This is a genomic window from Agrobacterium sp. 10T429, from assembly GCF_056393925.1.
Genome location: NZ_JBFTGV010000006.1, coordinates 112,450 through 227,792 on the forward strand (window position 1 = coordinate 112,450; position 115,343 = coordinate 227,792).

Annotated in this window: 99 protein-coding genes, 2 tRNA genes and 1 other RNA gene (1 of these 102 running past the window's edge); 37 read left to right on the forward strand and 65 right to left on the reverse strand. The window is 58.5% G+C overall.

Annotated elements, in window-relative coordinates; all coding sequences use genetic code 11:
- Positions 1-139 precede the first annotated feature (139 nt).
- Together AC1DCP_RS15315 and AC1DCP_RS15320 are read left to right on the forward strand one after the other, a co-directional pair.
- Positions 140-1,303, forward strand: a complete 1,164-nt coding sequence (locus AC1DCP_RS15315; RefSeq protein ID WP_025595401.1) for a M20 aminoacylase family protein — start codon at positions 140-142, stop codon at positions 1,301-1,303.
- 682 nt (positions 1,304-1,985) lie between these two features.
- The gene (locus AC1DCP_RS15320) at positions 1,986-2,282 is read left to right on the forward strand and encodes a hypothetical protein (RefSeq protein ID WP_065687920.1); all 297 of its coding nucleotides are present in this window, start codon (positions 1,986-1,988) and stop codon (positions 2,280-2,282) included.
- A gap of 115 nt (positions 2,283-2,397) precedes the next feature.
- Here AC1DCP_RS15320 and pbpC read toward each other — a convergent pair whose 3' ends face one another.
- From pbpC to AC1DCP_RS15350, 6 genes are all read right to left on the reverse strand, one after another.
- Complete coding sequence (gene pbpC, locus AC1DCP_RS15325; RefSeq protein WP_162685918.1) at positions 2,398-4,476, reverse strand: penicillin-binding protein 1C; 2,079 nt, start codon at positions 4,474-4,476, stop codon at positions 2,398-2,400.
- Positions 4,473-9,917 carry an alpha-2-macroglobulin family protein gene (locus AC1DCP_RS15330; protein ID WP_111842192.1) on the reverse strand — a complete coding sequence of 1,815 codons (5,445 nt, stop codon included), beginning with the start codon at positions 9,915-9,917 and terminating at the stop codon, positions 4,473-4,475. The genes pbpC and AC1DCP_RS15330 overlap by 4 nt, the downstream gene beginning before the upstream one ends.
- Positions 9,918-10,039: 122 nt before the next feature.
- Positions 10,040-10,228 carry a Trm112 family protein gene (locus AC1DCP_RS15335; RefSeq protein ID WP_003511371.1) on the reverse strand — a complete coding sequence of 63 codons (189 nt, stop codon included), beginning with the start codon at positions 10,226-10,228 and terminating at the stop codon, positions 10,040-10,042.
- Positions 10,229-10,238: 10 nt separating this feature from the next.
- Positions 10,239-10,910, reverse strand: a complete 672-nt coding sequence (locus tag AC1DCP_RS15340) for an LON peptidase substrate-binding domain-containing protein (RefSeq protein ID WP_003511372.1) — start codon at positions 10,908-10,910, stop codon at positions 10,239-10,241.
- Positions 10,911-10,978: 68 nt separating this feature from the next.
- Positions 10,979-11,947 carry a thioredoxin gene (gene trxA / locus AC1DCP_RS15345; RefSeq protein ID WP_003511373.1) on the reverse strand — a complete coding sequence of 323 codons (969 nt, stop codon included), beginning with the start codon at positions 11,945-11,947 and terminating at the stop codon, positions 10,979-10,981.
- A 54-nt stretch (positions 11,948-12,001) separates the two neighbouring features.
- The gene (locus AC1DCP_RS15350; protein WP_476774411.1) at positions 12,002-12,511 is read right to left on the reverse strand and encodes a prolyl-tRNA synthetase associated domain-containing protein; all 510 of its coding nucleotides are present in this window, start codon (positions 12,509-12,511) and stop codon (positions 12,002-12,004) included.
- 256 nt (positions 12,512-12,767) lie between these two features.
- Here AC1DCP_RS15350 and AC1DCP_RS15355 point away from each other — a divergent pair.
- A tRNA-Gly gene (locus AC1DCP_RS15355) sits at positions 12,768-12,842 on the forward strand.
- A 793-nt stretch (positions 12,843-13,635) separates the two neighbouring features.
- Here the strand turns inward: AC1DCP_RS15355 and AC1DCP_RS15360 are convergent.
- The 24 genes from AC1DCP_RS15360 to ruvC all read right to left on the reverse strand — a co-directional run bounded on the left by AC1DCP_RS15360 (position 13,636) and on the right by ruvC (position 37,973).
- Positions 13,636-13,712, reverse strand: a tRNA-Met gene (locus AC1DCP_RS15360).
- Positions 13,713-13,847: 135 nt separating this feature from the next.
- Entirely contained in the window at positions 13,848-15,044 is a 1,197-nt protein-coding gene (mnmA, locus tag AC1DCP_RS15365; protein ID WP_003511375.1) for a tRNA 2-thiouridine(34) synthase MnmA, read from the reverse strand.
- A 205-nt stretch (positions 15,045-15,249) separates the two neighbouring features.
- Entirely contained in the window at positions 15,250-16,440 is a 1,191-nt protein-coding gene (locus tag AC1DCP_RS15370) for an OpgC family protein (RefSeq protein WP_003511376.1), read from the reverse strand.
- Between the two features lie 489 nt (positions 16,441-16,929).
- Positions 16,930-18,012, reverse strand: coding sequence for a Tim44 domain-containing protein (locus tag AC1DCP_RS15375; RefSeq protein ID WP_003511377.1), 1,083 nt, complete (start codon positions 18,010-18,012; stop codon positions 16,930-16,932).
- A 225-nt stretch (positions 18,013-18,237) separates the two neighbouring features.
- Positions 18,238-19,833: a phosphoglycerate dehydrogenase gene (gene serA, locus AC1DCP_RS15380; RefSeq protein WP_003511378.1), complete on the reverse strand. Its 1,596-nt coding sequence runs from the start codon at positions 19,831-19,833 to the stop codon at positions 18,238-18,240.
- A gap of 83 nt (positions 19,834-19,916) precedes the next feature.
- Positions 19,917-21,095: a phosphoserine transaminase gene (locus AC1DCP_RS15385; protein ID WP_476774412.1), complete on the reverse strand. Its 1,179-nt coding sequence runs from the start codon at positions 21,093-21,095 to the stop codon at positions 19,917-19,919.
- Positions 21,096-21,311: 216 nt separating this feature from the next.
- Positions 21,312-22,157: an outer membrane protein gene (locus AC1DCP_RS15390; protein ID WP_003511380.1), complete on the reverse strand. Its 846-nt coding sequence runs from the start codon at positions 22,155-22,157 to the stop codon at positions 21,312-21,314.
- Between the two features lie 188 nt (positions 22,158-22,345).
- The gene (gene glmM, locus AC1DCP_RS15395; RefSeq protein WP_003511381.1) at positions 22,346-23,698 is read right to left on the reverse strand and encodes a phosphoglucosamine mutase; all 1,353 of its coding nucleotides are present in this window, start codon (positions 23,696-23,698) and stop codon (positions 22,346-22,348) included.
- 188 nt (positions 23,699-23,886) lie between these two features.
- On the reverse strand, positions 23,887-25,851 hold the full coding sequence (gene ftsH, locus AC1DCP_RS15400) for an ATP-dependent zinc metalloprotease FtsH (protein ID WP_013761814.1): 1,965 nt from the start codon (positions 25,849-25,851) through the stop codon (positions 23,887-23,889).
- A gap of 154 nt (positions 25,852-26,005) precedes the next feature.
- Positions 26,006-27,343, reverse strand: coding sequence for a tRNA lysidine(34) synthetase TilS (gene tilS, locus AC1DCP_RS15405; protein ID WP_149910268.1), 1,338 nt, complete (start codon positions 27,341-27,343; stop codon positions 26,006-26,008).
- 30 nt (positions 27,344-27,373) lie between these two features.
- The gene (gene ybgF / locus AC1DCP_RS15410; RefSeq protein ID WP_003511385.1) at positions 27,374-28,366 is read right to left on the reverse strand and encodes a tol-pal system protein YbgF; all 993 of its coding nucleotides are present in this window, start codon (positions 28,364-28,366) and stop codon (positions 27,374-27,376) included.
- Positions 28,367-28,524: 158 nt separating this feature from the next.
- The gene (pal, locus tag AC1DCP_RS15415; protein WP_003511386.1) at positions 28,525-29,058 is read right to left on the reverse strand and encodes a peptidoglycan-associated lipoprotein Pal; all 534 of its coding nucleotides are present in this window, start codon (positions 29,056-29,058) and stop codon (positions 28,525-28,527) included.
- A gap of 210 nt (positions 29,059-29,268) precedes the next feature.
- Positions 29,269-30,576 (reverse strand): Tol-Pal system beta propeller repeat protein TolB, encoded by a 1,308-nt coding sequence (gene tolB, locus AC1DCP_RS15420; RefSeq protein ID WP_003511387.1) that lies wholly within the window; start codon positions 30,574-30,576, stop codon positions 29,269-29,271.
- A 20-nt stretch (positions 30,577-30,596) separates the two neighbouring features.
- Entirely contained in the window at positions 30,597-31,766 is a 1,170-nt protein-coding gene (locus AC1DCP_RS15425) for a hypothetical protein (protein ID WP_476774413.1), read from the reverse strand.
- 8 nt (positions 31,767-31,774) lie between these two features.
- The gene (gene tolR, locus AC1DCP_RS15430; protein WP_003511389.1) at positions 31,775-32,233 is read right to left on the reverse strand and encodes a protein TolR; all 459 of its coding nucleotides are present in this window, start codon (positions 32,231-32,233) and stop codon (positions 31,775-31,777) included.
- A 46-nt stretch (positions 32,234-32,279) separates the two neighbouring features.
- On the reverse strand, positions 32,280-32,999 hold the full coding sequence (tolQ, locus tag AC1DCP_RS15435; RefSeq protein WP_003511390.1) for a protein TolQ: 720 nt from the start codon (positions 32,997-32,999) through the stop codon (positions 32,280-32,282).
- A gap of 261 nt (positions 33,000-33,260) precedes the next feature.
- On the reverse strand, positions 33,261-33,701 hold the full coding sequence (ybgC, locus tag AC1DCP_RS15440; RefSeq protein ID WP_003511391.1) for a tol-pal system-associated acyl-CoA thioesterase: 441 nt from the start codon (positions 33,699-33,701) through the stop codon (positions 33,261-33,263).
- Positions 33,698-34,234 carry an NUDIX hydrolase gene (locus AC1DCP_RS15445; RefSeq protein ID WP_476774414.1) on the reverse strand — a complete coding sequence of 179 codons (537 nt, stop codon included), beginning with the start codon at positions 34,232-34,234 and terminating at the stop codon, positions 33,698-33,700. Before AC1DCP_RS15445 ends, ybgC begins: the two co-directional genes overlap by 4 nt.
- Entirely contained in the window at positions 34,231-34,758 is a 528-nt protein-coding gene (locus tag AC1DCP_RS15450) for an NUDIX hydrolase (RefSeq protein WP_019564901.1), read from the reverse strand. The genes AC1DCP_RS15445 and AC1DCP_RS15450 overlap by 4 nt, the downstream gene beginning before the upstream one ends.
- Positions 34,758-35,336: a DinB family protein gene (locus tag AC1DCP_RS15455; protein WP_476774415.1), complete on the reverse strand. Its 579-nt coding sequence runs from the start codon at positions 35,334-35,336 to the stop codon at positions 34,758-34,760. Before AC1DCP_RS15455 ends, AC1DCP_RS15450 begins: the two co-directional genes overlap by 1 nt.
- A 37-nt stretch (positions 35,337-35,373) precedes the next feature.
- The gene (locus AC1DCP_RS15460) at positions 35,374-35,592 is read right to left on the reverse strand and encodes a hypervirulence associated TUDOR domain-containing protein (RefSeq protein ID WP_075807662.1); all 219 of its coding nucleotides are present in this window, start codon (positions 35,590-35,592) and stop codon (positions 35,374-35,376) included.
- 52 nt (positions 35,593-35,644) lie between these two features.
- The gene (ruvB, locus tag AC1DCP_RS15465) at positions 35,645-36,685 is read right to left on the reverse strand and encodes a Holliday junction branch migration DNA helicase RuvB (RefSeq protein ID WP_003511396.1); all 1,041 of its coding nucleotides are present in this window, start codon (positions 36,683-36,685) and stop codon (positions 35,645-35,647) included.
- Positions 36,686-36,811: 126 nt separating this feature from the next.
- On the reverse strand, positions 36,812-37,429 hold the full coding sequence (gene ruvA / locus AC1DCP_RS15470; RefSeq protein WP_065660471.1) for a Holliday junction branch migration protein RuvA: 618 nt from the start codon (positions 37,427-37,429) through the stop codon (positions 36,812-36,814).
- 31 nt (positions 37,430-37,460) lie between these two features.
- Positions 37,461-37,973 (reverse strand): crossover junction endodeoxyribonuclease RuvC, encoded by a 513-nt coding sequence (gene ruvC / locus AC1DCP_RS15475; protein ID WP_003511398.1) that lies wholly within the window; start codon positions 37,971-37,973, stop codon positions 37,461-37,463.
- 248 nt (positions 37,974-38,221) lie between these two features.
- On the opposite strand from ruvC, the gene AC1DCP_RS15480 reads away from it, so the two are divergent.
- Together AC1DCP_RS15480 and AC1DCP_RS15485 are read left to right on the forward strand one after the other, a co-directional pair.
- Positions 38,222-40,531, forward strand: coding sequence for a methyl-accepting chemotaxis protein (locus AC1DCP_RS15480; protein ID WP_112192249.1), 2,310 nt, complete (start codon positions 38,222-38,224; stop codon positions 40,529-40,531).
- A gap of 132 nt (positions 40,532-40,663) precedes the next feature.
- A complete protein-coding gene (locus tag AC1DCP_RS15485) occupies positions 40,664-41,665 on the forward strand; it encodes an LLM class flavin-dependent oxidoreductase (RefSeq protein WP_003511400.1) in 1,002 nt (333 codons plus the stop codon).
- A 54-nt stretch (positions 41,666-41,719) separates the two neighbouring features.
- On the opposite strand, the gene AC1DCP_RS15490 is transcribed toward AC1DCP_RS15485, so the two are convergent.
- Positions 41,720-42,466 carry a YebC/PmpR family DNA-binding transcriptional regulator gene (locus AC1DCP_RS15490; protein WP_112959544.1) on the reverse strand — a complete coding sequence of 249 codons (747 nt, stop codon included), beginning with the start codon at positions 42,464-42,466 and terminating at the stop codon, positions 41,720-41,722.
- A 200-nt stretch (positions 42,467-42,666) separates the two neighbouring features.
- Between AC1DCP_RS15490 and AC1DCP_RS15495 the strand changes: the two genes are divergently transcribed.
- Positions 42,667-43,170, forward strand: a complete 504-nt coding sequence (locus AC1DCP_RS15495; RefSeq protein WP_003511401.1) for a pyridoxamine 5'-phosphate oxidase family protein — start codon at positions 42,667-42,669, stop codon at positions 43,168-43,170.
- 38 nt (positions 43,171-43,208) lie between these two features.
- Here AC1DCP_RS15495 and AC1DCP_RS15500 read toward each other — a convergent pair whose 3' ends face one another.
- From AC1DCP_RS15500 to AC1DCP_RS15530, 7 genes are all read right to left on the reverse strand, one after another.
- Positions 43,209-44,051, reverse strand: a complete 843-nt coding sequence (locus tag AC1DCP_RS15500) for an MBL fold metallo-hydrolase (RefSeq protein ID WP_112959545.1) — start codon at positions 44,049-44,051, stop codon at positions 43,209-43,211.
- A 127-nt stretch (positions 44,052-44,178) separates the two neighbouring features.
- Positions 44,179-45,003, reverse strand: a complete 825-nt coding sequence (locus tag AC1DCP_RS15505) for a TIGR00282 family metallophosphoesterase (RefSeq protein WP_003511403.1) — start codon at positions 45,001-45,003, stop codon at positions 44,179-44,181.
- 105 nt (positions 45,004-45,108) lie between these two features.
- Positions 45,109-45,690, reverse strand: a complete 582-nt coding sequence (locus AC1DCP_RS15510) for a 5-formyltetrahydrofolate cyclo-ligase (RefSeq protein WP_035199653.1) — start codon at positions 45,688-45,690, stop codon at positions 45,109-45,111.
- Entirely contained in the window at positions 45,690-46,952 is a 1,263-nt protein-coding gene (locus AC1DCP_RS15515; protein WP_065662459.1) for a hemolysin family protein, read from the reverse strand. The genes AC1DCP_RS15510 and AC1DCP_RS15515 overlap by 1 nt, the downstream gene beginning before the upstream one ends.
- 234 nt (positions 46,953-47,186) lie before the next feature.
- Positions 47,187-47,345, reverse strand: a non-coding RNA gene (ssrS, locus tag AC1DCP_RS15520) — 6S RNA.
- Positions 47,346-47,423: 78 nt separating this feature from the next.
- Positions 47,424-47,801, reverse strand: a complete 378-nt coding sequence (locus AC1DCP_RS15525) for a cell division protein ZapA (protein WP_003511406.1) — start codon at positions 47,799-47,801, stop codon at positions 47,424-47,426.
- Positions 47,802-47,812: 11 nt separating this feature from the next.
- Positions 47,813-48,085 carry a DUF4164 domain-containing protein gene (locus tag AC1DCP_RS15530; RefSeq protein WP_003511407.1) on the reverse strand — a complete coding sequence of 91 codons (273 nt, stop codon included), beginning with the start codon at positions 48,083-48,085 and terminating at the stop codon, positions 47,813-47,815.
- 324 nt (positions 48,086-48,409) lie between these two features.
- On the opposite strand from AC1DCP_RS15530, the gene tkt reads away from it, so the two are divergent.
- Positions 48,410-50,392 (forward strand): transketolase, encoded by a 1,983-nt coding sequence (tkt, locus tag AC1DCP_RS15535; protein WP_019564906.1) that lies wholly within the window; start codon positions 48,410-48,412, stop codon positions 50,390-50,392.
- A 62-nt stretch (positions 50,393-50,454) separates the two neighbouring features.
- Positions 50,455-51,465, forward strand: coding sequence for a type I glyceraldehyde-3-phosphate dehydrogenase (gene gap / locus AC1DCP_RS15540; RefSeq protein WP_003511409.1), 1,011 nt, complete (start codon positions 50,455-50,457; stop codon positions 51,463-51,465).
- 199 nt (positions 51,466-51,664) lie between these two features.
- Here gap and AC1DCP_RS15545 read toward each other — a convergent pair whose 3' ends face one another.
- Positions 51,665-51,931, reverse strand: coding sequence for a hypothetical protein (locus AC1DCP_RS15545; RefSeq protein ID WP_003511410.1), 267 nt, complete (start codon positions 51,929-51,931; stop codon positions 51,665-51,667).
- 386 nt (positions 51,932-52,317) lie between these two features.
- Here AC1DCP_RS15545 and AC1DCP_RS15550 point away from each other — a divergent pair, with 386 nt between their 5' ends.
- The 3 genes from AC1DCP_RS15550 (at position 52,318) to AC1DCP_RS15560 (ending at position 56,670) form a co-directional block, all read left to right on the forward strand.
- Complete coding sequence (locus tag AC1DCP_RS15550; protein WP_476774416.1) at positions 52,318-54,183, forward strand: potassium/proton antiporter; 1,866 nt, start codon at positions 52,318-52,320, stop codon at positions 54,181-54,183.
- Positions 54,184-54,251: 68 nt separating this feature from the next.
- Complete coding sequence (locus AC1DCP_RS15555) at positions 54,252-55,454, forward strand: phosphoglycerate kinase (RefSeq protein WP_003511413.1); 1,203 nt, start codon at positions 54,252-54,254, stop codon at positions 55,452-55,454.
- A gap of 190 nt (positions 55,455-55,644) precedes the next feature.
- Entirely contained in the window at positions 55,645-56,670 is a 1,026-nt protein-coding gene (locus AC1DCP_RS15560; RefSeq protein ID WP_003511414.1) for a class I fructose-bisphosphate aldolase, read from the forward strand.
- 56 nt (positions 56,671-56,726) lie between these two features.
- Here AC1DCP_RS15560 and AC1DCP_RS15565 read toward each other — a convergent pair whose 3' ends face one another.
- Complete coding sequence (locus AC1DCP_RS15565; RefSeq protein ID WP_013761835.1) at positions 56,727-56,882, reverse strand: hypothetical protein; 156 nt, start codon at positions 56,880-56,882, stop codon at positions 56,727-56,729.
- Positions 56,883-57,018: 136 nt separating this feature from the next.
- Here AC1DCP_RS15565 and AC1DCP_RS15570 point away from each other — a divergent pair, with 136 nt between their 5' ends.
- The 3 genes from AC1DCP_RS15570 (at position 57,019) to rcdA (ending at position 59,417) form a co-directional block, all read left to right on the forward strand.
- Positions 57,019-58,308 (forward strand): MFS transporter, encoded by a 1,290-nt coding sequence (locus tag AC1DCP_RS15570; protein ID WP_003511417.1) that lies wholly within the window; start codon positions 57,019-57,021, stop codon positions 58,306-58,308.
- Positions 58,305-58,496 carry a DUF1192 domain-containing protein gene (locus AC1DCP_RS15575; protein WP_003511418.1) on the forward strand — a complete coding sequence of 64 codons (192 nt, stop codon included), beginning with the start codon at positions 58,305-58,307 and terminating at the stop codon, positions 58,494-58,496. The genes AC1DCP_RS15570 and AC1DCP_RS15575 overlap by 4 nt, the downstream gene beginning before the upstream one ends.
- A gap of 405 nt (positions 58,497-58,901) precedes the next feature.
- On the forward strand, positions 58,902-59,417 hold the full coding sequence (gene rcdA / locus AC1DCP_RS15580) for a protease adaptor protein RcdA (RefSeq protein WP_003511419.1): 516 nt from the start codon (positions 58,902-58,904) through the stop codon (positions 59,415-59,417).
- A 471-nt stretch (positions 59,418-59,888) separates the two neighbouring features.
- Here rcdA and rpmE read toward each other — a convergent pair whose 3' ends face one another.
- Positions 59,889-60,110, reverse strand: coding sequence for a 50S ribosomal protein L31 (gene rpmE, locus AC1DCP_RS15585; protein WP_003506183.1), 222 nt, complete (start codon positions 60,108-60,110; stop codon positions 59,889-59,891).
- A gap of 261 nt (positions 60,111-60,371) precedes the next feature.
- Here rpmE and AC1DCP_RS15590 point away from each other — a divergent pair, with 261 nt between their 5' ends.
- Positions 60,372-62,171 (forward strand): ABC transporter transmembrane domain-containing protein, encoded by a 1,800-nt coding sequence (locus AC1DCP_RS15590; protein ID WP_013761837.1) that lies wholly within the window; start codon positions 60,372-60,374, stop codon positions 62,169-62,171.
- Between the two features lie 11 nt (positions 62,172-62,182).
- Here the strand turns inward: AC1DCP_RS15590 and AC1DCP_RS15595 are convergent, their stop codons facing one another.
- The 6 genes from AC1DCP_RS15595 to AC1DCP_RS15620 all read right to left on the reverse strand — a co-directional run bounded on the left by AC1DCP_RS15595 (position 62,183) and on the right by AC1DCP_RS15620 (position 68,900).
- Positions 62,183-63,829, reverse strand: coding sequence for an FAD-binding dehydrogenase (locus tag AC1DCP_RS15595; RefSeq protein ID WP_112192250.1), 1,647 nt, complete (start codon positions 63,827-63,829; stop codon positions 62,183-62,185).
- An 89-nt stretch (positions 63,830-63,918) separates the two neighbouring features.
- Positions 63,919-64,950 carry a peptidoglycan -binding protein gene (locus tag AC1DCP_RS15600; protein ID WP_003511422.1) on the reverse strand — a complete coding sequence of 344 codons (1,032 nt, stop codon included), beginning with the start codon at positions 64,948-64,950 and terminating at the stop codon, positions 63,919-63,921.
- A 2-nt stretch (positions 64,951-64,952) separates the two neighbouring features.
- Complete coding sequence (locus tag AC1DCP_RS15605) at positions 64,953-65,972, reverse strand: hypothetical protein (protein ID WP_013761839.1); 1,020 nt, start codon at positions 65,970-65,972, stop codon at positions 64,953-64,955.
- A 200-nt stretch (positions 65,973-66,172) separates the two neighbouring features.
- The gene (locus AC1DCP_RS15610; RefSeq protein WP_112192251.1) at positions 66,173-66,973 is read right to left on the reverse strand and encodes an inositol monophosphatase family protein; all 801 of its coding nucleotides are present in this window, start codon (positions 66,971-66,973) and stop codon (positions 66,173-66,175) included.
- A gap of 164 nt (positions 66,974-67,137) precedes the next feature.
- Positions 67,138-68,238, reverse strand: a complete 1,101-nt coding sequence (locus AC1DCP_RS15615) for a tetratricopeptide repeat protein (protein ID WP_013761840.1) — start codon at positions 68,236-68,238, stop codon at positions 67,138-67,140.
- 8 nt (positions 68,239-68,246) lie between these two features.
- The gene (locus AC1DCP_RS15620; RefSeq protein ID WP_038494236.1) at positions 68,247-68,900 is read right to left on the reverse strand and encodes a thiamine phosphate synthase; all 654 of its coding nucleotides are present in this window, start codon (positions 68,898-68,900) and stop codon (positions 68,247-68,249) included.
- A 103-nt stretch (positions 68,901-69,003) separates the two neighbouring features.
- Here AC1DCP_RS15620 and AC1DCP_RS15625 point away from each other — a divergent pair, with 103 nt between their 5' ends.
- The gene (locus AC1DCP_RS15625) at positions 69,004-69,768 is read left to right on the forward strand and encodes a sulfite exporter TauE/SafE family protein (protein WP_038494239.1); all 765 of its coding nucleotides are present in this window, start codon (positions 69,004-69,006) and stop codon (positions 69,766-69,768) included.
- A 100-nt stretch (positions 69,769-69,868) separates the two neighbouring features.
- On the opposite strand, the gene AC1DCP_RS15630 is transcribed toward AC1DCP_RS15625, so the two are convergent.
- Positions 69,869-70,045: a YdcH family protein gene (locus tag AC1DCP_RS15630; protein WP_003511430.1), complete on the reverse strand. Its 177-nt coding sequence runs from the start codon at positions 70,043-70,045 to the stop codon at positions 69,869-69,871.
- A 236-nt stretch (positions 70,046-70,281) separates the two neighbouring features.
- Here AC1DCP_RS15630 and AC1DCP_RS15635 point away from each other — a divergent pair, with 236 nt between their 5' ends.
- From AC1DCP_RS15635 to AC1DCP_RS15655, 5 genes are all read left to right on the forward strand, one after another.
- Positions 70,282-70,485, forward strand: a complete 204-nt coding sequence (locus AC1DCP_RS15635; RefSeq protein WP_003511431.1) for a YdcH family protein — start codon at positions 70,282-70,284, stop codon at positions 70,483-70,485.
- A gap of 154 nt (positions 70,486-70,639) precedes the next feature.
- The gene (gene purE, locus AC1DCP_RS15640; RefSeq protein WP_034501985.1) at positions 70,640-71,107 is read left to right on the forward strand and encodes a 5-(carboxyamino)imidazole ribonucleotide mutase; all 468 of its coding nucleotides are present in this window, start codon (positions 70,640-70,642) and stop codon (positions 71,105-71,107) included.
- Between the two features lie 11 nt (positions 71,108-71,118).
- The gene (locus AC1DCP_RS15645; RefSeq protein WP_038494241.1) at positions 71,119-72,207 is read left to right on the forward strand and encodes a 5-(carboxyamino)imidazole ribonucleotide synthase; all 1,089 of its coding nucleotides are present in this window, start codon (positions 71,119-71,121) and stop codon (positions 72,205-72,207) included.
- A 139-nt stretch (positions 72,208-72,346) separates the two neighbouring features.
- Positions 72,347-72,472, forward strand: a complete 126-nt coding sequence (gene ykgO, locus AC1DCP_RS15650; protein WP_003497670.1) for a type B 50S ribosomal protein L36 — start codon at positions 72,347-72,349, stop codon at positions 72,470-72,472.
- A gap of 100 nt (positions 72,473-72,572) precedes the next feature.
- Entirely contained in the window at positions 72,573-73,193 is a 621-nt protein-coding gene (locus AC1DCP_RS15655; protein WP_476774417.1) for a hypothetical protein, read from the forward strand.
- Between the two features lie 69 nt (positions 73,194-73,262).
- On the opposite strand, the gene AC1DCP_RS15660 is transcribed toward AC1DCP_RS15655, so the two are convergent.
- From AC1DCP_RS15660 to AC1DCP_RS15670, 3 genes are all read right to left on the reverse strand, one after another.
- Positions 73,263-73,520: a DUF2312 domain-containing protein gene (locus AC1DCP_RS15660; RefSeq protein ID WP_006314683.1), complete on the reverse strand. Its 258-nt coding sequence runs from the start codon at positions 73,518-73,520 to the stop codon at positions 73,263-73,265.
- A 151-nt stretch (positions 73,521-73,671) separates the two neighbouring features.
- Positions 73,672-73,977, reverse strand: a complete 306-nt coding sequence (locus AC1DCP_RS15665; protein WP_038494246.1) for a DUF1244 domain-containing protein — start codon at positions 73,975-73,977, stop codon at positions 73,672-73,674.
- Between the two features lie 15 nt (positions 73,978-73,992).
- Complete coding sequence (locus AC1DCP_RS15670) at positions 73,993-74,781, reverse strand: N-formylglutamate amidohydrolase (protein WP_038494249.1); 789 nt, start codon at positions 74,779-74,781, stop codon at positions 73,993-73,995.
- A 273-nt stretch (positions 74,782-75,054) separates the two neighbouring features.
- Between AC1DCP_RS15670 and AC1DCP_RS15675 the strand changes: the two genes are divergently transcribed.
- Positions 75,055-75,459 (forward strand): DUF1036 domain-containing protein, encoded by a 405-nt coding sequence (locus tag AC1DCP_RS15675; protein WP_370647635.1) that lies wholly within the window; start codon positions 75,055-75,057, stop codon positions 75,457-75,459.
- On the forward strand, positions 75,459-76,898 hold the full coding sequence (gene pyk / locus AC1DCP_RS15680; RefSeq protein WP_003511440.1) for a pyruvate kinase: 1,440 nt from the start codon (positions 75,459-75,461) through the stop codon (positions 76,896-76,898). The genes AC1DCP_RS15675 and pyk overlap by 1 nt, the downstream gene beginning before the upstream one ends.
- 85 nt (positions 76,899-76,983) lie before the next feature.
- Here the strand turns inward: pyk and AC1DCP_RS15685 are convergent, their stop codons facing one another.
- Together AC1DCP_RS15685 and AC1DCP_RS15690 are read right to left on the reverse strand one after the other, a co-directional pair.
- Positions 76,984-78,891 (reverse strand): peptidoglycan L,D-endopeptidase MepK, encoded by a 1,908-nt coding sequence (locus AC1DCP_RS15685; RefSeq protein ID WP_019564917.1) that lies wholly within the window; start codon positions 78,889-78,891, stop codon positions 76,984-76,986.
- 176 nt (positions 78,892-79,067) lie between these two features.
- Positions 79,068-80,612, reverse strand: coding sequence for a sigma-54-dependent transcriptional regulator (locus AC1DCP_RS15690; RefSeq protein ID WP_003511442.1), 1,545 nt, complete (start codon positions 80,610-80,612; stop codon positions 79,068-79,070).
- 169 nt (positions 80,613-80,781) lie between these two features.
- Here AC1DCP_RS15690 and AC1DCP_RS15695 point away from each other — a divergent pair, with 169 nt between their 5' ends.
- Together AC1DCP_RS15695 and AC1DCP_RS15700 are read left to right on the forward strand one after the other, a co-directional pair.
- Complete coding sequence (locus AC1DCP_RS15695; RefSeq protein ID WP_476774418.1) at positions 80,782-82,632, forward strand: M3 family oligoendopeptidase; 1,851 nt, start codon at positions 80,782-80,784, stop codon at positions 82,630-82,632.
- A gap of 42 nt (positions 82,633-82,674) precedes the next feature.
- The gene (locus AC1DCP_RS15700) at positions 82,675-83,310 is read left to right on the forward strand and encodes an aminotransferase class IV family protein (protein ID WP_174043229.1); all 636 of its coding nucleotides are present in this window, start codon (positions 82,675-82,677) and stop codon (positions 83,308-83,310) included.
- Here AC1DCP_RS15700 and AC1DCP_RS15705 read toward each other — a convergent pair.
- Positions 83,307-84,215 (reverse strand): sensor domain-containing diguanylate cyclase, encoded by a 909-nt coding sequence (locus AC1DCP_RS15705; protein ID WP_003511446.1) that lies wholly within the window; start codon positions 84,213-84,215, stop codon positions 83,307-83,309. The genes AC1DCP_RS15700 and AC1DCP_RS15705 overlap by 4 nt on opposite strands.
- Before the next feature lie 323 nt (positions 84,216-84,538).
- Between AC1DCP_RS15705 and AC1DCP_RS15710 the strand changes: the two genes are divergently transcribed.
- The 6 genes from AC1DCP_RS15710 to AC1DCP_RS15735 all read left to right on the forward strand — a co-directional run bounded on the left by AC1DCP_RS15710 (position 84,539) and on the right by AC1DCP_RS15735 (position 91,626).
- Entirely contained in the window at positions 84,539-85,984 is a 1,446-nt protein-coding gene (locus AC1DCP_RS15710) for a homospermidine synthase (RefSeq protein ID WP_038494259.1), read from the forward strand.
- 148 nt (positions 85,985-86,132) lie between these two features.
- Positions 86,133-86,507, forward strand: a complete 375-nt coding sequence (gene omp10, locus AC1DCP_RS15715) for an outer membrane lipoprotein Omp10 (RefSeq protein ID WP_038494261.1) — start codon at positions 86,133-86,135, stop codon at positions 86,505-86,507.
- A 217-nt stretch (positions 86,508-86,724) separates the two neighbouring features.
- Complete coding sequence (locus tag AC1DCP_RS15720; protein WP_112682421.1) at positions 86,725-88,656, forward strand: 5'-nucleotidase C-terminal domain-containing protein; 1,932 nt, start codon at positions 86,725-86,727, stop codon at positions 88,654-88,656.
- A 355-nt stretch (positions 88,657-89,011) separates the two neighbouring features.
- On the forward strand, positions 89,012-90,046 hold the full coding sequence (hemH, locus tag AC1DCP_RS15725) for a ferrochelatase (RefSeq protein WP_013761853.1): 1,035 nt from the start codon (positions 89,012-89,014) through the stop codon (positions 90,044-90,046).
- 60 nt (positions 90,047-90,106) lie between these two features.
- Complete coding sequence (locus AC1DCP_RS15730; RefSeq protein WP_476774448.1) at positions 90,107-91,156, forward strand: SPFH domain-containing protein; 1,050 nt, start codon at positions 90,107-90,109, stop codon at positions 91,154-91,156.
- 2 nt (positions 91,157-91,158) lie between these two features.
- Positions 91,159-91,626 carry an NfeD family protein gene (locus AC1DCP_RS15735; protein ID WP_013761855.1) on the forward strand — a complete coding sequence of 156 codons (468 nt, stop codon included), beginning with the start codon at positions 91,159-91,161 and terminating at the stop codon, positions 91,624-91,626.
- A gap of 3 nt (positions 91,627-91,629) precedes the next feature.
- Here the strand turns inward: AC1DCP_RS15735 and AC1DCP_RS15740 are convergent, their stop codons facing one another.
- Positions 91,630-92,625: a KpsF/GutQ family sugar-phosphate isomerase gene (locus tag AC1DCP_RS15740; RefSeq protein ID WP_065660458.1), complete on the reverse strand. Its 996-nt coding sequence runs from the start codon at positions 92,623-92,625 to the stop codon at positions 91,630-91,632.
- Between the two features lie 60 nt (positions 92,626-92,685).
- Positions 92,686-93,051, reverse strand: a complete 366-nt coding sequence (locus AC1DCP_RS15745; RefSeq protein WP_476774449.1) for a PAS domain-containing protein — start codon at positions 93,049-93,051, stop codon at positions 92,686-92,688.
- Positions 93,052-93,455: 404 nt separating this feature from the next.
- On the opposite strand from AC1DCP_RS15745, the gene uppP reads away from it, so the two are divergent.
- Complete coding sequence (gene uppP / locus AC1DCP_RS15750; protein WP_149916107.1) at positions 93,456-94,934, forward strand: polysaccharide biosynthesis protein UppP; 1,479 nt, start codon at positions 93,456-93,458, stop codon at positions 94,932-94,934.
- Between the two features lie 59 nt (positions 94,935-94,993).
- Here the strand turns inward: uppP and galU are convergent, their stop codons facing one another.
- Positions 94,994-95,881, reverse strand: a complete 888-nt coding sequence (galU, locus tag AC1DCP_RS15755) for a UTP--glucose-1-phosphate uridylyltransferase GalU (RefSeq protein WP_003511458.1) — start codon at positions 95,879-95,881, stop codon at positions 94,994-94,996.
- Between the two features lie 195 nt (positions 95,882-96,076).
- Between galU and AC1DCP_RS15760 the strand changes: the two genes are divergently transcribed.
- From AC1DCP_RS15760 to AC1DCP_RS15775, 4 genes are all read left to right on the forward strand, one after another.
- A complete protein-coding gene (locus tag AC1DCP_RS15760) occupies positions 96,077-97,300 on the forward strand; it encodes a lytic murein transglycosylase (protein WP_003511460.1) in 1,224 nt (407 codons plus the stop codon).
- 64 nt (positions 97,301-97,364) lie between these two features.
- Positions 97,365-98,600 (forward strand): SGNH/GDSL hydrolase family protein, encoded by a 1,236-nt coding sequence (locus AC1DCP_RS15765; RefSeq protein ID WP_111803500.1) that lies wholly within the window; start codon positions 97,365-97,367, stop codon positions 98,598-98,600.
- A gap of 206 nt (positions 98,601-98,806) precedes the next feature.
- Positions 98,807-99,481, forward strand: a complete 675-nt coding sequence (locus AC1DCP_RS15770; RefSeq protein WP_476774419.1) for a response regulator transcription factor — start codon at positions 98,807-98,809, stop codon at positions 99,479-99,481.
- The gene (locus AC1DCP_RS15775; protein ID WP_476774420.1) at positions 99,478-100,833 is read left to right on the forward strand and encodes a sensor histidine kinase; all 1,356 of its coding nucleotides are present in this window, start codon (positions 99,478-99,480) and stop codon (positions 100,831-100,833) included. Before AC1DCP_RS15770 ends, AC1DCP_RS15775 begins: the two co-directional genes overlap by 4 nt.
- Positions 100,834-101,014: 181 nt before the next feature.
- Here the strand turns inward: AC1DCP_RS15775 and AC1DCP_RS15780 are convergent, their stop codons facing one another.
- The 3 genes from AC1DCP_RS15780 to gltB are packed head-to-tail and all read right to left on the reverse strand — an operon-like array spanning position 101,015 to position 107,397.
- Positions 101,015-102,469, reverse strand: a complete 1,455-nt coding sequence (locus AC1DCP_RS15780; protein ID WP_476774421.1) for a glutamate synthase subunit beta — start codon at positions 102,467-102,469, stop codon at positions 101,015-101,017.
- Between the two features lie 15 nt (positions 102,470-102,484).
- Complete coding sequence (locus AC1DCP_RS15785) at positions 102,485-102,643, reverse strand: hypothetical protein (protein ID WP_155846257.1); 159 nt, start codon at positions 102,641-102,643, stop codon at positions 102,485-102,487.
- Positions 102,644-102,651: 8 nt separating this feature from the next.
- Complete coding sequence (gene gltB / locus AC1DCP_RS15790) at positions 102,652-107,397, reverse strand: glutamate synthase large subunit (protein WP_038494278.1); 4,746 nt, start codon at positions 107,395-107,397, stop codon at positions 102,652-102,654.
- A gap of 371 nt (positions 107,398-107,768) precedes the next feature.
- Between gltB and AC1DCP_RS15795 the strand changes: the two genes are divergently transcribed.
- Positions 107,769-108,821, forward strand: coding sequence for a threonine aldolase family protein (locus tag AC1DCP_RS15795; RefSeq protein ID WP_038494281.1), 1,053 nt, complete (start codon positions 107,769-107,771; stop codon positions 108,819-108,821).
- Positions 108,822-108,857: 36 nt separating this feature from the next.
- Here AC1DCP_RS15795 and AC1DCP_RS15800 read toward each other — a convergent pair whose 3' ends face one another.
- The 5 genes from AC1DCP_RS15800 to kdpA form a co-directional block, all read right to left on the reverse strand.
- The gene (locus AC1DCP_RS15800) at positions 108,858-109,547 is read right to left on the reverse strand and encodes a response regulator transcription factor (RefSeq protein ID WP_003511468.1); all 690 of its coding nucleotides are present in this window, start codon (positions 109,545-109,547) and stop codon (positions 108,858-108,860) included.
- 18 nt (positions 109,548-109,565) lie between these two features.
- Positions 109,566-112,268 carry a sensor histidine kinase gene (locus AC1DCP_RS15805; protein WP_035251518.1) on the reverse strand — a complete coding sequence of 901 codons (2,703 nt, stop codon included), beginning with the start codon at positions 112,266-112,268 and terminating at the stop codon, positions 109,566-109,568.
- 54 nt (positions 112,269-112,322) lie between these two features.
- A complete protein-coding gene (gene kdpC / locus AC1DCP_RS15810; RefSeq protein ID WP_038495822.1) occupies positions 112,323-112,889 on the reverse strand; it encodes a potassium-transporting ATPase subunit KdpC in 567 nt (188 codons plus the stop codon).
- Between the two features lie 11 nt (positions 112,890-112,900).
- Positions 112,901-114,985 carry a potassium-transporting ATPase subunit KdpB gene (gene kdpB, locus AC1DCP_RS15815; protein WP_035199695.1) on the reverse strand — a complete coding sequence of 695 codons (2,085 nt, stop codon included), beginning with the start codon at positions 114,983-114,985 and terminating at the stop codon, positions 112,901-112,903.
- Between the two features lie 219 nt (positions 114,986-115,204).
- On the reverse strand, positions 115,205-115,343 hold the 3' end of the coding sequence (gene kdpA, locus AC1DCP_RS15820) for a potassium-transporting ATPase subunit KdpA (RefSeq protein WP_476774422.1). 1,565 nt of this gene lie beyond the right edge of the window; only the last 139 of its 1,704 coding nucleotides appear in the window; its start codon lies beyond the right edge, outside the window — the gene reads right to left on this strand; its stop codon occupies positions 115,205-115,207.

The window sequence follows — 115,343 nt, forward strand, 5'->3', positions numbered from 1 at the left end:
AGTCAGGGAATGGCAATATTCACCATATATGTCCTAGCAATGGCAAAGTACATTGATTACGTCAATTATGCGGCGCACTATCCACCGCGGAGGATAGGCTTTTACGCCATGCCGCACCGATGAACCCAGGAATGAACGAATGCCGATTTTGAACAGAGCCGCCGAACTTCAGCAGGAAGTCAGCGAATGGCGGCGTCACCTGCATGAAAATCCCGAGATTTTATATGATGTCGACAACACCGCAGCTTTCGTTGCGGACAAGCTGAAATCTTTCGGCGTTGACGAAATCGTGACCGGTCTTGGCCGCACGGGCGTGGTCGGCATCATCAGAGGCAATATTCCGGGCAATCGCACCATCGGCTTTAGGGCGGATATGGATGCTCTTCCCATCCTTGAGGAAACCGGCAAACCCTGGGCTTCCAAAACCGCAGGCGCCATGCATGCCTGCGGCCACGACGGCCACACCGCCATGCTACTTGGCGCCGCCAAATATCTCGCGGAAACCCGCAATTTCGCCGGGTCCATCGCGGTCATCTTCCAGCCCGCCGAAGAAGGCGGTGCGGGTGCTCTCGCCATGGTCGAGGACGGCCTGATGGAGCGGTTCGGCATCGATGAGGTCTACGGCATGCACAATATGCCGGGTATTCCGCTCGGCTCGTTCGCCATCCGCAAGGGCGGCATCATGGCGGCACCGGACAAGTTCTCGATCACGGTCAAAGGTCGTGGCGGCCATGCAGCCCAGCCGCACCGCACGATCGACCCGATCACGATCGGCGCACAGATCGTCGGCAATCTGCAGATGATCGCCTCGCGCAATGCCGATCCGATCCGATCCGTGGTCGTGTCCGTCACCCGCTTTCATGCCGGCTCCAGCCACAACATCATTCCCAACGACGCGTTGATTGCCGGCACGGTTCGTAGTCTGGACGAGACGGTGCGTGATCTCGCGCAGGATCGCATAAAGCAGATGGCGGAAGGCATAGCGCTAGCAAATGGAGCGGAAGCCGAGGTCGTCTATGAGCGTTATTGCCCGGTGACCTTCAACCATGCGGACGAGACCGACCACGCCATCCGCGTCGCCCGCGATGTGGCTGGTGAAAAGAACGTCGACCCCGATGTCGACCCTTCCATGGCGGGCGAGGATTTTTCCTTCATGTTGAAGGAAAGGCCGGGTGCCTTCATCTTCATCGGCAACGGCGATTCGGCCGGCCTTCACAACCCTGGATACGATTTCAACGACGACGCCATCGCCTACGGCATTTCCTATTGGGTGAAACTTGCCGAGCAACGCCTGACGAACTGACTGCCGGGACGCAAAGAAAGCAGAGGAACAGGTCGACCGCGATAAAGAACGCGGTTGATCCGCCGGCTACGGCAGGTTAAAGAGCAATTCAGTGTCCACGTAGCTCAGCAGGATAGAGCACAGGATTCCTAAGACAAATTGGGGGTTGCGCCCGGAAACGACGCAATCGATCTGCTCAAAGTCGGGGAAAGCTTCGCTGGTCTTCCAGCATGCCAATCCCGAGCCAAGCTCCGGAGAAATCCGGTGAAGGTGTAGAGACTGGATGGGCAGCACCTAAAAGCCGAAAGGCTCACGGTGAAGGGACAGTCCAGACCACGAACGTCCTATCCAATGGAGATGGGCGGCGGCTAAAGCCGAAGTGGTATGAATCCTGGGGTCGGAGGTTCGAATCCTCTCGTGGACACCATTTTCCTGTAAATTCAGTTTAAAACAATAATATAAAAAAGAGCGGAATGTCGTGACCCGCTTCACTGCTCGCCATGCGGCTCTAGTCCTAGACAAACATAATAGCTGTCCCGTTTCGCTCAGCGTGCACACCGGCATATTCGAACGGCGAAGCATCGATTGGTCACGTTCGTTTTACCAATTAGCTCCGGTCTTTTGCGCGGTTGATCGCAAACACATCTCGTGCATCCACAAACAGCACCTATCTAAGATGCTCACACCCGATGAAGGAGACAGAATGATCAACGAATATGGCCCATACGTACAGATGGGAACGCTTGCAGAGCAGATGGCCACCCGATACCGGATGGACCCAAATCTCGCACTGGAACCGCACCTGTTGCACTATATGGAAGAAGTCGAGGTAAATATCGCTGCCGATAGCTTCGATCATGTTGGGTTCATGCACAAGATCCGCAGCCGGCTGGAAATGACACTGGCGAAGACCGTCGACCCTCGATGCCGAGAATTCCTGCATGCAGTTGTGGCCGCACTTCAGGAGCGTATCGATCGTCATTCACTCGACGTTGCGTGATCGCCGTTCCTCCTTCCACTTTGCATCAGGTCTCTGCAAATGAACTTCTATGACGCGGGCAAGAAGCTGCCTGCGACGCGGCGTTCAGCAGCGTGGTGCGCAAGCCGTCAAAAATTCACTCGATGAAAACGCGCACGCTCGAAGCGCGGCCATCGGCGTCGATCACGGTCAGCGTTGAAAACCCCTGCCCTTCCGGTCGCCATTCGCTGTTGCGGCGGAGCGAAGCATCCGGGAGAGGCCTGCCGTTGGCGAGCCAGCGGAAGGGCGCGCGGCCGCCTTGCAGCTTCAGCACTAGCGGCGAAATGCCTGACTGGCTGGAGAGCTCCACCCTAGCCCCTTCCGGTGGATAGACGATGCGCGGCGCGCTTTCGCGCCTTGAGGCCGAAAGCAGGCCGCTTGCGGTCAATGTGAAACGCCGCTGGTTGGCGGGAAGGTCGCTCACGGCCACCCGCGCGACGCCAGAAGGTGCAGCAGGCATTGGCGTGATCGCCACGCCGGATTTCTCGAAAGCCTCGAAGAGGATCGGGGCTGCCGTCGCATAACCGGCAATGCCCGGGACGGCGCCGTTATCGGCACGACCGACCCAGACGCCGATGACATGCCGCCCGTCATAACCTACCGACCAGGCATCACGGTAACCGTAGCTGGTGCCGGTCTTGTAGGCGATGCCGCGCTGCTTCATGCCGAGTGGCGGCAGCACACCGGACAGGATGTCGGAGACGTTCCAGATCGCAGCGTCGGCAAACAGCCGATCTCCGGCAAGCCGTTGCGGCGCGGAGCGCACACCGTCCCCCAGCCGCACAGGGTCGCCGCCGCCGGCAAGGCCCGCATAAAGCTGCACCAGATCAACCAGCGAAATACCAGCACCTCCTAGCGCAATGGCAAGCCCCGGCGCCTCGGTGGTGGGAAGCACGAGCTTCACGCCCGCGCGGCGGAAACGCACCATCAGCGCAGACGGGCTGACAGCATCCAGAAGCTTTACGGCGGGCACATTGAGCGACAGTTGCAGTGCCTGCCTGATGCTCACATCACCCTGATAGTGCATGTCGAAATTACGCGGGCGGTAACCGGAAAAATCCGCCGGGCGATCCTCGATGATAGTTTCCTGCCCGATGAGACCATTTTCAAAGGCAAGGCCATAGATGAACGGCTTGAGGGTGGAGCCCGGCGAGCGCACGGCGCGGCTCATCTCCACGAAACCGCGCCTTGCAGTATCGAGATAATCAGCCGAACCAACTTCAGCCAGAATATCACCGGTCTGCGCGTCGGCCATGACGATGGCGACTGAGACCTTTTCTGTCAGCTTTTCCGCTGCATGGCGGGCAACGGCTTCTAGTTCCCGCTGGATCGGCAATCTGAGCGTCGAGTGCGCCTCGGTGGCATTGGCAAACTTCACGCGTGCGGCAGCCGCCATGTGCGGTGCATAGGCCGGCAGATCGCGCCGGTTGGCGGGAACGGCTGCAAGGGTCGCCCGCTCTGCTTCGCCTTCACCTACCACGCGTTCCACGGCAAGGCGCTGCAAAACCCTCTCCCGCGCCTGCCTTGCCGCATCCGGAAAGCGGTCCGGTCGGCGTTTCTCCGGCAATTGCGGCAGCGCAACCAGAAGAGCCGCCTCCGCCGTGTCGAGCCGGGCGGGCTCCTTGCCAAACCAGGCGAGGCTTGCGGCACGAACACCCTCAAGATTGCCGCCATAAGGCGCGATATTCAGATAAAGATCGAGGATTTCCGCCTTGTCGAGCCGTCTTTCGATCTGGAGCGCGCGCAATCCCTGCAGAAACTTCGCCGAAAACGACCGGTCGGTGCGCGGTTCGATCAGCCGCGCCACCTGCATGGAAAGCGTCGAGGCGCCGGAGACGATCCGGCCGTTGCTTGCCAATTGCCAGGCGGAGCGCAGCAGCGCCCACGGGTCAATGCCGTAATGGTTGTAAAAACGCTGGTCCTCATAAGCGATCAGCATGCGCAGGAACTGCGGATCGACTTCTGCAGCGCTGGTTTTCAGCCGCCAGCGGCCATCAGGTGTCGCAAATGCGCGCAGCAACCGCCCGTCTTTATCCAGCACCTCGAAGGACCGCTGCTGCGCAGCCTCCAGCGGTGGTGGATAGGCCTTGTCCAGCGCATCGAGACCGAAGGCCGCACCGCCTACAAGCAGAGCGGCCGACACGATGCCGACGATGATCGCCTTTTTTCGCCTCATGGGGTTGCCGAACGCACCTCCATGCGGCCCGTTGCCGTGCGGGCGGAAAATTGCGGCCGGTACATATCCTCGACCGAGGCCGCCGGATGATCATAAGTGCCTGGGGTGACGGCCCGGACCACATAGGCCAGCGTGATTTCCGAACTGTCGCCAGCCGTGCGGTCGAAGGCCGCAACGAACCGGTCGTAGCGGAATTCGGTATGCGCAGCTTCGGTTTCCGGCAACCAGTCGAAATTCGAAAGGGCGGCAGAATTGACGAGGCTCGGATTGTCGATCTCAAAACCGGAAGGCAGAAGGTCAGTCACGAGAATGCGTGCTTGCCAGTCATTTTTAGGCGTGACATTCAGCACCGCCACATAACGCTCGTTCTGCACCACCTCGCTCGCGTTCACCTCCTCGCCATCCATGGAATAATAGGTACGGGTAATGGTGAAGCCCTCGCCACCGGCGGCAAGCGGTTGTGCCGGGGGCGCGACCGTGGTGACCACCGCCGTGACCGGATCAGCCGACGCGTTGGCGATCTTCAAGGGTGCCGCCAGCAATTCGTCGCCGCTCATCCGCTTGCCGAAACCACCGGTCTGCAAATCGCCGTTCACATCAAGACGGATATCCTTGTCCTCACCTTTGACGGCGCGGGCGGCAAGCAGCATCCATGCCTGTTCCTGGGTGCTGGTATAGGGTTTCTTTTCCCATTCCTTCGCCACGGCACCTGCAAGTTGCGGCACGACGGCAGGAACCGGACGGCTTTCCGCCGCAAGCGCCAGCGTCGCTGCGCCATCACGCAGGGCGGAACCGTAATCCGCCCTTGCGAAGCTAACCTTGGTGGCACGGCTCGCCATATCGAGCGAGGCACCGAACACAGTCTTCGCGCGTGCCTGATCTCCATAAAGCGAAAGGGCTGCGGCAACCTGCGCCTTGGCAAGCGGTGTGGGGAAATCGGCAAGCGCCGTATCCGCATAATATCTGAGATCGTTGATCGCCGCCTTGCGGTTGCGCGCCAGAACGTAAAGCGAATAGGCGATCTCGTTGCCGCGATCCTTGACGTTGCTATCGTAGGAAAGACCGTTTTGCAGGTTGCTCAAAGCCTGCACCATCGCCTGTTCGGGAACATCGTAACCCTGCTCGCGCGCACGGGTCAGGAAGTCGCTGATATAGGCATCCAGCCACAGATCTCCGTAACCGGGAGACCAGAGGCCGAAACTGCCGGAACTCGACTGGAAGGACAGCACCCGGTAGATCGCCTCCTGCACGCGGCGGCGGGTATCCGGGTCCTCGGCAATGCCGCTATCCTTGGTCATTTCCGAGAGATAAAGCAGCGGCAACGCGCGGCTCGTCGTCTGCTCGGCGCAGCCGTAAGGATATTTGTCGAGCATCATCACCAGCGCCGGAATATCGAAGGCTGGCGAGCGTGTGACGTTGACGGCGACGGACGAACCGAGAAGCATGCTATCGGCCAGAAGGTCGCCATTTATCGTCAGGCTGCTATTGGGCGCGATCTTGATTTCACGCCGCGTCGTGACCGGCAGAACGGCTGGACGCACGGGAACATTCAATACCTGCTCCAGCGAAAGACCGGCAGCATTGGAGACCTTGATGGTGATTGCGCCATTGCCCGGCTGTTCGCCTGTCAACGGCACGGTCAGCGACGACTTGCCGCCCTTTTGCAGTGCCAGGGTCTGCGACATCTCACCCTGATCGACCGTAAGTGCCGTGTTGCTGGTCACATCCAGCCGGTAGTCGCCGGCCTCACCATCGGTATTGGCGATATCGAGCCGCAATTGCGAGACATCGCCGGGCGCGAGGAACTTCGGTGCACTGGCCGTCACCACCACGGGATCTCGAATGACGGCATCGGAGACCGCATGTCCCACGCCAGTCTTCGTCCAGGCGACAGCCATGATGCGGGCCGTGCCGTTGAACTGAGGAATATCGAAGCTCACCGTCGCCTTGCCGTCTGCGTCAAGTTCGACAGGTCCCGAGAAGAAGGCCACGAGCTTTTCGGTGGGCGGGCTGCCCTGCAGTGCTGCGCCCCCGCCATCACCGCCCGTTCTCAGGCGACCGGTGGCGCCAAGCGAGCCGTCGATCAGGCGGCCATAGAGGTCGCGGATTTCCAGCCCCAGCCGTCGCTGACCGAAATACCATTCATCCGGCTTCGGCGGTTCATAGCGGGTGAGGTTCAATATGCCGACATCCACAGCCGCGACGATGACATAGGCCTTTTCGCCCACGCCCGCGCCAGCGACACTGATCGGAATTTCAAGCGGCTGGCGCGGCAGCGTCTTCTGCGGCGCGCCTAGCGTTACCGCAAGCTTGCGCTCGGCGGGATCGACGGCAAGCCACTTGATGCCTATGGCGCGCATCGGCATGCGGCTTTCCTGCGCATCGCCCGGACGGAACAGCGTGGCCGTCACATACGCCCCCGCGCCCCATTCCTCGGTAACGGGAATGTCGATCTCGCCGCCATCCTCACCGATCTCAGCATTCTGCACGGAAATCAGCTTTTCCGAACCTGACGTGACCATCAGCTGACCGGCAAAACGCGACGATACCTTGAGTTTTGCGGTATCGCCGATCTTGTAGTTTTGTTTGTCCAGCGCGATTTCCAGCGCATCCGGCGTCTCTGTCGAGCTTGCCTCGACGTAGAAACCAGCATCGAATTCGACGCTCGAAACCGGTGCGCCATTGCCGGCACCTTCCACTTCCAGCCTGTAGCGGCCCCAGGTGACAGGCACGGAAATCTCACCGCCATTGGCATCGACGGAAACCGTGCCGGTTTCGGTCTGTTTGGTATATTCCACCGGTTCGTACCGCCAGGAGTTACCCTGACGATACCATTGATAGTTTCGCTCTACCTTGATGAGCTTCCAGCTGAGGCCACTCATCGCCTGTTTCGCGCCATCAGCTGTCACGCCGATAATGTGGAAACGGCCAACGGAATTCTGGGCGAGATCACCCGAAAACTGCGGTTTGATGCCGATGACAGGTGCTTGCGCCTTCACCGGCAGCGTCAGAGATCGTTCGACGGCGCGGCCACCGGCCTCGCGCATCCGAACGATGATGTTGGCGGAAAGCAGCTGCGTGGTGGAAGGCAAATCGGTCAGATCGACATTGAAGCTTGCCTTGCCTTCTTCGTCCAGCGCCGGCAGATCGGCAAGCGCGGTGCGATTTTCCTCTTCGCTTTCCTCATCGGCCAGACCGAAGAAATAACCCTCGAAGTCGGTACTCGTCCGGGTCGGCTTGACGGCGACCTCACCTTCCAGCGTCAGGCCAGCTGCGGGCGCGCCGTAGAGATAACGGCCATCGACGTCGATTGCCGTTTCCGCGCCCGGCTCGATCTGTTTCACCTTGCTGGAGAGATCAAATTCGGTGCGATCAGGCACGAAATCATCGACCAGAAAGCTCTTTTCGCTGATCGCAGCCGTTTTCGGATCGGTATGAATGCGCAGCGTCCAGGTGCCGCGCATGGCATTCGCCTGCAAGGGCAGATCGACCGCATGGCCACCGAGCGCCTTGCCGTCGCTCACGAAACGCCGGTCCTCGACGCCATCAGGGCGCGAGAAGATGAAGGTTAGCGGCAGATCCTCGATCGCCTTGCCGTCAACATCACGGGCCAGCGCTGCCGCGTGCACGGTCTCGCCGGCGCGGTAGATGCCGCGCTCTGTCCAGCTGAACACGTCGATAGCGCCGGGGGCCGCGCGCCCAGTCACGCCACGGTCGGAAAGATCGAAACCGGCGCGCGTCATGTCCAGAAAGACGTAGTCCTTGTCGCCGTTGCGCGCTGTGAGGATGGCTGGCGCCTGCGCCGCTGTGCCACGCATCAGGCCTGCCGAAAATACTGCCCTGCCGTCTGCATCCGTCTTTGCCGTGCCGAGCACTTCGTTGTTCTTGGCGAGCAATTGCAAGTCCACCCCGCCAAGCGGTGCGGCGCTGCCGAGCGAGCGCACGAATACGTTCAGGCCATCGGTGCCGGCATAGGTGGTGATGCCCGTATCGGAAACGAGGAACCACTGCGTGGCGCGCGAATCCCATGTCTCCGGTGCGGTGCCGGGCGGTACGGCGGTCAGCACATAGATGCCGGGCTTCCGCTCCGGCAAGGCTTCGTCCACCGGAAAGCTCGTCACTACGTCCTTGTTGAGGTCCGGCTGAATGTCTATCGAACCTTGCCAGACCAGCTCGCCGAGCTCGTTTTCAATACGGTCGGCGTTGTAACCGTCCATCTGCGTCAAAAACTGCGAGTTTGCCAAGACCGACGTGATGTTACGGTCGCCAATACGGTAAAGCTTCAGATCGGCCTTCTCGGCATTGACCGAAACGATGGGAATGCCGCGCCGCGCCGTGCCCGGCAGCACGAAGTTCTCGCCAGTGAAGCGGACGCTCGCTGCACGGTCACGCACGTAGATATCGAGATCGACCTGCTTTTCCAGCGGTTCTTCCACCGAGGACGGCAGGCCGGCGCGGAACGCAATCTTGTAACGCTGACCATGGGTCAGCCCCTCGACGCAAATCTCACTGCCCTTCGCCTCGATCGCCTTGGGTGCAGCACCATCCAATGTGACGAAAGAGGAATAATCGACACCGTTCTTCACCAGCGGTTCGGAAAACTGCACGCATGCGCGCGGGCTGACACTATCCGTATCAATCGTATTGTTGATGACGCGGAATCCCTGGCGCGTGCGCAGATCGGCATAGGCCGCCTTCGTCTGCGCATTATCGGAAAGTGTGAGGCTCTCCTTATAGGCATTAAGGGCCGCACGATAATTCTGGGTCTTTTCGAAAGCCTGGGCCAGCCGGTTCAACGCCTCGGTGCGGGCACTGACCGTGCGGCTCAACTGATAGGCATTGATGGCAGCGGAAGCGGCCTGGCCCGCAATCGCGTAATTGTCGGTAACCTGCGCCGCCCTTTGCGAAAATTCGGCCCAGAGAGCACCGTCATCAGGCGAAATCGCAAGAGCCGCCTTGTAGGTTTCGATCGCGTCGGCTGCCGCCTGCTGCCTTGCCGTTTGCAGCAGGTTCTCCAGTCCCTGGCTCTCCTGCTCCGCGCTTGCCGCAAGGCCCGATTTCAGCCGGCGCGCTTCCTGCTGCAGGCTATCAGTCACGAAAGAAAGACGCTGCGGTGCACCGATATCGGCTTCAGCGACAACCTGCACGATCTTGCCGGCGACGGCACCGGGGAAGGCATTGAGCTGATTGAAATCCGATTTAAGGAAACACCATTGCACCTTGGGATTGTAGGTGAACGCCTTGCAGGCGGTATCGCCGACGCAAATCTCGCCGCACTGCTCAAGCGAGACATTCTGCTCGGTTCTGAGATCGAACCCGAAATAATCGCCATTTTTGGTGGTAACCACCTTGCGGGAAGGTTCCGCCGCCACAGCTGGAATAAAAGTAATGGCGGTTGAGACCGCAATCAACGAGATCCGGACGAGCGCGCGCAACGACATCAGTTTTCTCCCCGCAACAGACATGTCGGGCGGGACTCTGGTCAAATCCACGCACGGTTGTCAACGCATCATCGTCAATTTGCGACGTGACACTGTGGAGAGAGCGGCAGGCAGGGCTAACGCTAGTCTTCTAATTTGCGCGCTTCGGAAATCAGCATGATCGGCACCCCGTCGCGGATCGGGTAGGCGAGCCCTGCGCTTTCTGACACAAGCTCGTTGCGGGCGCGATCGTAGGAAAGACGTCCCTTCGTCAAGGGGCAGACCAGCAGCTCAAGCAGCTTGGGATCGGCATTGCTCATCCTGTCGTCCATGGCGGCGATCCTACTGCAGCACAGTACCGGCCTCGCCCGAGCCCTGGGCAAGAACGATCTCGGTGATGGCGATCAATGTTTCGGCCCGCGTCCTCAGGTCAGGCGCTTCCAGCAGCGCCTGCTTTTCGGCGGGACCAAAGGGAGACATCATGGAAAGCGAATTGACGAGGACACGATTGCCTGCGCGCTCCACGCTTTCCCAATCAGCTTCCAGCTGGTTCGCATCCAGAAACGCACGGAATACCCGCAGCAGATTTTCGCGGTCCACAGCGTCCTCATCATACTCGCCGGAAAGATCGGCGATGAAGGGCGCGTGCCGGAAACTGCGATAGGGTTTGCCCACATCGACCTCTTCCAGCAGGCGGAAGCGGCAGATGCCGGTGAGCGAAATGACATAACGCCCATCCCCGGTTTCCGAAAAGGAAGTGATGCGACCAAGACATCCGACAGCGCTCAAAGGACCACCATCATGCCCCCCCTCAATGACGTGAAGGGCCGGCTGCACCATGCCGATGACCCGGTGGCCGGCCAGTGCCATATCGATCATGGCGAGGTATCTAGGCTCGAAGACATTGAGCGGCAGGTGGCCTTCCGGCAAAAGCAACGCGCCCGACAATGGAAATACCGGCACAGTTTCCGGCAAATCATTGTTCTTCACATATCTCGCATTTCCGACATGCATGGGATCAAGCCCCCTGTTCACCGCTGCCCGGCCGGCGGATCAACCGCCATGGCCGGGATATGCCCGCATTACGAAAACAAGATCGCCGAAAGCTTCCGGCGCCCGGCCACACTTGCCGGATCCTTGAAGCCCCAGGCCTCGAAAAACTCCAGAAGCTGGCGGCGCGCGCCGTCATCATCAAAGGTTCTGTCCTTGCGCATGACATAGAGCAGATGATCCGCTGCCTCATCCCGCCGCCCTTGAGCATTGAGGACCTTGGCAAGCTTCACACGAGCCTCGTAATTATCGGGATCGAGCGCGAGATCACGTTCCAGCGCCACCGGGTCGCCAATCTTGCGGGCTTCTTCATATTGCGCGATCTTTTTCGAGACTAGCTGAATGCCAGCATCTGCGGCCACTTCCGCCGGCAGGGACGAGAGGAGTTCGCTTGCCCGTTCATATTGTCCAACGGCAATCATGCATTCGGCAATACCAGCGATTGCGGCGGCGTTTTCGGGATCGGCCTGCATAACCGCGCCGAACAATTGTGCCGCGCCATTATGATCGCCATCCGCCAGAAGCTGCTTTGCCTCTGCCAGAACCGCTTCGATCTCAGCCTTCGGATCACCCGCATCAGGTCCGGCGATCTTGTCGATGAACTGCTTGATCTGGCTTTCCGGTACCGCGCCCATGAAGCCATCCACCGGCCTGCCATCCAGGAAAGCGACGATAGCGGGAATGGACTGGATGCCGAGTTGTCCTGGAATAGACGGGTGATCGTCGATATTCAGTTTCACAAGCTTCACGCGGCCATTCGCCTCGTTTACTGCCTTTTCGAGAACCGGCGTCAGCTGCTTGCATGGGCCGCACCACGGTGCCCAGAAATCCACCAGAACCGGCTGGTGGCGCGATTCCTCGAGAACATCCTTGGAGAAGGCCGCCGTTGTGGTGTCCTTGATGTGTCCGGAAGACGCGCCGTTCAGCTCCCCGCTATATTGTGCGTTGCCGGACATCTGCCCGCCATAGGAACTGCCGTAAGGATTGTTCGTGCCGCTCATGCCGGTCTCCCGTAATCTCTGTCGTATTGTCTTGGTTGAAGCAAAGATCGTATCTCACTCGCTGACTTTCAAGACAAGCGGCGTGTGGCCGGTCGCCTCCAGGAAGCGAATGAGGTCTTTGTTTCCTATCGTCGTCGTCTGGTCGTTGGAAAGCGGGTGACCGTTGATAAGCTCGTTTTCCAGAAGATCGCTGTCGAGTACGAAGGTGACCTGCCCACCCGTGTCGTTGATGGCGCCGAAAACCGTGACAGATCCCGGCACGACACCCAGATATTCAAGCATTTTTTCCGGCCTGCCGAAGGATACGCGGCTTGCCGCGCCAATCGTCTTGTGAACGCTTTTCAGATCGACGACCGCGTTCTCCTCAACGGTCAGAACGAAATATTGATCCTTCTTGTCCTTCACAAAAAGGTTCTTCGTGTGGCCGCCCGGAATTAGATCACGCAATGACTGGGATTCGGCAACGGTGTAGACCGGCTCATGCTGTTTTGTCTTATGCTCGATGCCGAGCCCGTCCAGAAACGCTAACAAGTCCGCTGCCGTCTTCGGAGAATTTTCCGCCATATCCTGCCGCCTGCCTTTGCCGATTCCGATATCCTCTCCGTCATGATTAAGGGGGCAACCGCGGCTTGGCAACGCGTGAAAAAGCGACGGCGCGAAAATTCCCAATCATTTCCGCCGCTTGTCGCATTTCTCAAAGAAATTTTCGCGTTTTTGTCATTTCCCTGTTGCATTCCAAAATCGATTGAGCGATATAGCGCCCGTCGCCGCATTGCGGTGGCCCACGGTTCAGCGTACTACCCCGGACCGATGGATTTGAGCGGGTGTAGCTCAGGGGTAGAGCACAACCTTGCCAAGGTTGGGGTCGAGGGTTCAAATCCCTTCGCCCGCTCCAAAATTTCCCAGGACACAGTTACTTGCGTTATTTCGATTGCTTGTGAAGACACCGCTCCTGCTCTGTCGGCTTGGCGTGCATGATTTTTATCGGGCGACATGTAATCAGGCGGAACTTATGGCGAGGATATCCGTTCTTGACGCGAGGCTCCTAACCTCAGTTCCCCTCTGAATTGCCCGCCGCGAGCGGGCATTTTTTTGTCACCCCGTGAAAATACCATTTGGCACAGGGAACAGCTTCCGGGCGCATCGCGTTTTCCTGCGTTGTTCAAAGCGAGGGGATAGCTCATGTCGATAAATCTCAGACGAACTTGTGCGGTTGCCGTATTTGCCGTCCTGTCCATCCCGGCTGCTTCTTTCGCTGCCGATATGATCACTTACGGAAGGGAAACGGCCCCGAAATACAAAGTGCACCATCATCCACGTGCCGTTGCAAATGTGTATGCTGCCGGCGCGCCCTTACGCTGCAACGAGAATATCGTGTCTTACCGCTCCCCTTACGAGCGGCATACGGAAGTGGTTACTCTCTGCCATCCGCCGCTAAACTGGCAAACAGAGTCTTCTACCGCAACAATATGGTCGCCTTGATCTTGTCATAATTCATTTGATGTGCTTTTGTTCGCTCGCCCTTGTGGGAGGGGGTAAAGGTTGAGACCCGCTGGCTGTTTCGATACGGCAAGCGGGTTTCCCTTTTTTTGGCGTCCGGCCAGCCACAGGTAGTGCGAGGAATGCCGCAAATTCTCAACGTACGTCCAGAAGACGACGCAAACTTTGCTTTTCTCATTGAAGATGAATGGTAGCGGGAGAGGGACTTGAACCCCCGACACGCGGATTATGATTCCGCTGCTCTAACCACCTGAGCTACCCCGCCACAGGGAAAACGTGACAGCCATGTGACCGTCCGCTCCATCAGGATGAGCGGCTTATAAGGTGCCGCTCCCCAAAGTGTCAAGCGCATGACGCGCAAAAAATTCGCTTTCCACACGGCGGTGAAAACCGAATTGTTTCAGGCAGCAACCGGCTTTTCCAAAAGCGCCTTCAGCGAAGCCTCGGCGTCCACCGAGCGTTCCGAACGTTCGATGAAACCACCACCGTAAACGCGGGCATCCGCGCCCGGTGCAGAATAGAGCACGCAGGCCTGACCGGGAGCGACACCCGCCTCGCCGGTCATCAAATCCACGTAGATGCCGTTTTCATCGGCATGCAACATCGCTTCGGTTGGCGGGCGGGTGGAGCGCACCTTGGCGAAGCAGGCAAAGCCCTGCCGGGCCTCGTCCGCAAGCGCGCCATCGCCAAGCCAGTTCATGTCTCGCAGATAGACACGGCGGGTCTCCAGCGCCTCCCGCGGACCGACGATGACCCTGCGGCCACGCGCATCGAGATGCACGACGTACAGCGGCTCTCCAGTCGCGACACCAATACCCCGGCGCTGACCGATGGTATAATGCACGATACCGTCATGGCGGCCGAGTACGCGCCCGTCCAGATGGACGATATCGCCCGCCAACGCCGCATTCGGCTTCAGCTTGTTGATGATATCGGTATATTTGCCCTGAGGTACGAAACAGATGTCCTGACTGTCGGCCTTCTTGGCGACGACGAGACCCATATCTTCCGCCAGCGCGCGTGTTTCGGCCTTTGAGAGGCCGCCGAGCGGAAACCGCAGATAGTCGATCTGCTCCTGCGTCGTTGCAAACAGGAACCAGCTCTGGTCACGATCGCTATCGATCGGGCGATAGAGCGCGCGGCGTCCCGGTTGGCCGGCAACGGGATTGGGACGCGAGCGGATGTAGTGGCCGGTCGCCAGCGCATCTGCGCCGAGTTCCTGAGCAGTGGCGAGCAGATCGGCGAATTTTACCGTCTGGTTGCAGGCAACGCAGGGGATCGGCGTTTCACCCATCGCATAGGCTTCGGCAAAGGGATTGATGACGGTTTCGCGGAACCGCGCTTCATAATCCAGCACATAGTGGGGAATGCCGAGCGTTTCGCAGACCCTGCGCGCATCGTCAATATCCTGTCCCGCACAGCAGGAGCCGGCGCGGTGCACAGCCGCACCGTGGTCGTAAAGCTGGAGAGTTATGCCGAGGACGTCATAGCCCTCGCGCTTGAGGATACCGGCCACAACCGAAGAATCGACGCCACCGGACATGGCGACAACGATCCGGGTGTCTTCCGGCCTCTTGTCAAAATCGAGCGTATTCACGTTTTTTCCCATCGTCAGTCATAACGGGGGTAAAGGCCCCGCCGCCTGTCGGTCATCCGCTGCGGGAAGCCTTAGTCGAAAAAGACTGTCCTGCCTCGCCATCATGCGGATTTAAGGGCTGCATATAGAAAGGAATGGCCGCGCACGCAAGTACGGGGCGGAAAACCGCCCCGTAAAGCCATCAGAGTGAGGTGGTGACCGGTTGTTAAGCGCCCGCCGTCTTCTGGCCGCTGCTGCCAATCCACTTGTCGCGCTCCCTCCACAGGGCCGGCAAAGCCAGCAAGCCTATTGCGGTAAGGGCAATCAGCGTCTTGCTGACCTGCGACAGTTCGGCCGTACGGCCATCCAGATAATAGACGCCATAGACGATAGCCACGTGCCAGACATAGACCTGAAGCGAATGGCGGCCGAGCAGCTGCAGGAATTTCAGCGAGAGCACCCAGATCACGCCCTCCGCAATCGAGCGAACGATCGGGCGGTGATGCTTCGGACCGGCGATCACCAGCCAAGTGAGACCCACACCAACAGCAAGGAAATTGATGAGGTAGACCGGGCCGAAATCGGCGCGGATTTCCATGGTGGAGAACTTGCCCATCACGAATTCCGGCATCAGGCCCCAGGCGGTTGCAATACGAAGCGGCATGAAAAACAGGCAGATGAGAAGTGCCGCCTTCGGAAGCCACGTTTGTTGCGGTGAGAAGATCGCCTTCCACGGAATGCGGTTCTGCGCCGTCATCGCGCCCAGCACCAGCGCCGAGTAGAACACAAGCTGCCAACCGAGAAGGTTGAAGCTAACACGGATACCCTGCTCGTCGGCACCCTTTACGAGTTCATTGAGCGGCGTCGTCACGATCTGCTGAAGACCGAGCTGGCCGGCCATCCAGACCAGCAGCGAGCCTGCCATGACATAAGCCCATTTGCCGTCGAGGCAGAGTTTAACGAGGACGGGTGCGAACAGCATGTAAACAATGTACTGCGGCAGAATATCCATGAATGTCGGCTGGAAGAGGAATGTGGCAATCGCCGCCAGACGCAGCGGATCGTCGAACGACGTCATGCCCAGCCAGTTGTACCAGATGTACGGCGCATGCGGGATGACCATGCGGAAGAACAGCACGGCGATGACGAGACCCATCGCATAGCGATAGAGCTCCATCGCTCGGTTCCAGATCATCTGTTTGCCGGCATCATATCCATATTTCATCATCTTGCGGGCATAGACCATGCCGATCAGCAGACCGGACAGAAAGACGAAGCCCTGCGCGTCTTCCACGAAGGCAAACTGGCGGTGATTGATTTCCACCAGCCAGAAACCGCCTGCAAACACCAGATGGTTGATCAGCATGAAGACGAGGAAGTAACCACGCATCCCGTCGATCAGGTCAAAGCGTTTCATCTCGATAGCTCTCCGTTCTCGCGGGCCGTGCATTGCCCGGCCACCCAGCCCGGCTTGCGGGAGGCGGGCCGGGAATTGGATTGTCAACGCTGTTTTGCGCCTGTGGTTCCCTTCCCAAAGCGGTTTAGAACCGGCGCGAAAAGTAACATTGACGTGTACGCATGCTGGTTAGGATGCGCGGACTGAACACCGGATGAATGAAAAACGGCAATTCCGTGGAGCAAAAGAGCTATGCGTCAGCGCCACACCTCGACGAAGAGGGCGCAAACCCCTGCATGGCAGGGAAAACGCGGACAGCCACTCGCGGGACGATACAGATATCACCCGTTAGATTTATCAGTCATTTTTTTGGAGAGTTGTGATCTGCCACCGCGATCACTGAATTATCGACGAAAGACAATGTCGAGGCATCACGCATCGCGGTACGCAAAAGCCCGGAGGTTGGTAAAACCTCCGGGCTGTTTCATTCAGACAAGACTACGCGTCGTCTCAGGCAGCGGCCTGAATGGCGGCGACCTGCCAGTTGTCGTTACCGCCACGGCGCACGAAGGTCCACATTTCCACCGCTTCGGACGGATGCTGCTCGTCCCCTTCGATCACCTTGCCGGAAGTGCGGTCGCGCATAATGTCGATGGCGGAGTAGCGCATGGCTACCGTTGCATAGTCCTGGCCTTCTTCGTGCCAGGCTTCGGCAACGTCGCCCTGCAGCAGCGTGACGTCGCGCACGTCGTTTTTCACGCCGCTCGTCGCGTTGTCGCTCAGTTCCTCAGCAAGATAGGACATGGCTTCCGGCGTCGTCAGCTTGCGCAACGTGCCGTAATCTTCAGCGCCATAGGCAGCCTGAACATCCTGCAGCATTTTCTGGAAGACTTCGAGATCGCTCTGGGTAATGCCAATTTCGTCACCTTCGGACATTGCATTGGCATGTGCCACCGGCTTTGCGGTTGCTGCAGTGGCCGCGGCTGCGCCGCCTGCAGCACCTGCAAGCGCGCCGATCTTCGGAATCTTGAATGAGGATGCGGAAGGACCTGCCTGCGGGCCGCCATTAAAGGAGGAGCCGGAATGATCCGTGCGCTGCGATCCGCCTGCGCCACCGAAAGCCGGCTGGCCCTGACGGCGCGATGCGAAGAAGCGCATGGCGAACATGACCAGAAGGCCAATCAGCGCCACCTGCAGCAACATACCGAAGAAACCGGCCATGCCGCCGAAACCGCCGCCCATGAGCATGCCGAACAGGCCACCCATCAGCAGTCCGCCCATCAAGCCACCCATCATGCCGCCAAACAGGCCACGGCTCTGCTGCGGTGCCTGCGCACCGGGACGCGCCGGCTGTGCAGCACCGGGCGTCGCCTGGTTCTGCTGGGTGTTAGGAGTCATGCTACGGTTGATCGGCGCGGTCTGGCCGGGGGCGGTGCTGGTCGACGGCGGCGCGGAAAAAGTCCTTGTGCCGCGGCTACCGAAACCGCCGCTCGCACGGCGTGCTTCCGCCATATCGACGGCTACGAAAGATACCGCGATACCAAGCGCGGCGACTGCGAACAAACCTTTGAAGCGCCGAAAGGCAGCAAACATCACTATCTCCTGTTGGCCACCCTCCCATGAGCGGCATATCAGCACGCGATATAGCAACTCATGATCATCATTTTTAGTATGCCCGCCTTAAATTTTTCGTGATATGCAACCAGAGAGAGAAACACGCACACATTTCGGTGAAACCGGCGGTTCAGAAACAAAAAAACCGGCACAGGGTTTCCCCTGCACCGGCCCTTATTGTCCCCTTGGGAGGAACGATAGGTATCAGTCGATGTTGAATGTCAGCGGCCTGACCTGGCGGATTGCCGGGTTGGCGCGCAGCTTGTCCAGCACGTCTTCGGAAACCGGACCATCGACATAAAGAAGCGCGATGGCGTCGCCGCCTTCCTTTTCACGACCGAGCTGGAAGTTGGCAATGTTGACGCCAGCCTCACCAAGCGTGGTGCCCATGAAGCCGATCATGCCGGGAACGTCGGTGTTGGTGATGTAGATCATGTGCGATCCAACATCCGCATCCATGTTGATGTTCTTGATCTGGATGAAGCGCGGCTTGCCATCCGAGAACACCGTACCAGCAACCGAGCGAACCTGGTTTTCAGTCTTGACCGTCAACTTGATGTAACCGTCGTAAACGCCGGTCTTGTCACGCTTGACCTCGGACAGGATAACGCCCTTTTCCTTGATCATAACAGGCGCGGAAACCATGTTCACATCCGCAACTTGGCTGCGGATAAGGCCCGCCAGCAACGCGCTGGTCAGCGCCTTGGTGTTCATGTTGGCGGTTGCGCCATCATAAAGGATTTCGATTTCCTTGGTGGCGCTTTCCTGCACCTGACCGACGAAGGAGCCGAGAACATCCGCCAGACGGATGAAGGGCTTCAGGCGCGGTGCTTCTTCCGCCGTGATCGATGGCATGTTGATGGCGTTGGAGACGGCACCCTTGACCAGATAATCCGACATCTGCTCGGCAACCTGAAGTGCAACGTTTTCCTGTGCTTCCGTGGTCGAAGCGCCGAGATGCGGCGTGCAGACGACATTGGGAAGACCAAAAAGCGGGCTTTCGGTGGCGGGCTCGACTTCGAAAACGTCAAAGCCTGCACCGGCGACATGGCCGGACTTGATGGCGTCGGCAAGAGCCGCCTCATCCACCAGACCGCCACGGGCGCAATTGACGATACGTACGCCCTTCTTGGTCTTGGCAAGGTTTTCGGCATTGAGGATGCCGCGTGTCTTGTCGGTCATCGGCACATGCAGGGTGATGAAATCGGCCTGCGCCAACAGCTCGTCCAGCTCAACCTTCGTCACGCCCATTTCCTGCGCGCGCTCCGGCGACAGGAAGGGATCGTAGGCCAGAACGTGCATCTTCAGGCCAAGTGCGCGCGAGCAGACGATGGAGCCGATGTTGCCGGCACCGATGACGCCGAGCGTCTTGCCGGTGATTTCGACACCCATGAATTTCGACTTTTCCCACTTACCCGCCTGCGTGGAGCTATCGGCAGCCGGAAGCTGACGCGCGACGGCGAACATCAGCGCAATCGCATGTTCGGCAGTGGTGATAGAGTTGCCGAACGGCGTGTTCATGACGATGATACCACGGCGCGAAGCGGCCGGGATATCGACGTTATCGACGCCGATGCCGGCGCGGCCGATGACCTTGAGATTGGTCGCCGCTTCGATCAGCTTTTCGGTCGCCTTCGTGGCGGAACGAATGGCAAGACCATCGTAATTGCCGATGATTTCAGCCAGCTTGTCCTTGTCCTTGCCGAGTTTCGGCTGGAAATCGACTTCGACGCCACGATCACGGAAAATCTGGACGGCGGTTTCCGACAGTTCGTCGGATACGAGTACGCGAGGTGCCATGGTTCAGGGGCTCCTTGAAAAACGGTGCAGTTTTAAAAGCGGGAAATCGGCGGCCCTGCATCAACGCAGGGCCGGTATCAAAATCAGGCGGCAGCCTTGGAAAGTGTTGCCTTCTGCGTCTGGTAGGCCCAGGTGAGCCAGGGCATGACGGCTTCCATATCGGCCGTCTCGATGGTTGCGCCGGCCCAGATGCGCAGACCGGACGGTGCGTCACGGTAAGCGCCGATATCAAGGGCGACATTTTCCTTTTCAAGCAGGGCAACGATGCCCTTGGCGAAATCCGCCTGCGCAGCAGCATCCAGCGCCTGTACGTCGGGATCGACGATCTTCAGGCAGACGGAGGTGTTGGAGCGGGTTTCCGGCTTGACGGCCAGGTTGGCGATCCAGTCGTTCTTCTCGATAAAGTCGTAGATGACCTTGGCATTAGCATCAGCACGGCCAATCAGCGCCTTCAGGCCACCAAGGTTCTTCGCCCACAGCAGCGCGTCGATATAATCCTCAACGCAGAGCATGGACGGGGTGTTGATGGTTTCGCCAGTGAAGATGCCTTCGATGAGCTTGCCGCCGGAGACCATGCGGAAGATTTTCGGCAGCGGCCATGCCGGCGCGTAACTCACGAGACGCTCGACAGCGCGCGGCGAAAGAATGATGACGCCGTGGCCACCCTCGCCGCCCAGAACCTTCTGCCAGGAGAAGGTGACGACGTCGAGCTTTGCAAAGTCCATATCCTGCGCGAAGGCCGCCGAGGTGGCATCGCAGATCGTCAGACCCTTGCGGTCAGCAGGAATGAAATCGGCATTGGGAACGCGGACACCGGAGGTGGTGCCGTTCCAGGTGAAAACCACATCGCGGTCGAAATCGACTTCTGCCAGGTTCGGCAGCAGGCCGTAATCGGCCTCCAACTTGCGTACGTCCTTCAGCTTCAGCTGCTTGACGACATCGGTAACCCAGCCGGCACCGAAGCTTTCCCAGGCAAGCATATCGACACCGCGTTCACCGAGCAGCGACCAAAGGGCCATTTCAACGGCGCCGGTGTCAGACGCGGGAACAATACCGATGCGATAATCGGCGGGAACATTGAGAATTTCACGGGTGAGATCGATGGCCTGCTTCAGCTTGGCTTTGCCAACCTTGGCGCGATGCGAGCGACCGAGCGGTGCATCGGAGAGAGCATCTAGCGACCAACCGGGGCGCTTCGAGCAGGGACCAGAAGAAAAATGCGTATTGCCCGGACGGAGGTCCGGCTTCACTATATCTGTCATTTGACTACCCTTTCAGATAGGCGCCTCTCGTTAGGGAGAGGTGTCCTGACGCCGTTGCTATTCCTCTCACCGGCCTCCGTCAAGCGGAATATGTCGCTACGCATGAGAATTTTAGTCCATATGCGTCATGCGACGAACTGGATACCGCTGAAAACAAAAACCGCCCGCACCGGAGGAGGATGCGAGCGGCTTGAAGCTAACAGTCGGGCGTGACGTTTATTTATAAACGGCAGGCTGCAGCGGAATATCGGCAGGCGGCATGTATTGCGCGGTATCGCAGCCGTTAAAGACATAACGGCCACCGACGCGAACCTCATGCGAATACAGACCCTTGTCGCGGCCAGGACCGCCACCATTCGCAAAATCGAACATGTCGCCCTTGTTGATCTGGCGGAAGCGATAACCGACATCTGCCTTCAGATTACAGGTAACATCGATCGATGCACCGGCCATCAGGGCATAGGCGAAGCGCCACTTGCCTCTGCCGCCATGTTCGGTGGTCGGGTCGCAGCCAAGGCCGTTGGTGCTGCACGAAGTATTGCGCAGCTTATCCCATTTGACGTAGGAGCCGCCGATACCGCCGCCAACATAAGGCGTGATGCGGCCATAGGTACCAAGATCGACATAGGCGTTTGCCATCAGCGTGTATGCTCTAAGCGAGCTGAGATCCGCTGAAACGCAGGGACCGGGCACGGAACCACAGCCGCCGATGGTAGACCCGCGGAAATCCGATTTACCCATGTAATCGAAGGTTACGTCACTGCGGAAATAGTTGTTGAACTGATAACCGACACCGGCGCCGACGATGTAGCTATCCTTGACATTAGCCGTATCGAAATCGGCGAGATAACCACCCGGTCCACCCTGATAATAGTTGGCGCCGCGAAGCTTGTTGAAGGAATAACCGACGTCGCCGCGCAGATACCAACCACTTGCCTGCGTGATCTGCACTTCGGGTGCCTCGACATAGGCAGGCGCAGGTTCAGCTTGATAAAGATCGGCAGCGAAGGCGCTCGTGCCGGTCATCAGAACGGCCAGAATGCCGGCCAAAGCGTTTTTCATGACTTCCACTCCAGAAGAGGCACCTGCCGTTGCGGCAGCAAATGCCAGTGAACTGTTCAGTCACGGAGATTGGCGTAAAATGGTTAAGTCCCGATTAACCACGATCATTCACTATATTTATTAGGCAATACTCAAAGAAAAAGCCGACTCGAAAGCCGGCTTTTTCTTTTCACATTTGGTGGCGCAATTTATGCAGCCGAGCGGGCATTGGTGATGACCCCTACGAGATCGTTGACGATCTGCTCCACCTTCGCACTATCGTCGCCCTCCGCCATGACGCGGATCAAAGGCTCCGTACCGGAGGGGCGGATAACGAGGCGGCCATTATTGGCCAATGCGCTTTCCGCATCGGCGATCGCCTGCTGCACGATCGGATTTTCCAATGGCTTGCCGCCGGAAATACGGACGTTCTTCAAAAGCTGCGGCACCGGCTCGAACTTGCGGCAAACCTCGCTGACGGTGAGGCCCGAACGTTTGACCTTGGCGAGAACCTGCAAAGCTGCCACCAGCCCATCGCCAGTCGTGCCGTAATCCGACAATACGATGTGGCCGGACTGCTCACCGCCGACGTTGAAATTGTGGTTGCGCATATGTTCGACAACATAACGGTCGCCCACCTTGGTGCGGGCAAGGGTGAGACCCTTGTCGCCAAGGAAACGCTCAAGACCGAGATTGGACATCACGGTTGCGACGATGCCGCCACCACGCAGGGTATTGTCGGAAGCCCAGCTGTCGGCAATCACCGCCATGAGCTGGTCGCCATCAACGATCTCGCCGCGTTCGTCGACGATGATGACACGGTCCGCATCGCCATCGAGCGCGATGCCGATATCGGCCCGCACCTCATGCACCTTTTTCTGCAGGGCTTCCGGGTGGGTGGAGCCGCATTCGAGATTGATATTGATGCCGTTCGGCTCGTTGCCGATGGTAACGACTTCGGCGCCCAGTTCCCAGAGTGCTGCGGGAGCCACCTTGTAGGCAGCGCCATTGGCACAGTCGATGGCGATCCTGAGCCCGCTCAGCGTCACATCACGCGGCAGGGTACGTTTGACGAATTCGATATAGCGGTAGATATCGCCATCCACGCGCTTGGCGCGTCCGATCTCGCTCGGCTTGGCGAGCTGGGCATAGAGATCCTTGTCGAGAAGATCTTCGATTTCCAGCTCAAGCTCGTCGGAAAGCTTGTATCCGTCGGGTCCGAAAAGCTTGATTCCATTATCGGAAAATGGGTTGTGCGACGCCGATATCATTACGCCGATATCGGCCCGCAGCGAGCGGGTCAGCATGGCAACAGCGGGGGTTGGAATGGGCCCGAGCAGGAAGACATCAAGGCCGGCCGCGGTGAAACCTGCGACCAGCGCGTTTTCCAGCATGTAGCCCGAAAGCCGGGTATCCTTGCCGATCACGACACGATGGCGATGATGGCCCCGGCGGAAGATCGTTCCGACCGCAATGCCCACACGCATCGCCAGATCCGGCGTCATGGGGAAGACGTTCGATTGTCCGCGGATACCATCGGTTCCGAAATAACGGCGTGCCATTTGAACTCCAAATCTTTCGGGCATTCCGGCATAGCATAAAACTACCGGAAGCGTTTTTGGCTAAATGCCACAAACCACGATAAACAGCACGTAAATTACAGCAAAAATGGCTTATATCTTGTTACCAAACTGAAAAGGCCACCCGGAAAACCGGATGGCCTTTTTCAATAGTCGTCTTGGCCAGGCAATCAGTGCGGCTGTGGCTCCATGCCGCCTTCAGCCTCGCCGTCGCCCTTGGCTTCGCCGTCACCCTTGACTTCGCTTGGGCCGTCCTTCTTGGTGCCTGCTTTCGGAACAGCCGAGCCGCGGCTGCCAGGAGAATCGTCACCCAGATCGCGTGCCGGCTTCTCGCCCCTCAGCAAAGCCTTGATCTCGTCGCCAGTGAGGGTTTCGTATTCCAGAAGACCCTCGGCAATAGCAACGAACCCGTCGTGATTGTCCGTCAGGATACGACGTGCCTCTGTATAGGCCTCGTCGATCAGGCGGCGGACTTCGGTGTCGATCGTCTGAGCCGTTGCCTCGGAGACATTCTTGGACTGCGAGACGGAATGGCCAAGGAAGACTTCCTGCTGGTTTTCACCATAGGCGACCTGGCCGAGAGCGTCGGAAAAGCCCCATTGCGTTACCATGGCGCGGGCAAGCTTGGTGGCCTGCTCGATGTCCGAAGATGCGCCGGAGGTGATGTTTTCCTTGCCGAAGGTCAACTCCTCGGCAACGCGGCCACCCATCATGATCACCAGACGCGACACCATCCATTTGTAACTCATGGAGTAGCGGTCACCTTCAGGCAACTGCATGACCATGCCGAGTGCACGGCCACGCGGAATAATTGTCGCCTTGTGCAGCGGATCAGCCAAAGCAACCTTCAGCGCGGTAATCGCATGCCCCGCCTCGTGGTAAGCGGTCAGTTTCTTTTCCGCTTCGGTCATGGCGGAGGAGCGGCGTTCCGCACCCATCATGATCTTGTCCTTGGCGTCCTCGAACTCCTGCATGGTAACCACGCGCTTGTTACGGCGAGCAGCCATCAGGGCGGCTTCGTTGACGAGGTTCATCAAGTCAGCGCCCGAGAAACCGGGGGTGCCACGTGCCAGAACCTTGAGATCGACATTCGGAGCCAGCGGCACGTTGCGAACGTGAACCTTGAGGATGCGCTCACGGCCGACGATATCCGGGTTCGGCACGACGACCTGACGGTCGAAACGGCCAGGACGCAGAAGTGCGGGATCGAGAACGTCCGGACGGTTGGTGGCGGCGATGAGGATGATGCCTTCATTTGCCTCGAAGCCGTCCATCTCGACCAGCAGCTGGTTCAGCGTCTGTTCGCGTTCGTCATTGCCACCGCCAAGACCGGCGCCGCGATGACGACCGACAGCGTCGATTTCGTCGATGAAGATGATGCACGGCGCATTCTTCTTGGCCTGCTCGAACATGTCACGCACGCGGCTTGCGCCGACGCCGACGAACATTTCCACAAAGTCAGAACCGGAAATGGTGAAGAACGGCACATTAGCTTCACCCGCGACGGAGCGCGCCAGTAGCGTCTTACCAGTACCTGGAGGGCCGACCAGCAGCACGCCGCGCGGGATCTTGCCGCCGAGTCGCTGGAACTTCTGCGGATCGCGCAGGAATTCCACGATTTCCTCAAGGTCCTGCTTGGCTTCGTCCACACCTGCGACGTCGTCAAACGTCACGCGGCCGTGCGCTTCCGTCAAAAGCTTGGCCTTTGACTTGCCAAAGCCCATCGCGCCGCGCGAACCGCCCTGCATCTGCCGCATGAAGAACAGCCAGACACCGAGGATGAGGAACATCGGCAAAAGCGTGCCGAGATAGCTCAAAAAACCGGAAGAACCGTCGCTCTCGGGACGCGCGACGATGGTGACGTTCTTGCTCTGCAAGCGCTCCATCAAGCTGTCGTCGATTACTGGGGAATAGGTCTGAAAGGCTGTGCCGTTCTCGGTATAGGTTCCGAGAACCCGATTACCGGTGACGGTCACGTCGCGAACTCGCCCGGAATCCACATCGCGGAGAAACTGGGAATACGGAATTTCCCGCGAACCCGTTTGCGTCGGCGAAGTCTGGAACATGCTGAACAAAGCGATCAGCAAGAGGGCAATCACGGCCCACAAGGCGAAATTTCTGAAATTTGGGTTCATCGAACTCCCCGAACTCACACGGACATGTTTGCTGCCCGCTATTACTCGACCCTAACATAAGGACGACATCTGCCGTTGCCAAGGCAAAGGGCGTTATCTGATGCGTTTTGGTGTAAAAACTATTCCAAGGCAATTCACGAAAAAGAGGCCGGATTTAAACCGGCGGCTGTGGATAGGCCGCACGGCCGAATAAAACCGCGATGGCATTCGCCAACTCAAGGTCGAAGCGCGGCAGAAAAAGATCGAAGGGGGCAAGCCTCGGCACGATACTGATGGCACCTTCCGGAGAGGCTCGACCGGGAACCAACGTGGCAATTTGCGGCAGGATCGCCATCGCCTGTTTTGCAATCCCTGGCGGCACTGCTGGAAAAAGCGCTGCCGCATCCACAATACCACCCGTCCTGCCCGCCGCAATATTGACCGGAAAAGCCGATGTGTTTTTCACAAGGAAACGATCGTCCCAGAGGCCCTGCCCGCCAGCCTCGACTTGCAGCTCCGGCATATTCCGATGCTCGCGGAAAAGATAAAGCCCGTCCTTTCGGCGATCGAGAAGAACGCGGCCAACCGTTATCCGTCCGTTCTCGCTGGTTTTGAGAAACTGCAACACCCGATCCATGCTGCTGGCCGCCGGGAAATAGGCCCTTCCACCGAGATTAGCGATGAGCACCGCTAGCCCGTGCCGAAATTCGGGAAGATCGGGCATCAGGCCTTCAATCGACAATCTGGCGAGCGTGGCGTGAAAGACTTCTACGTTTTGTTGGAGAAAAAAGGCGGTTTTCTCGGAATATGCCTGTCGTTTAACGGCGGCCTGCGCATCAAACGGCGGCGGAGAGTCGGAAAGCGACTGCCGCACACGAACCCGCTCGTAGCGCGCGTTGTCGTTACTCGGGTCGTCAAACCAGCCACGCGAGCGAGATGATACGAAATCGCGGATCTCCTGTCTTTCACAGGTCAGAAACGGCCGCATGATCCAGTGGCGTCCACCGTATAATACAGCATCCGCCATGCCGGCGAGGCCGAGATTTTCGCTGCTCCCGCTTCTGGCGGCACGCATTGCCACGGTTTCCCGCTGGTCGCCAAGAGTATGCCCCGTCACGACGAGATCAGCGCCAATGTCGCTCGCAACGTCGGCGATCAGAGTATATCGGGCAAGACGAGAGGCTTCGGAAATGCCGGAGGCGGGTTTGGGATCATCCCATCGGCGCACGGTATGCGGGATACCGAGTTCCGCGCAGAGCAAGGAGACCTTGTGAGCCTCATCGGCGGATTCCGCCCTTAGGGCATGGTCAACCGTGACGGCGGAAAGCCGCATCCGGTCGGGGTCTGCCTCCGCCCTCGCCTCATGCATTGCCAGCAACAGACCGGTGGAATCGCTACCGCCGGAGATTGCGATGAGAATATGGACGGGTTTGCGAAGATTTTCGACGAAGGACCTAGCCGCAGCGAGCGGCGCAACCGTCTTTTCGTTCAAAATGCGGACATCAACCGGCATGAAAAGACCGCCGCCATGGCAGGAGCAAGATCAGCAGCTCAGCCGCTTCTGTTCGCTGGCAACCTTGTTCAGCACAGTCTTTGAAGCACTGGGATAACGCTTCGGCACTTCGCGCAGCGTGGCGCAGGCGGTCTCGGTGTTGTCCAGAGCTGCAAGCGACATGCCAAGCTTCATCAGCATTTCCGGCGCTTTCGGGGACTTTCCATAGGTCTGATGGCCGTTCAGGAAAGTTTTTGCGGCCTCGTTGAACTTGCCCTGCGAATATTGTGCCTCGCCCAGCCAGAAGCTGGCATCGGCGGCCTTGGTGCCCTTCGGGTAACCCTGGAGATATTGCTGGAACCCCTGCTCCGCCAGCTTGTAATCGCCGGAAAGAACGTGGCCGTAAGCAGCCTGATAGATATCGCCCTCGCTGGTGAGTGCTGCAGTGTTGACCGGATCGGTCTTGCGCGAACCGTTGCCGGTGGTAACGCCCGGAAGACTACCGGAAGAATTGTTGGCACCCTGGTTCAATGAGCCACCGATCGGCATGCCCTTGGAATCAAGCTCGATGGAGCCAAGCGTCGTCTCTCCCGGTGCACTCGTCGGCGCGTTCGCGGAAGAGGACGGCGAAACGGAAGCGCCACCCTGAGGTGGCGTTTCGATGATCGTTGCAACGTCGTCGCTCGGCGGAGCGGCCGGAGTGGCCTCCGCCTTCTTTTTCGGCGCGGTGGTACTCGCGCCTTTGCCGCCTTCCAGTTCCTGGAAACGGAATTCATTGTCTTCCTGCGCCTTGCGGATCGTTTCCTGCATCTGCAAAAGCTGGAAGCTCATTTCTTCGATACGGCCGTTGAGCTGCCGGATCTGTTCTTCAAGCTGCTGAACCTTATAGGCTTCATTGGCCTGAACCCGCACAATTGGGACCTGCTGAGAGTTGATCGTGCCGAAGCTACCCCCCGCACCGAACAGCGGACCCGAAACGGCTGTGCCGCTCAAGCCGGTGCAGGCTGCAAGCCCCAGCATTCCCGCCACGACAAGTTTCTTCATCTCATTTGCCCTGCCTTAACTGATTTGCACCGGAATGGCGCAAGCCGGATTTTTTCCATATCAACCGAAAAAGCAACTTAACTTCGGCCAAACTATGAAAAAAACGAAAGGCGGCCCATAGACCGCCTTCCATTCGAGATCACAAAAGCGTCAGGCGATTACATGCCTGCGCCACCGAGAACCGTCACAGCGCGGCGGTTCTGTGACCAGCAGGAAATGTCGTCGCAAACGGCGACCGGCTTTTCCTTGCCGTAGGAGATCGTCTTCATGCGGCTTGCCGGAACGCCCTGGGACGCCAGGAAGTCACGGGTTGCAGCGGCACGACGGGCGCCGAGCGCCAGGTTGTATTCACGCGTACCGCGCTCGTCGGCATGGCCTTCGACGGTGATGGCGTATTTCGGGTAACGGGCAAGCCACTGTGCCTGGCGCTGCAGCGTCTGCTGCGCGTCTGCACGGATGGACGTCGAGTCCGTATCAAAGAAGATGCGGTCGCCAACATTAACCGTGAAGTCCTGCTGGGAGCCGGGCGTCGCAGAGCCCGCACCGCCGAGACCGAGCTCACCGGCGCTGTTCGGCATGTTCTTCTTGTTCGCGCAGCCTGCGAGAGCAAGAGCGAGCGTCATGGCGATAACAGCCGGATTACGGGCCAGTTTCTGCATCGGGCTGAGTGCCGAAGTGTGTGTACGGCTCATCGCCGGTCTCTCCTTGGGATTGCAATAACGTTGCCAGACACTAACGGATCGAGGTTAATAGCCGACAAACGCTTATGGTTAACAGAAAGGAAACGTCCCACTTTTTTGCTCCCTCACAACACTTTGCGGCAAGAAAGAGGCAGTTTCCCGTACGGCATGTGTAAAAACATGACGGCGCCGGTTGGGCCGGCGCCGTCATGGCAGTCAATATCAGTCCAGAAGCGGCGACCAGGCCGGGTCCGAAGCGAAGGTGGGAGTCTTGATCAGCTGTTCGTTGTAGCCGGTCAAGTCGATCGAATAGAGCTGCGGACCGCCAGCACCAGCGTTCTGGCGGAAGAACATCAGCACACGGCCGTTCGGCGCCCATGTTGGGCCTTCATTATGAAAGCCGCTGGTCAGAATGCGCTCACCCGAACCGTCGGTTTTCATCACGCCAATCGAGAACTTGCCGCCCGATTGTTTGGTGAAGGCGATCAGATCGCCGCGTGGCGACCAGACCGGCGTGGAATACGACCCGTCGCCGAACGAAATACGCTGCTGTCCTGAACCATCGGCATTCATTACGTAAATTTGCTGACGGCCGCCACGGTCGCTTTCAAAGGCAACACGTTGCCCATCCGGGGAGAATGACGGTGCAGTATCGATCGCGGACGTGTTCGTCAGGCGCGTCGTGGTTCGTGAGCGCAGGTCCATGGTGTAGATATTGGCGTTACCATCCTGCTGAAGGCTCATGATGACCTTCTGGCCATCCGGCGAGAAGCGCGGCGAGAATGTCATGCCGGGGAAATTACCGACCACTTCGCGCTGTCCGGTTTCCAGCTGCAGCAGGTAAACGCGCGGCTGCTGGCCTTCAAACGACATGTAGGTGACTTCCTGACGGTTCGGCGAAAAACGCGGCGTCAGGACGATGTCGTTCGAATTGGTGAGGTTACGGACGTTGAAACCGTCCTGGTCCATGATCGACAGCTGACGCTTGCGGGCTGTCTTCGGGCCGCTTTCTGAGACGAAAACGACGCGGGTATCGAAGTAACCCTTTTCACCGGTGACGCGCTCATAAATGGCGTCCGCGATGATGTGGGCGACACGGCGCCAGTTTTCCGGCTGCGTGAAGAACTGCTGCCCGGTCATCTGCTGGCCTGCGAAAGTATCCCAAAGGCGGAACTCCGCACGCAGACGGCCATCGCTTTCACGCGTCACGCGGCCCGTTACGAGTGCCTGCGCGTTGATAACCTTCCAGTCCTCAAAACGCGGCTGCTGATCCGGGTTGGCGATTTTTTCGATGAAGGCACTCTTGTTGACTGGCGCAAACAGGCCGGAACGCTGCAGATCGGCAGCAATTACGGCCGATACCTGAGCGCCGATGCCGTCACCCGAGATGAAGTCCGTGATGGCGATGGGCAAGGGTTCGACGTTACCCTTGTTGATGTTGATTTCCACCCGCGCAAAAGCCGGTGCGGAGAAAACCGACATAAGGGCCGCGACAGCGAGCACCAGCCGGATCGGCGAAAATATCTTCATGTTGCCAGGCCTTTCAGCATTCATAGCAATTCACTGGGATCGAAATTCACTACGACTTCGTTCCATGCATCATATTTGTCGGCAGGAAGGTTCGTGAACGGAGCAGAACGCATGATGGCGCGATAGGCACCACCGGAAAGGGCGCGACGCGTTCCCTCGGAACCACCCGTTGCTTCGATCTCGGGTCGGCCGATGATGGATCCATCACGGTCAAGCTTCATGGTGACCCGAACGCGAACGTCCGAGGCATCCGCCATGCCGGGAATGATCTGCCAGTTTTTCTGGATTGCGCCACGCAGCGCATCCATTTCCGTCTGGCTGAGCGTCGAACCGCCCGTGGTCTTTTTGCCGCCAAGCGATGCCTGCTGGGTGGAGCGCTTTGCACCACCACCGGAGGGCGCCTGCTTGTTCAAAAGCGCGGCAACATCGTCAGCGTTAAAATCGCTTTCCTTCGACGAAGCGGATTTCGCCGTTTCCTGCTTTTTCTCACCCGGCTTCTTGTCGGAAGGCTTGTCCGTGGACTTTGCCTGATCGGGCTTGGTCTCTGCAGGCTTCTCAGCGGGCTTCTGCTCGGCAGGTTTGGTCTCAGCCTGTTTCGGCACTTCCGGCTTCGGCGGCTCCGGGCGGGAATTCGGGCGCGGCACATTCGGCGGCACGGGAATTTCGGCCGGTTCCTGTTGCACCGGGGGTGGCTCTTCCGCTCTCGTTTCCTGCGGCGGCGGCTCCGTCTTCGGTTGCGGCGCGATCTCGGGCTTGGTCTGCGGCAAGGCGGCCATTTCCTGCGGCTTCGGAGCCGAGGTCTCTTCCTTGACGATTTCCTTCACCTCATTCGCCTTGGTGTCGACAACCGGCTGCGGCTTTTCCTGCTTTGGCGGAGCGGCCGCACTGATATTGTCGTTCGGCTTTGTAGTAGGCGTCGGCGGCGCTTCTATATCGGCCACGTTGTTGCCGACATTCTGAGCGTTCGGAACGATATCCGGACGTGTAGTCGGAACCGGGGCCGACTTTTCCGCCTTCGGCGCGTTCTTGTCGCCTTGCTGGATCTGGCTCAATTCCTCGATTGGCACCAGCTCCACAGGCAGGGCCTCAGCCTGCGACACGTCAAGAGGCTCCGGCGAGCCCAGGGAAACGAGGGCGAAAGCCAGAAGCGATGCGTGCACGATCGCGGATGTGGTAAGGCTGCCCTTCATCGCTGACGTCAATTATCCTGTTTCTGCTGGGTCACAAGGCCGATATTCTTGAAGCCCGCTGCCTGGATACGCGCCATCACGTCGGCGACGACGCCATAGGCGGCAACGGAATCCGCGCGCACGAAGATGCGTTCGTTATAGCCTGTCGTGGCGATTGCCTGCAGCTTGTCGGCCACCTCGGCCGCCTGGATTTCCGTTTCCTGCAAATGGATCTGGCCATTGGCATTGACGGAAATCGTGATCGGCTGCGTATCCGAATTCAGCGCGTTGGCAGATGTCTGCGGCAGGTCGATCGGAACGCCGACCGTCATCATCGGTGCGGCCACCATGAAAATGATGAGAAGCACAAGCATGACGTCAACCAGTGGCGTCACGTTGATTTCGCTGATCGCGCCGCCCCTGCGACGTCCGCCGCGCCCACGGCGTCCACCGGAACCGCCGCTGCTGCCACCTGCTGACATACCCATAACATCTACTCCATTTTGCCTTGCGGCAAATTACTGCGCGGCGCGCTTATTGGGCTGCCTGCCGCGTCTGAAGTTTTTCATCGATCTGGCGCGACAAGATCGCGGAGAACTCGTCGGCGAAACCTTCCATACGAGCGGAAAGCTTGTGCGCGTCAGCCGTGAACTTGTTGTAGGCGATAACCGCCGGAATAGCCGCGACAAGACCGATGGCCGTTGCCAGAAGCGCTTCGGCGATACCCGGCGCCACGACCGCAAGGTTGGTGGACTTCGAACCGGCAATCGCCTGGAACGAGGTCATGATACCAACGACCGTACCGAAGAGGCCGATGAACGGACCGGCAGAACCGATCGTCGCCAACGAACCGAGGCGAGCCTCGTATTGTTCGCCTTCACGAGCAATCGTCACGTCCATTGCCCGGTCGATACGCATTTGCAGACCGATGGGTGAACGGGCGCCGCGTTCAAATGATTTCTTCCACTCCCGCATGGCGGAAACGAAAATTGCCGCGAGACCAACATTCTGGCGTTCTGCCAGAGTGCGGTAAAGCTCTTCGAGCGACTGGCCAGACCAGAAGACCTGTTCGAACTGGTCGAACTGGCGCTTTGCCTTGCCGAAGCTTACGTATTTGTCGAAGACGATCGCCCACGTCCAGACCGAGGCGGCGATAAGTCCAATCATCACGAACTTCACGATGAGGCCCGCCTGCATAAACAGCGCCCAGAGACTTACATCGTGCGTCGCCGCTGCCAAACCTGCCTGTTCCATAAATATCCAATCCCCGAATCCAAACGCCCGGTACGGGACCGGGCGATTCAAACGCGTGTTAACGCTCGAAGCTATGCAGCAACAGCCGCAAACCCCTTTGCCATACCCCGATACTTGCCAGTAAGCCTTACTTGCCAATAAATTTGGTGAAAGGAAGGCGTGCGCCGCACAAATGCCAGTTGCTAAAGTAAGACACCATTATGGTTAAAGGAGTGTTACAACCGCGCCACGTCTGATGGATTTACTGGACCAGCCCCGAACTTACTTCAGGAATTTTTCGGCCACCGTCTCCGGAAGGCGCCTTGGCCGGCCATTGGCATTGATGACGGCGATGATGACCTTGGCGGCAACAAGCAGCGTTTCGCCGCGCCGGATTTCCTGATTGAGCACCATTTTTGCGCCCCCGGCCTTTTCGGTAAGGGTGGTGATCGTCAACACATCATCCATCCGGGCCGGGCTCTTGAAATCGATCTCCATACGATGGACGACGAAAACGAGACCCTCCTCGTCGGCGGTCAGGAGTGCGCTTTGCTCGCAGCCGAGGCAACGCAGGTAGTCGGTTCGCCCGCGCTCGAGAAAATGCAGATAGCGCGCGTGATAAACGAGGCCGGAAAAATCCGTGTCCTCATAATAGACCCGCTGCGTCAGGCGGTGCCCATGTTCGATGAGTTCGCCGGAAAGCGAAACCACAAGCTCGCTCATGATATCTCCTTGGAAAGTTCGGCCGCACCTAAACGACCCTCGCGGACGATAAGATGCTCGTGGCGCTGAGGCAGCATCTCGATGCGCTCAGCAATGAAACGGGGTCTGAGATCGTGTTCCAGCAGCGCGGAAGGCTGCGCGGGCAGCCAGCGGAACTCCACCTCGACGCCATCCAGCACGCGATGCACTATATCGCTTTCATGGAACGGCAAAGGCTGGCGCAGCGAAACCAGATAATAAAATGCCAGTTCATGCGCGGCATAATCATCATAGCCGAAAAAATTCTCCGCCGACCAGAGAAGACGCTCGACGGCGCAATCCCGGTCAAGCTCCTCGCCGATCTCGCGGGTGATGGTCTGCTCCGAGCTTTCACCGATTTCCGCCCGCCCGCCCGGCAGGGCCCAATAGCTATCCTTGGCGCCACGCTGGACGAGAAGATAGTTGTCGTGGAAAATCAACGCCGCCACACGCATGCTGAACAGCTGCGGCTTGCGGTCCAGCCGGATCATATGGCGCTCAGGGGCAGAAGTCATTTGGCGTCCAGGTCGCCGTCATACCAGACAAGGTGTCTTGTGGTCTCAGGCAGGTGTTCTATTTCATCCGCGATGAAATAGGGCGGAATATCGAGTTCGGTCAATGCATCACGGGTCGCAGCGACCCAGCGAAACTCGAGCTCGTTATCGCCATCCTGAACGCGGTGAATGATATCCGTCGGGTGAAAGGCAAGGGTCTCCGGCAAATCCATCAGGTAATAGAAACCGAGTTCGTGCCAGTCCTTACCCTCATAATGGAAAAAATTCTCGACCGCCCATAGAAGCCGCCCGACCTTCGCTTCAACGCCAAGTTCCTCGACCATTTCGCGCGCCAGCGTTTCTTCGGAACGCTCGCCCATTTCGGCGCGGCCACCTGGAAAGGTCCAGAATTTCTCATGGGACGCGCGGTGCACCAACACGTGGCCATCCCGAAACGCCAGCCCCGCAACGCGCATCTGGAAAATGCGTTTCGGCTTGAATTTCATGCGGATACGGGTGTCCTGCACCGTGGTGTCTTGCGTCATTAACTGAACCTGCTGGCTGGAAACATCAAATCGGTTTCCGTCCACCCTAACGCATCCATCTCGGCTTTTCTCGCCTTTGCGTCGTCTCCCACAATGAATTCATCCAGTTGTGGCGGCTTGATCATGGTACCGGACAGCATGGCATGCACCTGCCCGCGATGATGCGTCTGGTGCTGGAAGAGATGGGACAACACATCATCGCAGCGATCCTGCTGGATGCGTGTTCCACGATGAATATTGACGATGGCAGCGAGGCCGTCTTCATCCAGCATGTCGACAAAATCGATCAGTTCTTCGTCCAGTTTCGCTTGGGCAACATGCAGCTCCGCCATGGTGGCGAAAGGCTCTTCCTCGTCAAAAGCGGCAAGGCCGAGCGTCCCGCCTTTAACAGCGTCGATATAAAACAGGTCAACGGTGTAGATGTGGTTCAGGGTCGCCCGAAGGGTTGGAAAGAAGCTGACGCGAGCGGCCACGAATTCCTCCTGCAACAGCTGAAGACAAGCCTGATGCAGCCTTAAATTAGCCAGCCGGTTGTTGCGCGCGAGTTTGCGGAAAACCCGCATCGGATCGTAGGCCATCGACGTCCCTTCTCATGGCGCCTGATAACGCCGTTTTTCAATCGACGTGTTCCAGCTCGGACTTGCTCTTCAGAACCTTCGCCCCATCTTCCTGCTCGATAAGATAAGCGGGTTCGTCCTTGCTGGCCTTGCGCTTTATCGTGGAACCGGAAATCGTTTTTTCGACATCATCAGTAAACGTCTCGACGATTTTTCCTTCGCCGGTTCCGTTGCCCCATTTCCAGCGAACCTTCGTACCCTTGCGATATCCGGACATCATCATTTCCTGACCAAAGAACATCAAATGCGAAAGCGCCGGGCTTGTTCCCTCAATCCTCTTCCAGCGTCAGCCGGAATTGCGCCGCCTCGAGATCTTTAGGCGGCTGCATGCCCAGATGTTTCCAGGCAGTGCCGGTCAGAACGCGGCCGCGCGGCGTGCGCTGGATGAAACCCTGCTGGATCATGTATGGTTCTATGATGTCTTCGATCGCATCACGCGGCTCCGACAAGCCAGCGGCGATGGTCTCGATACCAACAGGGCCGCCGCCGAAATTGACCGCGATCATGGTCAGATAGCGCATGTCCAGCTGATCGAGACCCATTTTGTCGACAAGCAACCGCGTCAGCGCTTCGTCGGCAATCTCACGGGTGACGGCTTCCGCCCGGGCCACCTCAGCGAAATCGCGAACCCGGCGCAAGAGCCGTCCGGCGATGCGCGGCGTGCCGCGTGCACGCCTTGCTATCTCGCGTGCGCCATCGTCGGTCATGTTCAGACCCATCAGCCGCGCGCCGCGCCGAACGATCAGTTCCAGCTCGTCGACAGTGTAGAAGGCCAAACGGACAGGAATGCCGAAGCGGTCGCGCAGCGGCGTTGTCAGCAAACCAAGACGCGTGGTCGCGGCAACGAGGGTGAACTTGGAAAGATCGATCTTTACCGAGCGGGCCGCAGGCCCCTCACCGATGATGAGGTCGAGCTGGAAATCCTCCATTGCCGGATAGAGAATTTCCTCGACTGCCGGGTTGAGACGATGGATTTCATCGATGAAGAGCACATCGCGCTCCTCGAGATTGGTCAAAAGTGCGGCAAGGTCGCCAGCCTTGGCGATCACTGGTCCGGAGGTGGACTTGAAGTTGACGCCAAGCTCCTTGGCCATGATCTGCGCCAGCGTGGTTTTGCCGAGACCGGGAGGCCCGACGAACAACACATGGTCCAGCGCCTCGCCACGGTTCTTTGCCGCCTCGATAAACACCTTGAGATTGGCGCGAGCCTCGGCCTGGCCGGTAAAATCGTCCAGCGACTGCGGGCGCATTGTGGTGTCGATATCTTCACCGCGCTTGTCCGCCGAAATCAGTCTGTCCGCATCGCTCATAGAGGGCATTCCATTGTTCTAAACCAATTCAGGAGATGGTCTTCGCCGCTATATCACGACTGTCGCACGAAGGCGCTTCACGAAATTCAGCATCGCACCCGGCTTCGTTCGCTTGCTGCGCGCAGCTTAGCGTGAAAGTTCGCGCAGGCCGAGCCGGATGAGTTTGGCACTGTCGCCGCCCTCCCCGCCGTTCTTCAGCGCGGCCGCAACGGCATTTGCGGCCTGATCGCGTGAATAGCCGAGATTGGTGAGCGCCGACACGGCATCCGCCACCGGCGCGGAGGCGACACCCTCGCCAAGTTCCTGCTTGAGCCCGATGGAAGCCGAAGCTTCTCCTGCAAAGGCAGGCGCCTTGTTGCGAAGCTCGGTAACGAGGCGCACCGCCACCTTCGGCCCTACGCCCGGCGCACGTGAAATCATCACCTTGTCCTGCAGCGCTATCGCATTGGCGAGTTCAGAAGGCGACAGGGTAGACAAGACGGCCAGCGCCACTTTCGAACCTACCCCCTGCACGCTCTGCAGCAGATTGAACCATTCCCGCTCAAGTGCCGACAAAAAGCCGAACAGCCTCAGCTGGTCTTCGCGCACATAGGTTTCGATGAAGAGGACGACCGCTTCACCAGCGGAACCTATTTTTGAGAGTGTGCGCGCCGAGCAATAGGCGACGTAACAAACGCCGTGCACATCCACCAGCACGTAATCCGCGCCGATTTCCTCGATGGTGCCTTTAAGTTTCCCAATCATGATGCCGCCCGCTGCAATGAGACTTCAATATTCAACCGGCCGCCAATAGCCGCGCCATCCTGTCGCCGCCGCGATTATGGGCGTGGCAGATTGCGATCGCCAAGGCGTCCGCCGCATCGTTACCCTTGAATTCTGCTTTCGGCATCAGGATTTTCAGCATCATGTGGATTTGCTGCTTTTCGCCGTGCCCAACACCTATGACGGCTTTTTTGACCGCGTTCGGCGCATACTCGAAAACAGGCAACCCTGCCCGCGCCGGAACCAGCATGGCAATGCCGCGCGCCTGACCGAGCTTCAGCGTGGCGACAGCATCCTTGTTCACGAACGTCTGCTCCACCGCCGCCTCATCGGGTTGATAGCTGTGAACAGTATCCGCCAGCCCATCATGCAACTGGCACAGGCGGGAGGCGAGATCCATATCACCATCCGATGTCACCGTGCCGGAAGCGACAAACCGAAGGCTGTTGCCGAAGGTTTCGATGACACCCCATCCGGTGCGCCGCAACCCGGGGTCGATACCGATGATTCGAATCGTCTTTTGCATAAGCCACCCTATCTTTTCGGCTGCGACCCTGCCAGCGATAAGTGAACAAAACGACAACATTGATCAAATTTGCAGTGCAGCATTTACCTCTGCTTAAACCGCGTACCGCATTGTTCCCGCACAAAATCAAAAAAGGGGAGCTGCGGACATGATGATCCGCAGCGCAATATTTTCGCCATATCAGCCATCCGGTGGCGCCATCAATGCATGGTGCGGGAAGTGATACGGCATTGAGGGCTGCATCGGCCATGCTGAACCGTTTTCATTCCATATCCACCAAAGTGCTCGTGATTTTCCTTGCGCTGATGACGATCTCGACCGGGGCTCTCACGCTTCTCGGCTATCAAAGCAGCAGCGGCGTTCTCGAGGAACAGGCGTCGAAATCCATGGAGAGCATTCTCGTCTTCAGGGGCGATATGCTGCAGGAACGCCTTGAGCAGCTTGAAACGCAGGCGGATTCTATCGCCAAGATCGAATCCCTGCAAATGGCGGTAGTTTCCATGCGCAGCGGCTGGGGCACCGTGCAGAAGAGTTCCGGCGACGCAAAGGCGGAACTGCAACGCGTCTTCGTCAAGGAAAACCCCTACGGAGAGAAAGAAAAGCTCATCAAGCCCGAAAATCCGAGCGGCTTTTATTATTCCACCCATGAAAAAACCCAGACGGATATCGGCGGCTACCTCAAGGGAACCCCATTCAGCGATGTTCTCTTCATCGATCCGGCCGGCACGGTTTATTACTCCTATCTGAAAGGACCGGCTTTCGGGGAAACCGTCACGGGTGGCGCCTGGGCGGATAGCGGCCTTGGGGCTGCTTTTGCGCGCGGAGCCACCAACGCAGGAAAAGCCGTGAACGACGTGGCGCAGACGAGTTTCTCCGGCCTGCGCGTCGACGCCGCGACCAAAGAGGCCGGCATCTATTTCGGCATTCCGGTAGTCAAATTCGGTGCGTTCAAGGGCATCGTTCTCTTCCGCGTCAAACAAGAGGTCTTCAGCCAGATCCTCGCGAAAGGCATCTCCGCCGGCAGCTCCGAACAATCCGCGATCGTTTCCGCCGATGGCAAGGTTCTGGGCGTGGACGGCAACGGTCTCGTCAGCCTTAATCCGGCAATCTATGGCTTCCATGCACAAGCACTCAATACGTCCGGTATGACGATTGCCAAGATCAACCGTCCGGACGGCGAAGCCAATGCCTATGCCCGCGCCTTCTCGTTTGCCGGTGAAAAATACCTCGCGGTGGAAAGCATGTTGCGCAGTGAGTTGAACGCCGGTTCCATTTCGATTGCTGGCACGCTAGCCGTCATCGGCCTTTGCGTTCTGGCAGCCATGTGCGCGGCAACTGCCTTTTTTGCACGGCGCCTGTTCGCACCGCTGGAGAAGCTGGCCGGGCTGACCGGCGAAGTGGCGGCAGGCCGTCTCGATGCCGAGATCGGCAATCAGGACCGCAAGGACGAGATCGGCCGCATGGCGCGCGCGCTTGGCAGTTTCCGCGAAAAACTCATTTTGCAGCGGGAAATGGAAGCGACCACGTCTCGCACGCGCGAGGAAGCCGAAACGGCACGCCGCGCACATCTTGCGGAACGAGAGGCCGAGGCCGGCACCCTGCAGATGGTCGTGCGTTCTCTTGACGAAGGGCTGGATCGACTGGCAAACGGCAATCTCGCCTATCGCATTGAGACTGTCTTCCCAGACGATCTTGAAAGCCTGCGCCACAACTTCAATACGGCGCTTGCAAGGCTCAGCGAGACCATGCAGGCCATCGGCGGCAATTCCGCCGCCGTTCGCGGCGGCTCGGAGGAAATGCGGGTAGGTGCAGACCAGCTCGCTGAGCGCACTGAACGGCAGGCCGCCTCCATTACCGAGACGGCAAGCGCCATCAAGGCAATCACCGAAGCCGTCCGCGACCAGATCGAACGCGCCGAACAGGCAACACGGATCGCCCGCGACGCCAGTACGCAGGCCACTGCGTCCAGCCAAGTCATGGAGCAGACCATCGCCGCCATGGAAGCGATCCAGACCTCGTCGCGCCAGATCAACCAGATCATCGGCGTTATCGATGAAATCGCCTTCCAGACCAACCTTCTCGCCCTGAACGCAGGTGTGGAAGCCGCGCGTGCGGGCGAGGCCGGCAAGGGTTTTGCCGTTGTGGCGCAGGAGGTGCGCGAGCTGGCACAACGCTCGGCCGCCGCCGCAAAAGAAATCACCAGCCTGCTGAAGCGCTCCACCGACGAGGTTTCCACCGGCGTGGCACTGGTCGAAAAGGCGGGGGCCTCGCTAACCGGCATCGGCAAGCACGTGCAGACCATCAGTTCCCGCATCGAAGAGATCATGGAATCCACCCGCGAGGAGGCGCATACGCTTGCGGAAATCAACAGCACCGTCACCAGTCTCGACACCATGACGCAGCAAAATGCCGCCATGGTGGAGGAGACGACGGCGGCCATTCACAATCTCGCTTCCGAGGCGGGAGAGATGGACGGCAGGCTCGGACAATTCGTACTCGCTTCCGACCGGCAACCTCCAGAACATCGCGAAACCCGGCAATTCCGTCGAGCGGGCTAAAAAAATGAAAAGGGGCCTCTTTCGAGGCCCCAATTTTTTTGAACCATCCTTCAATTCTGCGCGACTTCTATGGTAAATCGGGACACGCGCCTTACATCCGCATCAAAGACAGAATTTGTGTAGGAGCGTTGGATGATCCCCTTTTCCATTCTCGACCTTTCGCCAATCGGCGAAGGCGAGAGCGTCAGCCAGGCGCTTGAAAATTCTCGCCGCATGGCGATCAAGGCTGAAGACCACGGTTACAACCGCATCTGGCTTGCGGAACACCATGGCATGCCTGGTATTGCGAGCGCAGCCACATCGCTCGTCATCGCCCATGTTGGTGCCGCCACGAAACATATTCGCGTCGGCTCAGGCGGCATCATGCTGCCTAACCACTCCCCGCTCGTCATTGCCGAACAATTCGGCACGCTGGCGGCGCTGTTGCCTGGCCGGGTCGATCTCGGGCTTGGCCGCGCGCCGGGAACCGATATGCGCACGGCAAGGGCGCTGCGCCGCAATCTTGATGCCGGTGCGGAGAACTTCCCGCACGACATCATCGAGCTCCAGCAGTACCTTGGCCAGCCCCAGCAGGATCAGGCGATCCTTGCCGTGCCCGGCATGAATTCGCACGTGCCGCTCTGGTTGCTTGGCTCAAGCACCTATAGCGCGCATCTGGCAGCGGCACTCGGCCTGCCCTATTCCTTTGCGTCGCATTTTGCGCCTGACATGCTGATGGAGGCGATCCATATCTATCGCGAGCGCTTCCAGCCCTCTGCGACGCTGGACAAGCCCTATGTGATGGTTGGAGTGATGGGAGTCGGCGCCGATACCGACGAGGAGGCGCAATATCTCTTCACCTCGTCACAGCAGCAATTCGTCAACCTGCGCCGCAATGTACGCGTCCCGTTCCCCAAGCCGGTTCAGAGCATGGACGACCACTGGAACGAGATGGAGCGTTTTTCGGTGGAACATACCTTGCGTTTCGCCGCCGTCGGCTCGCCTGAAACAATCGGACGCCACCTCGACGGCTTCCTCGCCGAAACGCAGGCCGACGAACTGATCGTCTCGATGCCGATCCACAATATCGAAAAACGGCTGCGATCCGTGGAGATCTTCGCCGATGTGCGGACCTCCATCAGGAAGGCCGCCTAAACAAAAAGCCCCGGAGCGAGGACGCTGCCGGGGCTTTTTTTTAAATCTGAACCGTCAGGCGGAAAGCTTGGCGAGAATTTCTTCCGAAACTTCGAAGTTGGAATAGACGCTCTGCACGTCGTCATCGTCTTCGAGATTGTCGATGAGCTTCATCAGCGACTGCGCCTTTTCCTCATCCACCGGCACCGTGTTCTGCGGCTTCCAGATGGCCTTGACGCTTTCAGCTTCGCCGAGCACGCCTTCCAGCGCCTTGGAAACCTCGTTCATCGCCTCGAAACCGCAGATGATAGTGTGACCGTCCTCGGAAGATTCGACATCGTCGGCACCAGCATCGATAGCCGCTTCCATGACCTTGTCGGCATCGCCGACTTCGGCCTTGTAAGTGATCTCACCGACGCGGTCGAAGGAGAAGGAAACCGATCCGGTTTCGCCGAGTGCGCCACCAGCCTTGGTGAAGATGGAGCGGACGTTGGAGGCGGTGCGGTTGCGGTTGTCGGTCAAGGCCTCGACGACGACGGCGACGCCACCCGGGCCGTAACCCTCGTAACGGACCTCATCGTAGTTTTCGCTGTCTGCACCGGAAGCTTTCTTGATCGCGCGCTCGATATTGTCCTTCGGCATGGACTGGGCCTTGGCGTTCTGAATTGCCAGGCGCAGGCGCGCGTTCATGTTCGGGTCGGGCATGCCCGCCTTTGCCGCAACGGTGATTTCACGCGCAAGCTTGGAAAACATTTTGGACCGAACGGAGTCCTGCTTGCCCTTGCGGTGCATGATGTTCTTGAACTGTGAATGACCAGCCATGGAAAACCTGATTGTCTTAATTTGGAGATTGCGGGCCTTATAAGTGCGATATGCCCGCCGTTCAAGCCCGCAAGCGCTTTCTCTTGGCCGCAAGAATATAAGGAACTGATTTATCCGCTTTTCGTTTTGACAATGAAAGCGGAAGAGCGGGACATTTTTCACCCTCCCGGTCGCCGCAGCAAACCCAACGGAGGAAACACATGGTCAGCCTGACTGAAGCAAGAGAAAACCCCGCCCGCCAGCTCTGGGATGAGGTCAATTCGGTCCATGCCGGCATGCTTGGCCTCGAGGGCCTGCACAATCATATGCAGCCGATGGCACCGCACGCCGACCCCAAGACCAACACGATCTGGTTTTTCTCCAAGAAAGACACCGATCTCGTCAAAACGCTGAAGCCGGGTTCGCGGGCTCATTTTTGTGTCGTCGGCAAGGACCATGATTATCACGCCTGCCTCTCGGGTGTGCTCGAAGCGCGCGACGACAGGACAAAGATCGAAGAATACTGGAACTCCGTCACCGCAGCCTGGTACGAGCACGGTAAGAGCGATCCGCAACTGACGATGCTGGCGCTGCATGTTGACGACGCGGAAATCTGGGCCTCGACTGACAGCACGCTAAAATTCGGCTGGGAAATCGCCAAGGCCAATATGTCCGACGATAAAATGCCTGATGTCGGCGTTCGCCAGCACCTCGCCTTCGCCTGAGATACCGACTCCCCCGACTTTCCTCGCCGGTCGCTGTACTACATGCCTTTTGGCACCAGTATCTGCGGCTGGCGGGGAAGGTTTCTCATTGAGACCCGGATGATCGCATCTTTTGCGTAGGCAATCTGGAAGCTTTCCCCAAACATCGTCAAAAACTGCTCCAACGGAGGCCCAGTGCGGTGCATGGGCAAGATCAGTGCGGAGCGCAGGCGCTTGACCACGCGGCTCATGCTGTCGGACCCCATCGTCAAACCACCATCCACTGGAACCATCAGCACATCCAGACGACCGATTTCGGCATAATGCTTGTCCGTCAGTTCGTGATGCAGATGGCCGAGATGGCCGATACACAGCCCCGCAACCTCGAAGATGAAAATGGAATTGCCGTTTTCCTGAAAGGATTCGTAATCGCCCCAGCGGTTGCGAATGTCAGTCGCAACGTTGCGGATATAGACATCACCAACCAGAAGCTTGTGCTCGGCCTTTTCGCCGGGCGTATCGCTCCAACCGTGCAGCACATGTTGAATGGCCGGATCCGGACTGAGAGTGAAATGCGTCATATGCGCCCGGTTCATCGTCACCACTGTCGGCGTGACCGGTGGTCGATAGACGCCATTATAATCTGTGGCGATCGTCACGCCGCCAGGACTTTCGATGAGATAGGTGGAATGGCCGATGAAGGTGATCTTCACCTCCTCCTTAGCCGTGGCCTGCGCCAGCTGGGCACCTGCCGGTTTGAAGCTGGCGAACATGACGCCGGGAATGTTGCGGGCGATTGCCTGGCACTGGCTCACAGGGGGGCGGCTTCCAGCCTGGGAAAAGGCCGCTCCCGCGCACGCAACCAGTCCGGCCATTGCAAGCATTAGCACGCGCAGCATCATGCCACTCCCTCGAACTTGCGAAGAAAGGAAGATGAGGCAGGTTTTGCAGGGCGTCCAGCGCCAACAGCGGCGGAACGCTCACGATCTCGTCATTGTGAACGGGTGATGAGCGCTAGAAGCCGAAAGCTCACGCCCAGAAGGACGGGAGGGTTTCGGAGAGCCTCGGGCCAATTCGCAGCGGTGCGATCTTTTCCGCAAGGCCGGTCCGGTCGGAAATCTCGACGCCGACGCCGCAGATCGTCGCAGGTCCACTGGCGGCTTCGAAACGGCCCTTCGGCATTTTGGAAATGAAGCGGTTGATCGGCTCTTCCTTTTCCATGCCAAGCGAGCTGTCGTAGTCACCGCACATGCCGGCGTCCGACATATAGGCCGTGCCACCGTTCAAGATCTGGGCGTCAGCAGTCGGAACATGGGTGTGGGTGCCGACAACAAAGCTTGCGCGTCCATCGACGAAATGACCGAAACACTGTTTTTCGCTCGTCGCTTCCGCGTGGAAATCGAAGATGATGGCGTCGGCCTGCTCCTTCAGCGGGCAGGCAGCGAGAATGTTCTCCGCCGATTTGAAGGGATCGTCCAGTTCCGGATGCATGAAGACCCGGCCCATGATGTTGGCGACAAGCACACGCGCGCCGTTGCGGGCGTAAAAAATGCCCGAGCCCTTGCCCGGCGTACCATCGGGATAATTGGCTGGCCGCAGGAACTGGTCATGGCGCTCGCAGAAGGAAACGGCCTCCTTCTGGTCCCAGACATGGTTGCCGGTCGTCACCACATCCGCACCGGCATTGATGGTTTCGAGATAGATATCCTCGGTGATGCCGAAACCACCGGCGGCGTTTTCGCCATTAACGATGACGAAATCGAGCTTCAGATCGGAAATAAGCCCGGGCAACCTGTCCCAGACAGCCGTGCGTCCGGTCTTGCCAACCATATCTCCGAGAAAAAGAAGCCTCATTCACCCGCCCCGATCTTGCGCATGTTCCTAAATTCCGTCCCCTCTAACGGGTAATCCATCTTTTAAAAAGTGCTAAAGCGCCTTTTTCCCACCGGTCATCAACGGCTAAGCCGAAAACCAGCGCAGGCCACTCTCCGTCAGAACCGCCTGAAGCGGCACGTCATGCGGCTCCGCCGGCACGGATGGCACTTCCTGACAATCAAATGCGACGCCGATGAGAACGGGGGCTCGGCCTTTGCTGTGCAATCTCGCAATAGCGCGATCATAATGACCCGCGCCATAACCGATACGCTGACCCTGCCCGTCAAAGACGGAAAGCGGGACGAGCAGAATATCCGGATCGAGAACTTCTGCGTCCTCCGCCGGACCGGTCGTGCCGAAGCCCGTCTTCACCAGCGGTGCATCCGCATCAAAGGCGCGGAAAACGATGGTCTCCCGGTTCAGCACAACGGGAAGGGCGAGGCGCCCGCCTCTTGTCCGCAGTGCCTCCATCAACGGCCGAATATCGGCCTCTGAGCGGATGGGCATGAAACCTGAAATAACGGCACCTGGCGAGAACGGAATGGCAGATGCACCATATGCCGTCATCGCCTCGCTTTTTTGCTGACGCTCGGCTTGTGGCAACGCATCACGCGCGGCAAGCCTTTCGCCGCGCAGCCTTGCTTTTTCGGCGATGTCGCCGGACATCAGGCAGCCCGGCTCACGAGCACCTTGTCGATACGGTGTCCATCAAGGTCTATGACCTCAAAACGCCAGCCGTTGCGGGTGATGTGTTCGCCCAGTTCCGGCAGGCGACGGAACTCGTCAAGCACCAGACCGGCAACGGTCTCGAACTCGGCATCTTCGTCGATCTGGAAGCCCATGCGGTAAGCGAACTCATCGGCGGGCATCCAGCCGGCAACGAGGAACGAACCGTCATCGCGCTCGACGATCGCCGGCTCCTCGTCATTGTCTTCCTGGAAGGCACCTGTGATTGCTTCCAGAACGTCGCCAGAGCTGACGATACCTTCGAAATGGCCGTATTCGTCATAGACCAGCACCATATGCACGGTGGAACGGCGCAATGACTGGATGACATCGACAGCGCTCGTCAGATCCGAGACGACGGGAACTTCGCGCAGAAGCTCGCGCACATTCAGCTCCTTGCCGGATGCCAGCGCATCGAAAGCGTCCTTGGCGAAAAGCACGCCCAGAATTTCATCGGAGGCGCCGTTGCGCACGGGCAGGCGGGAACGCTGCGTTTCCCGAAGCTGAACACGGATTTCTTCCGCACTGTCTTCAATATCGACGACTTCCACGTCGCGTCGCGGCGTCATCAGGCCACGGGCATTACGGTCGGCAAGGCGCATGACGCTGGTGATCATCGCCGATTCCTCGGTTTCGATGACGCCGGCGCTATGAGCTTCCGCCAGAACCGTGCGGATTTCGTCATCTGTGACCGATGCATTGGACGTGCCGCTATGGCCGAGAAGCGCAAGGATGGCCTTGCCGGATTTGTCGAGAAACCAGACCAGCGGCGCGCCGACCTTGGAGAGCATCACCATGGTGGGTGCAACACGGGCAGCGATCTTTTCCGGATCGCGCAGCGCAATCTGCTTCGGCACCAATTCGCCGACGATCAGCGACAGGTAGGTGATGGCGACGACAACGGAGCCCACGCCCAACGCATCGGCAACCCGATCGGGGACGCCCTGCACCGACAGCCATGCCGTGAACCGGGCGCCGAGGGTGGCACCGGAAAACGCACCGGAGAGAACGCCGACCAGCGTGATGCCGATCTGCACCGTGGAAAGAAAGCGTCCGGGATTTTCGGAAAGACCGAGCGCCATCGTGGCGCCCTTGCTGCCGTGCGCGGCAAGCACCTTGAGCCTCGCCGGTCTGGAGGAGACAACGGCAAGCTCGGACATGGCAAGCACACCGTTCAATACGGTGAGCAGGACCACGATCATAATTTCAGTAAACAAGTTTAGCTCTTTGGGCTGTTGAACGGCACGTCGCGGTTTTGGCCGCAGCGCCCTCTTTCAAAAAAAAGGGCATGACAGACATACCAATTGAGATAATAGGGAATTGTTCCGCCATTGCAATGACAGCAGCATAAAAAAGCCGCCTCCGGCAGCAATGAAAAATAACTGTCGACACTATATCAGTCAGAAGAAGAATCGGGGAGTGACCCGAAACTTCAAGTGCGATCCACGGCGACCGATGGAGATTTACGATCCTGGGTGCCTACAAATGTAGGTGGGCGCCATGTGTCCAGCCCCACGGGACTGGCCAGGGACAGCTCCCTTTGGATCGAGTATGGCCCCAGGGATTGTGGTTCCTGTCGGGAAGCGCAGAACGCTTCTTAGATATAGGACGTATCCAACCAAACCACCAGAGGGCCACGAACGAATTTTGTTGCTGGAAAGCTTTGCCGGCGATCAATGCGCCGCAGGCTTTGGCCGCGCCAGGAGTTTTTCGGTAATACCGTTCAGACGGTCGGCCAGATCGCTGATGGCAACGGCAACCATCTCGTCCGATCTTGCCTTGTGTTCGGCCATACCGTCGCGGTTGCGAGAAAGGGACGCTATTTCCCCCTCCAGCTTTTCGATCTTGCGGTTGAGCTCGGAAAGTTCGTCCATCACCATGATGCCCGACATGACGGTCAAGCGCAGATCACCGATTTCGCCGAACTGGCTCTTTAGATGCCCCACATAACGGTCAAAACGGGTAGCGAGATCGGTCAGGTGCTCTTCCTGCCCTGCCTCGCAAGCCATGCGGTAGGCCTTGCCGTCGATCATAACAGTAACTTGCGCCATGAAACCGCTCCCTATCGATCCAGCACCGCGCGAATCGTCTCCATCGCCGTCACCAGACGGCGGGAAACCTCGCGGTTGACTTCTTCGAGACGATTGGCGCGAAACTCGGCCTGGTCCAGCTCGTGCGCGAGCCTTGCGCGATCGACATGGACCCGCTTGACCTCGTTATCGATTTCGCCCGTCTCCCTTTGCCGTTCGATACGCATATCGATGGCATTTTCGAGATTTGTGATGGCAGCGCTCAGCTCCGTCACCGCAGATTGTACGGTCTTCTCAGCCGACATCGTTTTTTCCAACTCGCAAGTAACCGGCCGAATCGTCCGGTTTCAGGCCTTTTCAACATCCAAGAGGTTATTACCCGATTTATCATCACGTCAATCAAACCAGTGCATTGAGGCGTTTTGCTCTGTGGATGAACGAGGAAACGGTGACACATATCGCACGATTTTTCTCGAGACACCCGTTTTGCTAAACGATTTTTATCCTTGAGAGAACCGCAATTGCCCGTGGATTTATTGACTTGCCTGCCTCACCTGCTATGGATCAACCCGCTTTTTGGATAGTTGCGTAAAACTATCTCCCTTCACCCGGAAACAGACGGAAAAGCCATGATTTCTCGCGACAAACACGACCGGATGGCCAATGCAATCCGCTTTCTTGCCATGGATGCAGTAGAGAAGGCCAACTCCGGCCATCCCGGCCTGCCGATGGGCGCAGCTGATGTCGCCACTGTTCTTTTCACCCGCTTTTTGAAGTTCGATCCCAAGAGCTCGCTGTGGCCGGATCGTGACCGCTTCGTGCTGTCTGCGGGCCATGGTTCGATGTTGCTTTACTCGCTGCTCTATTTGACGGGCTACGAGGACATGACGATCGACGAGATCAAGCGTTTCCGTCAGTTCGGCTCCAAGACTGCCGGCCATCCCGAATATGGCCACGCGACCGGCATCGAAACGACGACCGGCCCGCTCGGCCAGGGCATCGCCAACGCCGTTGGCATGGCAATCGCCGAACGCAAGCTGGAAGAAGAATTCGGCTCCGATCTGCAGAACCACTTCACCTATGTGCTGTGTGGCGACGGCTGCCTCATGGAAGGCATCAGCCATGAAGCCATCGCGCTTGCCGGCCATCTGAAACTCAACAAGCTCGTTCTTTTCTGGGATGACAACAACATCACCATCGACGGTGAAGTTGGCCTTTCCGACAGCACCGACCAGATCGCCCGCTTCCAGGCTGTTCACTGGAACACCATACGCGTCGACGGCCATGATCCGGATGCGATTGCCGCCGCGATCGAAGCTGCACATAAATCCGACCGCCCGACCTTCATCGCCTGCAAGACCGTGATAGGTTTCGGCGCACCAAACAAGCAGGGCACCCACAAGGTTCACGGCAACCCGCTGGGCGCCGAAGAAATCGCCGCCGCCCGCAAGAGCCTCAACTGGGAAGCCGAAGCTTTCGTCATTCCGGAAGACGTACTGGATGCATGGCGTCTCGCCGGCCTGCGCTCCACCAAGACCCGTCAGGACTGGGAAGCCCGTCTCGAAGCCACCGAAGCCGGCAAGAAGGCCGAATTCAAGCGCCGCTTCGCCGGCGATCTGCCCGGCAACTTCGACAGCGCGATCGATGCCTTCAAGAAGAAGATCATCGAGAACAACCCGACCGTTGCCACCCGCAAGGCCTCCGAAGACTCGCTTGAAGTCATCAACGGCATTCTGCCGGAAATGATCGGCGGCTCTGCCGACCTGACGCCGTCCAACAACACCAAGACCAGCCAGATGAAGTCCATCACCCCGACGGATTTCTCCGGCCGTTACCTGCATTACGGCATCCGCGAACACGGCATGGCAGCAGCCATGAACGGTATCGCACTGCATGGCGGTCTCATTCCTTATGCCGGCGGCTTCCTGATCTTCTCGGACTATTGCCGTCCGTCGATCCGTCTGGCTGCCCTGATGGGCATCCGCGTCGTCCACGTTCTGACGCATGATTCCATCGGCGTCGGCGAAGACGGCCCGACCCACCAGCCGGTGGAGCAGATCGCCGCGCTGCGCGCCATCCCGAACCTGCTCGTCTTCCGCCCGGCGGATGAAACCGAGACGGCGGAATGCTGGCAGCTGGCACTTGAGCAGAAGCATCGTCCTTCGGCGCTGGCGCTCACCCGCCAGAACCTTGCGCCTTCGCGCAAGGAATACGAAGAAAAGAACCTTTCCGCTTACGGCGCCTACGAACTCGTATCCGCAAGCGATGCCAAGGTTTCGATCTTTGCATCCGGTTCGGAAGTGGAAGTAGCGCTCAAGGCCGCAGCGACGCTGAAGGACAAGGGCGTTTCCGCCCGCGTCGTTTCCGTTCCCTGCTTCGAGCTCTTCAAGGAGCAGCCGGAAACCTACCGCAACGCCATCATCGGCAAGGCTCCGGTCAAAATTGCGGTGGAAGCCGCCATTCGCCAGGGCTGGGATTACTTCATCGGCTCCGACGGCGCTTTCGTCGGCATGCATTCCTTTGGTGCGTCCGCGCCGGCGAAGGATCTCTTCAAGCACTTCGGCATCACGGCGGAAGCTGTCGTCGCCGCAGTCGAGGCAAAACTTGCATGAGGGCTTCCCAAGCCCTCACATTCCGCAAAGACCAAGCACATATCTTGTTCGGGAGACTATAAATGACTGTAAAAGTTGCCATTAACGGCTTTGGCCGCATCGGCCGCAATGTTCTGCGTGCCATCGTCGAATCCGGCCGCACCGATATCGAAGTCGTTGCCATCAATGACCTCGGCCCGGTTGAAACCAACGCCCACCTGCTGCGCTACGATTCGATCCACGGCAAGTTCCCGGCAGATGTGAAGGTCGAAGGCGACACGATCATCGTTGGCGGCGGCAAGCCGATCAAGGTTACTGCCGTTCGCGATCCGGCAACGCTGCCGCACAAGGAACTGGGTGTCGACATCGCGCTCGAGTGCACCGGCATCTTCACCGCCCGCGACAAGGCCGCTGCCCACCTGACGGCAGGCGCCAAGCGCGTCATCGTTTCCGCTCCTGCTGACGGCGCTGACCTCACGGTCGTCTTCGGCGTCAACGACGATCAGCTGACGAAAGACCATCTGGTCATTTCCAACGCGTCCTGCACCACCAACTGCCTCGTGCCAGTTGTGAAGGTTCTCGATGACGTCGTTGGCATCGATCACGGCTTCATGACGACGATCCACTCCTACACGGGCGACCAGCCGACGCTGGACACCATGCACAAGGATCTGTACCGCGCCCGCGCCGCAGCCCTTTCCATGATCCCGACCTCGACGGGTGCAGCCAAGGCCGTTGGCCTCGTTCTGCCGCACCTCAAGGGCAAGCTGGACGGTACGTCGATCCGCGTTCCGACCCCGAACGTTTCGGTCGTCGATTTCAAGTTCATCGCCAAGCGCGACACGACAGTTGAGGAAGTCAACGAAGCAATCAAGTCCGCTTCCAACGGCAAGCTGAAGGGCATTCTCGGCTACACCGAAGAGCCTTTGGTCTCCCGCGACTTCAACCACGACAGCCACTCCTCGATCTTCGCGATCGATCAGACCAAGGTCATGGAAGGCAAGTTCGTGCGCGTTCTTTCCTGGTACGACAACGAGTGGGGCTTCTCCAACCGCATGTCGGATACGGCCGTCGCATTTGCGAAGACCATCTGAACAGGCACCAAGTTCGCGAATTAAGAAAAACCGGCAGGCGCAATCCTGCCGGTTTTTCTTTGCCAAAAAATTGCCGGCGGGACGATGGACCCGCCGGCATCGATCCTGAAGCAAGGCGGGGCGCTTCGGATCGAAAACCATCGCCCGGCAAGAGGCGCATGAGACCAAGCCGACCAAGTCTGATGAGCTGCACAACCCGTTATTTCTTGTTGTTGATGATAATCTGATCCGAGCTGCTACCGCTCCAGATCGTATCGAAAGTCTGTTGCCTCAAATCGCTTTGCTGCATGGAAAGCTTCATCATGCAGTCAGCGAAATCACGCGAACCTTCAGGGTAACCAAACACCCGGCAACGCTCGCGTTGGGCGGCCATGTTTTCAGCCGTCTGTTCCGTGCTCGAACAGCCCGAAACAATTGGGCCGACCGCCAGCAAGGCAATAAATATAGTAATGGATTTCCGTTTCATCCGATCGCTCCGGTCATGGTGAAAGCAACTCGGACGCGACAACTAACGTAGCTGCATTGTCTCTATGTTACGTCGAAACGCCGGCACGCGAATTGTTTGCGCGAAACATCCACAGCGCTGCCCGCCATGAACGTTTCGCCCGGGCGCCGAAAAAAATCCCATTTCCTGCCTTCGTCTGGTCCACTTTGAAACGGACAAGAAGAACAGGGACAACGGTCGTGCGCAATGCACTTCGGCCCTGCCGTATCATTCGATACACCCCGCCTTGCGTCGCCTTTCATCGCCACCCACAACAGCGCTGACAGACCGCAACCCGTGGCGCATTGACTGCAAACGTGCAGGGCATTGATTGCGACGGCCAGCGCGGTTTGAAAGAGGCGGTGGACGTGGAATCATTTTATCTTCTGTTGCTGGTGGCAACTGTTCTGGTTCTCGTCGCAGCGTTCTCAAGCCTCATCGCCTTCCGGTTCGGCGCACCGCTCCTGCTGCTCTTCCTGATGATTGGCCTTGCGGCAGGCGTGGATGGCCTCGGTATCCAGTTCACCAACAATCCGCTCGCCTATATGCTCGGCTCGCTCGTTCTCGCCGTCATCCTTTTCGATTCCGGTTTCGGTACGTCGATACAATCCTTCCGGCTTTCGGCAGCGCCCGCCGTCGCCCTCGCCACCGTCGGCGTCATCCTCACATCCGTGTTTTTCGCAGGCGCTGCCGCCCTGTTGCTCGGACTGTCGTGGCTGGAAGGCCTGCTGCTCGGCGCCATCGTCGCTTCTACGGATGCGGCAGCCGTATTCTTTCTCTTGCGCATCGGCAGCATTCATATCCGCGATCAGGTCCGCTCAACGCTTGAGGTCGAATCCGGCACCAATGATCCCATGGCGATTTTCCTCACCGTCGCGCTGGTCGAGATCATCGCCAAGGGACAGGGACTGGCCGGCATCGACACCGGCTTCCTGCTGCTGTTCGTCGAGGAAATGGGTCTCGGTGTTATTTTCGGCCTGCTCGGCGGCGTCATGATCGCAACAGTCGTCAACCGTTTCGCTGCCGACCGCGGGCTGGCGCCGATCTTCGTGCTGGCTCTTGCCCTGCTGGTCTTCTCCTTCACCGGCGCTATTGGCGGCAGTGGATTTCTTGCGGTCTATGTGGCGGGCATCGTTGCCGGCAACCGCCGGATTTTTGCCAAGGAGACCATCCGCCGTTTCCATGAAGGGCTGACCTGGCTTGCCCAGATCATCATGTTCCTGATGCTCGGCCTACTGGCAACGCCATCGCAATTTCCAGCGATTGCCATTCCGGCCGTGCTGCTTGCGCTTTTCCTGATCTTTGTCGCCCGCCCGCTTGCGGTGTGGCTCAGCCTCATGCCCTTCAACTATACCCAGCAGGAAACCTCCTTCGTGGCATGGGTGGGCCTTCGTGGAGCGGTTTCCATCCTGCTTGCCATCATGCCCATTCTTGGTGGGCTGGACGATGCGCAAATCTATTTCAATGCCGCCTTCATCATCGTGCTCGTGTCGCTTCTGCTGCAAGGCTGGACCATCAAACCGGTGGCAACACGGCTCGGGCTGATCGTGCCGCCGCGCATGGGTGATGTCGACAAACTGGAAGTGGACCTTCCCGGCACTGCCAATCACGAACTGATTTCCTACCGCGTGGCCAAAGGCAGCGCCATCATGCAGGGCGAGCGTATTCCCCGCTGGGCAATGCCCTCGCTCGTCGTGCGTGATGGCAAATCCATTCGCTACCAATATGCCGGGCGCCTGCGCGAAAATGATCTCGTCTATCTTTTTATCGCGCCCGGTTATACGCGGCTGATCGACCGGCTGTTTGCAAGCGCCCTGCCGGTTGCGGATGACGACGCCGATTTCTTCGGAATCTTTGCAATCTCTCCCGCGCGTCCGGCCACGGAGCTTGACGCCGCCTACGGCCCCGGCCTTATTTCGGCCAACGAGCATGCCATGAGCATCGCGGAACTCATCGAGGCGCGCCTTTCCGGCAAGGCAGATTATGCCGACCGGGTGCGCCTCGGTTCTATTGTTCTCATCGTTCGGGCGCTGGACGAACATGAGGCGATTACCGGGATCGGAATTTCGCTTGAGCCGGTCGAACCGGCTATCGGCCTGCCGATCTTTATAAGCTTTTCGGAAATTCTCCGCCGCGTGCGCGCTTATCTGGCGCAGCGGCGCCAGTCGGGCTCCACCGCTGCCGGCAAGGGCATTTCCGCGCCTTCAGACGAGGCAAGAGAAAATGAGGCCTGACCGGCTTGCGTCGGCAATCAGGCATAGTATGGTCCGACCCGAACTCGCAACGAAATCAGGATCGACCTATGCCCGCCTTCAAGACCATCGATGACCTTAACGATATTGCCGGAAAGCGCGTCCTTGTCCGTGTTGATCTCAACGTGCCCGTTGCGGATGGCAAAGTGACGGACAGCACCCGTATCGAGCGGGTTGCACCGACCATTCTGGAGCTTTCCGAAAAAGGCGCGAAAGTCATTCTGCTCGCCCATTTCGGTCGCCCCAAGGGTGAACCTGTCGCCGACATGTCGCTCTCCCAGATCGTGCCTGCGGTCGAGGAAGTGCTGGATCACGCCGTTTTCTTTGCATCCGATTGCATCGGTGCGCCGGCAGCCGACGCAGTCGCGAAAATGAATGATGGCGATATCCTGCTTCTGGAAAACACCCGCTTTCACAAGGGCGAAGAGAAGAATGACACCGCCTTCGTCGAGGCTCTGGCAGCCAATGGCGATATCTATGTGAACGACGCCTTCTCTGCCGCGCACCGTGCGCACGCCTCCACCGAGGGCTTGGCGCGTCATCTGCCCGCCTATGCCGGTCGCACCATGCAGGCCGAGCTTGAGGCGCTGGAAAAAGGCCTTGGCCAGCCTGTTCGCCCGGTCGTCGCCATCGTCGGCGGCGCCAAGGTTTCAAGCAAGATCGATCTCCTGATGAACCTCGTCAAGAAGGTCGATGCCCTCGTCATCGGCGGTGGCATGGCCAATACCTTCCTTGCCGCGCGTGGCGCACAAGTCGGTAAGTCCCTGTGCGAGCACGACCTTGCCGAAACCGCAAAACAGATCATGATCGAGGCGGCGACATCCGGCTGTGCGATCGTACTGCCGGAAGACGGCGTGGTTGCCCGCGAATTCAAGGCCGGTGCGGCAAATGAAATCGTCGATATCAACGCCATTCCCGCTGACGCCATGGTTCTCGATGTCGGCCCAAAATCGGTCGAAAGCATCAAAGCCTGGATTTCGCGCGCGGAAACGCTGGTCTGGAACGGCCCGCTTGGCGCCTTCGAAATCGAGCCCTTCGATGCGGCAACCGTTGCTGCCGCAAAACATGCCGCCGAATGCACGAAGGCCGGCAAGCTCGTCTCCGTCGCCGGTGGCGGCGATACGGTCGCGGCACTCAACCATGCCGGAGTCTCGGACGATTTCACCTATATCTCGACGGCAGGCGGCGCCTTCCTCGAATGGATGGAAGGTAAGGAATTGCCGGGCGTTGCCATCCTGACCGCCGCCAAGTAGACTTCCCACACTTGCCTGACACGAGGCCGGACAAGCGATGCTTGGCCGGCCTTGTTTTTTGGTAAGTGCGCATGGGAGGAAAGTTTCAAACGATTGAAATGATTTCAATCGTTTCAATGAGTTAGCATGCCATTTCCCTGCCCTGGAACTTCTGTTATCGGGAATTTATTGTGCCTTGGGAGAATAGCAAATGACCGAACGTCTCGAAGACATCGCAATCAAAATGGTTGCAGACGGCAAGGGCCTGCTCGCCGCCGACGAATCCACAGGAACGATCAAGAAGCGTTTCGACAGCATCAACCTGGAATCAACCGAGACCGCCCGCCGCGATTATCGCGAAATGCTGTTCCGCTCCGACGACGCCATGAAGAAGTGCATCTCCGGCGTCATCCTTTACGAAGAAACCTTGTTCCAGAAGGCCGCCGACGGTACGCCATTCGTTGACATCATCAAGGCCGCCGGCAGCCTGCCGGGCATCAAGGTGGATATCGGCGCCAAGCCGATGGCTTTCCACCCGGGTGAATTCATCACCGAAGGCCTTGACGGCCTGTATGAGCGCCTGCGCAAGTACCATGAAGCCGGCGCGCGTTTCGCAAAGTGGCGCGGCGTCATCACCATCGGTGATCAGCGTCCGAGCTGGGGTTCAATCAAGGCAAACTCCCAGTCGCTCGCCCGTTACGCTGCCCTCTGCCAGCAGGCAGACATCGTGCCGATCGTGGAACCGGAAGTGCTGATGGACGGCGAACCCGGTACGCACGATATCGATCGCTGTGCGGAAGTCACGCAATGGGTTCTCCAGACCGTGTTCGCGGATCTGTTCGACGCCCGAGTCAACCTTGAAGGCATGATCCTCAAGCCGAACATGATCATCGACGGCAAGAATGCCCGCAAGGCTTCCGTTGATGAAGTGGCGGAAAAGACCGTGAAGGTTCTGAAGGCGACCGTGCCTTCTGCCGTTCCCGGCATCGCTTTCCTTTCCGGCGGCCAGTCCTCCGAAGAGGCGACGGCGCATCTCTCCGCCATGAATGCCGGTTACGACCTGCCCTGGTCGCTGACCTATTCGTACGGCCGCGCCCTTCAGGACACCGCACTCAAGGCGTGGGGCGGCAAGCAGGAAAATGTCGCCGCCGGCCAGCGTGCTTTCACTCACCGCGCGATGATGAACACCCTGGCTGCTAAGGGCAACTGGAAGCAGGAACTCGAAAAGGCTGCCTGAGGCAAGCTCCCAGGCATTTATAGAAAATTGAAGCCGCCCCTTGGGCGGCTTTTTCTTTATGGGCGCAAAAGCAGCGTCGCCGACCAGATGACGAAGGCGGCAACCGCTATCTTCCAGCAATCGCCTCTTTTCTTGAGGCCGGGCAGGCCCAAGGGGCGGATGATCTGCACAATCATCGCCAGCAGTAAAAAAAGGCCGATCGCCTTTGTCATTTATTGAGCCTTTTCTTTATTTCTGCATCGTCACAGGCTGGACATTTTTACCGTTCACCAGAAGAGTGCAACTCATTCGGGTAACCCCCGTCTTATGGCCTGCCGACCATACGTTCGAACGCATGAGAGTGTCTTCATGAGCAGAAATCTTCTACCCGTATTCGCTCTTTTATCCAGCACTCTGTTTCTTTTTCTCGGTAACGGCCTTCAGGGTCTCGTGCTACCAATGCGCGGTTCGGCGGAAGGCTATTCCAATGAAATTCTGGGCTTTCTCGGCACCTCCTGGGCGGCAGGCTTCGTCATTGGCTGTTTTGTGGCGCCCGCCATCGTGCGCCGCGCGGGGCATGTGCGGGCATTTGCCTCCTTCGTGGCGCTTGTCTGCCTGACCGTGCTGATGACCGGCCTCGTTATCGATGATGTCTGGTGGATTACGCTCCGCGCGCTTACAGGCTTCTGCACCGCCGGCACTTCCATGATCATCGAGAGCTGGCTGAACGAGCGCGCGACCAATGAGAGCCGCGGCATGATCTTTTCGCTCTATATCGCCATAACGCTGCTTGGCGTCGTGGCTGGGCAGATGATCGTGCCGATGGGCGATATCAGCAATAGCTCGCTGTTCATGATCTGCGGCATCATCTATTGCATCGCCATTCTGCCGGCCACGCTTTCTAAGGCTGCCAGTCCCCAGCCCTTGCAAAAGGTGAAGCTGGACTTACCCGCCCTCTATCGGAATTCGCCGGTCTCCTTCGTCGGTATCCTGATGATCGGCATCGCCAATGGTGCTTACGGTACGCTTGGCGCCGTTTTCGGCGCGCGGGCGGGCCTTGATCCGACCATGATCGCCATCATGGTTTCAGTCACGATTTTCGTCGGCGCGCTCGCCCAGTTTCCAGCAGGCCGCCTTTCGGACCGGATTGACCGTCGTTATGTGCTTGCCGGACTGGCGGGGCTTGGCGCGGTTGCGGGCCTGGCCGTGGCGGCCGTGCAGCCGCATGATGTCTATGTGCTCATTCCGATGATCGCCATTTACGGCGCCGCCGCCAACGCGCTTTATCCCATCGCCGTGGCGCATGCCAACGACTTTGCGGCATCGGAAGACTTCGTCAAGGTTTCCGGTGGACTGCTACTGCTTTATGGCATCGGCACCATCATCGGCCCGACGCTCGGCGGCGCGGTCATGACCTATTCCGGCCCCTATGCACTGTTCCTGGTGACAGCCGTCGCCCATGTGCTGATCACGGCCTATGCCATCATCAGAAGCCGTCAGCGCGCCACGCTTTCGAACGCCGAAAAGGACAATTTCTCGACGATGATGCCGACAACGCCCTCACCGCTCGTGACACCGGAAAGCATTGCGCTTGACCCGCGCGCGCCGCAATATCCCGAGGACGATGGCGACCATGTTGAAAAAGGAGCAGGCATATGAGCCTCTTGGACGATGACCGTCCGCAAAAACCGGTAGCGCATGAGATCGGCAGCGATCTCAGCCTTCTTTCGGTGGACGAGCTGAGCAACCGCATCGACATTCTTCAAACCGAAATCACCCGACTTGAAGAGGAGAGGAAAAGGAAGTCTGCCGGCCGGCTTGCGGCGGAGAACCTCTTCCGGTCCTGACAGGCGGCCTTCAGCAAAACCTCCGGCCAAGTCTTAACTCGATAAGCTGCTGCCACAAAGGCAAACGAGATTAACGATTCTGATGCAGTCTTTCGTTTACCATTAACCAAAAATTAAGCTTTCTGAGAGATTACTATACATGTCCAGTTCTTCTGGGCCTCAGGCATCTTCTCCATACGGCGAATTGGTCTGATTTTTCTCCCTGTTTTACCTTGAGAGCCGCTTTCGCGGCTCTTTTTTTACCGATCACCAGATTTCGTAAAACTGTGGGTATTAACCCTTCTTTAATAATTGCCTTGCGCATTTCAGGTAAAGATACCATCCTGAAAACACTAAAGGCCGGAACAAAATATTACCGGTCGTCGTTGCCTGACAGTGTGGTGCGTGAGCAGGGATTTAAAGAAAATGTCGGAACAGGTTTTAAATACCATTAGCTTTGCGGGTCGCGCGGCTGCTTCCAACCAGTTCAAGACCCTCTATACCGAAGGCATGACCTTGGTTGAGGAAACGGCGAGCTATCTTGATGGAGCCGGTCGTACCGCTTCAAAGGTTCTGCCGCGCATGGCGTCTGTCCTTTACGCGGCAGAATCGATGCGCCTCACCACCCGCCTGATGCAGATGGCGTCCTGGCTGCTTCTGCAGCGCGCCGTTAACAATGGCGAGATGACACGCGATCAGGTTCTCAGCGAAAAAAGCAAGGTGCGGCTCGACAGCTTCAACGTCGATCGCAACGCTCCGGGCTGGAACGACCTGCCTGAGTCCTTCCGTGACCTCATCGAGCGGTCGCTCCGCCTCCAGAACCGCGTTGCCCTTCTCGACCGCGAAATCTACCGTCCGTCCGAAGCCACCAAGGTACCTGACAACGAAAACAGCGTGCAGGCGCAGCTTAACCTTCTGCGTACGGCTTTCTCGATCAACTGAGAAAAGACGACCTTATCCGGACAATTCGAAAAGCAGGCTCATGGGCCTGCTTTTTTGTTTTTGGAAGAGAACAGAAGTATCTAGGCATGAAATAATGAATTTCATGCCACAATTCATGTTTTAGTACACATCCACGGTACAACAATAGGAACAAAATGCGTATCCTTAAGTATATTATGGCTGCGTCCGGTTGCGCTCTACTAATTGTCGCTTTTATTATTGGCAAAGAATTCTGGGAGATAAACGAAAAGGTTGACCGGTGCTTTGATGACTACTCTCCGGCATACATCCATGATGACACCGCGAGAGCAGCTGCCTGTAATTGACCAAACCAGGAACCCGTAAAATTTAAGGTCTCTGGCCGCTATCAACAAAACTGCGCAATCCCCTCTAAGGCAAATCCAGTCGAAACAGGGCAAAAAAAAGCCCGGTAAAACCGGGCTTTTTTTAAATGATCCGTCCACAAGTGGATTAGAGGCCGAGGCCGCCGAAACGCTTGTTGAACTTGGAAACGCGACCGCCGCGGTCCATAAGCTGCTGGTTGCCGCCCGTCCATGCCGGATGGGACTTGGGGTCGATTTCAAGGTTCATGACTGCGCCTTCCGAACCCCAGGTCGAGCGGGTTTCGTATTCGGTGCCATCGGTCATGACGACCTTGATCGTGTGATAAGCGGGATGGATATCAGCCTTCATGACAATCTTCCTGGTTAAGTGACGTGCGGTCCATTTGCCGCAATTGCGTCAACTGAGCCATTTCAATAAATGAAGCCATAGTCCTGATGGGCTATGGCTTCCCAATTCGATGCGGAGCCTATACATGAAGGTCGCCCAGATAACAAGAGCCTGCTATCCCCTTGTGAAAGGAGATGGCCGCAGGGACTAGAATTTTACCGCGTGCCGGAAATTCACCCGCAAAAGGCCGAAAAACGGCACGGAACGAGGAGTGTAGCGGACGTGGCAGACATTGAAGAGCAGAAAGCGGCTAAACAGAGAAACCTGAAGCCGCTGCTTGGCCTGTTTCCCTATCTCAGGCGGTATCGCGGCCTGATGGCGGCAGCCCTGTTTGCGCTTGTGCTTTCTTCCGCCACGACACTTGCCTTGCCGCTTGCCGTTCGCCGTATCATCGATCACGGTTTCCAGACGCCGGACGGTGGCATGATCAACAGCTACTTCGCCGTGCTTCTGGCCATTGCCGTCCTTCTCGCTCTCGCCAGCGCCATGCGCTATTATTATGTCATGACCATCGGGGAACGGGTCGTTGCCGATCTGCGCCGGGATGTCTTTGCTCATCTCACCACGCTGTCGCAGCAGTTTTTCGATGCCAACCGCTCGGGAGAGCTGACCTCGCGGTTGACCGCGGATACCGTACAGATTCGCTCGGCGTTCGGTTCCTCAGCTTCCGTTGCGCTGCGTAACATCATCATGTGCTGCGGCGCGGTGGCGATGATGATCTATACCAGCCCCGGCCTTTCCGGCCTCGCGCTCCTGGCCATCCCGTTCATCGTTTTTCCTTTGATTGCTTTCGGGCGCTCGGTTCGTGCCCGCTCCCGCAATACGCAAGACACATTGGCCAATTCCGCCGCCTATGCCTCGGAAACGATCGGGGCGAGCCGCACCGTGCAGTCCTTTAACGCCGAGGCGCTTGCGAATGCCCGCTACGGCGCCTCCGTAGAAGCAGCCTATCAGGGTGCGCGGGCGGCGATAGGCGCTCGCTCCATCCTCACCGCCGTCGCCATCGCGCTCGTTTTCGGCAGCGTCGTCGGCATTCTCTGGTATGGCGCGCAAAGCGTTTTGTCCGGCGGCATGACGGCGGGTACGCTTGGCCAGTTCGTGCTTTATTCGGTCATCGCGGCAAGCGGCCTAGGCCAGCTCTCCGAAGTCTGGGGTGAACTGGCGCAGGCGGGCGGCGCGGCTGAACGGCTTTCCGAACTGCTGAACGAGCGCTCGCCCGTTGCCGAGCCGTCAGCACCCGTTTCGATGGTTCAGCCGCCGCGCGGCGAAGCGGCATTCGAGAATGTCGGTTTCATTTATCCACTCGCAACCGGTGGCCCGATCATCTCCGGCCTCTCCTTCAAGGTCAATGCCGGCGAAACCGTCGCCATCGTCGGCCCTTCCGGGGCGGGAAAAAGCACGGTCTTTTCACTGCTGATGCGATTCTACGATCCGCAGGAGGGCCGCATCACCATCGATGGCGTCGATATCCGCGATGTTAGCCTTGCCGATCTGCGCGCGCGACTGTCCATTGTTCCACAGGATGTGGCGATCTTTGCCTCCTCCATCCACGATAACATCGCATTCGGTCGGCCGGCTGCGACACGCGAAGAAGTGCGCACGGCCGCTATCGCCGCTCAGGCAGACAGCTTCATCGCCCGGCTGAACGATGGTTATGACACGCAGGTGGGCGAGCGCGGCGTAACGCTTTCCGGCGGTCAACGCCAGCGCATCGCCATTGCCCGCGCCATCCTGCGTAACGCCCCTATCCTGCTTCTTGACGAAGCGACCTCCGCACTGGATGCCGAAAGCGAAACGCTGGTGCAAAAGGCGCTCGATGAGCTAATGAAAACCCGCACCACCATCGTCATTGCCCATCGCCTCGCCACCGTGTTGAAGGCCGACCGCATTCTCGTGATGGATGAGGGCCGTATAATCGAGGAAGGCACGCACCAGAGCCTTATCCGCCAGAACGGCCTTTATGCGAGACTTGCCCGGCTGCAATTCCAGACCGGGCCGGACGAACTGCGCGCTCAAGCGTGAGCCGTGTGGGCTTAAGCCAGCACGCTACCCCCCGCAACACGGCCCGAAAACAGGCAACCGCCGAGGAATGTGCCCTCCAGCGCATTATATCCGTGCATGCCGCCGCCGCCGAAGCCTGCCACCTCTCCGGCAGCATAAAGGCCCGGAACAGGGTTGCCGGCCGCGTCCAGCACCCTCGCCTCTAGGTCCGTATGCAAACCGCCAAGCGTCTTGCGCGTCAACACATGCAGGCGCACCGCAATCAGCGGCCCTTTTGTCGGGTCTAGCAACCGATGTGGTTTTGCAGTGCGCATCAACCGATCACCAAGATAACGCCGCGCTCCGTGGATCGCCGTAACCTGCGCATCCTTGCTGAAACCGTTTTCGATCTCCCGGTCTCGTGCCTCTATTTGATAGCGGATGTGCTCAATATTCAGCCGATTGTCCCCGTTTATGGTATTCATCGCCGCCACGAGTTCTTCCAGCGTATCACGGACGACGAAATCCTCGCCGCGTTCCATGAAAGCCCGCACCGGCCCCGGCGGCTCCTTGCCCAACCGTTTGAGCAGTAGCCGCACATCCTTGCCCGTCAGATCCGGATTTTGCTCCGAACCAGAAAGCGCAAATTCCTTCTTGATGATTGCCTTGGTCAGAATGAACCAGCTGTGACCGCTGCCGCGTTCGCCCAGCATCTTAAGCGTGCCGAGCGTATCGAAGCCCGGCATCGCGGGTGCTCCGAGCCGGTTTCCATCCGCATCGCACCAGAAAGACGAGGGGCCGGGCAAAATACGAATGCCATGGTCCGGCCAGATCGGATCGTGATTTTTCACGCCCTCGGTATAATGCCACATACGGTCGCGATTGATGACCGTTCCGCCCGCTGCTTCCGTAATGGCGATCATACGGCCATCCACATGCGCAGGCACGCCACAGACCATGGTCGCGGGGGGCTTACCCAGCCGCTCCAGCGGCCAGTTGCGCCGCACCAGTTCCTGATTGCCGCCGATGCCACCGGAACTGACGATGACCGCCGAGGCCGAAAGGACAAAATCACCCTGCTCTTCCCGGCTGCTTGGTTGCCCGCGCAACACCGGATCCCTGGCAAGAACAACACCGGAAATGCCCGTCACCCTGCTGTCGGTGATATCCAGATGATCGACGCGGTGGCGGAACCGAAAGGTGAGCCGACCGCTTGCCGTCATGGTCTTTGCCTTTTCAACGAAAGGCGCCACCACACCGGGGCCAGTGCCCCAGGTGACATGGAAACGCGGAACGGAATTGCCGTGGCCATGAGCAAGAGCACCGCCACGCTCGGCCCAGCCGACCACGGGAAACCAGCGCATGCCCAGCCGATGCAGCCATTGACGTTTCTCGCCTGCGGCGAAATTGAGATAAGCCTCCGCCCAGCGGCGCGGCCAATGATCTTCCAAGCGATCAAAACCGGCGGAGCCGAACCAGTCCTGCCTTGCAAGATCGAGATTGTCGCGCACCCGCATTCGGCGCTGTTCGGGACTATCAACAAAAAACAGACCACCCAGCGACCAGAAGGCCTGCCCGCCAAGGTTCTGCTCCCCCTCCTGATCCACAAGGCAAACACTGAAACCGCGCTCAACAGCCTCTGTCGCTGCGACCAGACCGGCAAGCCCCGCGCCGACAACGATCACATCATATCGCTCCATCAGCTCCTCCCAGATGCGACAGAATTACGTTTACGCGAACGTAAATTCACTTGCAGCTCAAGGCAACCGCTATGATACGGCTTAAGGTGTCAGCGCTCGGTGAGTTTCAGTTCGATACGGCGGTTCTGCTGGCGTGCTTCCGGCGTGTCGCCTTCGGCAATCGGCTGATATTCACCGAAACCGGCAGCGACCAGCCGGTTGGCCGGAACACCCTTGGAGATCAGGAACTTCACCACGGAGGTTGCGCGTGCCGAGGAAAGTTCCCAATTGTCACGGAAGCGACCGGACCCGGAAAGCTGGACATTGTCCGTGTGGCCATCCACGCGCAGAACCCAGTTGATCTCGGTGGGGATTTCCTTGGCAAGATCGATCAGCGCGGCCGCCAGCTTCTCCATCTCCGCCTGCCCTTGCGGATTGAGGTCGTTACCACCGGATGGAAAGAGCACTTCGGACTGGAAGACAAAGCGGTCGCCGACGATGCGAATGTTTTCGCGATCCGAGAGGATTTCACGCAGACGCCCGAAAAAATCAGAACGATAGCGGTTGAGTTCCTGAACCCGCTGCGCCAGCGCAACATTGAGACGGCGGCCGAGATCGGCGATCTTGACTTGTGATGAGGTATCCTTGGCTTCCGACGCCTGCAGGGCGGCTTCCACCGATGCGATCTGCGCCCTGAGCGCCGCAATCTGCTGGTTGAGCAATTCGATCTGTGCGGAGGCGCGGGAATTGGCCTGTCTTTGGTCATCCAGCTCGCCGGTCAGGCTGCCAATCCGGGCATTGGCGCTTGCATTGTTGCCCGATCCCGCATCGAGAAGCGACTGCAGACGTGAGCGCTCGCTTTCAGATGCGGCAAGGGTTGATTGCAGGCTCGCCAGCGCATCCTCGATATCCTGCTTGCTGCCCTTTTCCATGGCCAGAAGTTCAGTCAATTCGGCAATCTGGCTGTTGAGGCGAGTCAACACCTCGTCCTTGCCACTAATTTCCCGCGACAGAACAAATTGCGCCAGCACGAAGACCGTCAGCAGGAACATGATGGCCATGAGCAGCGTCGACAGCGCATCGACGAAACCCGGCCAATAATCCACACCCCTGTCGCGGCGGCGGTTGCGCGCAAGCGCCATGGCTACTCGCTCCCGTTATCGTGCCGGGTGCGTCCGGAGGATTTTGTCTCGCCGTCGATACGTGTCGACAACCGGTCGAGCGTGCGGCGAAGCGATTTCGATTCCTCCTGCTGCGCCTCGATCCAGTCACGCAACATCTGCTGCTCGCTGCGCATGTTCTTGACCAGACCTTGAATGCCTTCAGCAAGACTCGTCATGGCGGCAAGCGAGCGCTCAGTGCTGACCATTGCGCCGGGTTCAGCGTTGAATTCCCTTGGCCCATCCGCCGACGTATCCGTCACCGACGACAGCCAGTTTTCGAGCTGGGTGTAAAAACGGTTCTGGGCACGGCCGGCCTGAAGATCGAGGAAACCGAGGATCAGCGAGCCTGAAAGGCCGAGGAGCGACGAGGAAAACGCCGTTCCCATGCCGGAAAGCGGCGCGGTGAGACCGGTCTTGAGCGAGCTTAGAATATCGTTGCTGGTGCCGGCGCTGGGATCGAGCGACTGAATGACATTGCTGATGGCGCCGATGGTGCCGATCAGACCCCAGAAGGTGCCGAGCAGGCCGAGAAACACCAGAAGGCCGACAAGATAACGTGAAGTATCGCGCGATTCATCAAGGCGTGTCGCGATAGAATCGAGAATTGTCCGCTGCGTAACTGCAGAAAGCCGGACTTCGCCACGCTTGCCGATCAACGTGCTCATGGGGGCCAGCAGTTTTGGAGCGCGGCCGACTTTCTCGGCGCTGCCGGCGGCCCGGAATGCGTTAAACCAGCGGACTTCCGAACGCAGGCTCATGGTCTGCGTGAATACCAGAATGATGCCGATGACGAGAACGCCGAGAATGAAGCCGTTCAAGCCCGGATTCGTCATGAAGGCCGTGTGCGCCTGCCGGTAAAGAATGGCCGCCAGAAAGCCGACGAGGATCAGAAACAGAACCATCGTCCACAGAAACGGTGTGGGGCTGGACAGCTTGTGGCTGTATTGCCGTGTGGTCACCGGCTTCTCCACGCCGAGATCGAGCAACTCCGAATCCGCCATAACGTTCGCATTCCCTTCGGTCACGTATCAACCGGACGCTATTTGAAAATTGCGACGATTTGAAGCGAAAAGCCTGTCTTTCGTCACAGGCATTTCACGAAAGCCGGCTTGACCGAAGACCGAAAAAACAAAAACGCCCGGCGATAGTTCGCCGGGCGCCTAAAACCTGGATTAAACGGCAGGTTTTCTGCCGAAATCGATCAACGACCCGGAATCGGACGGTTGGCAACTTCCACAAGTGCCTTGTGGATATATTCGTTTCCGGCAGCAACACTGCCGCTGCCGAAGATATCCCCGCCGCCCTTGGCGTCGGAGGTGAACCCGCCAGCTTCGCGAATCAGCACCAGACCGGCCGCCATATCCCACGGCGAAAGCTCTGCTTCCCAGAAACCGTCGAGGCGACCTGCTGCAACATAGGCAAGGTCGAGTGCTGCAGCACCCATGCGGCGGATGCCGGCCGCTTCACCCATGACATGGCGAAGTTCGACGAGGAATTTGCCGTGATTGCCGCGACCGAGATGGGGCACACCGCAGCCGATGACGCAATCCGTCAAGGCCTTGCGCGCGGCAACGCGGATACGACGATCGTTAAGGAACGCGCCGCCGCCACGCTCGGCGGTGTAGAGTTCGTCGGTCGCGGGATTGAAAATCACGCCGGCTACGACTTCGCCGTTACGCTCGAGCGCGATGGAAACGGCGAAATGCGGAATGCCGTGCAGGAAGTTGGTCGTGCCATCCAGCGGGTCGACGATCCAGCGATGCGCACCATCACTGCCCTTTTCCTCGCCGCCTTCCTCACCCAGAAAATCGTAGGTGGGGCGGGCTTTCATCAGCTCGTCGCGCACGATCTTTTCAGCCTTTAGGTCCGCCTGCGATACGAAATCGCTCGGTCCCTTGACCGAAACCTGAAGGTTCTGCACTTCACCGAAGTCACGCGACAAAGACTTACCCGCCTTGAGGGCGGCCTGAACCATGACATTGAGAAGGGCTGAACGTGCCATCGAATTTGTTTCCTGGAAAGCTTGCGAACCACCCGCAAGCTAGCCGGGCAGGAACGTCATTATTTTCTTGAATTGAAAGTTTGCGGTTCAAGACCACAAAACGCGCGGAAATTCAAGGCAAAAAGCCTGCACATGCACGCTGGCGCCGAACAACCGGCCTTGCATCACATCGGACGGAAACGATTTGCCGCCTCGATAGCCTTTTTCTGCTGCTCGTCGGTGATCCCGAGATAAAAATCCTCGAGAGAGGGATCCTTCAGCCCGGCGCGGCGGGAAAGCACGTACCATTTGGCCGCCTCCACCGGATCGGGCCGTGTGCCGAGCGCCTGAATGTAAAGATGCGCCACCTTGTTCTGCGCCACGACATTGCCGCGCTGTGCAGCACCGTAAAGCCAGCGGAAGCCTTCATCCAGATTTCGCTCGCCGCCAAAACCGTTGACCAGCCAGATGCCGAGATCGACCTGCGCGGTATCGTAGCCGGCCTTTGCGGCCCGCGTCAGCCAATCGCGCGCCTTGGCCTTCTTTTCGGCCGGCACATCCTTGACCGAGTGGTAGATCTGCGACACTGCATATTGCGCGTCGGCAATGCCCTGCTCGGCGGACTTTTCATAATACGGCATGGCCATCAGTAATCCCTTTACGCCGGGATTTTCCGAAACCAGTATCTGCCCCCAGTTGAACTGAGCCGAAGCATTGCCGGCTTCCGCCGCACGGTGCATGTAATCGTCGGCCTTCGCCTTGTCGCGGGTAACGAACTTGCCCTCCATCAAAATGAGGGCGAATTTGAACATCGCGACGGGATCGCCACCCTGTGCCGCCTGCTGATACCAGAAGGCCGCGGTCTTTTCGTCGCGGGCGATGCCGAGACCACGCGACATCATTTCCGCCACCAGCGTCTGGGCGGCCGCATCGCCGTTCTGCGCACGGTTGAGCGCCTTGTCGAGCGCCTGGACATATTCGCCGCGCTGGAAATGCCCATAGGCCTCATCCACCCGGCCCTTGAACTCCTTTTCAGGCGGCAAGGCCGGCAGGTCCGCGCCCATTCGCTGATAGACGTTGACGCCCTGCGACGGTTGCAAGTCCTTCTGCTCTTCGGACTGCACCCTGCCCTGACGGGAAGGCTGCGCCTCATCCTCCAACTGGCGGGAAAGCGCGTTGCTTTCGCTTTGCGGTCCGGATTGGGCAAAAGCGACGCCCGCCGGCGCGCCGAAAGACAGCGCCAGCAGCGAAATAGAAAGGCAGACGTGAACCGAGCGCATCAACATCGCCTGTATCAACCGTCAAACCGTGGCGCTTTTTCGTCAAGCAACGCGTTGATTTCAGAAACGGCCTGGGCAGCACCCGAGGCATTGTCAAAAACGCCGCTGCGCATCGCCACGAATTCCACGCCGGCGTCGGCCACGGCAACCACAGACGAGATATCGGTGCCGCCCATGACGATGGATGGAATCTCGATCATCGATGCCCACCATTCGCCGAGTGCCAGATTTTTGGGATGCGCTTCTGGCTTGATGTCGCCTTCGAGCTTTCCAAAAAACACGTAGTCCGGATTGGACTCACCCATCTCCAGAGCCTTATGCCGATCATCGGCATTGCCGCCGCCAACGATCAGCTTCGGCGCGAAATTTTCTACGGCCTCCGCAAGCGCCTCGGCATTGCCCGCCACATGCAGGCCATCCGCCTTCACCCGGCTCGCAACGCGGCTGTCGCCCGCGATAAGGGCAGCGGCACCAGCCTCCTGCACCATCGGCACGATCAATTCGGCGCGTTTCTGGAAAGTGGCGTCATCCAGATCATATTGCGGAATGATGACCGAAGCCACATCGCCGCCTCGCAGTGCTTCTTGCAATTCTGTCGCCTGCTTTTGCGCGTCGTCCAATTGCGGGACAATCAGAACAAGGCGGCAACGGTTATCAACTTTGGTCATCGGTTCGTCCATTTCAGGCAGAAGACACTTTCGGCGTTATCTGCACTCGTTTTGATATGATAAATCCGATAGACCGGACCGGCGAAAGGATCAACCTTCATCCATGCTGACCGATTTTCATTTTTTCCTCGTCGCCATCCCCGCAGTCGTGCTTGTCGGCCTTTCCAAGGGCGGGTTGGGCGGTGCGCTGGCACTGATGGGCGTGCCGCTGATGGCGCTTGCCATCCCGCCCGTGCAGGCGGCGGCAATCTTCCTGCCGATCCTGATCGTGATGGATCTTGTGGCGCTATGGGCCTGGCGGCACCACAACCACCGGCAAACGCTCCTCATCATGCTTCCGGGCGCGATCGCCGGCATTACTCTCGGCTGGGCGACCTCAAGCCTCATCTCGGCAGACGCCATGCGCCTCGTCGTCGCCTCGGTGACGATCCTGTTCGTACTGCGTTATTTCCAGGAGAGCTTCAAAAGCCGCAAAGGGCAGGAGATTCCGGCCAGACCGCAGCGTCCGGTGGCTGCAACGCTCTGGTCCAGCCTGTCCGGTTATGCGAGTTTCGTGGCCCATGCGGGTGGCCCACCCTTCCAGATCTATGTTCTGCCGCTGAAGCTCGATCCCAGGACCTATACCGGCATGAGCGTGCGTTTCTTCGCGATCATGAATGCAATCAAGCTCATTCCCTATTTCGCGCTGGGAGCGCTTGATGCAACCAACCTCAAGACATCGGCGAGCCTGTTGCCGGTGGCAATGCTGGCGACGCTTGCTGGCGCAAGGGTGGTGAAATATCTGAAACCATCAGTGTTCTACCCGCTGATGTATACCATGGCGCTGATCGCGGCGCTGAAACTGCTGTGGGACGGGCTGCCTTTCTAGACCCAAGGCGGCCACTAAAAAGCCCTGGCAGCACGCACGTACCGCCAGGGCCGAAAAAGAATCCGTCAGTCCTTCATCGAAGGCTGGGGAATGGCATCAATCAATGCCTTGTGGAGGCGCGAAGCCTCTGTAGTTCATCCTTCAGGCGCAGTTTACGGCGTTTGAGATCGGCGATCTCTCTATCGTCAGAGGACGGGGAAGCAAGAATACTTTCGAGCTCCTCCTCCAGAGCACCGTGTTTCTTTTCGAGCGATGCAATATGAGCCTGAATGGTCATGCGGCACGTCCTTCCATTTTTAAGCCTACCTCCAGCTCTCCATCGCTGGAGTTTCAGGTTTGCGACGACAATGTGACATGGATCGTTGGTCTTGTCGAAGGCGAAATGAAGGCAATAAGTGGGCAATTTGGTCGCAAGGGATAACTTCCCGTTACCGCGATTTGATGATAGAGGCTCGAGAACCGATGACATACGCGCCGGAGGCTCTCCGGCTGGCATAAAATGGGGATGACAAGATGCCCGATCAGGACCAGGCGGACATCAGGCTTACGCTGGCGCGGCTGCGCCAGGAGCATGAGGATTATGACGCTGCGATCAACGCGATGATCCAGACCAACTGCGATGCGCTGAGAATACAACGCATGAAAAAGAAAAAGCTGGCCGTCAAGGACAAGATGACCCAGATCGAAGATCAGGTCATTCCCGATATCATTGCCTAGAGTGGGCTCCGTGCTTCCTGCCGGATGCACGAGAGACGCTCTAATCTATTGAATTTACGCATCGTGCCTTGCAGAAATCAAAATCGATTTTTGCGCCTATGCTGTAAGCCGGAGAAGCGAAGTGACAGCAGAGACACCCCCCGTCGCCATCATCATGGGCAGCCAGTCCGACTGGGAGACCATGAAGAATGCCGCCGATACGCTGGATGCGCTGGACGTGGAATACGAAGCCCGCATCATTTCCGCCCACCGCACGCCTGATCGCCTTTATGATTTTGCCAATGGCGCGAAAGACGAAGGCTTCAAGGTCATCATCGCGGGTGCCGGCGGCGCCGCCCATCTGCCGGGCATGACCGCCGCCATGACCCCGCTGCCGGTTTTCGGCGTCCCGGTACAATCCAAGACGATGTCCGGGCAGGACAGCCTCTATTCCATCGTCCAGATGCCCGCTGGCATTCCCGTCGGAACGCTTGCCATCGGCAAGGCCGGCGCTATCAATGCCGCACTTCTGGCAGCTGCGGTTCTGGCGCTGGGTGACGAGGACCTGGCAGACCGGCTCGATGCATGGCGCGCGCGCCAGTCAGCGGCCGTTGCCGAATATCCCATGGACAGCGCCCAGTGACAGCCTCTGACATGACGATGAATACGAACAATCTCACCATCGGCATCATCGGCGGCGGGCAGCTTGGCCGCATGCTGGCAATGGCCGCCGCGCGCCTCAACCACCGCACCATCGTTCTCGAACCACAAGCCGATTGTCCAGCGGCGCAGGTCTGCAACAGCCAGATCGTCGCGGAATACGGTGACGAGACGGCGCTTGCGGAACTCGCTCGCCTTTGCGATGTCGTGACCTACGAATTCGAGAACGTACCCGTCACCGCAGCCGAGACCCTGAGCGCTTCCGTTCCCGTTTATCCCCCGCCGCAGGCTCTCAGCGCCTCGCAGGATAGGCTGACGGAGAAACGCTTCCTCAACGGTTGCGGCATTCCGACCGCCGATTTCCGCGCCGTGGATAATCAGGAAGAACTGGAAGCGGCATTGGCCGCTTTTGGTGGCAAGGGTGTGCTGAAAACCCGCCGCATGGGCTATGACGGCAAGGGCCAGAGGCTTTTCAAGGGTGGTGAGGACATCGCAGGCGCCTTCGCAGCACTCGGTGGTGTGCCGCTCATCCTCGAAAGCTTCGTCGCTTTCGAGCGGGAAATCTCGATCATTGCCGCCCGTTTCAGGGATGGCACCGTTACCTGCTACGATCCGGCCGAAAACATTCATCTGAACGGCATTCTGCATACATCCACCGTGCCGGCAGCACTCTCCGATGCGGCGGAGGCGGTTGCCGTGCAATCGGCGGAAAAGCTTCTGGCCGCGCTCGACTATGTCGGCGTGATCGGCATCGAGTTTTTCGTCCTGACCGATGGTTCGCTCGTTGCCAATGAAATGGCGCCGCGCGTGCACAATACCGGCCACTGGACGGAAGCGGCCTGCGTGGTCTCGCAATTCGAACAGCATATACGAGCCGTCTCCGGTCTTGCCCCCGGCAGCACGGCCCGCCATTCGGATTGCGTCATGACGAACCTCATCGGCGATGACATCAATGATGTGCCAGCATGGCTTTCGAAAAAAGACTGTCTCGTGCATCTTTACGGCAAGACGCAAGCACGGCCTGGCCGCAAGATGGGCCATGTGACCGAGCTTTTGCACACAGGAAAAGCCTCAGTCTTTTAAGGCAAAGACGTCTGGAAGTGTTGACAGGCAGGGGTCAAACGGGTATTTGCCTGCCAACCGAAAAGAGCGCGCCCCGTTGCGCGCTTTTGATTGTTTGAATAAGCACGGTAAAAGCCGTGCAAAACTGCGGACCAGTAAAATGAAAATCAAGAATTCGCTTAAAGCGCTTAAGGCCCGTCATCGCGATAACCGCCTGGTTCGCCGCAAGGGCCGCGTCTACATCATCAACAAGCAGAACCCGCGCTTCAAGGCTCGTCAGGGCTGATTGAGTGCCACTGCGGTTCGCGATCACATCGCGGATCACTTTGTTGACAGTGCAGAACTTTGCATTTGATATTGGGCGCAGTCGGGTTAAGCTTTAACCCATGCGCCCAAATCGTTTATGCACGGCTATCATCGTCGCTCAGGGTTTCCTGCTTTCGGGCCTCCTGCTTTCAGGAATGGCGTCCCTTGGTCATGCGGCAGATGGTCAGCCTCCCGCAGCCCTGGAGGCTGCGCCTTCACCTGCAAAGACAGTTGACAGTCTTTTCGCATCGCTGAAAAAAGAGCGGAATGCGGTCAAGGCGCGCAGCATTGCCAACCAGATCGCTTCCGAATGGAACGATTCTGGCAGCGCGACAATCAATCTCCTGATGCAATGGGCAGGTGAAGCCGCAGACGAGAAGCGCAACGCCGCCGCTTACGATTTTCTCGACCAGGCTATTTTACTCGATCCGGACTACGTGCAGGCGCCCTATCGCCGCGCCATGGTGCATTTTGCGGATGGCGACACCCGAAAGGCGATGGCGGATATCAATCTGACGCTGGAGAAGGAGCCGCGCTATTTTCCGGCATTGGCGAGCCTTGCAAACATCCTCGAAGCCTCAGGCCGTGACGATCTGGCGCTGAAAGCCTGGGAACGCTATCTCGCGCTCTATCCCGCGGACAAGGACGCCCGCAAAGAGGCCACTGACCTTTCTGAAAAGCTGGCTGGCACTCGCAGCTGAATATCGCAGACGATCCAAACAAAAATCGCCGCAAAAGCGGCGATTTTTCATTGTGGGACCGTCAACCGATCATTCCATGCCAAGCGCAGCCATATAGGTCTGAAGAATGGTTTCTTCCTCGATACGCTCGTTGGCGTCCTTCTTGCGCAGGCGGATGATGGTGCGGATCGCCTTGGTATCGTAGCCACGACCCTTCGCCTCGCCCATGACATCCTTGATGTCTCCCTGAATGGCGGCCTTTTCCTCTTCGAGACGCTCGACGCGCTCGATGAATTGACGCAGTTCGGCGGCGGCGACGGTTTCGGTGGTGCTCGTTTCGTCCATCATATCATCCTTCATTGGTAGCAGCTCGGGTGAGCCTTGTTCATTAAATCCAGGCGAAGCCTTCGCCGGTCGCCGCCAGCCGGGCAGCAAAAATTCCGGCCTGTGACCTGCCCACTGACGGGCCTCACGTCAAGTCGTTTCCGTCGATCGGGGGTTATTCCGTTGGCTTGTTCTGCTCAAAGGCGGCTTTCTGGGCGTCGCTCGCCTCCGCCTGATATTTTTCCTTCCACTCCTCATAGGGCATTCCGTAGACGATTTCCCGGGATTGCTCCTTGGTGAGTGCAACGCCGGCCTCGTTAGCGGCTTCCCCATACCAGTTGGAAAGGCAATTGCGGCAAAAGCCCGCGAGATTCATCAGGTCGATGTTCTGCACATCGTGACGCTCGCGAAGATGCTCGACGAGACGGCGGAATGCGGCGGCCTCGAATTCAATCTGCTGTTTGTCATTCGGTGTCGTCATGGGGCAGCTCCAGGCTCAGTAGGGGCCGGTGCGAGAGGTGAACAGCTCATATTCATGCAAAATGGGATCGTCGTTCATTGCGGCGAAAATGGGAGCGAGCCGGTCCGACCATTCGGCAATCCCTTCCTCATCCGCGATCAAATCCTGCCGAACTTCAAGAAGCGCATGCGGTATGCCCTTCATCATGCAATGGCGATACATGGTATCGCCCTTCAGCGCCCCGTCATAGGGTTCGTTGTCACCAACGAGAATGTCGCCGGTCGCGCGCAGATGCGCCAGAAGCGGATCGACCGCACGATTATCCGTGTCCCAGAGAACCGCCGCATGCCAGGGCCGCGGTGTTTCTTTCCAGAACGGCGTGTACGAATGCAGCGACAGAACAAGCGGCGCTTCCCCCGACGACTGCGCTACACCGGTGAGCACGCGATCGACGGCATTGTGATAGGGACGATGAAAAATCTCGATCCGTCTTTGCCATTCCTCATCCGAAATCGGGTGGTTGCCGGGGATGATCGCCCCGTCCGAAATCTTCATGATAAGGGTCGGATCGTCCTCGCCGCGATTAGGGTCGATCAGGAGGCGCGAAAATCGCCCAAGCACGGCCGGCACGCCGAGGCGGGCCGCAAGAGAGCGCGTCAGCCCTTCAATGCCGATATCAAATGCGATGTGACGATGAAAAGCGGTTTGCGGAAGGCCAAGTTTGCCGTAGTGTGCCGGCAGGAGGTTCATGGCATGGTCCGCCAGAAGAACCATGCCTTTGTCATAATCGCCTTCTATGATTTCATAGGGTATGAAGTCGTTCATCGATAATTTTCTGGGGCAAGATTGAGGAGAAAAGCTTGATGGCATGGCTTGAGGCCGGGCGCAAGTTTCGGCGACAGAACAGCCATCTACCTTATCGCACTCACGATCCCACGAACAATATAATCGATTAAACTCGCGTTGACTTTCTTTGGCGGCCACGCCAAGAAGTGTGTTCATTATAACCATGGAATCCGGATGGAAGCCGTGACTCAGTCATCTCTCGCTCTTCCTCGCCACTTTCGGCATCTTGCCCGTCTTTTCTCCGCAGCGGCATTGTTTCTGACCCCGTTTGTCTTCGTGGAGGCCGCGCATGCGGACTTCCGCGTCTGCAACAGCACGCAAAACCTCGTGGGGGTTGCAATCGGCTACCGGGCGCAGGACGGCTGGGTCAGTGAAGGTTGGTGGCAGGTCCCCTCCTCCACCTGCGCAACGCTGATAGAGGGTGAGTTGCAGTCGCGTTATTATTATCTTTATGCCGAGGACGCCGCTCACGGCGGCCGCTGGACCGGTGACGTCAACATGTGCGTGGCGGAAAACGAGTTCAAAATCGCCGGCGTAGACGATTGTTATGCCCGCAGCTTCCAGAGAATGGGTTTCAAGGAATATGACACGGGCAGACAGGGCAGCTGGATGGTCCAGCTTTCCGATACGCCAGGCACACAGGGAAATCAAAACTGATGAAGCGTAACCGCAAAGTCAAAATTCTTGCAACTCTCGGCCCCGCCTCTTCCGACGAGGCAATGATCGAAAAGCTGCATCTGGCCGGCGCCGATCTCTTCCGCATCAACATGAGCCATGCGAGCCACGACGTGATGCGGACGCTGATTGAGCGTATTCGCTCCGTCGAAAGCCGTAACGGCCGTCCCATCGGCATTCTGGCCGACTTGCAGGGTCCCAAGCTGCGCGTCGGTAAATTTGCCGAAACCAAGGTTGATCTCGTTCCCGGCCAGACGTTTACGCTGGACAATAACGATACGCCCGGCGACAACACCCGCGTTTTCCTGCCGCATCCTGAAATTCTCGAAGCGGTCAAGCCTGGTCACCGCCTGCTGATCGATGACGGCAAGCTGCATCTGCGCGCTGAGAAGAGCGACGGCAAGAGCATCGTCACCACTGTTGTTTCGGGTACCCGGATTTCCGACCGCAAGGGCATTAGCCTGCCCGACACCCTGCTCGGCGTCGGCGTTCTGACCGACAAGGACCGCGTCGACCTCGACGCCGTTCTCGCAACCAACGAAGTGGACTGGGTTGCCCTTTCCTTCGTTCAGCGCCCGGAAGACCTGGCCGAAGTGCGCAAGATTTCGCGCGGTCGCGTTGGCCTGATGTCCAAGATCGAGAAGCCGCAGGCTATTGAGCGCATCGAAGAAATCATCGAGCTTTCCGACGCATTGATGGTCGCACGCGGCGATCTCGGCGTGGAAATGCCGCTGGAAGCCGTTCCGGGCATCCAGAAACAGCTGACCCGCGCCTGCCGTCGTGCCGGCAAGCCGGTTGTCGTTGCCACACAGATGCTGGAATCGATGATCACAGCTCCGGTTCCGACCCGTGCGGAAGTTTCGGACGTTGCGACTGCCGTATTCGAAGGCGCCGACGCTATCATGCTCTCGGCCGAGTCCGCTTCCGGCGATTATCCGATCGAAGCCGTATCGACCATGGCATCCATCGCCAGCACGGTGGAACAGGACCCCTATTATTCCAACATCATCTACGCGCAGCGCCCACAGCCGGAAGCGACGGGTGCAGACGCCATTTCGCTTGCTGCCCGCCAGATTGCCGAAACGCTGAAGCTCGCCGCGATCGTCACCTACACCTCGTCCGGCACAACGGGTCTGCGCGCCGCGCGCGAGCGGCCACAGGTTCCGATCATTGCGCTTTCGCCGATCATCCAGACCGCACGCCGTCTCTCGGTCGTCTGGGGCCTGCATTGCGTGGTCACCGGTGACGCCAGCGATCTGGACGATATGGTGAACCGCGCTTGTCGCATCGTCGTGTCCGAAGGTTTCGGCAAGCCGGGCGACCGCATCATCATCTCCGCCGGCGTGCCGCTCGGCACCCCGGGCGCGACCAACATGGTGCGCATCGCCTATATCGGTTCGGACGGCCAGAGCGGCGTCTGATATCGCGATATCAAGCATAATAAAAAACCCGCCGTCACCGGCGGGTTTTTTGTTGGCCTTTCGGCCGCATTGCAGAAAGCGGGGCTCAGTGCATCTTCACCGGCGTGCTGAAACGGCTGGACTCGATCGCCGCTGCACCGGGCTTGAAACTTGCCGATGTGGCCGAAGCCGACATGTCGTGGCTGAGCATACGGTTGGCGACGACGCGCGGCGCCTTCACCGAGCGGCCGGTCGAGCCCTTGTTCTGGTTGAGCGCCCAGTCAGAGATCAGATCCTGCGTCAGACGACCACCGCCGACCATGGCCTGATGGGAAACGGCGGCATCCTGCCTGCTCGGGCGTGAGCCCTTGGTCGGCAAGCCGGCCGTCAGCCCACCATTGATGGAGGGTTTCAGATCAAAGGCGTCACCGAAACCTGCCTCTGGCTCAGCCTTCGCCGTTTCGGCGGGCGCGACTGTAACCTTGTGGTTGACGGCAGCCGGGAACGGCGCGGCTGTCGGCACGGTAGCGGAATTGATCTGCGAACGGGCAGCCTGACCGCTCTGTTCCAGAGCAGCAACCACAGTCGGCGAAAGCGTATCTTTCCGCTCTTCGGCGAGATCTTCGTCGCCTTCCGGATCAGCATTGGCCTGTGCCAGCAGGGCTTCCGCCACAGCCGGACGATTGGCCGGCACCGGAATAGACGCAAGTTCGCCACTCGCTGCGGGTGTCGCACCATCTGCGGATGCGGTCAGGATCGATCCTTCAGCGTCGCCACGCATGCCACGCGGCCCAAGAAGCGTCGGCACAGGCACGGATACCTCAGCCAGATCGGCAAATTGCTGACGCTCGGCCGGAGCAGAGGTCGGCGTCGGTGTTGTCGCAGCCTGGAGGGCATCCTGCGCCGCATTACGGGCCGGAGAATAAAGCGCGGTGGCAAGGCCCGTATTGGCCGGAGGCTGGTTGCCGAAAGCTGGACGTGCAATGGGCAGCGGCGCAGTGCTCACACCGGGAAGCGGTTGGGCGGAAGCAACGGCGATCGTCGGTTCTGGCTCAGGTGCAGCAGGCGGTGGCGTTGCAGGGCGAGCGACAGCCGGACGTTCTGCGGGCTGCGGCGTTGCAATGCTATCGGGATCTTCATCCTCGTCGCCTCCGCCAAAGAGCGCCTGCAACAGTGTCTTGCGCTTGCCGCCACCACCGGAGGACGCAGGGCCGGCACCGGCGCTGGAAGCAACCTGAATGGAAGAGGAATTGACGCGCTTCTTGTAGTCAGCCAAGGCCTGTTCATAACCGGGAAGCGGATTGCCATCGGAAGGAACGTGCAGCGTATTGCCCTTGGGGAAGATACGCACGAGTTCCTGACGGCTCATGCGCGGCCAGGCACGAACGCCGCCGACATCCATGTGCACGAAGGGAGAACCCGAGGTCGGGTAGAAACCTACGCCGCCAATCTGCATCTGCATGCCGATTTCGCGCAGTGTGGAAAGCTTCACGCCCGGAATGTAGAAATCCATGGCCTTGCCGAGCATATGCTGGCTTTTTTCCGCCACGCCCTTGGTGCGCGTGCGCAGGAGGCCGTTAGTCTCAGGCGAACGGAAGGCCGAAACAACGTTGATGTAATCGGTCGCGCCACTGCGGCGGTAGACTTCCCACACAAGATCGAAAAGACGCGGATCCATCCGCGTCGGTTGGTTACGACGCCAGTCACGCAAAAAGCGGTTCAGCTCCTGCAGACCCTTCTGGTCGTATTTTCCGTTGCGCTTGAAGGTTATGACCGCCTTCTCGCGTGTATGGATATAATACAGTTTGAGACTGCGCGTTTCGGCGAAAGCTTCCGTCGCCGAGACACCTGCGAATGGCATTGCGGCGAGCATCAAGCAGGCAAAGGTGACAGCGCGTGCCGACAGCTTCGTGCATATATCCTTGATCAAGCCGCGCGCGATCTTGGTCGACAGCGCGATATTTCGATGCAGATATGGCAATTCGATCCCCGCCTGGAAGACAATTTCTGTCACATTGCCTCAAATGAACGTCAAATACGGTGACACGATGGCAAAATTGCCACACAGATGCAACCTTCCTCTATATAGTGAATCAGCCACTAACAAGAGGTTTATAGACGGTAAGCGGATATCCTTGCTCAGAAGTTAACGAATCTTGCTATCTGCCGTCGAATAGGCGGTTTGTGCAATCATGCCGCATCCCGCAACGGATCGTCCGGATCAATGCCATAGTCCTTCAGCTTGCGATAAAGCGTCGAGCGGCCGATACCAAGTTTCCTTGCGACCTGACTCATCTGCCCGCGATAAAAACGAAGGGCAAAACGGATAAGCTCCTCTTCGATCTCGGCCAGCTTCCTGATATTGCCTGAATCGTCCATGCTGGAGATCAGGTTTCCTCCCCGGTATATCGTGGTGGAAATATCTGACGCCTCATCCAGAATGGCGTGACTTTCGGCGGCCGGCGGCGGCGGAGAATAGGCGGCGAGTTTCAGCGACGATCCAGACGGCGACCGGATCGACTCACCCGCATCGTCCCCACCTGCGAATTCCGGCAATTGCAGCGCGATTTGCGGAAAATCGGAATCAGCCAGTTCCTCGCCCTGCGACAGCACGACGGCGCGGAAGACCGCATTTTCAAGCTGGCGGATATTGCCCGGCCAGTCATAGGCCGTTAGCAGTGCCAGCGCGCTGGCATCGAGGCCGACGGGATTTGGCAATTTCTGTTCCACCGAAAAACGCTCCGCGAACACCCGTGCTAGATGGGGAATATCCTCCTTGCGCCGGCGCAACGCCGGAATGGTGATAGGAAAGACGTTGAGGCGATAATACAGGTCCTCGCGGAAGCGGCCTTCCTTCACCTCTTCGATGAGATTCTTGTTGGTGGCGGAAATCAGGCGGACATTCACCTTCTGCACACGCGCGGAACCGACAGTTTCGATTTCGCCCTGCTGAACTGCCCGCAGTAGCTTTACCTGCACGTCGAGCGGCAGATCACCGATTTCATCGAGGAACAGCGTTCCGCCATCCGCTTCCATGAACTTGCCAACGTGTTTTTCCGTGGCACCGGTAAAAGCGCCCTTCTCGTGACCGAAAAGAATACTCTCCACCAGATTGTGCGGGATAGCGCCGCAATTGACGGTGATGAATGGTTTGTTCGCCCTGTCGCCAGCCGACTGGATTGCACGGGCGACCATTTCCTTGCCGACGCCGGATTCGCCTTCCAGCACCACGGGAATGCTGGACTGGGCGGCGCGCTGCGCCAGTTCTATCACCCTCAGCATGGCCGGGCTTGCGGAAACGATATCAGTAAAATTCACGGCATTGCTCCGTCCGCGCCTGCCCGTGCGGGCCTTTGCCTCTCTCCTGTCGAGCTTGAGGGCATTGGAGATGGCGGCGCCGATCCGTTCCGGCGAGACCGGCTTCACGACGAAATCGAAGGCGCCGGCGCGCATGGCCTGCACGACGGTATCGATGCCGCCCTGCCCCGTCTGGACGATGACCGGGACGTCGGTGCCGAGTTCGCCAACGGCTTTCAGGAAGGCGAGGCCATCCATTTCCGGCATCATCAGGTCGAGGACGACAACATTGATCTCGCCGCTATATTGCTTGAGCAGCTCCAGCCCCGCCCTGCCGTTTTCTGCAAGCAAGGCCAGATGCCCATAACGTTCCACCGCATTTTTGAGCAGGCGGCGCTGGACGGGATCATCGTCTATCACGAGAACATGCGCGGTCATTTTTGGCTCCGGTTTCCGGTTTATGGACCTGCGTCATGCGGTCCCTTGTGGCGCACTCTGGCACGGGAGATTTGAACATCCAGTTTTGAGATTTGCTTGCATTTTATCCATTGCTGCGGGAAACAAAGGCCCCATATGCTGCGCAGGCATAACGACAAGGACGCGTTCGATGACCCTCAATCGCCCAACACCGCACCCCGTATTTTCGCTTGCCGAAACCTCCGGCCCTGCCCTTGGCGACCTGCCCGGCTGGAAACTCTCGGATCTCTATCCCTCGGGCGATTCGCCGGAATACAAGGGCGACATTGAGAAGGCGGCGACGCTGGCGGCGGCTTTCGAGGATAAATGGAAGGGCAAGCTTGAAGACGCTGCAAAGGCGACGGGCGCCAACGGCATCGGCGCTGCTCTCAAGGAATATGAAGCGCTGGACGATCTTATCGGCCGCATCGGCTCCTTTGCGGGGCTGACGTATTTTTCAGATACGTCCAGCCCGGCAAACGGCAAGCTTTACGGCGACGCCCAGGCGAAACTGACGGATATTTCCGCCCATCTGCTGTTCTTTACGCTTGAACTGAACCGCATCGACGACGCCGTAATGGATGCCTGCATGGCAAACGATGCCTTAGCTGGGCACTACAGGCCGTGGCTGGTGGATTTGCGCAAGGACAAGCCGCACCAGCTCGATGACCAGCTCGAACAGCTATTCCTCGAAAAATCGATGACGAGTGCCAGCGCCTTCAACCGCCTGTTCGACGAGACGATGGCCGACCTGCGCTTCGAGATAGACGGCGCAAGCCTTTCGCTGGAAGTAACGCTCAATATGCTTCAGGAGCCGGAGCCGGAAACTCGCAAGAAGGCAGCACAGGCGCTCAGCACCACTTTCACCAATAATCTGCGGGTCTTCACCCTCATCACCAACACACTGGCCAAGGACAAGGATATTTCCGACCGCTGGCGCAAGTTCGAAGACATCGCCGACAGCCGCCATCTGGCAAACCGTGTGGAGCGCGAGGTAGTCGACGCTCTGGCTGCCGCCGTGAAAAATGCCTATCCGCGCCTTTCGCATCGTTATTACGCCATGAAGGCGAAATGGCTCGGCATGGAACAGATGAACTACTGGGACCGCAACGCGCCGCTTCCCGATACATCGAATACGATCATTCCATGGGATGAGGCGAAGGACACCGTGCTGTCCGCCTATGGCGATTTTGCGCCGGAGATGGCCGATATCGCCCGCCGTTTCTTCGATGAGCAATGGATCGACGCCCCCGCCCGGCCCGGCAAGGCGCCGGGCGCCTTCGCGCATCCGACCGTGCCTTCGGCCCATCCTTATGTCCTCGTCAACTATCTCGGCAAACCGCGTGACGTGATGACGCTTGCCCATGAGCTTGGCCACGGCGTGCACCAGGTGCTGGCCGGCGACCAAGGCGCGCTGATGTGCGCGACGCCGCTGACGCTTGCCGAAACTGCCTCCGTTTTCGGAGAAATGCTGACCTTCCGCAAATTGCTTGACGACACGAAGGACGTCAGGGAACGCAAGGCCATGCTCGCCCGCAAGGTCGAGGACATGATCAACACGGTCGTGCGACAGATCGCGTTTTATGAATTCGAACGCAAGCTGCACACCGCCCGCAAGCAGGGTGAGTTGACCTCCGAACAGATCGGTGAATTGTGGCTTTCCATTCAGGCCGAGAGCCTCGGCCCGGCGATCAAGATTTCCGAAGGGTATGAGACCTGGTGGACCTACATCCCCCATTTCATCCACTCTCCCTTCTATGTTTATGCGTATGCCTTCGGTGATTGCCTGGTGAACTCGCTGTATGCCGTTTACCAGAAGGCCGAGACCGGCTTCCAGGAGAAATATTTCGAGCTTTTGAAAGCAGGCGGCACCAAGCACCATTCGGAACTTCTGAAACCATTCGGCCTCGATGCGACAGACCCTTCCTTCTGGGACAAGGGTCTTGCCATGATCGAAGGGCTGATCGACGAACTGGAAGCGCTTGACAGCAAACAGGCCTGATTGCCTCCGAAAAATACCGATGACAGGCGACGAGCAAAGGCAATGAAACGCAAACCCGCCGATCTGACCTTGAGAGAAACGCTGCGCTGGGAGCCGCAATCGGGCTTTCAGCGCATTGACCAGCATATGCGCCGGCTATTGCGCTCAGCCGATGCGCTCGGTTTCCGAGCACCGGTCAACGCGGTTCAGGTACTGGAGAAGAAGGTGGGCGGCGAAAGTCCGCTCTGCGTGAAGCTGGTCATGAACTACAAGGGTGAGCTCGATATCGAAACGGCCGACTTTCGGCCGTTGCAGGAGGGAACCGTCTGGCGGATCCGCATCGCGACGCAAACCAGGCTTGATTCCGCCGACACCTTCTATCGCCACAAATCATCGCGCCGGGAACCCTATGATGCCGCCCGCGCCGAATTTTCAGCCGGGGATGCAGACGAGGTTCTGCTGCTCAACGAGCGCGGCGAGTTGTGCGAGGGATCATCGACCAGCATCTTCGTCGAAATGCCGGACGGGCAATTGCTGACGCCGCCGCTCGACAGCGGTATTCTGCCGGGCGTCCTGCGTGCCGATCTCATCCGCCAGCGAAAGGCACGCGGGCAGGCATTGAAGCCGGAGGATATTGCCGGTCGACGGCTGTTCGTGGGAAATTCGCTGCATGGGCTGATCGCGGCGGAGCTGGTCTAAACCGTCACCGCCAAAAGCCGGTCGCGGCCCTTTTCCTTGGCAGCGTAAAGCGCCTGATCGGCGCGCATGAAAACATCGTCGGCACTTTCTGCCATCCGATAGGTCGTCATTCCAGCGGAACAGCTATAGGAAAAATCCGGAAACTCGGCCAGAGGTCTGGAAAGACGCACCTTTTGCAGTAGCCGCTCGACGATCTCCCGGCTCTCAACAACCGAACTGCGCGGCAAGATGAGCATGAATTCCTCACCGCCGATCCTGCCAAAACAATCCACCCGCCGGACGACGGAATGGGCGATCCCGACAAAATCGCGCAGCACCGCATCGCCGCATTTGTGGCCGAAACGATCGTTGATGTGCTTGAAAAAGTCGATGTCGAGCGTGCAAAGGCAAAAGGGCGCTTCAAGCCCCTTGCCGACCCGCTCCACCTGCAGCGCGAGTTTGGCGAAAACAAAACGCCGGTTCGCCGTTCCCGTCAATTCGTCGGTCTGCGAGGCGCGCACCGCCAGATCCCGGTCCTGCCGCAGGGTTCTGTAGCCCTGGCGCAATTCGGTGACATCGCTTGCGACACACAGCATCCAGCCATCCTGCTGCACCGTCTCCGTCATCCAGAACCAGCGGCCGTCATACATGTCCATCTCGAAGGCACGATACGGCAGCTTGCCGCGCCGGGACTGCGCTGACAAAAGCCAGCCCTCGAAATCGCTGTTTCTGACGACCACGCCGGTTCGCAGACGGTGGTTCAAGCGCATGATTTCCGCCCAGGTCGAAAAATCATCGTCGGCAAGCTGAAAGCTCTGCCGAAACGACGGGTTGGCATGCCGCAACCGGTCTTCGGAATCGTAAAGTGCAATAAGAACGGGGGTGGCGCTCTGAAGCGCTGCGACACGCTCGATAAGACTATTCAACAGGCAACACTCCTGTGATGACGAAAAGCCCCCTTTTCGTCATCTTGCAAAAGCCCCCAAGCCCTAGGACATATACACGAAAAGAAGAACTTGATTATAAACGTAGTCTCTAAAATGCGAAGGGGAAGAATGCGGTCGGAAGGTCTCGACTTCAATCTCGCCAGATCGCAACCGCGCAGAACGGGATCACCACACACCAACCCGTCACAACTTTCGCATCCCGGGCTTGCGCCACCGTCATATGTCCGTCATGCACCTGCCCTTTATTGTGGCACGCTTTTATGATCTAGCTTACTTATTGGCTTAAAAAGGAAAAATGACGAATGACGGACGCAAACCATCCGATTTACGGCGATATTGACGGCCCCATCATCATGATCGGCTTCGGCTCCATCGGGCGCGGCACTCTTCCGTTGATCGAACGTCATTTCAACTTCGACAAGACTAGGCTCGTCGTCATAGACCCGCGCGAGGATATCGCAGCGTATCTGGCCGAGAGAAATATTCGCCATATCCGTACGCATCTGACCAAAGAAAACTACAAGGAGGTGCTCAAGCCACTCCTTAAAGGGGTTCAGGGTCAGGGCTTCTGCGTCAATCTTTCGGTCGATGCCGCATCCGTCGATCTGATGAGGCTCTGCCGCAAACATGGCATGCTCTACATCGACACCGTAGTGGAGCCGTGGCCCGGCTTTTACTTCGATGCAGACGCCGACAATGCCTCCCGTACCAATTATTCGCTGCGTGAGACCATGCTGAAAGAAAAGGCTCGGAAACCGGGCGGCACAACGGCCGTTTCCACCTGCGGTGCAAATCCCGGCATGGTGTCCTGGTTCGTAAAACAGGCGCTGGTCAATCTCGCCAAGGATAGCGGTCTCGACATCGAAGAGCCCCAACCGCATGACCGGCAGGCATGGGCAAAGCTCATGCAGCAGCTCGGCGTCAAGGGCGTGCATGTGGCAGAGCGCGATACGCAGCGGGCAAAAAATCCCAAGCCATTCGGCGCATTCTGGAACACCTGGTCCGTCGAGGGTTTTATCGCCGAAGGTTTTCAGCCCGCCGAACTCGGCTGGGGAACGCATGAAAACTGGATGCCGAAAAACGCGAAAAAACAAAAAAAGGGCAGCAAGGCAGCGATCTATCTCGATCAACCCGGCGCCAATACGCGGGTACGGACATGGTGTCCCGGACAAGGGCCGCAATATGGATTTCTGGTCACCCACAACGAGGCGATCTCGATTTCCGACTATTTCACCGTCCGCAATGACGATGGCAATCTGATCTACCGGCCCACCTGTCACTATGCCTACCACCCCTGCAACGACGCCGTCCTTTCCCTGCACGAACTTTTCGGTAATGGCGGCACGCCGCAGCCGATCCAGCATGTGCTTGGCGAAGACGAGCTTGTCGATGGTGCCGACGAGCTGGGTGTTCTTCTCTACGGCCATGACAAAAATGCCTATTGGTATGGCTCGCGGCTAACCTTGCAGGAGGCACGGGCGCTCGCCCCCAGCCAGAACGCGACCGGATTGCAGGTCAGCTCCGCGGTACTGGCCGGAATGGTTTGGGCGCTTGAAAATCCGCAGGCCGGCATCGTCGAGGCGGATGAAATGGATTATCGCCGTTGCCTTGAGGTGCAGCGTCCCTATCTTGGACCGGTCGAAGGACATTACACGGACTGGACGCCGCTTGACGGTCGCCCGGGACTGTTTCCAGACAATATCGACACCTCGGATCCCTGGCAGTTCCGCAACATCCTCGTGCGCTGAGGGCATGGCGTCTCATATTTGTCACGCAGGTGTTTTCATGACGGATGTCAGGAACCCGGGAGAGCAAACAACGTTGCCTTGAAATAAATAACGCTTCACGGCATGGTCGAAACATCAGGGTTTCATCGAATCGCAGGAGAACAGGCTCATGAACTTCAAGACAAGCGCTGCTTTGCTTTGTGCCGCAATCGCGGTGTCTTCATGCGTTGCGCCGGGTCCCTCCCAGCAGACGTCGATGGCACCCTCGCTTGCCCGCGGCCCGGCCGTGGATGGCCGCTGGATCGACCGCAACGGCATCGTATCGACATTCCAGAACGGTGCTTTCTCCACCCGTTCGACCGATACCAACACGCTTCTGGCATCAGGCACCTATGTTACGATTTCGCCGACGCTCTATGAAATCAACATGACGTCGCTGGTGCGTAACACGCAATCGCGCGTCAACTGCGCGCTCGTCTCCCCGTCACAACTGAATTGCACGACAGACAGCAACAGCCAGTTCTCGCTGTCTCGTCAGGGCTGATAACACAGACTTTTCAATGGTATGAGCTTTTAAAACGCACGCCTCAAGCGTGCGTTTTGCTTTATTGCGCCACTGTCACAATTTCCGCTTGCGGCAGCTGCCGCTAAATGGAAACATCGCGCTTTGAAAGACTGACATACTTTCAGACTAGAGAATGAGCACGGCCTGATGATGATCGACCGGCCAGGGCTTCCGCTTTGAACAGGAGAGAGGGACCATGAAGAAAATTTTGAGACTGAGTATGCTGAGCGTTTCAGCGATAACGCTTTCAGCCGGAGCGGCTCTGGCCGATTACGAACTCAACATTCTTCACATTAACGATTTTCACTCCCGTATCGAATCGATCAATAAATTCGACTCGACCTGCTCAGCGGAAGAGGAAGGCAAAAACGAATGCTTTGGCGGCGCCGCGCGCCTCTTGACCGCAATCAACCAGACAAGGGACGCGCTCAAGGCTCAAGGCAAGAACGTTCTCCTGCTCAATGCCGGCGACAATTTTCAAGGTTCTCTGTTCTACACCACCTACAAGGGTACCGTTGAAGCCGAAGTGCTGAACGCCATGAAGTTCGACGCCATGACCGTCGGCAACCATGAATTCGATGATAGCGAAGACGGACTTGCGGGCTTCCTCGACAAGGTTCAGTTTCCGGTCGTGACCGCCAATGTGGTTGCCAGCGCCGCCTCGAAAATCGGCGATCGCGTCAAGCCGTCCATCGTCCTTGAAGTCGGCGGCCAGAAAATCGGCATTGTCGGCGCTGTCGCCAACGACACGGCGGAACTTGCGACCCCCGGCCCCAATATCACCATTGCGGAAGATGTCGCGAAAATCAGCGAACAGGTGCAGAAGCTGAAAGGCGAGGGTGTCAACAAGATCATTGCCCTGACCCATGTCGGATATCCACGCGACCTCGAATTCATCGCGAAAATCCCGGATGTGGACGTCGTTGTCGGCGGCCACTCGCATACATTGCTCTCCAACACCGACCAGAAGGCCGAAGGGCCTTATCCGACACTCGTCGACAATCCCGGCGGCTACAAGGTTCCGGTCGTTCAGGCAGGGCAATACAGCAAATATCTGGGTGACCTGCGCGTCGTCTTCGATGACAGCGGCGTGGTCAAGGAAAGCAAGGGCGATCCGATCCTGATCGATTCATCCTTCAAACCCGACGAAGCAACGCTCAAGCGTATCGATGAACTGAAAGCACCAATCGAGGCGCTCAAATCGAAGGTCGTCGGCACTTCGGAAGGCCCGATCGAAGGTGACCGCAAGGTTTGCCGCGTCAAAGAATGCTCCATGGGTAATCTGGTAGCGGATGCGACCCTTGCCCGCGTCAAGGATCAGGGCGTCACCATCGCTTTCGCAAATAGCGGTGGCCTGCGCTCCTCCATCGATAGCGGCGATGTCTCGATGGGCGAAGTCCTGACGGTTCTGCCGTTCCAGAACACGGTCGCGACTTTCCAGCTGAAGGGCGAGGATATTCGCGCTGCCCTCGAAAACGGCGTCAGCCAGATCGACGATGGCGCGGGTCGTTTCATGCAGGTTTCAGGCATGAAATATTCCTTCGACCGCTCCAAGCCGGCCGGCAGCCGCGTTACTGCGGTCGAGGTCAAGGAGGGCGACGCTTTCGTGCCTCTCGACCCGGCAAAGACCTACACTGTTGCGGCGAATAATTACGTTCGCACCGGCGGCGATGGCTTCAAGGTATTCGCGACCAAGGCGATCAACGCCTACGACTTCGGCCCCAACCTCGAAGAGGCTGTAGCTGCATATATTACGGCCAACAGCCCCTATAAGCCCTTCACGGACGGCCGCATCACCGAAGTGACGCCTGCCGGTTATGTAGCTCCGGCAAAGCCCGCTGCACCAGCGCCTGCCGCAACAGCACCGGCGGCAACTGCAACCGCTCCGGCCGCCACACCAGCCCCGGCTCCCTCAGCACCTGCCGCGACTGCACCTGCCACCACCACGCCGGCAGCGGCCGCGGCTGCCGCCAGCAAATATGTCGTCGCAAAGGGCGATTCGCTCTGGAAGATCGCGGCGGAGAAGTATGGCGACGGTGCCCTTTGGACCAGGATTGCCAAGGCAAACACGCTGAAGCAGCCGAACCATATCGAGATCGGCGAGGAACTGGAGGTTCCGGCTCAATAAGCCGCGAACACACAGACAGGGCAATTTGCCGCAGACGGGAAGCCGGCCTCGCACCATGAGGCCGGCTTCTTATTTTCCCTTTAAAAACAGATCATTACAGGCTGCGTTTTATCAAAAGACAATGCGTCCGTTACCGCACCTCGGAAATCACCTCCGCAGGTGGTTCAATCCTTACAAATTTCGTCTAGAACACGTGAACAAATTGACGGCACGAGCATATAGCTTGAGCATTTCCGGCAAAACCGCGTCACGGTTTGCGTCCGGCCATGTATAAAAACAAAAAATGGAGCGTTTCCGCCCTTTATCCCAAACGGAAACGTTCTCACGCAACCAGTACGAGTTCAGGGTGTCATTCATGACGACAGAATTATCCGCACTTCCCGTAGACCATCCCCGCGTAAGATTTGGCAAGGTCGGCGTTCTGCTTGTCAATCTTGGCACGCCGGATGGTACGGACTATTGGCCGATGCGCCGTTATCTGGCGGAATTTCTGAGCGACAAACGCGTGATCGAATGGTCGCGCCTCTACTGGTATCCGATCCTGTACGGCATCGTCCTCAACAAGCGCCCGCAGAAGGTCGGCAAGGCCTATGAGGCAATCTGGAACCGCGATCGCAACGAAAGCTATCTGCGCACCTATACCCGAAGCCAGGGCGAACTGATGGCACAGGCACTGAAGGATCTGCCCAATGTCGTCGTTGACTGGGCCATGCGCTACGGCCAGCCTTCCATCGCCTCGAAAATCGACGCGCTGAAGGAGCAGGGATGCGAGAAAATCCTGCTATTCCCGCTCTATCCGCAATATGCCGCATCGACCACGGCAACGGTGAATGACAAGGCTTTCGAACATCTGATGAAGCTGCGCTGGCAGCCCGCCATCCGGACCGTTCCGCCCTATCATGACGATCCTGCCTATATCGAGGGGCTTGCCGCCTCCGTCAAAAACCATCTGGCAACGCTGGACTGGGAACCGGAGATGCTGATCACCTCCTTCCACGGCATTCCGCAATCCTACTTCAGGAAGGGCGATCCCTATTATTGCCACTGCCAGAAGACCGCCCGTCTGCTGAAGGAAGCGCTGGGACGGACCGAGAAGAACTTCATGATCACCTTCCAGTCGCGTTTTGGGCCAGAAGAATGGCTGCAGCCCTATACCGACAAGACCATGGAAAAGCTGGCATCCGAGGGCATCAAACGCATCGCCGTCATGAACCCCGGTTTCGTATCGGATTGTCTTGAAACGCTGGAGGAAATTGCCGGTGAGGCCGGAGAAATCTTCCTGCATAATGGCGGCGAGAAATTCACCCACATCCCGTGTCTCAACGACAGCGTCGAGGGTATGACAGTTCTCGAAAAGGTTGTACGACAAGAGTTGCAAGGTTGGGTGTAATCTTGCCATAACGATGCGGGTGTAAGATCCCAAAAGGTTGTGGTGCTGGAGGAAGAAGTGATGATTGCATTGGGCGGTTTCGATATCGTCGTCATAGCGGCGGTTGTTTTGGTCATTCTGGTGCTCTTTGCCGGCATCAAGACCGTACCGCAGGGGCATCGCTACACGGTTGAACGGTTCGGGCGCTACACCCGCACACTCGAGCCGGGCCTCAACCTCATCGTGCCGTTCTTCGAAAGCATCGGTTCGAAGATGAATGTGATGGAGCAGGTTCTGCATATACCGACACAGGAAGTTATCACCCGCGATAATGCCAGTGTCTCGGCTGATGCTGTCACTTTCTATCAGGTCCTCAATGCCGCACAGGCCGCTTACCAGATCACCAATCTGGAAATGGCTATTGAAAACCTCACCATGACCAACATCCGCTCGGTAATGGGCTCGATGGATCTCGATGAGTTATTGTCGAACCGTGATGCCATCAACGATCGCCTCCTGCGCGTGGTGGACGAGGCGGTGGGACCGTGGGGTATCAAGGTCACGCGCATCGAGATCAAAGATATCGCGCCGCCGAAAGATCTCGTCGATTCCATGGCAAGACAGATGAAGGCAGAGCGTGAAAAACGCGCGCAGGTGCTGGAGGCCGAGGGCGCCCGCAATGCTCAGATTCTGCGCGCAGAGGGCGCAAAACAATCTGCCATTCTCGAGGCGGAAGGCCAGCGCGAAGCGGCGTTCCGCGATGCCGAGGCCCGCGAGCGTCTGGCCGAGGCCGAAGCCAACGCCACCCGTATGGTGTCGGAAGCCATCGCTGCCGGCAATGTCCACGCGATCAATTACTTCGTTGCCCAGAAATATACCGAAGCGCTCTCCAATATCGGCACCGCCAAAAACTCGAAAATCGTGTTGATGCCGATGGAGGCTTCTGCGTTGATCGGCTCGCTCGGCGGCATAGGGGCAATCGCCCGCGAGGTCTTCGGCGACAAGGGCGATGCACCAACCGCGCCCGCCGTCCCCGCATCTTCCCGCTCGGTGCCGCCGTCGCGGCCTTCGGCCCAGGCCATCAACGTGACAATTCCCGGTAATCCCTTCGGCTCTTCATCGGAGAAGTGACGATGCTGCAACGGCTTGCCACGGAACTGGGACCATGGAGCTGGTGGATTGCCGGCTTCATTCTGCTGGCTGCCGAGCTGGTCGCTCCGGGCGTGTTTCTGATCTGGATTGGCATTGCCGCGCTGGTGATCGGCGCTCTCTCCCTGCTGTTTTGGGATGCTGCATTCTGGGCGTGGCAATTGCAACTGGTGCTGTTTGCCGCCCTCTCCATCGCCTTCGCCCTGCTTGGCCGGAAATATTTCGGCAAAAACCGTGAGGCAAGCGACGAACCCTTCCTCAATCAACGGGAAGCCAGCCTTGTTGGCCGCACAGCGACCCTGCAGGAGCCGGTTGTCGAAGGACGCGGCCGCATAAGGCTGGACGATACCTGGTGGTCCGTTAACGGTGAGGACATGCCAGCCGGAACACGTGTCAGGATCGCAGCTGCGCGTGGCCGCACCCTGACAATAGAGCCACTCGACCGCCCATAGCGATCAGGCCACACCGATTCTCAACAGATCGTGGAAATGCACCAGCCCTATTGGTCGGTTATCGTCATCAACGACGATCAGCGCACCGATGTGGAATTTTTCCAGCGTCGCCAGAGCGCTGGTCGCCAGCACCGATTTTTTGACCGTTTTCGGAGTACGGGTCATGATGTCGTCCACCGTCAATTCCGCGAGGTTGCGCGACAGGTTGCGCGCCATATCGCCCTCGGTGACGATGCCACACAGACGGCCATCCTCGTCCAGAATACCGACGCAGCCGAAATGCTTGCGGGAAAGAACACTGACTGCTTCCGGCATCGAAGTTCCCTTGCCGACTAGCGGCACCCGGTCGCCGGTATGCATGATATCGCTGACCAGCGTAAGGCCCGCACCCAGTTTGCCGCCGGGGTGAAACACCTTGAAATCACCGGCAGTGAAATTGCGTGCTTCCAGAAGCGCAACGGCAAGGGCATCGCCAAGTGCCAGCTGCATCAATGTGGACGTGGTAGGCGCAAGTCCGAGCGGGCAGGCTTCCTGTTCATTTGGAACCAGAAGCACGATATCGGCTGCCTTCGCCAGCGATGCACTCTCCGAACAGGTAAGTGCAATCAGCGGGATGGAGAAACGGCGCGAATAGTTGATGATGCTACGCAGCTCTGAACTTTCACCGCCTTTGGAGATCGCCAGCACTACGTCATCACCGCCGATCATGCCCAGATCGCCGTGGTTGGCCTCTGCCGCATGCACGAAAAACGCAGGCGTTCCCGTGGAGGCGAAGGTGGCCGCGAGCTTGGCGCCTATGTGGCCGCTTTTACCGACACCGGTGATGATGAGGCGGCCACTAGACTGGCCGATCGTCTCGATCGCCTTGCAGAAAGGTTCGGAAAGCCCGTTCCTGAGGGCCTCTTCAAGAGCGGCAAGGCCAGCCCTCTCCATCGAAATCGTCCGCACGGCGGATTCAATCGCATTGTCTTCAACCAGTTTCACGGCTCTCGTAATCATGGCCGACTGTTACTATTTCAACTCGAATAAGTCCACTCTACAGCCGAAAATCGCCGCTCTTTAGTGGCGCAGGTTCGGCGGAGAAATCTCCTCCATCGTTCCCATCCGCTTGAAAGGGATGTTCTCTTCATCGACCAGATATCGCCCGACTGTCCTTATCCATGAGATAGAGCCGTCATCACGGCGCACGGCATATTCCTGATGGTAAAAGCTGGCGGCCTTAAGCGTCGTGAGCGCAGTTTCGATCACATGATTGCGATGGCCGATATCCACTTTTTCGAGCATCTGGAAAATGCTGATGCCCTGCATCGCCTGCCGCAAAGGAATGCCCAAGAGTTCAGCGCAGACTTCGTCTAGATAGAATCGGTCATTGGTAATATCCCAGCAATAAAAACCGACCTGCTTGATGTTCAAAACGGGATTCATGAAACGACGCTGTGACACAAAATAAAAATCAATTGGATTGCTAAAATAAAACGGATGAGTTCCACCCAATCATAGGGCGATTCCGTATCAAAATGAAACGTTTAAATCTGATCATATTCGAAATATTGGGCATCTCGGCAAATTTTCTTCAGTCGCGGTGCCGAAGCGGCCAGATCGAACGAGGAAGCCCCCCAGCTTTGCCGCAGCCACAGATGTGGTGAAATCCGGGAGGTCTTTATCAACTGTTAACCATAAAAATCCTATTGTTAAAGCGATATTAAAACTTGCGTCGCGTGTCTGGTCTCTTGGTCGTCCACTTCATCTGTCTGCCGCTCATTCGGCTTCAGGAAATGCTGAGACGAACTTTCGATCCAACATCGGCCAAATGCGCCGGGTGAAGAGGAATGATTGTGAAGGGCACCGCCACACGTCTGCCGACGTCGCGGAAAGCAGCAACCCTGCTGCTGCTTGCCTGTACGCTTCTCTACACCCCGGGAACTGTTTTCGCGCAAACAGCGGCCACGCGGCTGCCGGTCGCAGTTCCATCCGGCGATTCAACGCCGGCAGAGAACCCGACAACGACAACTGAAAACGAGGCAAGCACGGTGCGAGCAGCACCGCCACAGCAACTATGGCGCCCCTCGAATAATCCGGGCGACCCGATTTCCGAACAGCAGGAAGAAGCGGGCCAGCCTTATGCCGACGCGGAAAACCCATATGAGCCAACGGTAGACGGCGGTGAAAACCCGCAAAGAGCCACCGAACCCGGACAAACCCCCGGCATCCGGCTCGGTACATTCCTGCTGCGGCCCTCGATCAGCCAGACGATCAATACGGAAAAGCAGACGAACACCGGCGGCCCTTCCAGACGTAACTACCTGACGACGGGTATTCGCGGCACGCTAACCAGCGACTGGTCCCGCCATGCGCTGACTGTAACAGGCGATGGCGCCTGGGAGAAAAATTTCGGCAGCAAGAATGGTGAAGAGCCGAGGGCGCGGATAGAAGCCGATCTGCGCCTCGATCTCGGCGAAGAAACGACGGCTAATCTCAAGGCGGGTTACGAATTCAGTCGTGAAGGCACCACGGACCCCAACGCTTTGACCGGCGCTGCCGTGCAGGGCGGAGAACACCGTTTCACGACCGGCGCATCGATCCAACGGGATTTCGGCAAGCTGCGCGGGCTGGCGGCGCTCGATCTGTCGCGTACGGTCTACACGGATGCAAAGGGCATAAACGGCCAGCCGATCAGTCTTAGCGATCGCGACCAGAACGGCGCGAACCTGCGCGGCCGCATCGGCTACGAATTGTCACCGGCCCTGATCCCGTTCCTCGAATTGAACGCGGGAACGACCAAATATGACAGGCGCCTGGACAATACCGGTTACGCACGGTCCTCGAATTCCTACGGCGCCAAAATTGGAGCCGAGGTCGATCTTGGCGAGAAGACCCGCGGCGAGGCCGCCATCGGCTATCTACGCAAACAATATGACGACGACCGCATCGCTTCCATCGGCGCGCTGACACTGGACGGCGAACTGAACTGGTCGCCGCAGCGCGGCACCAACGTCAATCTTGGCCTGCGCACGACGATAGAGGATTTCGCCGGCGGACCACAGGGCGGCTGGATTTCCTATCGGCTGGATGCCGGGCTGACCCATGAATTGCGCAGCAATCTGGTCGCGCGGCTGACCGGGCAGATCGTGCACCGGACATTTCCCTCCTCCGATATCGAGGATGCCGTGGAATACACCGCAGGCGCTGGCTTGACCTGGGGGCTGAACCGCTATCTCGATCTGACGGCGGACGTCAGTTATCAGTGGACACCGATTTATGACAGCAACGAACTGCGCGTCGGCGCGGGTCTTGTCCTGAAACGATAACGTCGCCCCAAATAGAAATCCCGGCGCGAAGGCCGGGATCCCGTTGTCCAGTTGGTGAATTACTTCAGTCCGTCGATAAGAGCCTTGATCGGCTCCTCGATTGCGGGGCGGATGTCAGCGCGTTCGAGCGCGAAAGCGACGTTGGCAAGAATGAAACCATCCTTGGCGCCGCAATCGAACGTCTGCCCGCGGAAATGATAGCCAGCGAATTCCTGCGACTTGGCAAGCGTCAACATGCCGTCCGTCAGCTGGATTTCGTTGCCGGCGCCCCGTTCCTGATTTTCCAGAATGTCGAAAATCTCAGGCTGAAGGATGTAGCGACCGTTGATGTAGAAATTCGAAGGTGCCGTACCCTTAGCAGGCTTCTCGACCATTTCAGTGATCTTGAAACCCTCGCCCACGGCGTTACCCACGCCGACGATGCCGTATTTATGCGTCTGATCGGGAGCGCATTCCTGCACCGCGATGACGTTGCCGGCGGTCTGGTCATAAAGTTCGACCATGCCCTTGAGGCAGCTTTTCTGTGAGTGCATGATCATATCAGGCAGCAGCACGGCGAAAGGCTCGTCGCCGACGATATCACGCGCACACCAGACCGCATGGCCAAGACCAAGCGGCACCTGCTGACGCGTGAAGCTTGCCGTGCCCGCCTTGGGCAGAAGGCCGGCAAGCAATGTCAGCTCGGCATTCTTGTTGCGCTCGCGCAGCATTTGTTCGAGTTCAAATTGAATATCAAAATAATCTTCAATCACCGCCTTGCCGCGGCCGGTGACAAATACAAAATGCTCGATGCCCGCTTCCGCCGCCTCGTCGACGACGTATTGAATGACCGGCTTGTCAACGACAGTGAGCATTTCTTTCGGAACCGCCTTGGTTGCGGGCAGGAAACGCGTACCCAGACCTGCGACCGGAAATACGGCCTTCCGAATTTTCTTATGTTCTACCACATATCCCTCCTGAGAGATAAAACTTGATCACAATCCCCGCACAGTGTTGTTATTTCAAAAATAACAACGTTTTGTAAAGGGTGACGCTACCATCTATTAATGGTAAAGAATTTGTTGACATTCTTTTGTTATGCATGACGACGCCCGATGCGTTTTCGCAATCGAAATGATATTCGAGAGAACGAAAGACTGACGATGACAAAGATGATCCTTTCAAATGTCCGCAAATTCGGCTGCATGATGGTTGCAGGTCTGGCGATCTCGCTGGCCCCCGTCTCGGCCCGGGCCGATGCTGGGTTCAAGCAGTGGATCAACCAGTTCTACGCAACAGCCGCGAAAGAAGGCATTAGCAAGGCGACGTACCAGAAAGCCTTTGCTGGTGTCAGCGAGCCGGATCCGGATGCGCTGCGAAAGGCGACCTTCCAGCCGGAATTCACCACCCAGATCTGGGATTATCTCGATTCCCGCGTCAACCCCTATACGGTGCGCATCGGCCGCGAGATGAAGATGAAGCACGCGACGACGCTCAACTGGATCGAGCGTAACTTCAACGTCGACAAACATATTATTCTCGCCATCTGGTCGATGGAATCGAATTACGGCGCGGTTCTCGAAAAGCCGGAGCGCCTGCACAATATTCCGCAGGCACTGGCCACGCTCGCCTATTCCGACCCCAAACGCGCCAAGTTCGCGCGCACGCAATTGATCGCCGCACTCAAAATCCTGCAGGCAGGCGATGTCACGCCCAAGCAGCTTACGGGTTCCTGGGCGGGTGCGATGGGCCATACCCAGTTCATTCCGACCAGCTACCTGCTCTATGCTGTCGATGCGGACGGCAACGGTAAGCGCGACATCTGGCACTCGGTTCCGGACGCGCTGGCGACGGCCGCCAATCTACTCGCCAAGAACGGCTGGGAACCCGGCCGGACCTGGGGTTACGAAACAGCCGTGCCGCGTGGCGGCGCCCGTTATGAGGGGCAGACGAAGTCCATTGCGGAATGGACCAAGCTTGGCTTTGCCCGCCCGAACGGCAAGAATTTCACCCGCGGCTCCGATCGCGCCATGCTGAAACTGCAGGGTGGGGCAAATGGTCCAGGTTTCCTGATGATGAAAAACTTCTTCACCATCAAGAAATACAACGCATCCGACAGCTATGCGCTGGCCGTTGGCCTGCTTGCTGACGAGATCGCCGGTTATGGCGGCATGCAGCAGAAATGGCCGCGTCCGGACGGCACTCTGGATATTCGTGAAAAATTCGAACTCCAGACCCGCATGAAAGAACTTGGCTATTACGATGGCGAAGTCGATGGCAATTTCGGCTCCGGCTCGAAGGCGGCGATTAGCGCCATCCAGTCGCGCATGGGTCTGGAAACCGACGGTCAGCCGTCGCAGCGATTGCTGAGAGCACTGCGGAATTGATAATATGCCGGTGAATTCGGCGGCGGTCTTCAACGCCGCCGAAGCATCCGGAAGGATCGATGTCATGAGTAGGAAACCTGCGGCGAAAAGCACAAGTACGGGCTGGCGCATCTGCGCCATCATTCTTTGTGCTGTCTTGTGCACGCCGCTTGTCCCTTCGCAAACCTTCGCCCAGGAACAGCGACGCACCCTTTTCGAAATGCTGTTTGGCCGGCCCGTGGGCCGGGAGGACACGCCCGGCCGCGAATACCAGCCCCGCAGTCGCCGGGATTTCCCGGCTGCGCCGCGTGAAAAATCAGTCACCCGCCCGCAACCCGCAAGAAAAGCGCCTTCGGTGGTTCAGATGCGAACCATAAAACCGGAGCCGACCGCCAAGCTTGAAAATGCCAGGCGTGTTCTGGTCGTCGGTGATTTTCTGGCCGGTGGCATGGGGGAAGAATTGGTCAATGCCTTCGCCAGCTCTCCGGGAATCTCGGTCGATGTGCGCGCGAATGGTTCTTCGGGCCTCGTACGCACGGATTATTACGACTGGTTCGCCAATCTGCCGCAGTTCATAACCGAAACAAATCCTGCCACCATCGTCATCATGATGGGATCGAACGATCGCCAGCAGATGCAGATCGGCGATACCAGGGAAAAATTTGGCACCGATGTCTGGTTCAAGGAATATGAGCGGCGGATCGATGAACTTCTGACCCTTGCCGGCCGGCCGAAGGTACCGCTGCTGTGGGTTGGCCTGCCGGCCTTCCAGTCAACCTCACTCTCGGCCGATCTCGTCGGCTTCAACCGGCTTTATCGCAGCCATATCGAAAAATACGGCGGCGAATTCGTCGATGTCTGGGACGGCTTTGTCGACGAGGCCGGTAAATTTGTCATCACCGGCTACGACATGAACGGCCAGCAGGCCCGTCTGCGTGAGGCAGATGGCGTCGGCATGACGCAGGCCGGCAAACGCAAGCTTGCTTTTTACGTCGAGAAATTCGTGCGCAGGCACCTCGACAGCGCCGGACCGGACCTCGTGAAACTGGACGGCAGCAATTTGCCTGCACTCACCTCCCTGCCCGCGCTTGGCATCGACGCGGGACAGGTGCGCACCCAGCCGATCAGCCTGACCGATCCGAACCTCGATGGCGGTGACAAGCTGCTTGGCGATGTCCCTTCGACGGCCGTATCGACACGTGTCTCGGTGGTGGAATCGCCACGCGAACGGCTGACCAAGCGGGGCGAGATGGCCGATGCACCGGCGGGTCGTATCGATGACTACCGGATTGTCCCGGATACTGCTCAGGCCAGACAGTAGCCACTTCTCCGCCGTCGCTACGGCTCGAACCGGCGTAATGTTGAGGCAACCCGGCAATGGCAGGATAAATTCAGCTTTGCAGCAAATGCGGGGTCGGCCAATTGCCCTCCCCTGCCCGCGTCTTACTGCACGGTGATATTTATCCGATGCCCCCGCGCCCCTTCCTCTCCGGGAAGGCGTACGCTAGACACTGCCGAGAACAATTCATGCGCCTGCTGCTTGTTGAAGACGAACGCGAAATGGCAGCAGCCCTTTCCGCCGCCCTGCACCGGTTCGATATCATCGTGGACAATGTCGGCACGCTCGATCTTGCCCGGCATGCGATCATGGACGGTGTTCACGATCTTGTCGTACTCGACCGGCAATTGCCCGATGGCGATGGCATCCAGCTTATAGAAGATCTGCGTCTGCTGCCCGTCACACCGCCCGTCATCGTGCTGACAGCGCAAGGCACGCTTGCGGATCGGGTAAACGGCCTGAACCTTGGTGCGGACGATTATCTGGCCAAGCCCTTCGCTGTCGAGGAACTCCTTGCGCGCATCCGCGCCCTGATGCGCCGGCCAGCCGGCAGCGTGACGATGACGGCGAAGCTGGGCAAGCTGGAGTTTTGCTTCGAAACCCGCGAAGTCCGCATCAAGGGAGAGTTTATTTCCCTGACCAGACGCGAATTGCTGATCCTTGAAGCCCTGTTGCGTCGGCAGGGCAGAACGGTGCTGCGATCGGTACTGGAAGAGGCGGTTTATAATTTCGACGATGAAATCCAGTCGAATGCGCTTGATTCCCATATCTCCCGTCTGCGCCGCAAATTGCAGGCAGCGGATGCGGGTCTGGAGGTTCACGGTATTCGCGGCGTCGGTTATCTGCTGAGGGCGGCCTCATGAAATCGGCCGGAAGGAAATCGCTCAAGCGCCGCCTGACCATTCAATTGCTGCTTTTCCAGATCGGCAGCCTTTTCATCGTCACTGCCGCCTTCGTCGCTTACCTGTCCAGCGGCGCCTCTGGCAGCGCCCTTCTCAGCCCGGCAGCGGCCCAGATTACAGCCAATGCCATCATGCGTGACAAGGATGGCCGGCTGATGCTTGACGAAACAAATGAATTTGTCGAGCTGCGCGACAGCATGCCCGGTTTCTGGTTCGTTGCAGTCAGCGAGAAAGGTGAGATCGTGCAGGGTGGGCCGGTGCCTGAGGCCTTTAGCAACATGGATCAACAGCTTAGCGACGTCAAAGTGTCGGACGTACGCGATGCGGCATTGTCCTACTCCTATCTTGCTGTCTTGCGAATCGCCGTCGTGCGTCGTGCATCGGGACCGGCGGGCGAATTCGTTATGGTCGGCAAGGGCGGAGCCTTCAGTATGGCATTCCCGGTCCTGCTGTTCTCCAACATACTGATCATGCCGATCCTCCTTATCATGTCCATTGTGACAATCGTGACCATTCCATGGATCATTCGTCGGGAATTTTTCGCACTTTCCGCTATTGCGCGAACGGCGGAAAGCATCGACATCGACAAGCGCGGATATCGATTGCCGGATGGCGATATTCCATGGGAGGTGCAGCCGCTCGTGCATGCCGTCAACGGCGCGCTGAAACGGCTGGACGATGGTTACGAGCGGCACAAGCGCTTCATTCTCGACGCCGCCCATGAATTGCGGACCCCTGTCGCCATTCTCCAGACCCGTGTCGAAACGTTGCTGGACGGACCGGACCGGAGCCGGATATTAGCCGATGCCAGCCGTATCGCCGTGCTTGCCGAACAGTTGCTCGATCTGCAACGACTTGGCGGGCAAAAGGCGCCGCTTATTCCACAAGATCTTGTTGGCCTCTGCCGGTCTGTCGTCGCTGATATGGCGCCGCTTGCAATCTCTCAAGGCTACGAACTTTCGTTCGAGCCGGACGAAGAGCCGATCCTCGCCCTTGCCGATGACGCCTCGTTGCAACGCGCCCTGATGAACGTCGTGCAAAACGCCATCGAACATGGCGGCAATCGCGGAACGATCACCATAAAAGTGGGGGCCAACCGCGTGATCGACATATCCGACCAAGGCAACGGAATTCCCGAAGAGGACCGGGAAGCCGTGTTTGACGCATTTCACCGGTTGATACCGAAGGATCGCGGTACCGGGCTCGGTCTCAACCTCGTGCAGGAAATCGTCCGCTACCATGGAGGGGAGATCACCATCAGTGATTCCCCATCCGGCGGCGCTTCCTTCCGTATCAGCCTTCCCTATTGCTGACACGAACCCCGTTTTCGGACACCACGTAATGTAATTGCAATTCTCAGGCACGATATGTTGCCGTCCCCCTGAATGCGACACCTCCATCGCGTTTCGGTTCTCCAGTCAAACGAAAGGCCTGTTGTGAAACACAACAGGCCTTTTTGTTTTCGTTACGACGGCTTGCGCCGCGTCAACTCGCTCAGCGCGGAAGGACGGTTGCGCCCATCAGCTCTTCGTCGATAGCACGTGCCGCCTGACGGCCTTCGCGGATTGCCCAGACCACCAGCGACTGGCCACGGCGAACGTCGCCTGCCGCCCACAGCTTGTCGACCGAGGTCTTGTAGTCCGTTTCGTTGGCGATCACGTTGGTGGAGCCGCGACGATCGGTGTTGAGCGACAGCTTGCCATCCATTTCCTTCAGCACGCTATCGGTGAAAGGACCGGAAAAACCGATGGCGATGAAGGCAAGATCAGCCTTGATGATGAATTCCGTACCGGCAATGGGCTTGCGCCGGTCGTCCACCTGACAGCACTTCACACCCGTCAAAACGCCGTCTTCACCGACGAATTCAAGCGTGGCCACCTGGAACTCGCGAACGGCGCCTTCTGCCTGCGAAGAAGAGGTGCGCATTTTCGTTGCCCAGAAGGGCCATACGGCAAGCTTGTCTTCCTTTTCCGGCGGCATCGGGCGGATATCGAGCTGGGTGACTTTAACCGCACCCTGACGGAAGGCCGTGCCGACGCAGTCAGACGCCGTATCGCCACCGCCGACGACGACGACATGCTTGCCGCCGGCGAGGATCGGATCGGCCGGCCAGCCGATGCTGTCGATGTTTTCGCGGCCAACGCGGCGGTTCTGCTGCACGAGATAGGGCATGGCGTCATAAACGCCATTGAAATCGGCGCCACCGATGCCGGCCGTGCGCGGGGTTTCCGAACCGCCGCAATAAAGAACCGCATCGTGATCAGCCAGAAGCGCTTCGACCGTTACATCCACGCCGACGTTGACGCCGCAATGGAAGGTAACACCTTCACCCTTGATCTGCTCGACACGGCGGTCGATGAAGTTCTTCTCCATCTTGAAATCCGGAATACCGTAACGCAGCAAACCGCCGGGCTTCGATTCACGCTCGTAAACGTGGACCTCATGACCGGCGCGGCCAAGCTGCTGCGCTGCCGCCATGCCGGAAGGACCGGAACCGATGATGGCGACCTTCTTGCCGGTGTGGATCGTCGCCGGCTTCGGCACGATAAAGCCCAGCTCGTAGGCCTTGTCGGCAATCGCCTGCTCGACGGTCTTGATGGCGACCGGCGCATCCTCGAGGTTCAGCGTGCAGGCTTCCTCGCAGGGTGCCGGACAGACGCGGCCGGTGAATTCCGGGAAGTTGTTGGTGGAATGGAGGTTGCGGATCGCCTCTTCCCAATTGTTGTTATAAACCAGATCGTTCCAGTCGGGGATCTGGTTGTGCACGGGACAGCCCGTCGGGCCGTGACAGTAGGGAATGCCGCAATCCATGCAGCGCGCCGCCTGCTTCTGCACCTCGGCATCCGACATCGGAATGGTGAATTCGCGGAAATGGCGGATACGGTCCGATGCGGGCTGATACTTGCCCACCTGCCGGTCGATCTCAAGAAAACCTGTAACCTTGCCCACGTTTATGTCCTCACATCAAAGCGGAGCGCCTGTCGGGCCCCAGTACCAGTAAGCGAAACCGAAAGCCGCCCCCAATACGATGAATTCAAATCCGGTCTCGCCGCTTGTCCAATAGATCACCATGGGAACGGCGACCGCGATCATCAGCGAGACCAGTTGGTGTAGTATCCTCACGCGGCGGATTATTCCGCCGCGACGCCCATGCGCATGCGCTCCATTTCCTCAAGCGCACGACGGTATTCGACCGGCATGACCTTGCGGAATTTCGGACGGAACTCGCTCCAGCGGTCGAGTATATCCTTGGCGCGTGCAGAGTTGGTGTAGTGGAAGTGATTGGAAATCAGCTGGTAGAGCCGCTCCTCGTCGTGCCGCGTCATGTCCTCGGAGACGTCAACGCGTCCCTTGTGCATGAGGTCGCCACCGTGATGGTGCAGCTTCTCGAGCATGTCGTCCTCTTCCGGAACCGGCTCCAGCTCGACCATGGCCATGTTGCAGCGGGTGGCGAAATCGCCCTTCTCGTCGAGAACGTAAGCCACGCCACCGGACATGCCGGCCGCGAAGTTGCGGCCCGTCTCGCCGAGCACCACGACAATACCGCCCGTCATATATTCGCAACCGTGGTCGCCGACACCTTCGACAACCGCGACCGCGCCGGAGTTGCGCACTGCAAAGCGCTCACCCGCAACACCGCGGAAATAGCACTCGCCGGTGATGGCGCCGTAAAGAACGGTGTTGCCGACAATGATCGAGTTTTCCGCGACGATACGGGTGTTTTCCGGCGGGCGCACGATAATGCGGCCACCCGAAAGACCCTTGCCGACATAGTCATTGCCGTCACCCACCAGATCGAAGGTGATGCCGCGAGCGAGAAACGCGCCGAAGGACTGACCGGCCGTGCCGCGCAGCGTCACGTGGATCGTATCGTCCTTCAGACCCTTATGGCCCCAGCGCTTGGCAAGCGCGCCTGACAGCATGGCACCGGCGGAACGGTCGACGTTCTTGATCGGCACTTCGAAAACGACAGGCTCGCGGTTTTCCAGCGACGGTAGCGACTTCTCGATCAGCTTGCGATCGAGAATATCGTCGATCGGGTGCTTCTGACGCTCGGTCCAGAAGGTTGCCTCCTTGGGAGCCTCTACCTTGTGGAAGATGCGGCTGAAATCCAGACCCTTGGCCTTCCAGTGCGCCAGCATCTCATCCTTTTCGAGGAGTTCGGAAGCGCCGATGATCTCGTCCAGCTTGGTAACGCCAAGCGAGGCGAGGATTTCGCGCACTTCTTCAGCCACGAAGAAGAAGTAGTTGATGACGTGTTCCGGCGTGCCCTTGAAGCGCTTGCGCAGAACCGGGTCCTGCGTTGCGACGCCGACGGGGCAGGTGTTCAGATGGCACTTGCGCATCATGATGCAGCCCGCAGCAATCAGCGGCGCGGTGGCAAAGCCGAATTCATCCGCACCAAGCAGCGCGCCGATGATGACGTCGCGGCCGGTCTTCAGACCACCATCCACCTGCAGCGCGATGCGCGAACGAAGGCCGTTCAGCACCAGCGTCTGCTGGGTTTCAGCAAGGCCGATTTCCCAGGGCGAACCGGCATGCTTCAGCGACGTCAGCGGCGAAGCACCGGTGCCGCCATCGAAACCGGCGATGGTGATATGGTCGGCGCGCGCCTTGGCGACACCCGCCGCAACTGTGCCAACGCCCACTTCCGACACCAGCTTCACAGAAACATCTGCTTCCGGGTTGACGTTCTTCAGGTCGTAGATCAGCTGCGCCAGATCTTCGATGGAGTAGATATCGTGGTGCGGCGGCGGCGAAATGAGGCCGACTCCCGGCGTGGAGTGACGGGTCTTTGCAACCGTGGCATCCACCTTGTGGCCGGGCAGCTGGCCGCCTTCGCCGGGCTTGGCACCCTGCGCGACCTTGATCTGCAACATGTCGGCATTGACGAGATATTCCGTCGTCACACCAAAGCGGCCGGATGCGATCTGCTTGATGGCGGAACGTTCGGGGTTCGGCTTGCCGTTCAGAAGCGGCATGTAACGGTCGGATTCTTCGCCGCCTTCGCCGGTGTTGGACTTGCCGCCGATGCGGTTCATCGCAATCGCAAGCGTCGTATGCGCCTCGCGACTGATCGAGCCGAAGGACATGGCACCCGTCGAGAAGCGCTTGACGATATCGACCGCCGGTTCGACGTCGTCGATGGAAACCGGCTTGCGGCCGAGCGCTTCCGCCGATTTGACCTTGAACAGGCCGCGAATGGTGTTCATGCGCAGCGCCGTCTCATTCACCATGGCGGCAAATTCACGGTAGCGCTCCTGGCTGTTGCCGCGCACGGCGTGTTGCAGCGAGGCGACGGCATCCGGCGTCCAGGCGTGGCTTTCGCCGCGCATGCGATAGGCATATTCGCCGCCGATATCGAGCGTGTTGGCAAGGATCGGATCCTTGCCGAAAGCCGCCGTGTGGCGCGTTACGGTTTCTTCGGCGATCTCGGTCAGACCCACGCCCTCGATGGAGGTGGCGGTGCCGAAGAAATACTTCTCGACGAATTCCGACGACAGGCCGATGGCGTCGAAAATCTGCGCGCCGCAATAGGACTGGTAGGTGGAAATGCCCATCTTGGACATGACCTTGAGGATGCCCTTACCCACTGCCTTAATGTAGCGATAGACGACTTCGTCGTCCGACACTTCCTTCGGGAAGGCGCCGTGCTTGTGCATGTCGAGCAGCGTGTCGAAGGCGAGGTAGGGGTTGATCGCCTCCGCGCCATAGCCAGCGAGCAGACAGAAATGATGGATTTCGCGCGGTTCGCCGGTTTCAACGACGAGGCCGACCGAAGTGCGCAGACCCTTGCGGATCAGGTGGTGATGCACGGCAGCCGTCGCCAGCAGCGCGGGGATCGCAATCCGGTCCGGGCCAAGCTGGCGGTCGGACAGAACGATGATGTTGTAACCACCGCGAACAGCGGATTCAGCCCGCTCGCACAGGCGGTCGAGCATATCAGGCATGCCTTCGGCGCCGCGCTCCACATCATAGGTAAAGTCGAGCGTCTTGGTATCGAAACGGTCTTCGGTGTGGCCGATGGAGCGGATCTTTTCCAGATCGCCATTGGTGAGGATCGGCTGGCGCACTTCCAGACGCTTGGCACGGGCCGCACCCTCGTGATCGAGAAGGTTCGGGCGTGGGCCAATGAACGAAACGAGGCTCATCACCAGTTCTTCGCGGATCGGATCGATCGGCGGGTTGGTGACCTGCGCGAAGTTCTGCTTGAAATAGGTGTAAAGCAGCTTGGACTTGTCCGACATCGCCGAAATCGGCGTATCGGTACCCATCGAGCCGATGGCTTCCTGGCCCGTTGTTGCCATCGGCGACATCAGGAGCTTGGTATCTTCGCTGGTGTAACCGAAGGCCTGCTGGCGATCGAGCAACGACACGTCACGCCGCAGCGCCCGCGGCTCCACCGGCTTCAGATCCTCAAGAATGAGCTGGGTACGGTCTAGCCAGGTGCGATAGGGGTGCTTGGCAGCAAGCTCGTGCTTCACATCCTCGTCGGAAATGATCGAGCCCTTTTCCATGTCGATCAGCAGCATCTTGCCGGGCTGCAAACGCCACTTCTTGATGATGCGTTCTTCCGGAACCGGCAGCGTGCCGGCTTCGGATGCCATGATGACGCGGTCGTCGTCGGTGACGAGATAGCGCGCCGGACGCAGACCGTTACGGTCGAGGGTTGCGCCGATCTGCTTGCCATCGGTGAAGGCAACGGCGGCCGGGCCGTCCCACGGCTCCATAAGCGCGGCATGATATTCGTAGAAAGCCTTGCGTTCAGCCGACATGGACAGGTTGCCCGACCAGGCTTCCGGGATCAGCATCATCACGGCGTGGGCCATGGAGTAACCGCCGCGCACGAGGAATTCGAGCGCGTTGTCGAAGCAGGCGGTGTCCGACTGGCCTTCATAGGAAATCGGCCAGAGCTTGGAGATATCGTCACCGAACAGCGCCGACGAAACAGACGCCTGACGCGCCGCCATCCAGTTGACGTTGCCGCGCAGCGTGTTGATCTCGCCGTTATGGGCGACCATGCGATAGGGATGCGCGAGCTTCCAGGACGGGAAGGTGTTGGTGGAGAAACGCTGGTGCACCAGCGCAACCGCGGATTCGAAACGCGGGTCCGCCAGATCCTTGTAATAGGCCCCAACCTGATAGGCGAGGAACATGCCCTTGTAGACGATGGTGGAGGAGGACAGCGAGACGGGATAGAAATCCTGCGTTTCCTTACCGCCGCCCTCGTCGTAGATGCGGTTGGAGAGAACCTTGCGGATCAGGAACAGCTTGCGCTCGAAGTCATGATTGGTCGCGGCATCGCGGCCGGCGCCGATGAAAACCTGAACATGGTGCGGTTCGGTGCCAGCGATATCGGGTGCCTTGGAAAGGGAAGAATTATCGACTGGCACGTCGCGGAAGCCGAGGAACTGCTGTCCCTCCTCGCCGATCACGTCGACAATGACCTTCTTGTAGTGATCGATACGGGACGGATCGCGCGGCATGAAGATGTGGCCAACGGCATATTCGCCAGCTTTCGGCAGCGTCACACCCTGGCTCGCCATTTCCTCGCGGAAAAAGCGGTCGGGGATCTGCACGAGAATGCCCGCACCATCGCCCATCAGCGGATCAGCGCCGACAGCACCGCGATGCGTCAGGTTTTCAAGAATGAACAGGCCGTCCTTGACGATCTGGTGGGATTTCTGACCCTTCATATGGGCAACAAAGCCGACGCCGCAGGCATCGTGCTCATTGCGCGGATCGTAAAGACCCTGCTTTTCCGGCAGGCCGCCCGCGAAACGCCCCTTCGCAGAAACGGGTGCGGCCGCAGCCGCGGTGGGACAGTCTGTGGTCAGGGTTGCGGCGACGTTGTCTGCCTGCAGCTTGTTTGTCATTTTCGTCCCTCCTGCAAAATTACTTGCATGGTTTCATGCGAAGATCCGGCTCGACACGAATTTCGCTTTCCGAAAAATCCGCATTCAATCCGGCTCGACCAAATTTAGGACAGCAAAGCTGTCTCAATTCGGGAGAATTTTGGCAGAAACCCGCGGGTTTAGCAAGGGTGCGAATCCAATTAGTCGCAGTGCCGATTTGCAGCGAAGTTTCGATACTGACCCATTGCGCGAAACTTTCTTGTCACAAAACGCTTCGGGCCGTTGCTTTCATTGCCGGATTTGCCAACCGCGAGGTTAGGTCCTAGAACTTTGCGGGTCATCGTCAACGCATTCCCAACACCAGCACAACAGCCATCGGAAAGCTTTCAGAGATGTTTTTTGCCTCAGACAACTGGGCCGGCGCCCACCCTGCCATCAACGAGCGCCTTTCGCGGGAATCCACCCGATTTGCGGCTGCCTATGGCACCAGCGCCCTCGACCTTTCCATAGAAAAGCGCTTCAATGAAATATTCGAACGCGAAGTGGCGGTGTTTTTCGTCGCCACAGGTACGGCGGCCAATTCTCTTTCGCTGGCAAGCATTGCCCGCCCCGGCGGCCTGACCTTCTGTCATTCCGAAGCCCATGTGATCGAGGATGAATGTGGAGCGCCGGATTTCTTCTCCGGCATGCGCATGGTTGCCGTCGAGGGACCCAACGGCAAAATGCTGCCGGAAAATCTGATCGAGCGCATTTCGCGCTATCCGCAGGACGCCGTTCATCACGGACGCGCCGCAGCGGTTACGATGACACAGGCAACCGAGGCCGGTACTGTCTATACGCTCGATGAAATCGACGCGATTGCCAAAATCGCCAAAGAGAACGGCCTGCCGCTGCATATGGACGGCGCACGCTTTGCCAATGCGCTTGCCGCACTCGGCACCACGCCCGCCGAAATGACCTGGAAACGCGGCGTTGATGTGCTCTCTTTCGGTGGCACGAAAAACGGCTGCTGGTGCGCGGAAGCGATCGTGTTTTTCGACCCCGCGCTCGCCAAAGACTTCGCCTTCCTGCGCAAGCGCACCGCCCAGCTTTTTTCGAAGTCGCGCTTCATCGCCGCACAATTCGAAGCCTATCTGCAGGACGATCTCTGGTTGGGTCTCGCAAGCCACGCCAATGCCATGGCCAATCGGCTGCGCGCCGGCTTCGCCTCGCTTAACAGTGCCCGTCTGGCATGGCCGACCACTGCAAACGAGGTTTTCGCCATTCTGCCGAAGGCTGCCGCTGAAGCGGCAACGGAGAAAGGCGCGAAGTTCTACGACTGGCTGGTGCCCCGCGATATGCCGGAAAAGGTCGGAAAGGACGAGGTGCTGATCCGCATGGTCACCAGCTTCGCAACGACCGAGACTGATGTCGACGACTTCCTGTCGATCTGCGCCGCCGTCTGACAAAACATTCGGGGGCGCCGTGTCGTAACGGCGCCCTCAAACCTCCTGCAGCCGGTAGCCGACACCGGTTTCCGTGAGGATATAGCGCGGCTGATCCGGAATTTTTTCGATCTTCTGGCGAAGCTGGCGTACATAAACGCGCAAATATTGCACGTCGGTCAACTCGTCCCACACATGCTCCAGCAGGAAACGGTGCGTCAGCACCTTGCCCGCATGCTGGACCAGAACCCGCAGAATATCATATTCCTTGGGCGAGAGTTTCACCTCCCGGTCCTCCACCTTGACGATGCGTCTGACGAGATCGACCGAAAGATCACCGGTATGAAACACCGGTCTCTCACCCTGGCTCTGAAGGCGATGGCGCAGGGCGACACGAATGCGGGCAACAAGCTCGTTCATGCCGAAAGGCTTGGTGATGTAATCGTCGGCACCCAGCTCCAGCGCCTTGACGATACCCGCCTCATCAGTGCGGCTGGAAAGAATGATGACGGGTAGGGAAAGCCCCTCGCCCCGCCATTTCTCCAGAAGCTCGTGTCCCGACATATCCGGAAGACCGAGATCAAGGACCACGAGATCGGGCTTGTCCTCGTTCATCAACTCCATCGCGACGCGGGCATTCATCGCCTCGCTGACCGCATAGTCCTGCGTCGAGAGACCGACCCGCAAAAGTTTGCGGATCGGCGGTTCATCGTCGACGATCAGAATGCGAACGGCGGAATTGGTCATTGCCGATCTCCTTCAGCCCTAGTCATGATTCAGCACCGGCACTTCGGCGGGAACGGGCAGGCTTATGGTAAATTGCGCGCCCGTGCGACCTGATCTGTTTTCAGCGCGAATAGATCCACCCATGGCCTCGATAAACCCCTTGCAGATGGATAGCCCGAGGCCGGTCCCGGCCTGCACATGGTCCGCCTTGCGCACACGGTAGAAACTGTCGAACACCCGCTCGGTATCATCAGGGGGAATACCCGGCCCCTCGTCGGCAACGGACAGGAAGACATGCCTGCCCTGCCGCCACCCGCGAATCTGGATTACGGTTTGTTCGGGCGCATATTTGGCGGCATTGTCGATCAGATTGAACAGAACCTGCTCAAAAAGCACCGGATCGACCTTCAGCATCGGCAGATCGGAGGGAATGTCCAGAACGATCTCGTGCCTGACAATTATTTTCGCCGCGCGTGAAAGCGCTGTTCCGACCATATCGCCAACAAAGTGCAGTCCGTAATTCGGCTCCATCGCGCCCGAACCGATCCTCGTCATATCGAGCAGGTTGGAAATGAAGCGGTTCAGCCGTTCGGATTCCTCGACGATGGTTAGAAGCAGTTCGGTGCGCGCCTCGAGCGGAATGTCGTCGGCGAAATCCTTCAGCGTTCCGGCGGAACCCAGAATGGCGGCGAGCGGCGTTTTCAGGTCGTGGGAGATGGAGGTCAAAAGCGCGGTGCGCAGCCGGTCGGTTTCCGCCGCAAGCCTTGCCCGATCGACATCCGAAACCAGCTGGATGCGCTCGATGGCAAGTGCCGCCTGATCCGCCAGCGCATCGAAAAGCCGCTGCTGCTCAGGTGTGAAAAGCGGGCCAAGCCGGTCGTCGTCCAGCCCCACCACCCCGACGGCGCCGCTGCCGGTGCGCAGCGGCAGATAAAGGCGTTTGGCACCCGGGAGCGTATCGGCGCCCCGGCCTGCAGCCTTGTTGTGTTCCCAGGCCCAGTGTGCGGCCGCAATGTCCGCATCCACGAGCGTGTCATCGGGCGGATAGCCCGCCTTGACGGTGATCGAATTGTTTTCGGGCAGAAGCAGGACGACCCTGACTTTCAGCATCGACGCCATCTGGAACGCGGTTGCCCACAATACGTCATCCAGCGTGCCGGTAACCGCGAGTTTTTTGGAAAAAAGGTACAAATCTTCCGTGGTTCGCGCACGCATCCGTGCAGCTGCGGCCTGCCGCTGCACCGCCGCAGTCAGATTTGAGGCGACAAGCGCCACACCGAGATAGAACAGCAGCGCCACGACGCTTTCGGGATCGCGGACAGTCAGGGTATAACGCGGTTCAAGAAAGAAAAAATTGAACGCAAAGGCACCAAGCAGGGAAGCATAAAGGCCAGGCCCCAGCCCTCCGCGCACGGCTGCCGCAAAAACCGCCATCAGGAACACCAGCGCCAGATTTTGAACATCAAGGGCTTGGTCAAGCACGATGCCGGCCACGATTGCCAGTCCGACAAACAGGGTGCTGTTGAGATAGGGCAGTATCGAAAACCGCGATTGAGCCGTTGCCGGTTTCACGGTCTGGACCGGCTTCTCCACGTTTTTGTCGCCGGAAATGACATGCACGCTGATATCGCCGGCATGGTCTATCAAATCATGCGTCAGCGAACGCTGCAGAATTCTCTGCCACCACGACCTTCGGGGACGGCCGATGATGATGTGGGTGAAGTTATTGGCGTTGGCATAGGATATGATTTCGTGCGTCAGGTCGAGCGCCGGCAGGGTTACTGTCTCGCCGCCCAACTGCTGCGCGAGCCGCATGGTGCCGGCCAGCCGATCCTTCTCCGCCTCCGACAATTGCTGAGAGCGAGGCGTGTCCAGATGCAGTGCCGTCCACGGCGCGCGCAGGCGATCGGCCTGCCTTCGGGCATAACGCACCAGACCGGGGCCGTTGCCGCCGTGGTCCAGACAGACCAGAACACGGTCTCCCGCAGCCCACGGCCCGGAGATGGCGTGCGACTGCATGTGGTTGAGCAATTGCTCGTCCACCCGCTGCGCTGTGCGCCGTAGCGCAAGCTCGCGCAGGGCCGTCAGATTGCCGCGCGAAAAATAGTTCTCGATGGCGCGCCGCGCGGTGCGGGGCATATAGACCTTGCCGTCCTGCAGGCGCTTGATCAGATCGTCGGGGGTGATATCGATGATCTCAACATCGTCAGCCCGGTCAATGATGCTGTCCGGCACCGTTTCGCGCACGCGGATACGGGTGATCTGCGCCACCACATCGTTCAGGCTTTCCACATGCTGAATGTTCAATGTCGTATAGACATCGATGCCCTGCGCGAGAATTTCCTGAACATCCATATAGCGCTTGGGATGCCGGCTGCCGGCCGCATTGGTGTGGGCCAGCTCATCGACCAGAACCAGCGCCGGTCGACGGGCAAGAATGGCGTCGAGATCCATCTCGTTCAGCGCCTGGCCGCGATAATCAATGTTCCGGCGCGCAATGATCTCGAAACCCTGCACAAGTGTTTCGGTTTCCTTGCGGCCATGCGTTTCCACGACACCGATAATGGTATCGACACCATCTGCGAGTTTTGCCCGGCCGGACATCAGCATTTCATAGGTCTTGCCGACACCGGGAGCTGCGCCCAGAAAAATCTTCAGCCGCCCTCGCGCCTCGCGCCGGGCGTTTTCAAGCAGCGCATCCGGCGATGGTCTGCTCGGCATATCACGATTATCGTCAGGCATTTAACCCACCAGTGGACAAGCTATGGCTTCCAAAGAAGCCATAGCCATTTCAGTTCATGAGCCGGCTGCGTCAAGAGCCATGTTGAGAGCCAGCACATTTACAACGGGCTCGCCCATGAAGCCCAATTCAGGCGCCTCCACATGGGCGTCGACGACGGCGCGCAGTGACGCTTCGTTCATGCCCCTTGCCTTGGCGACACGCGAGACCTGAAAATAGGCGGCCTCAGGCGACACATGCGGGTCAAGACCGCTGCCCGATGCCGTCACCAGATCAACGGGAACCTCGGCTGCCGGATTTTCGGCTTTAGCAGCCTCGTAGTCCTGCTTCACCCGGTCGATAAGCTTTGCGCTCGTCGGTCCCAGGTTGGAGCCGGAAGACGACGCGGCATTGTAGCCGTCGCCGGCAGCTGACGGCCTGCCGTGGAAATATTTCTCGCCGGTGAAGGCCTGCCCTATCAATTGCGACCCGACAACAGTCCCATTCTTCTCGATCAGACTGCCATTTGCCTGGAAGGGAAAGATAGCCTGTGCGAGGCCCGTCATTCCAAGAGGATAGGCAAGGCCGGTGATTGCGGTGGTGGCAAGGATCAGCACCAGTGCGGGACGTAGCTGTTTCAACATTTCCATACTCCTCAGGCGAGACCAAGCGCCGTAATGGCGAGGTCAATGGCCTTGATGCCGATGAAGGGCACGATGATGCCGCCCAGACCATAGATGACGAGATTGCGCGACAGCAGCGCCCCGGCCCCGATCGGGCGGTATTTGACGCCCTTCAGCGAGAGCGGGATGAGCGCGATGATGATGAGCGCGTTGAAGATGATGGCAGACAAGATCGCACTTTGCGGTGTCGAAAGACCCATGACATTCAGCACGCCAAGCTGCGGATAGAAGGCCAGGAACATTGCCGGGATGATGGCGAAATATTTGGCGATGTCGTTGGCGATGGAGAATGTGGTGAGCGCGCCGCGCGTCATCAGCAATTGCTTGCCGATTTCGACGATTTCGATGAGCTTGGTCGGATCGCTGTCGAGATCGACCATGTTGCCAGCCTCGCGCGCTGCGACCGTGCCGGTGTTCATGGCGACACCCACATCGGCCTGCGCCAGTGCGGGCGCATCGTTCGTGCCGTCACCGCACATGGCGACTAGCTTGCCCTTGGCCTGTTCCTCGCGGATAAGCTCCAGCTTGTTTTCCGGGGTCGCCTGGGCGAGGAAATCGTCCACCCCTGCTTCCGCCGCGATGGCAGCGGCCGTCATGGGATTGTCGCCGGTGATCATCACCGTGCGGATGCCCATGCGGCGAAGTTCGGCGAAACGCTCGCGAATGCCGCCCTTGACGATATCCTTCAGCTGCACGACGCCGAGCAGCTTTCCGTCGCGCACGACGGCAAGCGGTGTGCCGCCTGTCTTGGCTATCTCTTCCGCGATCGTGCGGATGTCGCGCGTTACATCCGTTTCGGTTTTAACGGCAAGCGCCGTATTGCCTTGCTGCGTAACACCGCCATCGACATAGGAAAGAACGGCATCGACAGCCCCCTTGCGAATGGAAGAGCCTTCGAAATCCACACCGCTCATGCGGGTCTGGGCGGTGAAGGGCACGAAAGTGGCGTGCAGTTTCTGCATGTCGCGGGCACGGATGCCGTATTTTTCCTTGGCGAGAACGACGATGGAACGGCCTTCCGGCGTTTCGTCAGCAAGCGATGCAAGCTGCGCCGCATCGGCCAGTTCCTGTTCGGAAACACCGGTGACGGGGCGGAATTCGGTTGCCTGGCGGTTGCCGAGCGTTATCGTGCCGGTCTTGTCGAGCAGCAGCGTGTCGACGTCGCCGGCGGCTTCCACCGCGCGGCCGGACATGGCAAGCACGTTGAAACGCACCAGCCTGTCCATGCCGGCAATGCCGATCGCCGACAAGAGAGCGCCGATGGTCGTCGGGATGAGCGTCACGAACAGTGCCACCAGCACGATGATCGGGATGGAGCCACCGGCATAGGCCGCAAAGCTCGGAATGGTCGCGGTGGCCAGAACGAAGATCAGCGTCATGCCCGCAAGCAGAATGTTGAGCGCGATTTCGTTCGGCGTCTTCTGGCGCTCGGCGCCTTCAACGAGCGAAATCATCCGGTCGAGGAAGGTGGAGCCGGCAGCAGCGGTGATGCGAACCCTTATCCAGTCCGACAGCACCTGCGTACCACCGGTGACAGCCGAGCGGTCGCCGCCGGATTCGCGGATAACAGGGGCGGATTCGCCCGTTATTGCCGCTTCATTGACTGAGGCAACACCTTCGATGACTTCACCGTCGGACGGAATGATGTCGCCAGCCTCGACGAGAACGACATCGTTCACCTTGAGGCCAGCGCCGGCTACCATCGTGTATTGGCTACGATCATCACCGGTCAGAAGTTTCGCCTGGGTTTCCGTGCGGGTTTTCCGCAGCGAATCCGCCTGCGCCTTGCCGCGCCCTTCGGCTACGGCCTCGGCAAAATTGGCGAAGAGAACGGTGAACCAAAGCCACAGATTGATCTGGAAGGAAAAGCCGAGATTTGCATTGCCGATGATGAGATCGCGAACGAACAGCACGGTAGTCAGCACCGATACCGTTGCCACGACGAACATGACCGGATTGCGCGCAAGCGTGCGCGGATTGAGCTTTTTGAATGCGTCGGCAATTGCCGGAACGAGAATGCGAGAATCAAGGATGCTCGCTTGTTTGGACTGGCTCATGAAGAGACTCCAGCGTTTGAAAACAGGGCGACCGATGAGGGTCGATCAGCCCGTGAGAACTTCGAGAGCGCAGACGGCGGCGAACAGAGCCGCCATCATTGCAAGAATGAGATTGGATGCGCACCAGCCGCCCGGGCCGGCGCTCCCGCGAACAGGAGCGCCAGTGCGGACAGGAAGGGTGCGGTTAAATCGGGGAGTATCCTTCGTCATGGCACCACCTCAAAATACCTGGCCGGCGGCCATGACCAGATGTTCCACGACCGGACCAAGCGCCAGGGCCGGCAGGAAGGTGAGGCCCCCGACGACCACGATCGTGCCGACGAGCAGACCGACGAAGAGCGGGCCGTCCGTGGGGAAG

What these genes read in the sequence shown, in the direction of transcription:
- AC1DCP_RS15505 (WP_003511403.1), bottom strand. Translation starts at nt 45,003, where the DNA reads ATGAGGCTTCTTTTTCTCGGAGATATGGTTGGCAAGACCGGACGCACG.
- pyk (WP_003511440.1), top strand. Translation starts at nt 75,459, where the DNA reads ATGAAGCGTAACCGCAAAGTCAAAATTCTTGCAACTCTCGGCCCCGCC.
- AC1DCP_RS15425 (WP_476774413.1), bottom strand. Translation starts at nt 31,766, where the DNA reads ATGAAGGGCAGCCTTACCACATCCGCGATCGTGCACGCATCGCTTCTG.
- AC1DCP_RS15600 (WP_003511422.1), bottom strand. Translation starts at nt 64,950, where the DNA reads ATGGCGCTTGCGCGCAACCGCCGCCGCGACAGGGGTGTGGATTATTGG.
- AC1DCP_RS15445 (WP_476774414.1), bottom strand. Translation starts at nt 34,234, where the DNA reads ATGACTTCTGCCCCTGAGCGCCATATGATCCGGCTGGACCGCAAGCCG.
- AC1DCP_RS15795 (WP_038494281.1), top strand. Translation starts at nt 107,769, where the DNA reads ATGTTTTTTGCCTCAGACAACTGGGCCGGCGCCCACCCTGCCATCAAC.
- tolB (WP_003511387.1), bottom strand. Translation starts at nt 30,576, where the DNA reads ATGAAGATATTTTCGCCGATCCGGCTGGTGCTCGCTGTCGCGGCCCTT.
- tolR (WP_003511389.1), bottom strand. Translation starts at nt 32,233, where the DNA reads ATGGGTATGTCAGCAGGTGGCAGCAGCGGCGGTTCCGGTGGACGCCGT.
- AC1DCP_RS15690 (WP_003511442.1), bottom strand. Translation starts at nt 80,612, where the DNA reads ATGACCGCGCATGTTCTCGTGATAGACGATGATCCCGTCCAGCGCCGC.
- rpmE (WP_003506183.1), bottom strand. Translation starts at nt 60,110, where the DNA reads ATGAAGGCTGATATCCATCCCGCTTATCACACGATCAAGGTCGTCATG.
- ftsH (WP_013761814.1), bottom strand. Translation starts at nt 25,851, where the DNA reads ATGAACCCAAATTTCAGAAATTTCGCCTTGTGGGCCGTGATTGCCCTC.
- ykgO (WP_003497670.1), top strand. Translation starts at nt 72,347, where the DNA reads ATGAAAATCAAGAATTCGCTTAAAGCGCTTAAGGCCCGTCATCGCGAT.
- AC1DCP_RS15460 (WP_075807662.1), bottom strand. Translation starts at nt 35,592, where the DNA reads ATGTCCGGATATCGCAAGGGTACGAAGGTTCGCTGGAAATGGGGCAAC.
- AC1DCP_RS15775 (WP_476774420.1), top strand. Translation starts at nt 99,478, where the DNA reads ATGAAATCGGCCGGAAGGAAATCGCTCAAGCGCCGCCTGACCATTCAA.
- AC1DCP_RS15745 (WP_476774449.1), bottom strand. Translation starts at nt 93,051, where the DNA reads ATGAATCCCGTTTTGAACATCAAGCAGGTCGGTTTTTATTGCTGGGAT.
- gltB (WP_038494278.1), bottom strand. Translation starts at nt 107,397, where the DNA reads ATGACAAACAAGCTGCAGGCAGACAACGTCGCCGCAACCCTGACCACA.
- pbpC (WP_162685918.1), bottom strand. Translation starts at nt 4,476, where the DNA reads ATGAGGCGAAAAAAGGCGATCATCGTCGGCATCGTGTCGGCCGCTCTG.
- rcdA (WP_003511419.1), top strand. Translation starts at nt 58,902, where the DNA reads ATGTCGGAACAGGTTTTAAATACCATTAGCTTTGCGGGTCGCGCGGCT.
- AC1DCP_RS15530 (WP_003511407.1), bottom strand. Translation starts at nt 48,085, where the DNA reads ATGTCGGCTGAGAAGACCGTACAATCTGCGGTGACGGAGCTGAGCGCT.
- AC1DCP_RS15370 (WP_003511376.1), bottom strand. Translation starts at nt 16,440, where the DNA reads ATGAAACGCTTTGACCTGATCGACGGGATGCGTGGTTACTTCCTCGTC.
- AC1DCP_RS15500 (WP_112959545.1), bottom strand. Translation starts at nt 44,051, where the DNA reads ATGATGCTGCGCGTGCTAATGCTTGCAATGGCCGGACTGGTTGCGTGC.
- AC1DCP_RS15700 (WP_174043229.1), top strand. Translation starts at nt 82,675, where the DNA reads ATGAAACGCAAACCCGCCGATCTGACCTTGAGAGAAACGCTGCGCTGG.
- ruvA (WP_065660471.1), bottom strand. Translation starts at nt 37,429, where the DNA reads ATGATTGGGAAACTTAAAGGCACCATCGAGGAAATCGGCGCGGATTAC.
- AC1DCP_RS15760 (WP_003511460.1), top strand. Translation starts at nt 96,077, where the DNA reads ATGACAAAGATGATCCTTTCAAATGTCCGCAAATTCGGCTGCATGATG.
- AC1DCP_RS15770 (WP_476774419.1), top strand. Translation starts at nt 98,807, where the DNA reads ATGCGCCTGCTGCTTGTTGAAGACGAACGCGAAATGGCAGCAGCCCTT.
- AC1DCP_RS15495 (WP_003511401.1), top strand. Translation starts at nt 42,667, where the DNA reads ATGGTCAGCCTGACTGAAGCAAGAGAAAACCCCGCCCGCCAGCTCTGG.
- AC1DCP_RS15350 (WP_476774411.1), bottom strand. Translation starts at nt 12,511, where the DNA reads ATGGCGGAAAATTCTCCGAAGACGGCAGCGGACTTGTTAGCGTTTCTG.
- AC1DCP_RS15515 (WP_065662459.1), bottom strand. Translation starts at nt 46,952, where the DNA reads ATGATCGTGGTCCTGCTCACCGTATTGAACGGTGTGCTTGCCATGTCC.
- AC1DCP_RS15710 (WP_038494259.1), top strand. Translation starts at nt 84,539, where the DNA reads ATGACGGACGCAAACCATCCGATTTACGGCGATATTGACGGCCCCATC.
- AC1DCP_RS15315 (WP_025595401.1), top strand. Translation starts at nt 140, where the DNA reads ATGCCGATTTTGAACAGAGCCGCCGAACTTCAGCAGGAAGTCAGCGAA.
- AC1DCP_RS15595 (WP_112192250.1), bottom strand. Translation starts at nt 63,829, where the DNA reads ATGGAGCGATATGATGTGATCGTTGTCGGCGCGGGGCTTGCCGGTCTG.
- AC1DCP_RS15740 (WP_065660458.1), bottom strand. Translation starts at nt 92,625, where the DNA reads ATGATTACGAGAGCCGTGAAACTGGTTGAAGACAATGCGATTGAATCC.
- AC1DCP_RS15485 (WP_003511400.1), top strand. Translation starts at nt 40,664, where the DNA reads ATGATCCCCTTTTCCATTCTCGACCTTTCGCCAATCGGCGAAGGCGAG.
- AC1DCP_RS15390 (WP_003511380.1), bottom strand. Translation starts at nt 22,157, where the DNA reads ATGAAAAACGCTTTGGCCGGCATTCTGGCCGTTCTGATGACCGGCACG.
- AC1DCP_RS15490 (WP_112959544.1), bottom strand. Translation starts at nt 42,466, where the DNA reads ATGGCTGGTCATTCACAGTTCAAGAACATCATGCACCGCAAGGGCAAG.
- AC1DCP_RS15330 (WP_111842192.1), bottom strand. Translation starts at nt 9,917, where the DNA reads ATGTCGTTGCGCGCGCTCGTCCGGATCTCGTTGATTGCGGTCTCAACC.
- AC1DCP_RS15645 (WP_038494241.1), top strand. Translation starts at nt 71,119, where the DNA reads ATGACGATGAATACGAACAATCTCACCATCGGCATCATCGGCGGCGGG.
- AC1DCP_RS15720 (WP_112682421.1), top strand. Translation starts at nt 86,725, where the DNA reads ATGAAGAAAATTTTGAGACTGAGTATGCTGAGCGTTTCAGCGATAACG.
- purE (WP_034501985.1), top strand. Translation starts at nt 70,640, where the DNA reads ATGGGCAGCCAGTCCGACTGGGAGACCATGAAGAATGCCGCCGATACG.
- uppP (WP_149916107.1), top strand. Translation starts at nt 93,456, where the DNA reads ATGATTGTGAAGGGCACCGCCACACGTCTGCCGACGTCGCGGAAAGCA.
- AC1DCP_RS15555 (WP_003511413.1), top strand. Translation starts at nt 54,252, where the DNA reads ATGCCCGCCTTCAAGACCATCGATGACCTTAACGATATTGCCGGAAAG.
- AC1DCP_RS15320 (WP_065687920.1), top strand. Translation starts at nt 1,986, where the DNA reads ATGATCAACGAATATGGCCCATACGTACAGATGGGAACGCTTGCAGAG.
- serA (WP_003511378.1), bottom strand. Translation starts at nt 19,833, where the DNA reads ATGGCACCTCGCGTACTCGTATCCGACGAACTGTCGGAAACCGCCGTC.
- AC1DCP_RS15735 (WP_013761855.1), top strand. Translation starts at nt 91,159, where the DNA reads ATGCTGCAACGGCTTGCCACGGAACTGGGACCATGGAGCTGGTGGATT.
- AC1DCP_RS15575 (WP_003511418.1), top strand. Translation starts at nt 58,305, where the DNA reads ATGAGCCTCTTGGACGATGACCGTCCGCAAAAACCGGTAGCGCATGAG.
- AC1DCP_RS15615 (WP_013761840.1), bottom strand. Translation starts at nt 68,238, where the DNA reads ATGTTGATGCGCTCGGTTCACGTCTGCCTTTCTATTTCGCTGCTGGCG.
- AC1DCP_RS15560 (WP_003511414.1), top strand. Translation starts at nt 55,645, where the DNA reads ATGACCGAACGTCTCGAAGACATCGCAATCAAAATGGTTGCAGACGGC.
- pal (WP_003511386.1), bottom strand. Translation starts at nt 29,058, where the DNA reads ATGAGCCGTACACACACTTCGGCACTCAGCCCGATGCAGAAACTGGCC.
- AC1DCP_RS15695 (WP_476774418.1), top strand. Translation starts at nt 80,782, where the DNA reads ATGACCCTCAATCGCCCAACACCGCACCCCGTATTTTCGCTTGCCGAA.
- glmM (WP_003511381.1), bottom strand. Translation starts at nt 23,698, where the DNA reads ATGGCACGCCGTTATTTCGGAACCGATGGTATCCGCGGACAATCGAAC.
- AC1DCP_RS15610 (WP_112192251.1), bottom strand. Translation starts at nt 66,973, where the DNA reads ATGGCACGTTCAGCCCTTCTCAATGTCATGGTTCAGGCCGCCCTCAAG.
- AC1DCP_RS15335 (WP_003511371.1), bottom strand. Translation starts at nt 10,228, where the DNA reads ATGGACGACAGGATGAGCAATGCCGATCCCAAGCTGCTTGAGCTGCTG.
- AC1DCP_RS15765 (WP_111803500.1), top strand. Translation starts at nt 97,365, where the DNA reads ATGAGTAGGAAACCTGCGGCGAAAAGCACAAGTACGGGCTGGCGCATC.
- gap (WP_003511409.1), top strand. Translation starts at nt 50,455, where the DNA reads ATGACTGTAAAAGTTGCCATTAACGGCTTTGGCCGCATCGGCCGCAAT.
- AC1DCP_RS15565 (WP_013761835.1), bottom strand. Translation starts at nt 56,882, where the DNA reads ATGACAAAGGCGATCGGCCTTTTTTTACTGCTGGCGATGATTGTGCAG.
- tkt (WP_019564906.1), top strand. Translation starts at nt 48,410, where the DNA reads ATGATTTCTCGCGACAAACACGACCGGATGGCCAATGCAATCCGCTTT.
- AC1DCP_RS15450 (WP_019564901.1), bottom strand. Translation starts at nt 34,758, where the DNA reads ATGACGCAAGACACCACGGTGCAGGACACCCGTATCCGCATGAAATTC.
- trxA (WP_003511373.1), bottom strand. Translation starts at nt 11,947, where the DNA reads ATGAGCGGCACGAACAATCCTTACGGCAGTTCCTATGGCGGGCAGATG.
- omp10 (WP_038494261.1), top strand. Translation starts at nt 86,133, where the DNA reads ATGAACTTCAAGACAAGCGCTGCTTTGCTTTGTGCCGCAATCGCGGTG.
- AC1DCP_RS15630 (WP_003511430.1), bottom strand. Translation starts at nt 70,045, where the DNA reads ATGACCATTCAGGCTCATATTGCATCGCTCGAAAAGAAACACGGTGCT.
- AC1DCP_RS15480 (WP_112192249.1), top strand. Translation starts at nt 38,222, where the DNA reads ATGCTGAACCGTTTTCATTCCATATCCACCAAAGTGCTCGTGATTTTC.
- ybgF (WP_003511385.1), bottom strand. Translation starts at nt 28,366, where the DNA reads ATGAAGAAACTTGTCGTGGCGGGAATGCTGGGGCTTGCAGCCTGCACC.
- AC1DCP_RS15670 (WP_038494249.1), bottom strand. Translation starts at nt 74,781, where the DNA reads ATGAACGACTTCATACCCTATGAAATCATAGAAGGCGATTATGACAAA.
- AC1DCP_RS15545 (WP_003511410.1), bottom strand. Translation starts at nt 51,931, where the DNA reads ATGAAACGGAAATCCATTACTATATTTATTGCCTTGCTGGCGGTCGGC.
- AC1DCP_RS15625 (WP_038494239.1), top strand. Translation starts at nt 69,004, where the DNA reads ATGCTGACCGATTTTCATTTTTTCCTCGTCGCCATCCCCGCAGTCGTG.
- AC1DCP_RS15525 (WP_003511406.1), bottom strand. Translation starts at nt 47,801, where the DNA reads ATGGCGCAAGTTACTGTTATGATCGACGGCAAGGCCTACCGCATGGCT.
- tilS (WP_149910268.1), bottom strand. Translation starts at nt 27,343, where the DNA reads ATGCCGGTTGATGTCCGCATTTTGAACGAAAAGACGGTTGCGCCGCTC.
- AC1DCP_RS15800 (WP_003511468.1), bottom strand. Translation starts at nt 109,547, where the DNA reads ATGACCAATTCCGCCGTTCGCATTCTGATCGTCGACGATGAACCGCCG.
- hemH (WP_013761853.1), top strand. Translation starts at nt 89,012, where the DNA reads ATGACGACAGAATTATCCGCACTTCCCGTAGACCATCCCCGCGTAAGA.
- ruvC (WP_003511398.1), bottom strand. Translation starts at nt 37,973, where the DNA reads ATGCAAAAGACGATTCGAATCATCGGTATCGACCCCGGGTTGCGGCGC.
- AC1DCP_RS15620 (WP_038494236.1), bottom strand. Translation starts at nt 68,900, where the DNA reads ATGACCAAAGTTGATAACCGTTGCCGCCTTGTTCTGATTGTCCCGCAA.
- ruvB (WP_003511396.1), bottom strand. Translation starts at nt 36,685, where the DNA reads ATGAGCGATGCGGACAGACTGATTTCGGCGGACAAGCGCGGTGAAGAT.
- AC1DCP_RS15340 (WP_003511372.1), bottom strand. Translation starts at nt 10,910, where the DNA reads ATGCATGTCGGAAATGCGAGATATGTGAAGAACAATGATTTGCCGGAA.
- AC1DCP_RS15385 (WP_476774412.1), bottom strand. Translation starts at nt 21,095, where the DNA reads ATGACAGATATAGTGAAGCCGGACCTCCGTCCGGGCAATACGCATTTT.
- AC1DCP_RS15375 (WP_003511377.1), bottom strand. Translation starts at nt 18,012, where the DNA reads ATGTTTGCTGCCTTTCGGCGCTTCAAAGGTTTGTTCGCAGTCGCCGCG.
- tolQ (WP_003511390.1), bottom strand. Translation starts at nt 32,999, where the DNA reads ATGGAACAGGCAGGTTTGGCAGCGGCGACGCACGATGTAAGTCTCTGG.
- AC1DCP_RS15510 (WP_035199653.1), bottom strand. Translation starts at nt 45,690, where the DNA reads ATGTCCGGCGACATCGCCGAAAAAGCAAGGCTGCGCGGCGAAAGGCTT.
- kdpB (WP_035199695.1), bottom strand. Translation starts at nt 114,985, where the DNA reads ATGAGCCAGTCCAAACAAGCGAGCATCCTTGATTCTCGCATTCTCGTT.
- AC1DCP_RS15635 (WP_003511431.1), top strand. Translation starts at nt 70,282, where the DNA reads ATGCCCGATCAGGACCAGGCGGACATCAGGCTTACGCTGGCGCGGCTG.
- AC1DCP_RS15655 (WP_476774417.1), top strand. Translation starts at nt 72,573, where the DNA reads ATGCGCCCAAATCGTTTATGCACGGCTATCATCGTCGCTCAGGGTTTC.
- kdpC (WP_038495822.1), bottom strand. Translation starts at nt 112,889, where the DNA reads ATGTTGAAACAGCTACGTCCCGCACTGGTGCTGATCCTTGCCACCACC.
- AC1DCP_RS15660 (WP_006314683.1), bottom strand. Translation starts at nt 73,520, where the DNA reads ATGATGGACGAAACGAGCACCACCGAAACCGTCGCCGCCGCCGAACTG.
- AC1DCP_RS15730 (WP_476774448.1), top strand. Translation starts at nt 90,107, where the DNA reads ATGATTGCATTGGGCGGTTTCGATATCGTCGTCATAGCGGCGGTTGTT.
- AC1DCP_RS15665 (WP_038494246.1), bottom strand. Translation starts at nt 73,977, where the DNA reads ATGACGACACCGAATGACAAACAGCAGATTGAATTCGAGGCCGCCGCA.
- AC1DCP_RS15805 (WP_035251518.1), bottom strand. Translation starts at nt 112,268, where the DNA reads ATGCCTGACGATAATCGTGATATGCCGAGCAGACCATCGCCGGATGCG.
- AC1DCP_RS15570 (WP_003511417.1), top strand. Translation starts at nt 57,019, where the DNA reads ATGAGCAGAAATCTTCTACCCGTATTCGCTCTTTTATCCAGCACTCTG.
- AC1DCP_RS15455 (WP_476774415.1), bottom strand. Translation starts at nt 35,336, where the DNA reads ATGGCCTACGATCCGATGCGGGTTTTCCGCAAACTCGCGCGCAACAAC.
- AC1DCP_RS15605 (WP_013761839.1), bottom strand. Translation starts at nt 65,972, where the DNA reads ATGGCGGATTCGGAGTTGCTCGATCTCGGCGTGGAGAAGCCGGTGACC.
- ybgC (WP_003511391.1), bottom strand. Translation starts at nt 33,701, where the DNA reads ATGAGCGAGCTTGTGGTTTCGCTTTCCGGCGAACTCATCGAACATGGG.